110 protein-coding genes, 1 tRNA gene and 1 other RNA gene (2 of these 112 running past the window's edge) are annotated in these 109,486 nt (G+C 72.2%); 42 read left to right on the plus strand and 70 right to left on the minus strand.

The genetic code is table 11. The annotated features are described in order from the left end of the window. A protein-coding gene (locus tag ABD875_RS21945; protein ID WP_345182349.1) for a serine/threonine-protein kinase crosses the window boundary here: on the minus strand, positions 1-271 show its beginning. Its footprint begins 599 nt before the window's first position; only the first 271 of its 870 coding nucleotides appear in the window; it begins with the start codon at positions 269-271; its stop codon lies off the left edge, out of view. A gap of 183 nt (positions 272-454) precedes the next feature. Between ABD875_RS21945 and ABD875_RS21950 the strand changes: the two genes are divergently transcribed. Together ABD875_RS21950 and ABD875_RS21955 are read left to right on the plus strand one after the other, a co-directional pair. Then, the gene (locus ABD875_RS21950; RefSeq protein WP_345182351.1) at positions 455-2,497 is read left to right on the plus strand and encodes a helix-turn-helix transcriptional regulator; all 2,043 of its coding nucleotides are present in this window, start codon (positions 455-457) and stop codon (positions 2,495-2,497) included. Between the two features lie 82 nt (positions 2,498-2,579). Further along, positions 2,580-3,392 (plus strand): alpha/beta fold hydrolase, encoded by an 813-nt coding sequence (locus ABD875_RS21955; RefSeq protein ID WP_345182353.1) that lies wholly within the window; start codon positions 2,580-2,582, stop codon positions 3,390-3,392. A 43-nt stretch (positions 3,393-3,435) separates the two neighbouring features. On the opposite strand, the gene ABD875_RS21960 is transcribed toward ABD875_RS21955, so the two are convergent. Together ABD875_RS21960 and ABD875_RS21965 are read right to left on the minus strand one after the other, a co-directional pair. Beyond that, on the minus strand, positions 3,436-3,798 hold the full coding sequence (locus tag ABD875_RS21960) for a DUF3054 domain-containing protein (RefSeq protein ID WP_345182356.1): 363 nt from the start codon (positions 3,796-3,798) through the stop codon (positions 3,436-3,438). A 168-nt stretch (positions 3,799-3,966) separates the two neighbouring features. Then, complete coding sequence (locus ABD875_RS21965) at positions 3,967-5,259, minus strand: GAF domain-containing sensor histidine kinase (RefSeq protein ID WP_345182358.1); 1,293 nt, start codon at positions 5,257-5,259, stop codon at positions 3,967-3,969. Between the two features lie 226 nt (positions 5,260-5,485). Between ABD875_RS21965 and ABD875_RS21970 the strand changes: the two genes are divergently transcribed. From ABD875_RS21970 to ABD875_RS21990, 5 genes are all read left to right on the plus strand, one after another. Beyond that, positions 5,486-6,127 (plus strand): GAF and ANTAR domain-containing protein, encoded by a 642-nt coding sequence (locus ABD875_RS21970; protein ID WP_345182359.1) that lies wholly within the window; start codon positions 5,486-5,488, stop codon positions 6,125-6,127. Then, on the plus strand, positions 6,124-6,909 hold the full coding sequence (locus tag ABD875_RS21975) for a GAF and ANTAR domain-containing protein (RefSeq protein WP_345182361.1): 786 nt from the start codon (positions 6,124-6,126) through the stop codon (positions 6,907-6,909). The genes ABD875_RS21970 and ABD875_RS21975 overlap by 4 nt, the downstream gene beginning before the upstream one ends. 102 nt (positions 6,910-7,011) lie before the next feature. Next, entirely contained in the window at positions 7,012-9,684 is a 2,673-nt protein-coding gene (gene ppdK, locus ABD875_RS21980) for a pyruvate, phosphate dikinase (RefSeq protein WP_345182363.1), read from the plus strand. 98 nt (positions 9,685-9,782) lie between these two features. Then, positions 9,783-10,151: a carboxymuconolactone decarboxylase family protein gene (locus ABD875_RS21985; RefSeq protein WP_345182366.1), complete on the plus strand. Its 369-nt coding sequence runs from the start codon at positions 9,783-9,785 to the stop codon at positions 10,149-10,151. A 293-nt stretch (positions 10,152-10,444) separates the two neighbouring features. Next, positions 10,445-11,110: a DUF2238 domain-containing protein gene (locus tag ABD875_RS21990; RefSeq protein ID WP_345182368.1), complete on the plus strand. Its 666-nt coding sequence runs from the start codon at positions 10,445-10,447 to the stop codon at positions 11,108-11,110. On the opposite strand, the gene ABD875_RS21995 is transcribed toward ABD875_RS21990, so the two are convergent. Both ABD875_RS21995 and ABD875_RS22000 read right to left on the minus strand, forming a co-directional pair. Beyond that, positions 11,088-11,309, minus strand: coding sequence for a DUF1918 domain-containing protein (locus ABD875_RS21995; RefSeq protein ID WP_345182370.1), 222 nt, complete (start codon positions 11,307-11,309; stop codon positions 11,088-11,090). The genes ABD875_RS21990 and ABD875_RS21995 overlap by 23 nt on opposite strands. Positions 11,310-11,446: 137 nt before the next feature. After that, positions 11,447-11,821, minus strand: a complete 375-nt coding sequence (locus ABD875_RS22000; protein ID WP_345182372.1) for a DUF5655 domain-containing protein — start codon at positions 11,819-11,821, stop codon at positions 11,447-11,449. Positions 11,822-11,980: 159 nt separating this feature from the next. Between ABD875_RS22000 and ABD875_RS22005 the strand changes: the two genes are divergently transcribed. From ABD875_RS22005 to ABD875_RS22015, 3 genes are all read left to right on the plus strand, one after another. Further along, positions 11,981-12,436 (plus strand): CBS domain-containing protein, encoded by a 456-nt coding sequence (locus tag ABD875_RS22005; RefSeq protein WP_345182374.1) that lies wholly within the window; start codon positions 11,981-11,983, stop codon positions 12,434-12,436. A gap of 62 nt (positions 12,437-12,498) precedes the next feature. After that, a complete protein-coding gene (locus tag ABD875_RS22010) occupies positions 12,499-13,344 on the plus strand; it encodes a universal stress protein (protein WP_345182376.1) in 846 nt (281 codons plus the stop codon). A gap of 48 nt (positions 13,345-13,392) precedes the next feature. Beyond that, positions 13,393-14,271 carry an alpha/beta hydrolase family protein gene (locus tag ABD875_RS22015; protein WP_345182379.1) on the plus strand — a complete coding sequence of 293 codons (879 nt, stop codon included), beginning with the start codon at positions 13,393-13,395 and terminating at the stop codon, positions 14,269-14,271. A gap of 40 nt (positions 14,272-14,311) precedes the next feature. Here ABD875_RS22015 and ABD875_RS22020 read toward each other — a convergent pair whose 3' ends face one another. The 5 genes from ABD875_RS22020 to ABD875_RS22040 form a co-directional block, all read right to left on the minus strand. Further along, the gene (locus ABD875_RS22020; RefSeq protein WP_345182381.1) at positions 14,312-16,813 is read right to left on the minus strand and encodes a cation-translocating P-type ATPase; all 2,502 of its coding nucleotides are present in this window, start codon (positions 16,811-16,813) and stop codon (positions 14,312-14,314) included. 343 nt (positions 16,814-17,156) lie between these two features. Further along, positions 17,157-18,359: an NAD(P)/FAD-dependent oxidoreductase gene (locus ABD875_RS22025; protein WP_345182383.1), complete on the minus strand. Its 1,203-nt coding sequence runs from the start codon at positions 18,357-18,359 to the stop codon at positions 17,157-17,159. Between the two features lie 196 nt (positions 18,360-18,555). Further along, positions 18,556-18,765, minus strand: a complete 210-nt coding sequence (locus ABD875_RS22030; protein WP_345182385.1) for a DUF1918 domain-containing protein — start codon at positions 18,763-18,765, stop codon at positions 18,556-18,558. Further along, positions 18,746-19,555, minus strand: coding sequence for an ATP-binding cassette domain-containing protein (locus ABD875_RS22035; RefSeq protein WP_345182387.1), 810 nt, complete (start codon positions 19,553-19,555; stop codon positions 18,746-18,748). The genes ABD875_RS22030 and ABD875_RS22035 overlap by 20 nt, the downstream gene beginning before the upstream one ends. Positions 19,556-19,563: 8 nt before the next feature. Then, positions 19,564-20,124, minus strand: coding sequence for a hypothetical protein (locus ABD875_RS22040; protein ID WP_345182389.1), 561 nt, complete (start codon positions 20,122-20,124; stop codon positions 19,564-19,566). Positions 20,125-20,422: 298 nt separating this feature from the next. On the opposite strand from ABD875_RS22040, the gene ABD875_RS22045 reads away from it, so the two are divergent. From ABD875_RS22045 to ABD875_RS22055, 3 genes are all read left to right on the plus strand, one after another. Next, positions 20,423-21,793, plus strand: coding sequence for an MBL fold metallo-hydrolase RNA specificity domain-containing protein (locus ABD875_RS22045; RefSeq protein ID WP_345182391.1), 1,371 nt, complete (start codon positions 20,423-20,425; stop codon positions 21,791-21,793). Positions 21,794-21,905: 112 nt separating this feature from the next. Next, on the plus strand, positions 21,906-22,787 hold the full coding sequence (locus tag ABD875_RS22050; protein WP_345182393.1) for a universal stress protein: 882 nt from the start codon (positions 21,906-21,908) through the stop codon (positions 22,785-22,787). Beyond that, positions 22,784-23,176, plus strand: a complete 393-nt coding sequence (locus tag ABD875_RS22055) for a pyridoxamine 5'-phosphate oxidase family protein (RefSeq protein ID WP_345182395.1) — start codon at positions 22,784-22,786, stop codon at positions 23,174-23,176. The genes ABD875_RS22050 and ABD875_RS22055 overlap by 4 nt, the downstream gene beginning before the upstream one ends. A 46-nt stretch (positions 23,177-23,222) precedes the next feature. Here ABD875_RS22055 and ABD875_RS22060 read toward each other — a convergent pair whose 3' ends face one another. Beyond that, positions 23,223-24,161: a universal stress protein gene (locus ABD875_RS22060; RefSeq protein ID WP_345182397.1), complete on the minus strand. Its 939-nt coding sequence runs from the start codon at positions 24,159-24,161 to the stop codon at positions 23,223-23,225. 222 nt (positions 24,162-24,383) lie between these two features. Between ABD875_RS22060 and ABD875_RS22065 the strand changes: the two genes are divergently transcribed. The 3 genes from ABD875_RS22065 (at position 24,384) to ABD875_RS22075 (ending at position 27,184) form a co-directional block, all read left to right on the plus strand. Beyond that, a complete protein-coding gene (locus tag ABD875_RS22065) occupies positions 24,384-25,121 on the plus strand; it encodes a hypothetical protein (RefSeq protein WP_345182399.1) in 738 nt (245 codons plus the stop codon). A gap of 33 nt (positions 25,122-25,154) precedes the next feature. After that, the gene (adhP, locus tag ABD875_RS22070) at positions 25,155-26,171 is read left to right on the plus strand and encodes an alcohol dehydrogenase AdhP (RefSeq protein WP_345182401.1); all 1,017 of its coding nucleotides are present in this window, start codon (positions 25,155-25,157) and stop codon (positions 26,169-26,171) included. Between the two features lie 146 nt (positions 26,172-26,317). Next, positions 26,318-27,184 carry a universal stress protein gene (locus ABD875_RS22075; protein WP_345182402.1) on the plus strand — a complete coding sequence of 289 codons (867 nt, stop codon included), beginning with the start codon at positions 26,318-26,320 and terminating at the stop codon, positions 27,182-27,184. 2 nt (positions 27,185-27,186) lie between these two features. Here ABD875_RS22075 and ABD875_RS22080 read toward each other — a convergent pair whose 3' ends face one another. Genes ABD875_RS22080 through ABD875_RS22090 form a run of 3 tightly spaced genes read right to left on the minus strand, consistent with a single transcriptional unit; the run spans position 27,187 to position 32,803 of the window. After that, on the minus strand, positions 27,187-30,621 hold the full coding sequence (locus ABD875_RS22080) for an ATP-binding protein (RefSeq protein WP_345182403.1): 3,435 nt from the start codon (positions 30,619-30,621) through the stop codon (positions 27,187-27,189). A gap of 2 nt (positions 30,622-30,623) precedes the next feature. Next, positions 30,624-31,328: a DUF4194 domain-containing protein gene (locus ABD875_RS22085; RefSeq protein WP_345182404.1), complete on the minus strand. Its 705-nt coding sequence runs from the start codon at positions 31,326-31,328 to the stop codon at positions 30,624-30,626. After that, positions 31,325-32,803 carry a DUF3375 domain-containing protein gene (locus ABD875_RS22090; RefSeq protein ID WP_345182406.1) on the minus strand — a complete coding sequence of 493 codons (1,479 nt, stop codon included), beginning with the start codon at positions 32,801-32,803 and terminating at the stop codon, positions 31,325-31,327. Before ABD875_RS22090 ends, ABD875_RS22085 begins: the two co-directional genes overlap by 4 nt. A gap of 305 nt (positions 32,804-33,108) precedes the next feature. Here ABD875_RS22090 and ABD875_RS22095 point away from each other — a divergent pair, with 305 nt between their 5' ends. Next, a complete protein-coding gene (locus tag ABD875_RS22095) occupies positions 33,109-34,326 on the plus strand; it encodes an oxygenase MpaB family protein (RefSeq protein ID WP_345182408.1) in 1,218 nt (405 codons plus the stop codon). Here ABD875_RS22095 and ABD875_RS22100 read toward each other — a convergent pair. Then, entirely contained in the window at positions 34,292-35,422 is a 1,131-nt protein-coding gene (locus tag ABD875_RS22100) for a TetR/AcrR family transcriptional regulator (protein WP_345182409.1), read from the minus strand. The genes ABD875_RS22095 and ABD875_RS22100 overlap by 35 nt on opposite strands. 34 nt (positions 35,423-35,456) lie before the next feature. Between ABD875_RS22100 and ABD875_RS22105 the strand changes: the two genes are divergently transcribed. After that, the gene (locus tag ABD875_RS22105) at positions 35,457-36,773 is read left to right on the plus strand and encodes an oxygenase MpaB family protein (protein ID WP_345182411.1); all 1,317 of its coding nucleotides are present in this window, start codon (positions 35,457-35,459) and stop codon (positions 36,771-36,773) included. Positions 36,774-37,060: 287 nt separating this feature from the next. On the opposite strand, the gene ABD875_RS22110 is transcribed toward ABD875_RS22105, so the two are convergent. The 3 genes from ABD875_RS22110 to ABD875_RS22120 are packed head-to-tail and all read right to left on the minus strand — an operon-like array spanning position 37,061 to position 39,051. After that, complete coding sequence (locus tag ABD875_RS22110) at positions 37,061-37,930, minus strand: fumarylacetoacetate hydrolase family protein (protein ID WP_345182413.1); 870 nt, start codon at positions 37,928-37,930, stop codon at positions 37,061-37,063. Continuing rightward, positions 37,930-38,703: an SDR family NAD(P)-dependent oxidoreductase gene (locus ABD875_RS22115; RefSeq protein ID WP_345182415.1), complete on the minus strand. Its 774-nt coding sequence runs from the start codon at positions 38,701-38,703 to the stop codon at positions 37,930-37,932. Before ABD875_RS22115 ends, ABD875_RS22110 begins: the two co-directional genes overlap by 1 nt. A 60-nt stretch (positions 38,704-38,763) precedes the next feature. Next, positions 38,764-39,051 carry an STAS domain-containing protein gene (locus ABD875_RS22120; protein WP_345182417.1) on the minus strand — a complete coding sequence of 96 codons (288 nt, stop codon included), beginning with the start codon at positions 39,049-39,051 and terminating at the stop codon, positions 38,764-38,766. Between the two features lie 181 nt (positions 39,052-39,232). Here ABD875_RS22120 and ABD875_RS22125 point away from each other — a divergent pair, with 181 nt between their 5' ends. Then, a complete protein-coding gene (locus ABD875_RS22125) occupies positions 39,233-39,577 on the plus strand; it encodes an STAS domain-containing protein (RefSeq protein ID WP_345182419.1) in 345 nt (114 codons plus the stop codon). A gap of 16 nt (positions 39,578-39,593) precedes the next feature. Here the strand turns inward: ABD875_RS22125 and ABD875_RS22130 are convergent, their stop codons facing one another. After that, positions 39,594-40,577 carry a saccharopine dehydrogenase NADP-binding domain-containing protein gene (locus ABD875_RS22130; RefSeq protein ID WP_345182421.1) on the minus strand — a complete coding sequence of 328 codons (984 nt, stop codon included), beginning with the start codon at positions 40,575-40,577 and terminating at the stop codon, positions 39,594-39,596. 70 nt (positions 40,578-40,647) lie between these two features. Between ABD875_RS22130 and ABD875_RS22135 the strand changes: the two genes are divergently transcribed. Continuing rightward, entirely contained in the window at positions 40,648-41,565 is a 918-nt protein-coding gene (locus ABD875_RS22135; RefSeq protein WP_345182422.1) for a GlxA family transcriptional regulator, read from the plus strand. A gap of 91 nt (positions 41,566-41,656) precedes the next feature. Here ABD875_RS22135 and ABD875_RS22140 read toward each other — a convergent pair whose 3' ends face one another. The 4 genes from ABD875_RS22140 to ABD875_RS22155 all read right to left on the minus strand — a co-directional run bounded on the left by ABD875_RS22140 (position 41,657) and on the right by ABD875_RS22155 (position 44,407). Further along, entirely contained in the window at positions 41,657-42,658 is a 1,002-nt protein-coding gene (locus ABD875_RS22140) for a beta-ketoacyl-ACP synthase III (RefSeq protein ID WP_345182424.1), read from the minus strand. Positions 42,659-42,670: 12 nt separating this feature from the next. Beyond that, positions 42,671-43,375, minus strand: a complete 705-nt coding sequence (locus tag ABD875_RS22145; protein ID WP_345182426.1) for a VOC family protein — start codon at positions 43,373-43,375, stop codon at positions 42,671-42,673. A gap of 18 nt (positions 43,376-43,393) precedes the next feature. Further along, positions 43,394-43,858, minus strand: coding sequence for a hypothetical protein (locus ABD875_RS22150; RefSeq protein ID WP_345182428.1), 465 nt, complete (start codon positions 43,856-43,858; stop codon positions 43,394-43,396). Between the two features lie 78 nt (positions 43,859-43,936). Then, positions 43,937-44,407 (minus strand): hypothetical protein, encoded by a 471-nt coding sequence (locus ABD875_RS22155; protein ID WP_345182430.1) that lies wholly within the window; start codon positions 44,405-44,407, stop codon positions 43,937-43,939. Between the two features lie 82 nt (positions 44,408-44,489). On the opposite strand from ABD875_RS22155, the gene ABD875_RS22160 reads away from it, so the two are divergent. Further along, on the plus strand, positions 44,490-45,230 hold the full coding sequence (locus ABD875_RS22160) for a response regulator transcription factor (protein WP_345182432.1): 741 nt from the start codon (positions 44,490-44,492) through the stop codon (positions 45,228-45,230). A gap of 7 nt (positions 45,231-45,237) precedes the next feature. On the opposite strand, the gene ABD875_RS22165 is transcribed toward ABD875_RS22160, so the two are convergent. The 4 genes from ABD875_RS22165 to ABD875_RS22180 all read right to left on the minus strand — a co-directional run bounded on the left by ABD875_RS22165 (position 45,238) and on the right by ABD875_RS22180 (position 47,355). Next, positions 45,238-45,606 carry an Hpt domain-containing protein gene (locus ABD875_RS22165; RefSeq protein WP_345182434.1) on the minus strand — a complete coding sequence of 123 codons (369 nt, stop codon included), beginning with the start codon at positions 45,604-45,606 and terminating at the stop codon, positions 45,238-45,240. After that, positions 45,606-46,244, minus strand: a complete 639-nt coding sequence (locus ABD875_RS22170) for a signal peptidase I (protein WP_345182436.1) — start codon at positions 46,242-46,244, stop codon at positions 45,606-45,608. Before ABD875_RS22170 ends, ABD875_RS22165 begins: the two co-directional genes overlap by 1 nt. Before the next feature lie 96 nt (positions 46,245-46,340). Then, positions 46,341-46,931, minus strand: a complete 591-nt coding sequence (locus ABD875_RS22175) for a TasA family protein (protein ID WP_345182438.1) — start codon at positions 46,929-46,931, stop codon at positions 46,341-46,343. A 199-nt stretch (positions 46,932-47,130) separates the two neighbouring features. Further along, the gene (locus tag ABD875_RS22180; RefSeq protein WP_345182440.1) at positions 47,131-47,355 is read right to left on the minus strand and encodes a DUF7218 family protein; all 225 of its coding nucleotides are present in this window, start codon (positions 47,353-47,355) and stop codon (positions 47,131-47,133) included. Between the two features lie 63 nt (positions 47,356-47,418). On the opposite strand from ABD875_RS22180, the gene ABD875_RS22185 reads away from it, so the two are divergent. Then, positions 47,419-48,513 (plus strand): YihY/virulence factor BrkB family protein, encoded by a 1,095-nt coding sequence (locus tag ABD875_RS22185; protein WP_345182442.1) that lies wholly within the window; start codon positions 47,419-47,421, stop codon positions 48,511-48,513. Between the two features lie 24 nt (positions 48,514-48,537). Here ABD875_RS22185 and ABD875_RS22190 read toward each other — a convergent pair whose 3' ends face one another. The 3 genes from ABD875_RS22190 to ABD875_RS22200 are packed head-to-tail and all read right to left on the minus strand — an operon-like array spanning position 48,538 to position 50,638. Beyond that, positions 48,538-49,041, minus strand: a complete 504-nt coding sequence (locus ABD875_RS22190) for a PAS domain-containing protein (protein WP_345182444.1) — start codon at positions 49,039-49,041, stop codon at positions 48,538-48,540. Positions 49,042-49,051: 10 nt separating this feature from the next. Next, positions 49,052-49,429: a hypothetical protein gene (locus tag ABD875_RS22195; RefSeq protein WP_345182446.1), complete on the minus strand. Its 378-nt coding sequence runs from the start codon at positions 49,427-49,429 to the stop codon at positions 49,052-49,054. Between the two features lie 27 nt (positions 49,430-49,456). Then, the gene (locus ABD875_RS22200) at positions 49,457-50,638 is read right to left on the minus strand and encodes a zinc-dependent alcohol dehydrogenase (protein ID WP_345182448.1); all 1,182 of its coding nucleotides are present in this window, start codon (positions 50,636-50,638) and stop codon (positions 49,457-49,459) included. Between the two features lie 241 nt (positions 50,639-50,879). Between ABD875_RS22200 and ABD875_RS22205 the strand changes: the two genes are divergently transcribed. Both ABD875_RS22205 and ABD875_RS22210 read left to right on the plus strand, forming a co-directional pair. Then, positions 50,880-51,713 (plus strand): sigma-70 family RNA polymerase sigma factor, encoded by an 834-nt coding sequence (locus tag ABD875_RS22205; protein WP_345182451.1) that lies wholly within the window; start codon positions 50,880-50,882, stop codon positions 51,711-51,713. Next, entirely contained in the window at positions 51,710-53,419 is a 1,710-nt protein-coding gene (locus tag ABD875_RS22210) for a TIGR03557 family F420-dependent LLM class oxidoreductase (RefSeq protein ID WP_345182453.1), read from the plus strand. The genes ABD875_RS22205 and ABD875_RS22210 overlap by 4 nt, the downstream gene beginning before the upstream one ends. Positions 53,420-53,488: 69 nt before the next feature. Here ABD875_RS22210 and ABD875_RS22215 read toward each other — a convergent pair whose 3' ends face one another. Continuing rightward, positions 53,489-53,935, minus strand: coding sequence for a DUF4383 domain-containing protein (locus tag ABD875_RS22215; protein ID WP_345182601.1), 447 nt, complete (start codon positions 53,933-53,935; stop codon positions 53,489-53,491). A gap of 131 nt (positions 53,936-54,066) precedes the next feature. Between ABD875_RS22215 and ABD875_RS22220 the strand changes: the two genes are divergently transcribed. Then, positions 54,067-56,328, plus strand: coding sequence for a catalase (locus tag ABD875_RS22220; RefSeq protein ID WP_345182456.1), 2,262 nt, complete (start codon positions 54,067-54,069; stop codon positions 56,326-56,328). Between the two features lie 360 nt (positions 56,329-56,688). Further along, complete coding sequence (locus tag ABD875_RS22225) at positions 56,689-57,807, plus strand: HNH endonuclease (RefSeq protein WP_345182458.1); 1,119 nt, start codon at positions 56,689-56,691, stop codon at positions 57,805-57,807. Between the two features lie 9 nt (positions 57,808-57,816). Here the strand turns inward: ABD875_RS22225 and ABD875_RS22230 are convergent, their stop codons facing one another. From ABD875_RS22230 to ABD875_RS22240, 3 genes are read right to left on the minus strand one after another with little or no spacing between them, the layout of a single operon-like run. Continuing rightward, a complete protein-coding gene (locus ABD875_RS22230) occupies positions 57,817-58,968 on the minus strand; it encodes a hypothetical protein (protein WP_345182460.1) in 1,152 nt (383 codons plus the stop codon). A gap of 21 nt (positions 58,969-58,989) precedes the next feature. Then, positions 58,990-59,436, minus strand: coding sequence for an SRPBCC family protein (locus ABD875_RS22235; RefSeq protein WP_345182462.1), 447 nt, complete (start codon positions 59,434-59,436; stop codon positions 58,990-58,992). A 1-nt stretch (position 59,437) separates the two neighbouring features. Further along, on the minus strand, positions 59,438-60,385 hold the full coding sequence (locus ABD875_RS22240) for a TIGR03557 family F420-dependent LLM class oxidoreductase (protein ID WP_345182465.1): 948 nt from the start codon (positions 60,383-60,385) through the stop codon (positions 59,438-59,440). A 29-nt stretch (positions 60,386-60,414) separates the two neighbouring features. Between ABD875_RS22240 and ABD875_RS22245 the strand changes: the two genes are divergently transcribed. Together ABD875_RS22245 and ABD875_RS22250 are read left to right on the plus strand one after the other, a co-directional pair. Then, positions 60,415-61,371: an iron-containing redox enzyme family protein gene (locus ABD875_RS22245; RefSeq protein WP_345182467.1), complete on the plus strand. Its 957-nt coding sequence runs from the start codon at positions 60,415-60,417 to the stop codon at positions 61,369-61,371. After that, entirely contained in the window at positions 61,368-61,544 is a 177-nt protein-coding gene (locus ABD875_RS22250; protein ID WP_345182469.1) for a CDGSH iron-sulfur domain-containing protein, read from the plus strand. The genes ABD875_RS22245 and ABD875_RS22250 overlap by 4 nt, the downstream gene beginning before the upstream one ends. Here ABD875_RS22250 and ABD875_RS22255 read toward each other — a convergent pair. From ABD875_RS22255 to ABD875_RS22320, 14 genes are all read right to left on the minus strand, one after another. Continuing rightward, complete coding sequence (locus tag ABD875_RS22255) at positions 61,537-62,154, minus strand: methyltransferase (protein WP_345182471.1); 618 nt, start codon at positions 62,152-62,154, stop codon at positions 61,537-61,539. The genes ABD875_RS22250 and ABD875_RS22255 overlap by 8 nt on opposite strands. After that, entirely contained in the window at positions 62,151-62,768 is a 618-nt protein-coding gene (locus tag ABD875_RS22260) for a flavodoxin family protein (protein ID WP_345182473.1), read from the minus strand. Before ABD875_RS22260 ends, ABD875_RS22255 begins: the two co-directional genes overlap by 4 nt. Positions 62,769-62,804: 36 nt before the next feature. Next, the gene (locus ABD875_RS22265) at positions 62,805-64,205 is read right to left on the minus strand and encodes a PepSY-associated TM helix domain-containing protein (RefSeq protein WP_345182475.1); all 1,401 of its coding nucleotides are present in this window, start codon (positions 64,203-64,205) and stop codon (positions 62,805-62,807) included. Positions 64,206-64,292: 87 nt separating this feature from the next. Then, on the minus strand, positions 64,293-64,979 hold the full coding sequence (locus tag ABD875_RS22270) for a hypothetical protein (RefSeq protein ID WP_345182477.1): 687 nt from the start codon (positions 64,977-64,979) through the stop codon (positions 64,293-64,295). Between the two features lie 20 nt (positions 64,980-64,999). Then, entirely contained in the window at positions 65,000-67,981 is a 2,982-nt protein-coding gene (locus ABD875_RS22275) for a bifunctional [glutamine synthetase] adenylyltransferase/[glutamine synthetase]-adenylyl-L-tyrosine phosphorylase (protein WP_345182479.1), read from the minus strand. Beyond that, positions 67,978-68,706: a type 1 glutamine amidotransferase gene (locus ABD875_RS22280; RefSeq protein WP_345182481.1), complete on the minus strand. Its 729-nt coding sequence runs from the start codon at positions 68,704-68,706 to the stop codon at positions 67,978-67,980. The genes ABD875_RS22275 and ABD875_RS22280 overlap by 4 nt, the downstream gene beginning before the upstream one ends. Next, complete coding sequence (locus tag ABD875_RS22285) at positions 68,703-69,065, minus strand: hypothetical protein (RefSeq protein WP_345182484.1); 363 nt, start codon at positions 69,063-69,065, stop codon at positions 68,703-68,705. Before ABD875_RS22285 ends, ABD875_RS22280 begins: the two co-directional genes overlap by 4 nt. Beyond that, positions 69,065-70,402, minus strand: coding sequence for a glutamine synthetase family protein (locus ABD875_RS22290; protein ID WP_345182486.1), 1,338 nt, complete (start codon positions 70,400-70,402; stop codon positions 69,065-69,067). The genes ABD875_RS22285 and ABD875_RS22290 overlap by 1 nt, the downstream gene beginning before the upstream one ends. 51 nt (positions 70,403-70,453) lie before the next feature. Further along, positions 70,454-71,068, minus strand: coding sequence for a hypothetical protein (locus ABD875_RS22295; protein WP_345182488.1), 615 nt, complete (start codon positions 71,066-71,068; stop codon positions 70,454-70,456). Between the two features lie 52 nt (positions 71,069-71,120). Further along, positions 71,121-73,163 carry an NAD(+) synthase gene (locus ABD875_RS22300; RefSeq protein ID WP_345182490.1) on the minus strand — a complete coding sequence of 681 codons (2,043 nt, stop codon included), beginning with the start codon at positions 73,161-73,163 and terminating at the stop codon, positions 71,121-71,123. Positions 73,164-73,191: 28 nt separating this feature from the next. Beyond that, positions 73,192-73,941, minus strand: a complete 750-nt coding sequence (locus tag ABD875_RS22305) for a class I SAM-dependent methyltransferase (protein ID WP_345182492.1) — start codon at positions 73,939-73,941, stop codon at positions 73,192-73,194. 21 nt (positions 73,942-73,962) lie between these two features. Next, entirely contained in the window at positions 73,963-75,009 is a 1,047-nt protein-coding gene (locus tag ABD875_RS22310; protein ID WP_345182494.1) for a hypothetical protein, read from the minus strand. Beyond that, the gene (locus ABD875_RS22315; RefSeq protein WP_345182496.1) at positions 75,006-76,157 is read right to left on the minus strand and encodes a WD40 repeat domain-containing protein; all 1,152 of its coding nucleotides are present in this window, start codon (positions 76,155-76,157) and stop codon (positions 75,006-75,008) included. The genes ABD875_RS22310 and ABD875_RS22315 overlap by 4 nt, the downstream gene beginning before the upstream one ends. After that, entirely contained in the window at positions 76,154-76,645 is a 492-nt protein-coding gene (locus ABD875_RS22320) for a SigE family RNA polymerase sigma factor (protein ID WP_345182499.1), read from the minus strand. The genes ABD875_RS22315 and ABD875_RS22320 overlap by 4 nt, the downstream gene beginning before the upstream one ends. Positions 76,646-76,747: 102 nt before the next feature. On the opposite strand from ABD875_RS22320, the gene ABD875_RS22325 reads away from it, so the two are divergent. Further along, positions 76,748-77,209 (plus strand): VOC family protein, encoded by a 462-nt coding sequence (locus tag ABD875_RS22325; protein ID WP_345182501.1) that lies wholly within the window; start codon positions 76,748-76,750, stop codon positions 77,207-77,209. Positions 77,210-77,311: 102 nt separating this feature from the next. Next, a complete protein-coding gene (panB, locus tag ABD875_RS22330) occupies positions 77,312-78,163 on the plus strand; it encodes a 3-methyl-2-oxobutanoate hydroxymethyltransferase (RefSeq protein ID WP_345182503.1) in 852 nt (283 codons plus the stop codon). Between the two features lie 6 nt (positions 78,164-78,169). Here panB and ABD875_RS22335 read toward each other — a convergent pair whose 3' ends face one another. Further along, the gene (locus ABD875_RS22335; protein ID WP_345182505.1) at positions 78,170-79,576 is read right to left on the minus strand and encodes a hypothetical protein; all 1,407 of its coding nucleotides are present in this window, start codon (positions 79,574-79,576) and stop codon (positions 78,170-78,172) included. A 234-nt stretch (positions 79,577-79,810) separates the two neighbouring features. Here ABD875_RS22335 and ABD875_RS22340 point away from each other — a divergent pair, with 234 nt between their 5' ends. Further along, complete coding sequence (locus ABD875_RS22340; RefSeq protein WP_345182508.1) at positions 79,811-80,974, plus strand: PQQ-dependent sugar dehydrogenase; 1,164 nt, start codon at positions 79,811-79,813, stop codon at positions 80,972-80,974. A gap of 52 nt (positions 80,975-81,026) precedes the next feature. On the opposite strand, the gene ABD875_RS22345 is transcribed toward ABD875_RS22340, so the two are convergent. Continuing rightward, on the minus strand, positions 81,027-81,263 hold the full coding sequence (locus ABD875_RS22345) for a hypothetical protein (RefSeq protein ID WP_345182510.1): 237 nt from the start codon (positions 81,261-81,263) through the stop codon (positions 81,027-81,029). Next, positions 81,263-81,433 (minus strand): SPOR domain-containing protein, encoded by a 171-nt coding sequence (locus ABD875_RS22350; protein ID WP_345182512.1) that lies wholly within the window; start codon positions 81,431-81,433, stop codon positions 81,263-81,265. Before ABD875_RS22350 ends, ABD875_RS22345 begins: the two co-directional genes overlap by 1 nt. Between ABD875_RS22350 and map the strand changes: the two genes are divergently transcribed. Next, complete coding sequence (map, locus tag ABD875_RS22355; protein WP_379188450.1) at positions 81,432-82,292, plus strand: type I methionyl aminopeptidase; 861 nt, start codon at positions 81,432-81,434, stop codon at positions 82,290-82,292. The two genes, ABD875_RS22350 and map, sit on opposite strands and share 2 nt — an antisense overlap. Here the strand turns inward: map and ABD875_RS22360 are convergent. Next, on the minus strand, positions 82,276-82,686 hold the full coding sequence (locus ABD875_RS22360; protein ID WP_345182516.1) for a tetratricopeptide repeat protein: 411 nt from the start codon (positions 82,684-82,686) through the stop codon (positions 82,276-82,278). The two genes, map and ABD875_RS22360, sit on opposite strands and share 17 nt — an antisense overlap. 150 nt (positions 82,687-82,836) lie before the next feature. Here ABD875_RS22360 and rnpB point away from each other — a divergent pair. Then, positions 82,837-83,215, plus strand: an RNA gene (gene rnpB, locus ABD875_RS22365) — RNase P RNA component class A. Positions 83,216-83,301: 86 nt separating this feature from the next. Here the strand turns inward: rnpB and ABD875_RS22370 are convergent. Further along, complete coding sequence (locus tag ABD875_RS22370; protein ID WP_345182518.1) at positions 83,302-83,556, minus strand: hypothetical protein; 255 nt, start codon at positions 83,554-83,556, stop codon at positions 83,302-83,304. 147 nt (positions 83,557-83,703) lie between these two features. Between ABD875_RS22370 and ABD875_RS22375 the strand changes: the two genes are divergently transcribed. Continuing rightward, complete coding sequence (locus tag ABD875_RS22375; RefSeq protein ID WP_345182520.1) at positions 83,704-84,198, plus strand: TspO/MBR family protein; 495 nt, start codon at positions 83,704-83,706, stop codon at positions 84,196-84,198. Here the strand turns inward: ABD875_RS22375 and ABD875_RS22380 are convergent. Together ABD875_RS22380 and ABD875_RS22385 are read right to left on the minus strand one after the other, a co-directional pair. Beyond that, positions 84,188-85,642: an RNB domain-containing ribonuclease gene (locus tag ABD875_RS22380; protein WP_345182522.1), complete on the minus strand. Its 1,455-nt coding sequence runs from the start codon at positions 85,640-85,642 to the stop codon at positions 84,188-84,190. The two genes, ABD875_RS22375 and ABD875_RS22380, sit on opposite strands and share 11 nt — an antisense overlap. Positions 85,643-85,660: 18 nt before the next feature. Next, complete coding sequence (locus ABD875_RS22385) at positions 85,661-86,137, minus strand: carboxymuconolactone decarboxylase family protein (RefSeq protein ID WP_345182524.1); 477 nt, start codon at positions 86,135-86,137, stop codon at positions 85,661-85,663. A gap of 54 nt (positions 86,138-86,191) precedes the next feature. Between ABD875_RS22385 and yaaA the strand changes: the two genes are divergently transcribed. Continuing rightward, positions 86,192-86,947 (plus strand): peroxide stress protein YaaA, encoded by a 756-nt coding sequence (gene yaaA / locus ABD875_RS22390; protein ID WP_345182526.1) that lies wholly within the window; start codon positions 86,192-86,194, stop codon positions 86,945-86,947. A gap of 3 nt (positions 86,948-86,950) precedes the next feature. On the opposite strand, the gene ABD875_RS22395 is transcribed toward yaaA, so the two are convergent. The 3 genes from ABD875_RS22395 to ABD875_RS22405 are packed head-to-tail and all read right to left on the minus strand — an operon-like array spanning position 86,951 to position 90,001. After that, positions 86,951-88,120 carry a bifunctional RNase H/acid phosphatase gene (locus ABD875_RS22395; RefSeq protein ID WP_345182529.1) on the minus strand — a complete coding sequence of 390 codons (1,170 nt, stop codon included), beginning with the start codon at positions 88,118-88,120 and terminating at the stop codon, positions 86,951-86,953. Continuing rightward, entirely contained in the window at positions 88,117-88,905 is a 789-nt protein-coding gene (locus tag ABD875_RS22400) for a zinc ribbon domain-containing protein (protein WP_425576220.1), read from the minus strand. Before ABD875_RS22400 ends, ABD875_RS22395 begins: the two co-directional genes overlap by 4 nt. After that, the gene (locus ABD875_RS22405; protein ID WP_345182533.1) at positions 88,883-90,001 is read right to left on the minus strand and encodes a Nif3-like dinuclear metal center hexameric protein; all 1,119 of its coding nucleotides are present in this window, start codon (positions 89,999-90,001) and stop codon (positions 88,883-88,885) included. Before ABD875_RS22405 ends, ABD875_RS22400 begins: the two co-directional genes overlap by 23 nt. A 24-nt stretch (positions 90,002-90,025) precedes the next feature. Between ABD875_RS22405 and ABD875_RS22410 the strand changes: the two genes are divergently transcribed. Further along, entirely contained in the window at positions 90,026-90,331 is a 306-nt protein-coding gene (locus tag ABD875_RS22410) for an antibiotic biosynthesis monooxygenase family protein (RefSeq protein WP_345182535.1), read from the plus strand. Between the two features lie 90 nt (positions 90,332-90,421). Here ABD875_RS22410 and ABD875_RS22415 read toward each other — a convergent pair whose 3' ends face one another. Beyond that, a complete protein-coding gene (locus ABD875_RS22415; protein ID WP_345182538.1) occupies positions 90,422-91,966 on the minus strand; it encodes an AMP-binding protein in 1,545 nt (514 codons plus the stop codon). Between the two features lie 89 nt (positions 91,967-92,055). On the opposite strand from ABD875_RS22415, the gene ABD875_RS22420 reads away from it, so the two are divergent. Genes ABD875_RS22420 through ABD875_RS22430 form a run of 3 tightly spaced genes read left to right on the plus strand, consistent with a single transcriptional unit; the run spans position 92,056 to position 94,437 of the window. Then, the gene (locus ABD875_RS22420) at positions 92,056-92,415 is read left to right on the plus strand and encodes a hypothetical protein (protein ID WP_345182540.1); all 360 of its coding nucleotides are present in this window, start codon (positions 92,056-92,058) and stop codon (positions 92,413-92,415) included. After that, on the plus strand, positions 92,402-93,784 hold the full coding sequence (locus tag ABD875_RS22425; protein WP_345182542.1) for a sensor histidine kinase: 1,383 nt from the start codon (positions 92,402-92,404) through the stop codon (positions 93,782-93,784). The genes ABD875_RS22420 and ABD875_RS22425 overlap by 14 nt, the downstream gene beginning before the upstream one ends. Then, positions 93,769-94,437, plus strand: coding sequence for a response regulator transcription factor (locus tag ABD875_RS22430; RefSeq protein ID WP_345182544.1), 669 nt, complete (start codon positions 93,769-93,771; stop codon positions 94,435-94,437). Before ABD875_RS22425 ends, ABD875_RS22430 begins: the two co-directional genes overlap by 16 nt. On the opposite strand, the gene ABD875_RS22435 is transcribed toward ABD875_RS22430, so the two are convergent. The 8 genes from ABD875_RS22435 to ABD875_RS22470 form a co-directional block, all read right to left on the minus strand. After that, entirely contained in the window at positions 94,434-95,267 is an 834-nt protein-coding gene (locus ABD875_RS22435) for a serine/threonine-protein kinase (RefSeq protein WP_345182545.1), read from the minus strand. The genes ABD875_RS22430 and ABD875_RS22435 overlap by 4 nt on opposite strands. Positions 95,268-95,272: 5 nt before the next feature. Beyond that, entirely contained in the window at positions 95,273-95,671 is a 399-nt protein-coding gene (locus tag ABD875_RS22440; RefSeq protein ID WP_345182547.1) for a hypothetical protein, read from the minus strand. A gap of 184 nt (positions 95,672-95,855) precedes the next feature. Further along, positions 95,856-96,785 (minus strand): lysophospholipid acyltransferase family protein, encoded by a 930-nt coding sequence (locus ABD875_RS22445; RefSeq protein ID WP_345182549.1) that lies wholly within the window; start codon positions 96,783-96,785, stop codon positions 95,856-95,858. Then, positions 96,782-98,362, minus strand: coding sequence for an NPN-dependent hydroxyacid isomerase, LarAH14/15/16 family (larAH, locus tag ABD875_RS22450; RefSeq protein WP_345182551.1), 1,581 nt, complete (start codon positions 98,360-98,362; stop codon positions 96,782-96,784). Before larAH ends, ABD875_RS22445 begins: the two co-directional genes overlap by 4 nt. Beyond that, the gene (locus ABD875_RS22455; protein ID WP_379188473.1) at positions 98,359-99,546 is read right to left on the minus strand and encodes a zinc-dependent alcohol dehydrogenase; all 1,188 of its coding nucleotides are present in this window, start codon (positions 99,544-99,546) and stop codon (positions 98,359-98,361) included. The genes larAH and ABD875_RS22455 overlap by 4 nt, the downstream gene beginning before the upstream one ends. Then, a complete protein-coding gene (locus tag ABD875_RS22460; protein ID WP_345182555.1) occupies positions 99,546-101,819 on the minus strand; it encodes an HAD-IB family hydrolase in 2,274 nt (757 codons plus the stop codon). The genes ABD875_RS22455 and ABD875_RS22460 overlap by 1 nt, the downstream gene beginning before the upstream one ends. Positions 101,820-101,882: 63 nt before the next feature. Beyond that, on the minus strand, positions 101,883-102,272 hold the full coding sequence (locus tag ABD875_RS22465) for a hypothetical protein (RefSeq protein WP_345182557.1): 390 nt from the start codon (positions 102,270-102,272) through the stop codon (positions 101,883-101,885). A 9-nt stretch (positions 102,273-102,281) separates the two neighbouring features. Further along, on the minus strand, positions 102,282-102,968 hold the full coding sequence (locus ABD875_RS22470; RefSeq protein ID WP_345182559.1) for a DNA alkylation repair protein: 687 nt from the start codon (positions 102,966-102,968) through the stop codon (positions 102,282-102,284). A gap of 91 nt (positions 102,969-103,059) precedes the next feature. Between ABD875_RS22470 and ABD875_RS22475 the strand changes: the two genes are divergently transcribed. Both ABD875_RS22475 and ABD875_RS22480 read left to right on the plus strand, forming a co-directional pair. Next, positions 103,060-103,701 (plus strand): hypothetical protein, encoded by a 642-nt coding sequence (locus tag ABD875_RS22475; RefSeq protein WP_345182562.1) that lies wholly within the window; start codon positions 103,060-103,062, stop codon positions 103,699-103,701. A 37-nt stretch (positions 103,702-103,738) separates the two neighbouring features. Beyond that, positions 103,739-103,810, plus strand: a tRNA-Val gene (locus ABD875_RS22480). A gap of 209 nt (positions 103,811-104,019) precedes the next feature. Here ABD875_RS22480 and ABD875_RS22485 read toward each other — a convergent pair. Genes ABD875_RS22485 through ABD875_RS22495 form a run of 3 tightly spaced genes read right to left on the minus strand, consistent with a single transcriptional unit; the run spans position 104,020 to position 106,568 of the window. Further along, on the minus strand, positions 104,020-104,484 hold the full coding sequence (locus ABD875_RS22485; protein WP_345182564.1) for a peroxiredoxin: 465 nt from the start codon (positions 104,482-104,484) through the stop codon (positions 104,020-104,022). A gap of 34 nt (positions 104,485-104,518) precedes the next feature. Continuing rightward, on the minus strand, positions 104,519-106,132 hold the full coding sequence (locus ABD875_RS22490; protein WP_345182566.1) for an AMP-binding protein: 1,614 nt from the start codon (positions 106,130-106,132) through the stop codon (positions 104,519-104,521). Further along, entirely contained in the window at positions 106,125-106,568 is a 444-nt protein-coding gene (locus ABD875_RS22495; RefSeq protein WP_345182568.1) for a DUF3052 domain-containing protein, read from the minus strand. The genes ABD875_RS22490 and ABD875_RS22495 overlap by 8 nt, the downstream gene beginning before the upstream one ends. A 203-nt stretch (positions 106,569-106,771) precedes the next feature. Here ABD875_RS22495 and aceE point away from each other — a divergent pair, with 203 nt between their 5' ends. Next, positions 106,772-109,486, plus strand: partial view of a pyruvate dehydrogenase (acetyl-transferring), homodimeric type gene (aceE, locus tag ABD875_RS22500; protein WP_345182603.1) — the 5' portion only. It continues 18 nt past the right edge of the window; only the first 2,715 of its 2,733 coding nucleotides appear in the window; its start codon is at positions 106,772-106,774; its stop codon lies off the right edge, out of view.

Here is a 109,486-nt window from a genome sequence, read left to right on the forward strand (position 1 = left end):
GGACGTACTCCATGACCAGCCAGATGTGGTCGTCGGTCTCGATCGCGTCGTACACCGACACGACGTGGCGGTGGTTGAGAGCGGCCGAGGACCGAGCCTCGCGGAGGGCTCGGGCCAGGTCGGGGACCGACTCCCCGGGTAGTACGCCGACCTGCTTGACCGCCACCTGGCGGCCGAGCAGCTCGTCGTCGCAGAGCCACACCTCGCCCATTCCGCCGCGGCCGACGGACCGGAGCACGCGGTAGCGGTTGGCGATGATCTCCGGTGGCACGCCTGGTCGGGTACCCACCCGCAGCCGGGATACGCCCCCTGTCGGATGACCGCCGGCCCGCGCCGCGGGGCCAGGAGGCCGTGGTCGCCAGGCGCAGGGTGTTGGTGTGAGGACCGCCACCAACCGCGGGCACGACGACGAGCGGCCGGTCCCAGCGCCCAACGCGCGCGGGAGAATCGTCGGGTGCCGCCGCTCGATGACCTGCTCGCACGCGTCGGCGGCCTCCCGGCGGCGACCCGCCGGCTCCTGCTCGTGGCGGCGTGCGCGGCGCCGGAGGAGGACGACCTGCGGCTCTACCTCGCCGGCCTCGACGACGAGCAGCTCGGCGCCTGGGTGCCGGCCGAGGGCGCGGGCGTCGTCCGCATCGGAGCGCCGGGCGGTCCCCCGCTGACCTGGGCCGACCCCGCGCTGCCGCAGGCACTGCGCGACACCGCGCCGTTCGTCGAGAGGCGGGCGGCGCACCTGACGCTCACCGACGCCCTGGCGGTCCGGCCGGACCGGTCCGCGTGGCACCTCGCCGCGGCACAGCTGGGCCCGGACGAGGAGGTGGCCGCGCTCCTCGTGGACGCCGCCCCGGTCGCCGCGCAGCACGGCGGCCGGCCGGCGGAGGCGCGGCTGCTCGAGCGAGCCGCGGAGCTCTCGCTCGACCGGAGCCTGGCCGCGCGGCGCTACGTCCTGGCGTGCCGCGCGGCGAGGTACGCCGGCGACAGCGCCTGGGTGGCCCGGCTCGGTGACCGGGCGGTCGAGCTGGCCGACGACCCGTCGGTCTCGCTCGAGGCCTCGGTCGGTCTCGGCTGGGCGATGGCGTGCACGCTGCGCCAGGCCGACGCGGTGACGCTGCTGACCGCGAACGCGGTCCGCGCCGCCGGCACCGGCGCGCTCGACCTCGCGTGGTCCGCACTGCCCCCGGCCGCGGTGGCGGCGTACTACACCGGCCGACCCGACCTGCACGAGCAGGTGGCGGCGGCGTACGACGTGGTGCGGCTGGCCGATACGCCCGGGACCAGCGCCCGACCCCAGAGCCTGTGGCTGGCCGCAGCCCTCGACCCGGTCGGGGCCGCGGCGGAGGTGGGGGCGGCCATCGACGCCGTCGGCTCCGTCACCGACCTCGACCTGGAGGCGCTGAACCAGCTCGGCGGCGCCGCCTGGATCGTCGACCGTTCCGACTTCGCGCTCACGGCGTTGCGGGTCTTCCTGGACCGGCTGGGCCGGGTGCCGGAGCGGGGCTCCCATGCGCTGGTGACCGCCACCTTGGGCGTGGTGCTGCTCGACCTGGCGAGGTGGGACGAGGCGGAGGCCTTCTTCCAGGACTCCGAGCGCATCGCCGGCGACAACGGCATGGAGATGGTCCGCCGAGTCAGCGTGGCGCGGCTCGCGCACCTGGCCGCCGGCCGCGGCGACCGCGCCCGGGCCGAGGAGCTGGCGGCGCGAGCGGTCACGGGACTCGACCACGACCCGCGCACGTCCGCCGCGGTCATCACCCGGGCCGCGCGCGGGCTGGCCGCGCTCGGCGAGGGTGACGCCGACCGTGCCTACGACGTGCTCCGCCCGGTCGTCGACGACCAGGGCGCACCCGTCCACGAACGGCAGGCGCTCTACGTGATGACCGACCTGGTGGCCGCCGCGCTGCGCACCGGGCGGTACGCCGAGGCCGTCGCGGTCGCCGCCCAGCTCCGAGACCGCACCCGGGGCGGGTCCGCGCGGCTGCGGCAGCAGGCGCTCCACGCGGCCGCCCTGGTCGCGGCGGCGCGAGGAGCCGCCGCCGACCGGGCCGAGGCCGAGGAGGCGTTCCGGGCCGCGGTCGACGTGCCGGCCGGCGCGCTGTGGCCGTTCGAGCGTGCTCGCGTGCAGCTCGACCTCGGCATCTGGCTGCGCCGCGAGCGCCGCAAGACCGAGGCGCGCCAGCACCTCGTGGACGCGCACGACGCCTTCGAACGGATCGGCGCCGTGCCCTGGGCGCGGATCGCCGGCACGGAGCTGCGGGCCCTGGGGGTGCGCGGGGCGACGGACGCGGGCGGTCTGGCCGACCTCACGCCGCAGCAGCAGGAGATCGTCCGGCTCGCGGCTCGCGGCCTGTCCAACCCCGAGATCGCGGAACGGCTCGTGCTGTCGCCGCGCACGGTCGCGTCGCACCTGTACCGGGCGTTCCCGCGGCTGGGGATCACCGGCCGCGGCCAGCTGCGGGACGTGGTCGACGCGTGGGGTACCGACGACGAAGTGCAGTGAGGTGACTGATTCGCGGGGCACTCCGCTCGCGGAAGGCTGGGACGGCAAGCTCACCGTGAAGAAAGGGCATTCCGTGCCGTTCGTGACCACCTCTGACAACACCGAGATCTTCTACAAGGACTGGGGCTCGGGCAGCCCCGTCGTCTTCAGCCACGGCTGGCCCCTCAACGCCGACGCCTGGGACCGCCAGCTCAAGGCCGTCGCCGACGCCGGCTACCGCGGCGTCGCCCACGACCGTCGCGGCCACGGTCGGTCGACGCAGACCTACGCCGGCAACGACATGGACCACTACGCCGACGACCTCGCCGCGCTGCTGGAGGCGCTCGACCTGCGCGACGTCGTCCTCGTCGGCCACTCCACCGGCGGTGGCGAGGTGGCGCACTACCTGGGCCGGCACGGCTCGGCCCGGGTGCGCAAGGCCGTGCTGCTCGGTGCGGTGCCGCCGCTGATGCTGCAGACCGACGACAACCCCGAGGGCACCCCGCTGGCCGCGTTCGACGGCATCCGCGAGGGCGTGCTGCGCAACCGCTCGGCGTTCTACCAGGACCTGAGCATCCCCTTCTTCGGCGCCAACCGGGAGGGCTCGAAGGTGACCCAGGGCGACCGGGACCAGTTCTGGCGGCTGGGCATGCAGGCCGGCCTCGCCCCGGCGTACGACTGTGTCGAGCAGTTCTCGGCCGTCGACTACACCGCCGACCTCGAGAAGATCGACGTCCCGGTGCTCGTCGCGCATGGCGACGACGACCAGATCGTGCCGATCGCGGCCTCGGCGCTGAAGACCGCCGAGATCGTCAAGGACGCCACCCTCAAGATCTACGAGGGCGCGCCGCACGGCCTCCACGGCGACTTCGAGGAGCAGTTCACCCAGGACCTGCTGGCCTTCATCGCCGACTGAACGGCCACCCGGCAGCCCGGACGCCGGTCCCCCGCCTGAGGAATCAGGTCGGGGTGGCCGGCGTCCGACGTCGTACGACGAGCAGCGTGACGAGGCGCCAGCCGAGCATCGTGGCGGCGAGGAAGAGCGCGGCGACGACCAGGAACCCCGGCGCGAGTCCGCGCCCGGCGAGGGCCCGCAGGAGCATGCCGAGGGCGTAGGTCACCGTGAGGACGACGGCTCCCTCGGGCCAGACCCGGCGCACCGGCCGGCCCCGCCACGCCAGCAGCAGGTGGGCGAGGACGGCGGCGACGGCGAACGGCCAGGCGATCGCGAGCAGGACCCAGCCGGACTCGCCGGGCTCGTGCGAGCGCATGCCGCCCAGGGCGAGGGCGAGGACGCAGAGCAGGTCGGCGAGGAGGGGCACCCGCCCAGGATCTCAGGCACTGCTCGGGCGCGTGCTGCTGGACCCGGTTGGCAGGTGGGTGCAGGATGAGCGTGTTCCGTACGTCGCTCACCCAGGAGACCCCCGTGATCAAGAAGCTCGTCATCGTCCTCGCGCTCGTCGCCATCGGTGGTCTCGTCGCCAAGAAGGTCACGTCGAGCTGACGATCACCGGCTCGGGGGGCTCCCCCGGGTCACCCGGCCCGGTCGTGGACCCGACGGCCGGGAGCCGGATGCGGACCCGGGTCCCGGCGCCCAGCGCCGAGGACACCGCGATCGTCCCGTCGTGGCTCTGGACCACCGACTTCACGATGGCGAGCCCGAAGCCGGTGCCCGTGATCCCCAGCGCCTTGGCGTTGGAGGCCCGGAAGAACCTCGTGAACAGGTGGCCGACCTCGTCCGCGGGGATGCCGATCCCGGTGTCGCGCACCTCGAGGACCACCTGACCCTCCTGCTCGGTCACCAGACAGGTGATGGTTCCGCCGGGTGGCGTGTACTTCACCGCGTTGCTCACCAGGTTGGCCAGCATCCGTTCGAGGTGCGGCGCGGCGCCGCGCGTGACGACCGGCGTCTCGGGGACGTGGATGACGAGCTCGACGTCGGGCGGGGTGGCCGCCGACATCACCCGGTCGCACGCGGCTGCCAGGACCACCCGGACGTCCAGCTCCACGTGGACCTCTCGGGAAGCCCCGGGGTCCAGGCTGAACAGGGTGAGCAGGTCCGCCGCGAGCGTGCCCAGCTCGTCGCTGTTGCGATGGATGCCCGCCACGAGCCGCCGTTGCAGGTCCGACAGGTCGTCCGGAGCGTTCTCCAGCAGCCAGGTGAACCCGGCGAGACTGGCCAGCGGGCTCCCGAGCTCGTGGACGAGGGTGGCCACGAAGTCGTGCGCCTCGGTAGGAGCGACCAGGTCCTCAGCCGCTCGCCGCTCGCGGCTGATCGTCGACTCGCGAGCCAGCCGGCTCTGCGCGTTGCTGACGTAGGCGGCGAGCACGTCGGCCACGGTCGACGCGGCGTGCATCTCGTCGTCGGTCAGCGAGCCGGGCGACATGCGGTACAGGTCGAGCACCCCCACGCAGTCGGCTCCGGCGCGCATCGGGATGGCGAAGGCACCGGCGAGCCCGAGGGCTTGCGCGGCAGCGACGAAGTCGGGGAAGTCCACGCCCGACGCCAGGTCCGCGAGCGCGTACGACGTCATCGTGTCGCGGGCGATGACACAAGGTCCCTGGTCGAGAGAGCTCTGGAGGCGCTCGAAGCGCAGGGCGACGGCGTCGGACCCGGCAAGGTACTCGGGCGCGTCGGCCGTGGCGAGCAGGACGATGCCCACACCGTCGACCGGCAGCAGGTCCACAGCCTCACGCGAGGCCGCGTCGAGCATCGCCTGGACAGAGGTCTCCCCCAACATCGTCGAGGCGAACCTGCTGAGCACCGCGGAGAGACGGTCCATCGACATGACCCATCACGTGGACTGGACTCCGCGGGGTCTGGTCGGAGCGCCCGCCTGTCGGCGAGCGGCGGCTCGCGCCGCGCCGCTCACGCTACCGCACGAGCAGAACCGACCCGGTGGGCGTAGGCTGAGGTGACGTCGCGGACTTCCGTGGCGCGACGCAGATAGCGGTGGCGCTGGCGATGCACACGCACGATGACGGCCGAGCCCGGTCCGAGCGCAACGCGTGACAGGACGTGTCGAGTCGCTGTGCCGAGCGTGCCAGGTGGAGGCGAAGGTCGACGGGGTCGCCCTGTCGGTCCTGTCGAGCGCGGGAGTCCCGGAGACGGTGTTCGTCACCGATCCCCGGTCCCGCCTGGTCGAGGACCTGCAGTTCACCCTCGGGGAGGGCCCCTGCGTCACCGCGGCGAGGTCGCGGTCACCCGTGCTGATCGAGGACCTGCGGGCGATCACCGCCGCGACGCGACAGTGGCTGGCGTTCGTGCACGAGGCCGAGTCCTCGGGGATCTGCGCCGTCTTCGCGTTCCCGGTCCAGGTCGGGGCCATCGCACTGGGAACCCTCGGGCTGTACCGCGCGCGGCCGGGGCCGCTGGAGCCCGGAGAGCTCCGGGCAGCGTTGCGCACGGTCGACCACATGGCCTCTGCCCTGCTGGACCTCGGTCTTCCCGGTGGCGACGGGGTCCCGGAGGCGGCGTACCGCATGGAGGTGCACCAGGCCGCGGGGATGGTCATGGTGCAGACGGACAGCAGCATCGCCAGCGCGTTGGCGCGGCTTCGAGCGACCGCGTTCAGCGAGGGGGTCCCGATCAACGATCTCGCTGCCGACGTCGTGGCTGGGCGCCGTCGATTCTTCAAGGAGGAGCAATGACCGACCGTTCAGCCGAGGACAGCAGCGTGAGGCAAGGCCTCCGGGGCGCGCTGCTCTCCGAGCGCTTCGTGGCCCTCGCAGACACCCTGGTCGCCGACTACGACGTGGTCGAGCTCCTGGAAGGTCTCATCCAGAGCTGTGTCGACGTCCTGGACGTCGACGAGGGGGGTCTGCTGCTGGCCGACCAACGCGGCAACCTTCAGGTGGTCGCCGCGTCGAACGAGGCGACCCGGCTCGTCGAGCTGCTGCAGCTGCAGTCGGACGAAGGCCCGTGCCTGGAGTGCGTCGCGACCGGTGTGGCGGTCTCGGCACCGGACCTCTCGGCCGAGCGGGAGCGCTGGCCCACCTTCGCGTCGGCGGCGATCTCCGTGGGGTTCTCGGCGGTGCACGCGCTCCCGATGCGGCTACGTGACGAGACGATCGGCGCCCTGAACCTGTTCACCTCCCAGGTGCGACCCGGTCTGGAACCGGAGGACCTGCGCATCGCCCAGGCGCTCGCGGACGTCGCCACGATCGGGATCCTCCAGCAGCGCGTGCTCTCGCGGACCTCGCTGCTCGCCGAGCAGCTGCAGACCGCGCTCAACTCCCGGGTCGTCGTCGAGCAGGCCAAGGGAGTGCTCGCGGAGCGCGGACGCCTGGACATGCAGGCCGCCTTCGACCGACTGCGGCAGTACGCCCGCAGCCACAACGAGAGGCTGAGCGACGTCGCGGGCCGAGTCGTCCAGGGTGAGCTCGCCCCCGACACCGTCCTGGGCGCGCCACCGGCGGACTCACAGGGCTGAACGTCCACGGCGGACCCGCGCGTCTCACATGTCAGCGGGGCCGCCGGGCCACTGGGCATATCGTTCGGTCCGGCTGACCCCACACGACGACGGAGAGACCACATGGGTTTTGTGTACGCGTTCGCCAGCGGCAGCAAGGACCAGCGCGACCTGCTGGGCGGGAAGGGCGCGAACCTCGCGGAGATGACGAACCTGGGGCTGCCAGTGCCGCCCGGGTTCACGATCACCACCGAGGCCTGCCGCGCCTACCTCGCCGACGGCCACGACCCGGACGGCCTCGCCGAGGAGATCTCCGAGCACCTGGCCGCACTCGAGGAGACGATGGGACGCCGGCTCGGCCACCCCGACGACCCGCTGCTGGTGAGCGTGCGGTCCGGCGCGAAGTTCTCGATGCCCGGGATGATGGAGACCGTCCTCAACATCGGGCTCAACGACGAGTCCGTCGTGGGACTGGCGCGACAGAGCGAGGACGAGCGGTTCGCGCAGGACTCCTACCGCCGGCTGCTGCAGATGTTCGGCGCCACCGTCCTCGACATCGACGCCGAGCACTTCTCCAGCGCGCTGGACGCGGCCAAGGAGGCGCGCGGCACCGAGAGCGACCTCGACCTCGACGCCGACGACCTGCGCGCGCTGGTCGAGACGTTCAAGGCCATCGTGCGCGAGCAGGCCGGCCGGGAGTTCCCGCAGGACCCGCGCGAGCAGCTCGACCTCGCGGTCCGCGCGGTCTTCGACTCCTGGAACACCGACCGGGCCCGGCTCTACCGCCGCCAGGAGCGGATCCCGGACGACCTCGGCACCGCGGTGAACGTGCAGGCGATGGTCTTCGGCAACTTCGGCATGGACTCGGGCTCGGGGGTGGCGTTCACCCGTGACCCGGCCAGCGGGAACCAGGGCGAGTACGGCGACTACCTGCAGAACGCGCAGGGCGAGGACGTCGTCGCCGGCATCCGCAACACCATCAGCCTCGCCGACTTCGCCGAGGTCGACCGCCGCTCGCACGACGAGCTGCTGGGCATCATGGCCCGCCTCGAGCGGCACTACCGCGACATGTGCGACATCGAGTTCACCGTCGAGCGCGGCAAGCTCTGGATGCTGCAGACCCGGGTCGGCAAGCGGACTCCGGAGGCGGCGTTCCGCATCGCGATCCACATGGTCGACGAGGGCCTGATCCAGATGGACGAGGCGGTCACCCGGGTCTCCGGTGAGCAGCTGGCGCAGCTGATGTTCCCGCGGTTCGACGCCTCGGCCGAGCGGGTCCTGCTCGCGACCGGGATGAACGCCTCCCCCGGCGCCGCCGTCGGCAAGGCGGTCTTCGACTCCGACACCGCCGTGGAGTGGGCCGAGCGCGGCGAGGACGTGATCCTGGTCCGCAAGGAGACGAACCCCGACGACCTGCGCGGCATGGTCGCCGCCCGGGGCATCCTCACCAGCCGTGGCGGCAAGACGTCGCACGCGGCCGTCGTGGCGCGCGGCATGGGCCGCACCTGCGTGTGCGGCGCCGACGCGCTCGACGTCGACGCGAAGGCGCGCGAGTTCCGGACCCGCGACGGCGTGACCGTGCGCGAGGGCGACGTGGTCTCCATCGACGGCACCACCGGCGAGGTCTTCGCCGGCGAGGTCCCGGTCTCGGCCGCCCTGGTCGTGCGGCACTTCGAGGGCGAGCAGGTCGAGGACGACCTCGTGCACGCGGTGAGCCGGATCATGGCCCACGCCGACGGCGCCCGCCGGCTCCGTGTCCGCACCAACGCCGACACGCCCGAGGACGCCGCACGCGCCCGCAGGTTCGGCGCCCAGGGCATCGGCCTGTGCCGCACCGAGCACATGTTCCTCGGCGACCGGCGCGAGCTGGTCGAGAAGCTGATCGTCGCCGAGGACGAGGACACCCAGCACGCCGCCCTCGACGCCCTCCTCCCCCTGCAGCGCCAGGACTTCATCGAGATCTTCGAGGCGATGGACGGCCTGCCGGTCACGATCCGGCTGATCGACCCGCCCCTGCACGAGTTCCTCCCCGACCTCACCGAGCTGTCGGTGCGCGTCGCACTCGCCGAGGAGCGGGGCGACGTCGAGGAGCGGGACCGGGTGCTGCTGCGCCACGTACGCCGCCTCCACGAGCAGAACCCGATGCTCGGGCTCCGCGGCGTACGCCTCGGCATCCAGATCCCGGGGCTCTTCCGGATGCAGGCCCGCGCGATCCTGGAGGCGGCCGCGGACAGCGTCGCCGCCGGGATGCGGCCGCGGCCGGAGATCATGATCCCGCTGGTGGCCAGCGTCCGGGAGCTCGAGCTCGTCAAGGCCGACATCCTCGCCGTCGCCGGCGAGATCGAGGAGGCCCGCGGGGTCACCCTGGACTACTCGGTGGGCACGATGATCGAGCTCCCCCGCGCGGCGTTCCTGGCCGACCGGATCGCGAAGGAAGCGGACTTCTTCTCCTTCGGCACCAACGACCTGACCCAGATGGCCTGGGGCTTCTCCCGCGACGACGTCGAGGCGTCGTTCTTCGCCCGCTACTTCGAGCACGCGATCTTCGACGTCTCCCCCTTCGAGTCCCTCGACCAGCTCGGGGTCGGCGGGATGGTCGAGATGGGCACGAAGAAGGGGCGCAAGACCCGCCCCGACCTCAAGGTCGGGGTCTGCGGCGAGCACGGCGGCGACCCTCGCTCGATCCACTTCTTCGACCGGGTGGGTCTCGACTACGTCTCCTGCTCCCCGTTCCGCGTGCCCGTGGCGCGGCTCGAGGCGGGGCGCGCGGTGCTCCTCCGCCGCGCCGACGGCTGATCGGTCGGGGCTCGCCGGGCTCGATGACAGATACCCCAGGGGGTATCTGTACGATGGTGGCGTCCCTACGGGGATCCACCCCGACGAGAGGAGAACCCATGTCCGACCACGGCCAGGAGGTGCTGCGCGAGCTCACGCCGCTGCACCGCAACCTCCGACACGCGATCCCGGAGGTGTACCAGGGCTTCAGCGCGCTCTCCCAGGCGGCGTTCGCCGACGGCGCCCTCGACCGCCGCACCAAGGAGCTGATCGCGCTCGCGATCGGTGTCGTGGAGGGCTGCGACGGCTGCATCGCCTCGCACGGCCAGGCGGCCGCGCGCGCCGGCGCCACCCGCCAGGAGGCCGCCGAGTCGATCGGCGTCACGTTCCTCATGCACGGTGGCCCGGCGACGATCCACGGCGCTCGCGCGTACGACGCGTTCTGCGAGTTCGCGGACGCCGTCGAGGCCGGCGACGGGGCAGCCTGATGTGCCGCCCGGTCCGCTGCCGGACCTGCTCGAGGACGACCTGGGCGGGCTGCGGGCGGCACGTCGCGTCGGTCCGTGCCGGCGTACCGGCGGACCAGTGGTGCCCCGGGCACGATCGGGGTGAGCGCCAGGGCGGCCTGCTCTCGCGGATCTTCGGTCGCTGAGCCACCCGGCGCGCCGCCCGCGCCGGTTCCACGCCGGTCTCCAGTCGACCAGGCTCGGGCCACACAGCCGGGACCTACGCCTCTCGTGCGGCGGGCCGGCGGGCACGATGCTGGAGCCGAGGAGCGACGATGACGATCCAGGTCCCGCAGCCCGCCGGTCGGACCGACGCCGGCCGCCTCGTGGCGCACCACGAGCCCAGGCCGCTGCTCGCAGCGGTGACCATCTCGCTCAAGGTCCTCGTGGTCCTGGCGATGATCCGGGTGGCCACCGACCCGGACTGGGCCAACCTCGACGGGAAGGCGCCCGTGGCACGGGCGATCCTGTTCCCCGTCGTGGTGCTCGCCCTACCCACCCTCTGGGCGGTCACCCGGCGCAGCGACGCCTACCCGTGGGTGGCCGACCTGCTGGTCACGCTGACCGTGTTCGGCGACGTGGTGGGCAACCGGCTGGACCTGTACGACGCGGTGACGTGGTTCGACGACGCGATGCACCTCGCGAACGCGGCGATGGTGAGCGCGGCGTACGTCGTGCTGACGGTGGCACGGCCGGCCTCCCCCGCGGGTGTCGCGCACACCGCCGTCGCCGCCGGGCTCACCGCCTCGCTCGCGTGGGAGCTGTTCGAGTACGGGTCGTTCCTGACCAGGTCGACCGAGTGGTCCACGGCCTACTCGGACACCGTGGGCGACCTGACGCTCGGGTGGCTGGGTTCTGTCCTCGCTGCCGCCGTCCTGGTGATCGCGCGACGTGGGTCGTCGGGCACCGGCGGTCTCCTCAGTCGGACGCTCCGGAAGTAGCCGGCCCGCCGTGGTCGAAGTGGTGGACGACCGCGTCGTCACCCGGGTAGACCAGCGCCTCCCGGCCGGTGTCGGACCAGCGGACGACGTACGGCGGTGACCCGTCCTCGTGGCGGACCTCGACGATCTCGCCGTCGCGGACCGGACCTCCGACCTGCGCGCTCCGCACGATGAGCCGATCACCGACCGTGGCGAACATCGTCCTCACCTCTCCTCCGCGGGCGGGATCGCCCACCTCCAGGCTCGCGGACGGGGCGGACCGCGGCCACGGCCGAACGCCACGGACGGCCCGGGACCATCGCCGGCGCCGCCTCAGGACCATCCGCCCTGCCCGGCTCAGCGAGCTGCGGCGTCGTACGCCTCCGCGAGCCAGGCGCACAGCTCGTCATCGATCTCGTCGATGTCGCGGATCTCCACGTGATGCATCCAGGTGGTGGGCGCCGGGTGGGCCACGGACTTGAGCCGTGGGGAGACGACCTCCCGCGGGAGCGCGAACGACACGACGGCCGGCACGTCGCTGTCGACGTACTGGCCGGGACGCCAGACGTAGGCGAACCCGCGTCCGTGGTGGAACCCGACCTGGCTCTTCGTGGTCGTGACCGTCGCGTCACCCCACCCGTTCACCACCTCCTCGACCCGCCGGCAGATCGCGAGTCCGGCCGGGTGGCCGCGGAAGAGGTCCTCGGGGCCTCGTCGAGCGTCCTGTGCCATCCCGCGACGCTAGCGCCCGACCTGCGTCCAGGTGCGAGACCAGCCGCGCCGGAGGGGCCAACGTCCCGGACCGGTCGGGTCCGACGGCCGTTCCCTGCTCTAGCCCGCCGGAGGATGCTCGGTCGCAGGCGATTCGACCGCCGGCACCGGGAGGTGAGCATGAAGACTCGGACCTTCGACGAGCCGTCCGCGGGGGGCCGCGCGACCGCAGCCGCCCGGGTCTGGCTCGTCGCCGACGCCGCCGACCTGGGCGTGGCCACCCTCGGGGCCGAGACCAGCATCGGGACCGCGATGGACCTGACGCTGGCCTCCGGCCGCGGCCACGTGGTCGTCGTGGACGAGCGCGGGGCGCTCCTCGACGTGGTGCCGCTGGTCGTGCTCAGCACCGCCCTGCTCGCCGGCCTCCTCACCAGGTTCCAGCCGCTGGCCGCCGCGGTGGTCCCCGACGCGCCGGGGGTGGCCGCCGACGCGGAGCTCGCGGAGGCGGTGGAGGTCATGCTCGCGGCCGACCTCGACGCGGTCGGCGTGGTCGACCCACGGGGCCGGGCGGTCGGTCTGCTCACGTGGGCCGACGTCGGCCGGTTCGCGACCGCACCCGAGCACCTCGGGTCCTAGGTCCCGGGCCTGCGCGGCCTTCGACCATGGACGACGCGGCGCCCCGGCCTCACGATCGAGTCATGAACGAGGCCGCCGCGAGCATGGAGCACACGGACATCGTCGTGGGCGTGGACGGATCGGTCCACGCCGTACGCGCGGCGGACTGGGCAGCGGAGCAGGCACGTCTCGAGCGGCGTGCGCTGCTCGTGGTGAACGTCGGCGACGAGACGTCGCAGGTCGCGGTCGACCTGGCGGCCGCGCTGCGACGCAGGCACGCCGACCTCGACGTGCGGCCGCTGACCCTGCCCGGTGAGCCCCGGCAGGTGCTCCTCGACCTGTCCGAGCGGGCCGCGCTCCTCGTCGTCGGGTCCCGGGGCCGCGGCGCTCTCAAGAGCCTGCTCCTGGGCTCGGTCAGCGCCGCGCTCAGCGCGAGCGCCGCCTGCCCGCTGGTCGTGTGCCGCCCCGACGGGGAGCAGACGCCGGAGCGGGGTGTGCTCGTCGGCGCCGACGGTACGCCGGAGTCGGTGCCGGTGCTCGAGTTCGCCTACCGCCACGCCGCCCTGCACCACCTGCCCCTGACGGTCCTGCACTGCTTCTGGGACGCTGCCGCCGCGGTCGCCGAGTACCGCCGCGCGCGAGGCGAGGTCCACGAGCCGCCCGAGCTCGAGGACCTGCACCTCACCGTGGCGGAGTCGTTGGCCGGCCTGGCCGAGCAGTACCCCGACGTACCGGTGACGGTCACCCTCAAGCACGGGCTCGCGGACGAGGCCCTCGCCCCGCGCCACGACGGTTGGGACCTGGTCGTCGTGGGCCGGCACCCGATGGACTCGCTGTCCCGGCTGCTGGTCGGTTCGATCGCGACCACGGTGGTCGAGCGGTCCCGGTCGACGGTCGCCGTCGTCCCCCAGCAGAGCTCGGAGGCGTGACCGGAGGCCAGCCTCCGGCGCCCGACCCGGAGTGCGGTGAATGACGACATGGCGGCTCGGTCCCGGTCCTGGGGCGACCTGGTTCGGGTCGCCGCACTGGGTGTCGCCCTGGGTGTCGCCCTGGGATTCGTGGCCTGTACCGGTACGCCGTCGGACTCGCCGGACGGTGCGCCGGCCACGGCTTCGGCGACGCCCACGTCGACCCTCACGTACGCGCCCGGGCTGACGGCCGACCTCTACCTGCCGCGCGCCGGGAGGCGCGTCGCGCTGGTCGTGATGGTGCCGGGCGGCGGCTGGATGACGGCGGACCCCACCGGCTTCGCCGGGCTCGCCGCCGCGCTCGCCGCGGGAGGCGCCGCCGCGGCGCCCGTCCACATCCGGGCAGCCGAGGACGGCGTGACCTACCCCGCCCCGGTCGACGACGTCCTGTGCGCGGTGTCCGCGATCGTGCACGAGGTGCAGGCTCGCCGCCTCGTGCCGGACCCGGTCGTGGTGCTCGGCCACTCGTCCGGGGCACACCTCGCGGCGCTCGCCGTCCTGGCGGTCGACGACTTCGCGCCGACGTGCCGACACCCCGTCGTACGGCCCGACGCCTTGATCGGGCTGAGCGGGCCCTACGACATCTCCCGGGTCCCGGACCTGGCCTCCGCGCTCCTCGGCACCACCCCGGACGAGGATCCGGCCGGGTGGTCGAGCGCGAACCCGGTGGAACGGGCCGGTCTGCGGCCCGAGGTGCCCGTGCTCCTGCTCCACGGTGAGCGCGACGACCAGGTGCCCGTCGGCTTCACGATCCAGCTCGACGGAGCCCTGGAGTCAGCCGGACACCCGACGACGGTCGAGCTGGTGCCGGAGGCGACCCACGACACGATCTACACCGGCGACGTGTCGGCCGAGCTCGTCCTGGCGTGGCTGGACTCGGTCATCTGAGGACCATCGCCTCTCCTCCGCGCCGGAGCGCCCGCCGCTATCAGCCGCTGCGGTCCCCGGCCCGGCGCAGCGCCCCGGCCGCCGCCACCAGCAGCGCCGGCACTGCTGCCACCAGCCCGATCGACACCACCTGGACCGGGCTCACCGCCGTCGTGTCGAGCAGGTCGCGCAACGGCGCCCAGGCGACGCCGGCGACGAGCACCAGGGCGGCGAGCACGACCGAGCCCTCGACACCCCGGTCCCGCCAGCCCGCGCCCCGTCGCGGGGCGCGCAGGGCGAGCGCCAGCCAGAGTTGGGCGAGACCGAGCGACAGGAACACCGACGTCTGCTGGGCCGCGGTCCCGTCGACCGCGAGCGCCGTCGCGAGGGCGACCGCGGAGATGAGCACCGCCGAGGTCCCGATCTGGGGCAGCAGGCCGCCCAGGACCGACCGCTCGGGCGACGGAGAGGGTCGCGCCATGTCGCTCGGGTCGCACGGCTCGCCGCTGAACGCGACACCGGGCAGGCCGTGGGTGACCATGTTGATCCACAGGATCTGGCCCGGCTGCAGCGGCAACGGCATCCCGATCCACGGACCCACCAGCAGCACCAGCACCTCGGCGAGGCCGCCGGCCAGGCCGTAGCGCAGGAACCTGCGGATGTTCGCGTAGATCCTCCTGCCCTCCTGGACCGCGACGACCACGGTTCCCAGGTCGTCGTCCGCCAGCACGAGGTCGGCCGCCTGCCGGGCGACCTCGGTGCCGCGGTTGCCCATCGCGACCCCGATGTCCGCGATGCGCAGCGCAGGAGCGTCGTTGACGCCGTCGCCGGTCATCGCGACCACGGCACCCGTCCGCTGCCAGGCCGTCACGATGTCGACCTTGTCCTCAGGCCGGGTCCGGGCGTAGACCCCGATGTCCGCGATCCGCGCGACGTGGTCACCGCGCTCCACCTCCGCGCCGGTCGCCACTCCCGGCGCCCCGGCGGTGATCGACAGCTCGTCGGCGATGGCGCGCGCGGTCGCCGGATGGTCGCCGGTGATCATGATCGGGTGGATCCCGGCGGCCCGGCAGGAGGCGACGACCCCGCGTGCGGTCGACCGGGGAGGGTCGACCAGCGCGACGAGCCCGCGCAGCTGGAGCTCCGTCACGCGGGCGAGGTCGGGAGGGGGCGACGAGAGCGCGGCATCCGCCACGGCGAGGACGCGGAAGCCGCGCGCGGCCAGACCCTCGGCCTCGCGCAGCGCGACCTGCGCCTGTGCCGCATCGGCAAGGGCGGGGAGCACGGCCTCCGGCGCCCCCTTGCAGACCAGCAGGAGTCCGGTCGCCCCCTGGTGGAGCGTCGCCATCCGCTTCGACCCGCTGTCGAACGGCGCCTCGTCGACGCGCCGCCAGTCCGCGCCTGCTGCCGAGACACCGGGGTCGTGCTCCACGGCGGCGACCAGCAGCGCTGCCTCGGTCGGCTCGCCCCTGGCCTGCACCTGCCCGTCGACGGCGTCGGCGAGGTGCGCGTCGTTGCAGAGCACCAGGTCACGGACCAGCAGGGCCAGATCGGCGTCCGGCTCCCCGCAGGCCACGCCGACCGGCCGCTCCCGCCACTGCAACGGCGTCCACATCCCGGCGACACTCATCCGGCCCTCGGTGAGGGTCCCGGTCTTGTCCGAGGCCAGCACGGTGACGGAGCCGAGCGTCTCGACGGCAGGTAGCCGGCGCACGAGTGCGTGCCGGCGCGCCATCCGGAACGCCCCGAGTGCGAGCGCGATGGTCACGACGGCTGGCAACGACTCGGGGATCGCGGCGACGGCGAGGCTGACGGCCACCACCACCATGTCGGTGGCCGACTCTCCACGGGCTACCCCCGAGACCAGCACCAGTCCCGCCACGGCCAGGGTCAGCACCACCAGCTGGTGGGACAGCCGACGGAGCCGGGCCTGGAGCGGGGTCGGGCGAACTCCGGCCGCGACCACGGACGCGGCGATACGACCGAGCGCGCTGTCGGCCCCGGTCCGCAGCACCACCCCGTCGGCACGGCCGCGGACGACGACCGTGCCGGCCAGCACCTCGGCCCCACCGTCTCGGCCCACCGGCACCGACTCACCCGTCATCGCGGACTCGTCCACCTCGAGCCCGGACGCCCGGACCAGGCCGATGTCCGCGGGAACCACGTCGCCCGCGGCGAGGGAGACGTGGTCGCCCGCGACGATCTCGGGCGCCGGGACCCGCACGAACCTCCCGTCGCGCTCGACCGTGGCCATCGGGGCGCCGACGCGGTCGAGCGCGTCGAGGGCGTTGCCCGCGCGGACGTCCTGGACGACACCGATGCCCGTGTTCAAGACGATCACCGCCAGGATCAGGCAGGCGTCGGCGACGTCCCCGACCAGGGCGACGACGCAGAAGGCGCCGAGCAGCAGCAGGATCATCGGGTCCCGCAGCTGTCCCGCCGCGAGCCGTACCGGGCCGCGACGCGGTCCGCGCGGCACGAGGTTGGGGCCGTCTCGCGAGAGTCGGTCGGCCGCAGCCGCCGAGGTCAGCCCGATCCGGGTGCTCCCCTGCCCTGCGTCCATCGAACGTCCTCCCCGGTGCTTACCCCGGCACAACCCCCGCAGCTCCACGTGCGGGGGCCGTGCACTCCGGCCGACCGCCAGACGGTGATCCGACCGCGCCCGGTGCGTGACCGGGACCTTCATCGAGGCGACCGAGCTCGACGCTGCGCTGAAGGGCCACGTTCGTGATACCTCCCTCTACCGGCCGTCCTGCCTCCATGACACCGCGCGCCGGGTCCGATCGTCAGGGGACAAGGTCCCTCGAGACCGCGGTCCCCCGACCCTGCCGGGAGGCGCCCGGCTCGCGCACCGTGGAGTCGCGGGCACGCTCACGAGCGCTCATGCGGGACAGCAGGTCCGTCGGCTACGGCAGCTGGACGTAGCCGTTGCGCATCTTCCAGAGGAAGTACTTCTCGAACCCGAGCTTCATCCAGTGCGCCTGCGGACCCGGCACGAGGATGCCGTGCTTGCGCGGCGGCAGCATCTTGTCGGCGAGGATGATCACGCCGTTGTTGCCGGCGTCCATCACGCAGACCGCCGGGATGTCGCCGAACGGCTTCTCCTGTGTCGGCTGCTCGCCGCGCACCTGCAGGGCGATGTTGTCCGCCGCGACCGCCGCCTGGGCCTCGGTCGGGAACCCGGTCTTCGGGATGCCGACGGGCACCGCGGTCGTCCACGGTACGTCCACCGCCGCCGCGACCCCGACGGCGTACACGTCGTCGAACTTCTCGGTCTGATAGGTGTTGCGGACCCGGACGAAGCCCTTCGCGTCTGTGAGCCCGTCACTGCCGACCAGGAAGCCCTGGCCGAGGAACGGCGGCACGACCATGCCAAAGGCGAACTGCAGGGTCTCGCCACCATCGAGCACGAGCGCCCCGTCCTCGACGTGGTCGATCGCGGTGGCCAGCCGGGTCTCGATGCCCTGCTTCCTGAGGAACATCCCGAGCAGCTGCTCGCCGTGCGGCAGGCCGCCGATGCCGAAGTGCCCGAGGAACGGCTCGGCCGTCACGTAGGTCAGCCTGACCTCCTTGCGGAGACCGGCCTTCTTCAGCTGGTAGGCGGTGTTGAAGAGGAACTCGTACGCCGCGCCGAAGCAGCCGGCGCCCTGGGTCGCGGCGATCACCACGTCGCCGGGCTTCTCGAGGAACGCCTGCCAGGCGACCGCCGTCTCCTGCGCCTTCGGAAGCGTGGTGATCGTGCGGGCATGCTCGCGGAACCCGGGGACGACGTCCTCGTCGTTGCGGTAGCCGGTCGCGATCACGAGGTAGTCGTAGCGCCGGATCTGACCGTCCGACGTCGAGACGGTGTGGTCGACCGGGTCGACGCCGATCGCCGCGGCGTGCACGAACTCGATGCCGTGCTCGTCGAGCGTCGGCTCGACGGGGAAGGTGATGTCGGGTGCGTGCCGCTTGCCGAACGGCAGCCAGATCAGGCTCGGGGTGAAGAGGAACCGGTCGCTGTCGGACACGACGGTGACGTCGACGTCGCCGGCCAGCTCGTGCTTCACGCGGAGGGCCGCGGTCAACCCGCCGAAGTTCCCTCCCAGGACGATGACCTTCTGGCGCATGACGACTCCTCTCCTCGGTCCTGACTCCGGTGTACGCCGGCCCGCGCCGCACGGCGAGGGCCGAAGGACCCGCTCGGACCGGTCCGGAGTGCTCACCGGGCGACGCCGCCATCGCCCCGAGGCCCGGATGCCGGGCCTGTGCTGCGATCTCGATGAGTTCCGAAGAGATCTGCCCCGAGGAGATCAGGGCGAGGGGCTACGCGTCGTACTCGGGCGGGTAGCTCGGCCCGGCGTGCTCGATGTCGGCGTCGGCGGTCGGGAAGAGCAGCGTCTCGAGCCCGGAGTCGGACCAGCGGACCCAGAACGGGGGGTGACCGTCGGGGTGGTCGCCACCGACGACCTCGGCCACACGCACGGTGGCGGGAAGCGACCGCACGATGATCCGGTCACCCTTGAACGCGTACATCCACTGTCTCCTTCGTGTCGGGCACGGTCGGGCGGTCCGACCGGCCGAGCGCCATCAGCTGCACCACCCGCTGGCGGTCGAAGTCGCGGGCCGCGCCCGCTCCGACCACCCGGCCGAGGTAGAGAACCGCGATCCGGTCTGCGACCCGGAAGACGTCGTTGAGGTTGTGCGAGATCATCACGACCGCGATGCCCTGGTCCGCGAGGCGGCGCACCAGCGCGAGGACGACCTCCGTCTGGGAGACCCCGAGTGCCGCGGTCGGCTCGTCCATGATCAGCAGCCGGGTGTGGCGCAGGACCGCACGGGCGATCGCCACCGACTGACGTTGGCCACCGGAGAGCAGGCCGACCTTCTGCCGCAGAGAGCCCAGCGTCGTCACCGAGAGCGACCGCATCACCACGGCGGCCTGGATCTCCATCTCGTCGGTGTCCAGGCGGACGCCCCGGTGCAGCTCGCGGCCGAGGAACATGTTGTCGACGACATCGAGGTTGTCGCACAGCGCGAGGTCCTGGTAGACGGTCTCGATGCCGAGCTCGGCCGCGTCCCGCGGCCGGCGCAGCTCGACGGGCTCCCCGTCCCACAGGAGTCGGCCGCTGTCCGGGACATGGATGCCCGAGATGCACTTGATCAGGACCGACTTGCCGGCGCCGTTGTCGCCGGCGAGCGCGGTCACCTGTCCAGGGAAGACGGACAGGCTGACGTCGTCGAGGGCATGGACGTTGCCGAACCGCTTCTGGAGGTGCTCGACCTGGAGCAGAGGCGTCGGCGACGCGGCGACGAACCCGTCCATGGCCCGCCCTACCGGTCCTGTCGCTGCGGCCATCCGGCGCGCACCAGGAGCGCGTCGTACGCCGCCGGATCCCGGCGCTCGATCTCGTCGAGCAGGACCGCGCGCTCCTGGACCAGGGCCAGCACGGCCTCCGGCTCACTCGCGTGTGCCCGCAGCTGCCGGGTCGTTCGGAGCCAGCACGACTCGAGGTCCCCGCCCGACAGACGGGCGGCCTGCTCCCAGTCGCCGAGCCGGCGACCGGCCCGGTACTTGCCGAGCACCCAGGCGACCCCGGCCGGGCAGGTCACGCCGAGGAGGGCCGGGACGGCCAGCCACGACGGCCCCAGCAGCACCGGCAGTCCGAGCATCAGCGCGGCGCCGGCGCCGAACCAGGCCGTGAGCTCACGCACCATCCGCCGGCGTCGGGGCGGGTCCTCGATCCAGGCGTAGCCCGCCACGGCTCCCGCCGCGGCCACCACGCCGACCGAGACGATGGTCGCGAGCCAGCTGGCGCTGGCGCCGCTGGCGATGAACGCCACGAGCGCCAGGACCGAGAAGATCGTCCGCCACAGGGTCCGGTACGTCCTCACAGCTCCACGCTCCTCCCCATCAGCTGTGACCGGGAGGGCCGTTGGACTCACCCGGCCGGGACCTCCAGCCGGGATGTCGCGGCGGCACCGTGCCACGGTGTGGGTGAGGCCGGAGCGGTCGTCGCGGCCACTCGCGCGTGTGCTCGCCGTCCTCGCCGTGTTCCCGTTCGTGGGTGTGGACGAGCTCTACCGGCTCGTCCGGCGCACGAGGAGCTGACGACGCCCGGGCCGAAGGTCATCGGCCCCCGCGGACCAACCGCCCTGCCGGATCGCGGCCCGGGGCGGGACCGTCGCTGCCATGACCAGCCCCACGCTCTCGTTCCTCGGCGGCGCCGGCACGGTGACCGGCAGCAGGTTCGCGGTCTCCACCGGCGAGAGCGACGTCCTCGTCGACGCCGGGCTTTACCAGGGACTGGCCGAGCTGCGCCGGCGCAACTGGCACCCGTCCGACCTCGACCCGGCCGCCCTAGACGCGGTGGTCCTGACGCACGCCCACCTCGATCACTGCGGCTACCTGCCGCACCTGGTCCGCGAGGGCTTCACGGGGCCGATCCGGTGCACCCCGGAGACGGCGGAGCTCGTCGAGATCGTCCTGCGCGACAGCGCCCACCTCCAGGAGGAGGACGCCCGGCTGGCGAACGAGCGCGGCTACTCGAAGCACCGGCCGGCCCTCCCGCTGTACGACCTGGGGGACGTCGAGCGCACCCTGCCGCTGCTCGCGCCCGTCGCCTACGAGTCCAGGGTCGACCTGGCGCCGGACATCACCGGGCTGCTCACCCCCGCCGGGCACATCCTCGGCTCGTCGTGCGCGCTTCTGGACGTCGCCGGGCACCGGATCGTCTTCAGCGGCGACCTCGGCCGCGGCAACCACCCGCTGATCCGGCCCGCCGGGCCACGCCCCGCCGCGAGCACGGTGGTCGTCGAGTCGACGTACGGCGACCGGCACCACGAGCCCGCGGATCCGGAGCTGCTGGCCTCGGCCGTGCGCCGGACGGTCGCGCGCGGCGGCTCGGTGCTGATCCCGGCGTTCGCGGTCGACCGCACGGAGCTGGTCCTCATCGAGCTGCACCGTCTGATGAGCACCGGTCAGATCCCGCGGGTCCGCGTGCACCTCGACAGCCCGATGGCCCTCGCCGCACTCGCGGTCTACCGCCGGGCGTTCGCGGGAGCTCGGAGGTCGGGGCCCGACCTCCGGACCGCGATCGGCGAGCTGCATCTCGAGGCGGTCGCCGACGCGGCCGCGTCGATCCGCCTCAACCAGCCGACGGAGCCGTGCATCATCATCTCGGCCTCCGGCATGGCCACCGGAGGGCGCGTGGTCCACCACCTCGCCCACCAGCTCCCCGACCCGCGCAACTGCGTCGTGCTCACCGGCTACCAGGCCGTGGGCACCCGCGGCCGGCAGCTGCTGGACGGTGCCCGCGAGCTCAAGATCCACGGCCGGTACGTCCCCGTGCGAGCCGAGGTCGTGGACGTACCGACGTTCTCGGTGCACGCCGACGCCGACGAGCTGATGGCCTGGCTCTGCTCGGCCCCCAGCGCTCCCGACGTCGTGTACGTCGTGCACGGTGAGCCCCAGTCGTCGGCGGCGCTCGCGCGCCGGATCCGCACCGACCTGGGCTGGCTGGCGGTCGTCCCGAGACTCGACGAACGGGTCCGCCTCGACTGACGCCTCGGTCCGGGACGTTCGTCCCGGACTTGGTCGGCGTCGGACTCTCCCGCCGGCCTCCGGTGCGGAGGACGATGGGACCAAGGTCAGAACATCGTCGAGGAGGTGCACCATGAACGACGCCCTCAACCCTGGGACCATCGTGGTGGGCGTGGGCGCCCACGACACCTGGCAGGACGCCGCCGACTGGGCCGCCGACCAGGCCGCCCTGGAGAACCGGGCGATCACGCTCGTGCACGTGCTCGGTCCCGACGAGCAGCTCTGGCACGACCCGCAGGGTCGCGACCGGCGGATCGGTGTGCCAGCCGGCCCACCGAACTCCGACCTGGTGCTCGACCAGGCCCGGGCGCGCGTCGCGACCCGGCAGCCTGACGTCCCCGTCCGCACCACGCTGTGCGGCGGCGGGGTGCGCGGCTCCCTCCAGACGACGGCGCGCGAGGCGCGCCTGCTGGTCATCGGCTCGCGCCAGCACCGGACCCTGTGGTCGGTGCTGTTCGGGACGGTCGCGACCGGGGTCGTCCGGCGCCCGCCCTGCCCCACGGTCGTGGTGCACAGCACCCGCCGTGGCCGGACCGGCGACGGCGTCCTGGTCGGGATCGACGACACCGAGCACTCCCTCGCGCCCCTCCGGTTCGCGTTCCAGCAGGCGTCGTGGCGGCAGCTGCCGCTCAGCATCGTGCACGTCGCGACCGAGTCCCTCTACGGAGTCCCCACCGACGAGGTCGAGCAGCGCCTCGCCATGGCCGAGACCATCGCGGGCCTGAGCGAGGAGCACCCGGACGTGGAGCTCCGGACGGCGATCGCGCGCGGCGTGCCCTCCGACGCCCTGCTGCGTGCCGCCCGCGCCATGGACCTGGTGGTGCTCGGGTCCCACCACCGGCACCCGGTCACCGAGCTCCAGCTCGGCTCGGTCGTGGCCCCCGTGGTGGAGCAGGCGACCTGCCCCGTCGTGGTCGTGCCCGACGTGCCGGTCGCGGTCGGGGGGACGTCATGACCGGCATCCCGTCTCCTGCGATCCTGACGGCGTACGACTGCTGGCGCCTCCTCGAGCACGAGGAGATCGCCCGGGTCGCCTGGGCGACCGGCGACACGGCCGCCGTCGTCCCCGTGAACTTCACCGTCGTAGACGGCGCGCTGTGGTTCCGCGTGCACCCGTCCTCCGCCCTCGGCCAGCAGTGCCGGGGTGGGCGGGTCGCGGTCGAGGTCGACCACCTCGACGGCAGCGACCGCTCGGCCTGGAGCGTCGTCGTGCAGGGCACCGCCCAGCCCGTCGACATCCACGACGTCCCGGACCAGGCGATGGAGATCCGGCTCTGGCCGGCCGGCCCGTTCAGCATGTTCGTCCGGGTCGAGCCCGACGAGGTGACCGGACGCCGTCTCTGACCGCCTCTGACCGGCGGCTCCGATCGACAGCGAGCACGTCAGCGAGTCACTTCATGGCCTGGCCCTCGGCCTCGAGGGCCAGGGGCGGCGCGTCCGGGACCTGGCTCGGCGGCACGACCATCACGGGGCAGGCCGCGTGCCGCAGGGCAGCACGCGCCGTACCGCCCAGGTGCACGGCCGCCGGGACACCGTGCCCGCGGCGCACGATCACCAGCAGGTCCGCCTCCCGCGACGCGGCCACCAGGGCGTGGGCGGGCCGGTCGTGCACGATGCGCACGGTGGCCGCGACGTCCGGGTAGGCGACCAGCCACGGGTGCAGCAGCTCCTGGACCTCCGCCGTCCCCTCGCGCTCGACCTGCTCGCGGGCGACGCGGCCCTCGATGATGTCGTCGTAGGCGCTGGGCAGGTGCCACGCGTGCAGCACGACGAGCCGGGCGCCGCGGACGTCGGCCACCGCGAACGCCTGGCCGAGCACCGCGGCGGCGTGGGCCGGCGACTTCACGCCGACCACCACGACGCCGCCGTCCGGCTCGGTGACGCCGCGCTCACGCCACTCGGGAGGGACCTCGACCACCGGCACCGAGGCCCGCGCCGCCACCCGCGTGGCGGTGTCGCCGTCGACGAGGCGGTACCCCACCGGGCGGTCGTCGCGGCCGACGACCAGCGCCCGGGCGTCCTCGGCCGCGCGCAGCAGCTCGGCAGCGCGGGTGCCGTGGCGCAGCCGCGTCGTGGGCTCGACGGCGGTGCCGAGTGCCCGCACGTCCGCCACGGCCCGGGCGAGCACGGCCGCACCGGAGGGCGTGAGGTCCGCCGGGACCATCGGGACGAGCGGCGAGACCGCGACGAGGTCCGGCAGCACGTGGACCAGCTCGAGAGCGGCGCCGGTACGACGGCACTCCTGCACCGCGTAGCGCAGCGCGCCGCGGTTGGTCGCCGTGCCGTCGACGCCGACGACCACAGACCCTCGGGTGCTGATGGCGTTCATGGTCTCCTCCTCAGCCGAGATGGCTCCTCACCTCCATGCTCGACCGGCGCCGGCCGGCGCTCCAGGGACCAAGGGCCCCGAGGCGCGAGGCCGATCGGCGCGGCGCCGCACCTCGGCCGTGGGCCGGACGAAGGTCACGGTCGGGCCGTGACGTAGGGCCCTGCCCCCACCCCAGCCCGGGCAGCAGCCTGGACGTGAGCGAGCTTCCTACACCCAGAGGTCGTGGACGTCATGACGGTCACCACCGGCACCACCAGCTCCACCGGCGCCCCTCTCCCGCGCCCGGAGAAGGCCCGCTTCGGGACGGGCGCACGTGTGCTCCTCGGCGTGGTCTCCGCGCTGCTGCTGCTGACCGGCTGGGCGCTGCTGGCGGCCGGCGCGATCGCGGTCGGCGCCGACACCATGGCCCGGGACGGGAACGGCTACCTGATGAGCGACACCACCGAGTGGACCTCACCGGGGTACGCCGTGCAGTCCGACACCGTGCTGGTGCACCAGGGCCCGATGGGGTTCTCGCTGCCGCACCGCATGCTCGGACGCTTCCACGTCACCGCGGTCCCGACCGGGACCGAGGGCGTGTTCGTCGGCATCGCCTCGGCCGATGACGTCACCCACTACCTCCGCGACGTCGCGCGGACGACGATGACCGACCCGTACTCCGACGTGACGACGAGCCGGTTCGTCGACGGCGGATCCCCACGGGTCGCCCCCGCCGACGCCGACTTCTGGGTCGCCTCGACGGTCGGCGCCGGGCCCCAGGAGCTCACCTGGGACCCCCGGCCCGGCAGCTGGCGGCTGGTCGTCATGAACGCGTCCGGTACCACGCCGGTGGCGGCCGACGTCGCCGTCGGCGCCGAGGCCCCGGTCCTGAACACCGCCGGCCCGGTGCTCCTGACGACCGGCGTCGTCCTGCTCGTCGCGGCCGCGGCAGGCGGCGTGCTCTGCCTGCGCCGCTCCTGATCGTCCCACCAACCCCACCACCGAGGAGTAGTCATGAAGGCAGCAGTCGTCACCAGCTTCACCGAGCCGCTCGAGCTCCAGGACCGTCCGGTCCCCGAGCCCGGCCCGGGTGAGGTGCTGGTCCGGATCGAGGCCAGCGGCCTGTGCCACACCGACATCCACGCCGCGCACGGCGACTGGCCGGTCAAGCCTGCCCCGCCGTTCGTCCCCGGCCACGAGGGTGTCGGCATCGTGGAGCAGGTCGGGGCCGGCGTCGACGCCGCGCGGGTGGGCGAGCGCGTCGCGATCCCCTGGCTCGGCCACGCCTGCGGCCACTGCGACCACTGCGTGTCCGGCTGGGAGACCCTGTGCGAGGAGCAGCGCAACACCGGCTACTCCGTCGACGGTGGCTTCGCCGAGTACGCCGTCGCCGACGCCGACTACGTCGTCCGGGTACCGGCCGGCGTCAGTCCCCACGACGCCGCGCCTCTGACGTGCGCCGGGGTCACGACGTACAAGGCGATCAAGGTCGCGCACATCCGGCCGGCCGAGCGGGTGGCGGTCTTCGGGATCGGGGGGCTCGGGCACCTCGCGGTGCAGTACGCCCGCCTCGTCGGCGCCACCGTGATCGCCGTCGACATCGACGACCAGAAGCTCGAGCTCGCCGCCGAGCTCGGCGCGGACCACGTGATCAACGCCGGGAAGACCGACCCGGTCGCCGCGATCACCGAGCTCGGGGGCGCGGACGTCGCCGTGGTGCTCGCGGTCATCCCGCACGTGTTCGAGAGCGCGTTCGCCGCGCTGCGTCGCGGTGGCCGCCTCGTCTGCGTGGGGCTCCCGCCCGAGCAGGACGGCCCGATGAGCCTGCCGATCTTCCCGACCGTGCTCAAGGGCATCTCGGTCATCGGCTCGATCGTCGGCACCCGCCAGGACCTCGTCGAGGTCTTCGACCTGCACGCGCGGGGCCGCACCCGGGTGATCGCCGAGACGCGCAAGCTCGACGAGGTCAACGCCTCGATCGACGACGTCCTCGCCGGCCGGACGACCGCACGGATCGTGTTCGAGTTCTGACCTCCCCCGCCGCTCCCCGGTCTCCCTGTCCCGGACCGGGGAGCGGCCATGTCCGGTTCCCGGTCGGACCGGGTCCAACGCCCCTACCCGGGTCGCCGCGGCCGGCGGAGCCTGGAGGTATCGGATCTCGCAGTCAGGAGGGCGTCATGGACAACACCCAGCTCAGGATCGTCGTCGCGGTCGCCGACGCCGAGGACAGTGCGGCCGCGGTCCGCTTCGCGGTCACCGAGGCGAAGCGGCGCCACCTCCCGGTGACGCTGGTGCACGTGCTGCACCCGGTCCTCATCAGCGAGGGCAACCTGAACGCCGCCACCACCGAACCCATCGTGGTCCGGGCCCGTCAGATGCTCGCCGACCTCGAGACCCAGGTCCGTGGCGAGCTCGGAACCGAGGGATCGGTCACCAGCGAGCTCGTCGTCGGCCACCCGGGGGCGGCGCTGGCGGACGCGACCCGCGACGCCGCGCTGGCCGTGCTCCAGCCCGAGCGCATGGGCGAGCACCGGCACATCCCGACGTACTCGGTCGCCAGCGCCGTCACCGCGCGCTCCCACACGCCGGTGGTCGCCGTGCCCGCCGACTGGTCCGAGCCCGGAACCGGCCCGGTGACCGTGGGCGTCGACCTCGACGGCAGCTCGGCCACCGTGCTGCAGGCGGCGTTCGAGGAGGCGCAGGGGCGCGGCGTGGGGCTCCGCGTGGTCCACGCGTGGCGCTACAGCGAGGCGTTCGACGGTGTCGTCTTCGAGGGGGAGCGTCAGTCGCACCACTCCAGCGAGCTGGCCGACGAGATCCGCGCGCAGCTGGCGCCGCTGGAGAGGAAGTTCAGCGGCGTGCCCGTCGAGCTGTCGGTCCGGCACGGCCGGGCTGCCGACACCCTTGTGACGGAATCGGCGCTCTCGTCACTCATCGTCGTGGGCCGGCACCACACGCGCCTCAACCGACACCTCGGCTCGATCGTCCGTGCCGTGCTCCACGAGTCCCGGTGCCCCGTGCTGGTGGTCGACCCCGGCGCCTGAGCTCAGGCGTCGGCGATCGACGTGATCCAGGACTGGTGCGTCGCGCTGTTCTTGGTGATCGCGAGCAGCTCGTCCATGTGCGGCTCGAGTCCGGTGACCTTGTCGAGCGGGACGCCGACGACGAGCTGGAAGCCCAGCCCGCGCCAGGCCTGCACCGCGCGGCCGGCGAACTCCGAGTCGGCCTTCACGAAGCCCTCGTCGAGGAAGACCGGAGCGAAGCGCGGGCGGGACCGCATCTCGTCGCCGAGGCGGAAGCGCAGCGCCGAGCCGACGATGAACGCCACCAGCTCCTGGCTCTCGCCGCCGCTCTTCTCCCCCAGGGTCCGATAGGTCGCGCGCAGCTCGCCGGTGAGGTGGTCGTAGCGCTCGGCGCTGATCTCGACGTGCCGGCGTACGTCGAGCAGCCGGTCGCGGTCGGTGAGCGCTGCCGCGACTCCCCCGACCTGGCTGGGCTTGCGCAGCTGGTTCATGAACCGGCTGAGGTCGGCGAAGCGCTTCTCCATCGCGGCCTCGTCGAGGTCGGTGGTGGTGGCCGACGACAGCGCGCGCAGGTCCTTCATGAACGCCTGCACGTGGGCGGGGGCGAGCCGGCGCAGCCGGATCCGCAGCCGGTCGCCCGAGGCGCCGAACTCGAGGCGCCGCAGGATCGCGTTGATCGGGCCGAGCCGGTCCTCGATCTCCTCGATCGAGGCGGCCATCGCGCCGACGAGCGGGACGAGGTCCTGGCCGCTCCACTCGGTGAGCCGCCGGCGCCACTCGGAGCGCCGGGCGGCCAGGCCCTTGCCGCGGATCTCCTCGAGGATCCGGGCGTAGTCGGGGTAGGAGTCCGCGGTGGCGCCGAGGTTCGGTGAGTCCCACTGGAACTTGTAGACCCGGAAGACCTGGGCCAGGTCCTCGTCGACCCGGGCGATCTCGGTCTCGGCGTCGGCGACCGCGTCGCGCAGCCGCTCGGCGAGCCGCTGCGAGGTCTCGGCGAACCGGTCGAGGTCGTCGGGGTCCGCGGGCGCCGCCGCGGCCGCGAAGTCGGCGGCGAGCGCCGCCTCCTGCTCCTCGGTGAGCTCGACGTCCATCGCGTCGAGCCGGTCCTTCACGTGGTCCTCGGCGTCGACCAGCTCGGCGTGCGCGGCGTTCAGCTCGCGCTGCCGCTCCTCGACGCCGTAACGGGTGCGGCGGGTCTCCTCCAGCCGCGCGGAGAGGTCCGCGATCTGCGCCTCCAGCGCGTGCAGCTGGTCGTCGGAGCCGAGGATCTCGGAGCGGCGCCGCTCGAGGTCGGCGATCCGCCGGTCGCTGCCGTCGACGTCGAAGTCGTCGAAGCGCGCGGTCGCGACGGCGTCGTACGACGTCCGCTGCTGCTCCAGCACGCGGGCGCGGCGGTCGAGCTCGGCGGCCTCGGCCGCGATCGCGTCGAGCTGCTCGCCCGTGCTCGCGAGCTCGGCGTCGATCTCGGCGATCGCGTCGGCGTTCGAGAAGCCGATGATGCTGCGCAGGTCGTTGCGGCCGTGCGCGCCGCGGCGGCCGTTGCGGGTCTGGCCCGCCAGCGTCACCCGGAAGCCCGGGCCGGAGAGCCCGGCGGCGTCCTCGACGCAGAGCGCGTTGCGCGCCGGGTCGTCGACGTGCGCCTGCACCCAGCCGCTGAACGGCGAGTCCTGGAACAGCAGCTTGCCCGCGACCCGCTCGGGGTCGGCCGGTCCGAGGTCCGGGAGGTCGAGCTCGACGCCCTCGAACACCAGCCGGCCGCGCATCCGCAGCCCGTCGATCGCGGAGGAGAACTGCTCGAGCCGGTCCAGCGGCACCAGCATCATCCGGGCGCTGGCGCCGAGCACGGTCTCGATCGCCACCCGCCAGCGCGACTCGTCGGGCGCCACGTCGACGAGCTCGGCGACGTAGGGCAGCTCCGCGACGTCGATGCCACTCGCCTGGGCGACCTCGGCGCGCAGCTCGTGCATGCGGGCCGGCACCCGGCCGGAGCGGCTCTCCAGCGACGCGCGCTCGCGGCGCAGCTCGGACTGCCGCTCGCTGAGCGGGAACTGCCGGCGCAGCACGCCGTCGCGCTCCTGCCGGATCCGCTCCTGATCGCGCTGCCAGCCGGCCAGCCACTGCTGGGCGTGCAGCTGCAGCACGGTGAACGCCTCGACCGACATCAGGGCGGCGTCGATGTCCGGCGCCTGCGCGTCGCTCGCGTCGATCAGCGGCAGCAGCCGCTCCTGCAGCACGGTGCGGCGCGCGAGCCGGTCCTCGCGGACGACCTGCTCCTGCTCCAGCGACAGCGCCAGGGCCTGGAGGCTCGAGCCGCCGGCGGCGCGGTGCGACTCCTTGGCCGCCTCGAGGTCCATCAGCAGCGACCGCTCGGCGGACGTCGTCGCTGCGAGCTGATCGCCGTTGGTCGCACGGTCGGCCCGGTTGGTGACGACCGCGCTCTCGATCAGCCGGAGGTGGGTGCTGAGCAGCCACTTGCGCAGCGGGGTGTCACCGGCCAGCGTGACGCCGTACGAGTCCAGCTCGGCGAGCCGCCGCGTCGCGGCCACCTTGCGCTCGTGGAGGTCGGTGATCGGCGCCAGCAGCTCGAGCTTCTGCTCCTCGGTGCGCATTGCCGAGTGGGCGGTGTCGAGGTCGTCGAAGTGCTCGATCGCGCGGTCCGCTGCGGCGTACGTCGCCGGCCGCTCGAGCACCATGTCCTTGTAGAGCTCGTCGACGCTGCGGACCTGGTTGCCCGCCTGGATGCGCGCCAGCAGCCGCAGCGCCTTGGCGCCGTCGCCGTTGGCGCCGATGCCGAGCCGGGCGTGCAGCACCGCGGCGAACTCGGCGTACGTGCGGTGCACGCGGATGCCGGGGAACAGCTTCTTGAGCGTGTTCGCGTGGAACCGCTCCGGCACGGCGACCTCGAGCGCGTCCAGCGCGAGCGCGCCCTCGTGCGTGGCGAGCTGCATCTGCACGTCGCTCGAGCGGGTGGCGCGGCGGGGCACGTAGTAGGTGCGCAGCGCGGTGAAGCGCCCGCCCTGGTCGTTGACGAACGTCATCGCGATCGCGCCCCAGGTGTCGGCGCCCTTGCCGCGCAGCAGCTTCTCGACCGGCCGGCCGGTGCGCGGGTCGTCGACCACGTCGACCGCACCGCGCAGGTACGACAGCAGGTTGCGCTGCCCCTCTCCGCGGGCGCGCCCGGCGACGGCGTCGTTCGACGCGCCGTTGAACTTGGTGTCCGACGGCATCATCAGCGCGGTGTAGGCGTCGAGGATCGTGCTCTTCCCGACGCCCGAGGCACCGGAGATCATCGTCGCGTCGCCGCGCAGCGGCACCGAGGTGAGGCCGCCGAAGCCGCCCCAGTTCACCAGCTGCAGCAGGGCGGCGCGCCACTGCACGGTGTCGTCGGCCGGCGTCGCGACGTCGCTGCGCTCGAAGAGGCCGTCCGGGGAGACGTGCTCGATCTCGTCGATGGACATGCTCACTCCTCCTCGAAGAGGTCGGCGTCGTCGGACTCGACGGGTACGTCGCTCGCGTTCGCGCGGACCAACGCCTCGAGCAGCTCCTGCAGCAGCTCGAGCGGGATCAGCGACTCCACGGCCTCGCTGATCTCGAACCGCTCGTCGGTCGCGGTGCCGATCAGCAGGCCCGCCTTCACGATGCCCGCGACGGCGTTGCGTGCCCGCTTCTCGTCACCGGCGACGTCGGTCGCGTGCGGCGGGCGGAAGCTCGCGACGTAGCCGACGATGTCCTCGCGGTCGATGTACACCCGGGTGTCGCCCCCGGCGAGACCCGAGCGGAGCCGGTCGCGCAGGTGCACCAGCACCAGCGTCTCCTCGCGCGACCAGGCGGCGTCGTACAGCAGCGTCGGGAAGCGCCCGCCGGTCTCGGACGTCGCCTGCCGCTTCCACGCGACCTCGCGGACCCGGTCGACCTGGAGCTCGAGGAACAGCTCGTTGAGCCGCGAGCGCAGCAGCCGCTCGTGCTCGACCAGCACCTGCCAGTCCCGCGGGTGCGTGCGGGCGCTGACGAAGCGCTGCTTGAGCAGCGTGACCAGGGCGTGCCGCTGCGCGTACTCCAGGCCGCCCTCGTCGCCCTCGAACAGCGAGACGGAGTCGTCGGCGACGTCGGCCTCGATCTCCAGCTCGCTGTCGACGTCGAGGTCGATGTCGAGGTCCACGGTCATGCGTTCTCCAGGTCCGGGTCGGGCAGCGGGGTGCGGGGCACGGCGAAGGTGCGCCTGCTCCCGTCGGGGCGTACGGCGGCGTAGGGCTCGACGGTGTCGTCGGGGCGCCAGCCCCGGTCCGCCGCGAGGTGGAGCAGGCCGAAGATCTCGACCGGGCGGCGCAGCGACGGCTCGAAGTCGTCGAACAGCGCGCCCAGCGACGCGGCGGGGTCGAGCGAGGTGAGCGCCGCGTCCAGCCGCTCGCGCAGCGAGGCGAGCTTGGGGCCGCCCTGGGCGACCAGGTCGGCGAGCGAGACCGGCGGCGCGTCGTCCGCGTCGGGCGTGACGATCCGCTCGGGCAGCACGTCGTCGGCCGGGTCGTAGAAGCGCTCGCGCAGGTGGTCGACGGTGACCCGCGCGGGCAGCAGCGGCACGTCGTGGGAGGCGCGCGGGCCGGTGGTCGCGACCCAGGTCATCAGCTCGGACTCGACCTGGCGCAGCGTCTGCTCGAGCTCGCGGTCGCGGGCCGCGTCGTGGGAGACGATGTACTCCTTCAGCGTCGCGGTGACCCGCGACCGCTGGGCGAGCACGCGGTCGAGCCCGTCGCGCACCAGTCGCACGGTCCCGTGGAGCTCGGCGCGCTCGGCGTCGCTGAGGATCCGGTCCGACATCGGGTGCTCGAGCAGGGCGGTGAGATCCTCGCGCAGCTGGGTGACCAGCGCGTCGTCGCGCAGCAGCGCGAACGCGCCCTCGAACGCACGTCCCTCGTGGGTCGCGGTCATCAGCGCGTCGGCGCGGGCCAGGTAGTCGTCGATCACCTCGCCGGCCGGCCGGTCCTCGGCGCGGAACGCGGCCAGGATCTCGGTGCGGATCGTCGCGAAGCGCTCCTCGACCCGGGCGAAGTCGCTCGGCAGCGCCGAGATCAGCGACAGCAGCTCGGTGAACCCCTCGAGCATGTAGTCCTCGGTCGCCCCCACCAGGTCGGCGCCGTCGACCAGCCGGTCGCGCTCGGCCTGCAGCCGGGCGATCTCCTCGTTGAGGATCGTGACCCGGGCGGACCGGTCGGGGTTGGCCTCGGAGTTGAACCGCCGGACCGTCCCGAGGATCGTGGTGATCCGGTGCTCGCTGAGCGTGGCCCGGTCGCGCGCGAGGTTCTTCACCAGCTCGAGTGCCTGCTGGGCGTGCGAGGTCAGCACGTAGACCTCGTTGCCGCCCTCGTCCAGCGAGCGCACCAGCCACTGGCCGCGCATCCAGCGCTGGCAGATCTCGCGACCGGTGCCCGTGGGCACGTCCTGCTCGCCGGTACGCCGGATCTCGGCGAGGTGCTCCTCGACCTGGGTGTGCAGGCGGGCGGTGGGGATCGGCCTGTTGTTGCGCCCGAAGGCCGCGCGGAAGATCGTGATCACCACTGGCGCCTGGCGCTGGTGGAGCAGGGTCAGCGTGGGCTGCGCGAACGCGCCCTTGACGCGGGCGAGCTCGCCCCCGATCTCACTCACTGCCCGTTCCCCCCGATCGACCTGCGCTGCGACGACACCCTAGAGGGGGCCTCAGACAGGGCAGGGCGCGCCCTCGCAGCAGGGGCGGATCCACCCGCACCCGTCACAGCGCTCGTGCGAGGTCTCCCACCGCAGCATCGTTCCGCAGTTGGGGCACGGTTCGGTCAGGTCAGCCACGCTCCGACCCTAGGCCGACCGGGCGGCGTGATCGGTGCGACACGCCTTGTGCCGGAGGGGTTGCGTGACGCCCGCCACAGTCATATGTTAATCAGAATTCACATTCTCCCGGGAAAGCAGGTGGCCTCATGCCCCAGATCAACAGGCGCGGTGTCCTCACCCTCGGAGCCGCCCTCGGCCTCACCAGCGCCGCGAGCGCGGCGCTCCCGCCGGCGGCCTGGTCGTGGTCGCCGGCCGGCTCCGTGCTCGGCACCGGCAGCGGCGTCGACCCGCAGTGGGTCTGGGACGACACGATCGACCGGATCATGGCCTCGGTCATCCAGAACGGTCAGGTGCCGGCGGTCAACGAGGCGATCCTCCCCCGGGTCGACAACAACGACCCGCTGCCCACCGGCCTGCCGCCGGAGCTCTCGGCGTACCTCGGCGATGCGGTGAAGATGCCGGCCTGGGCGGACATGACCAAGCTGCGCCGCGCCGCCGACTTCAACCGGCGCAAGGACACCTACCTGTTCTTCATCTACGGACTGGGCGGCGGGATCATGAGCACCGTCATCCCGCGCGAGGCCAAGTCGGTCTACTGGTCCAAGGGTGGCGCCGACATGCAGGACCGCGCCGCGAAGACGTTCAGCTTCGGCTACGACCTCAGCGACCTCAACGCGTTCGAGCCCAGCGGGCAGTTCGTGGTGACCTCCAACAAGACGCGGATGGTGCACGCGGCCGTCCGCCACCTGCTCCCCCAGTCGCCGTACTGGAAGGCCGTGGCCGAGGAGCAGATCCCGATCAGCAACGCCGACATCCTCGTCACCTTCCACAGCACCGGCACCTTCGCGCACAAGAAGATGAAGGACTGGGGCGTGCGCATGTCCGCGGCCGACGAGGAGGCCTTCCTGCACTCGTGGCAGGTGGCGCTGCACTTCCTCGGCGTGCGCGACGAGTACATCCCGGCGACCTGGGCGGCGGCGCACGCCCAGTCGGCCCAGGTGCTGACCCCGATCCTCGCGGTGACGCCCGAGGGCCGCGAGCTCGCCGAGGTCCTGCTCGGCCTGACCGCGCAGGTCGACCTCGGCGTCACCCGCGGGTTCCTCAACGAGTTCGTGCGCTACACGCTCGGCAACGAGATCGCCGACTGGCTCGAGCTCAGGCGCGACTACGCCTCCGCCGCGACGATCCGCGTGGGCTGGCCGGCGTACATCGCTTTCCGCGAGGGCCTGATCCCCGTGGCGCCGGCGGGGTTCTACGTCTTCGACCAGCTCCTGCGCGCGCTCGCCATGGCCTTCCTCAACCGCGGGCAGGACGGGCAGACGACGCCGATCACGATCCCGGACATGAACCGGCCGGGGGTCTGAGGACGGCGAGGAGCAGCGACTGCACGGCACCCCGGTTCTCCGGGGTGTCCTGCCACCGCAGCCGGCGACCGGCCTCCACCACGGCCCCGAGACCCGCGTGCACGAGCACCCGCGCGCGGGCGTGGTCCAGCTCGGGGCGTACGGCGACCAGCCGCTGCTCCCACACCGCGAGGTGGTCGCGCTGCGCCGCGACCACCGGCCGCTGCTGGGCGGGCGGCAGGCCGACGATCTCCGCCTCGGCGACGCTCGTCAGGTCGCGGTGCTCGAAGCTGTAGTCGACGTACACCGCCGCGAGCGCCTCGATCGAGTCGCCGGCCTCGGCCACCGCCTGGTCGAGCAGTGCCGCGGCCTGCAGGCAGGCGGCGGCCAGGATGTCGACCTTCGCCGGGAAGTGCCGGTAGATCGCGGACGTCGCGATGCCGACCGCGTCCGCGACCTGCCCGAGCGTGACCTCGTGGAAGCCGTCGCGCGCGAACAGCGGGATCGCCGCCGCCAGGATCTGCTCGCGGCGCTTGCGCGGCTCCGGCGCGGTCGGAACGGTCGCGGGCGCGGCGGCGACCGACCGCGCGTGGGCGGCGCCGAGCGCCGCGGAGACCAGGACCTCCTCCGCCCGGCGCGGGGACACCCGGGTGCGGTGCATGGTGATCGAGCCGATCGCGCCCAGCGCGGCGACCGCGCGCAGGTGGGCGTCGAGCGGCGCCGGCTCCACCGCGCCCGCGACCCGGTCCACGACGTGCTCGAACTTGCCGCGCAGCACCTGCCGGTCGTCGGGCTGGAGGTAGCGCGCCTCCCAGCGGTACACCCCACCGGTGCTCCGGTGCGCGATCGTCACCCGCGCGGCCGCCCGGAGCAGGTCCTCGATGCCGGCGTCGTCCGGCTGCGCGTCGAGCGCCTCGACCAGCCCGTCGGCCATGAAGCCCGCACACTCGGCGAACAGCTCGTACTTGTTGGAGAAGTGCCGGTAGAGCGCTGGCGCCGTGATCCCGACCCGGGCGGCGATCTCCTCCAGCGACGCAGCGTGGTAGCCGCGCTCGTTGAAGACGTGTCCGGCGGCGTCGACGATGAGCTGGCGGCGGTTGCGGGGCCTCGTCGACATGGGCTCAGTCAACCAGCGTGTTAGATGGGAAGCGATGACACTCCACTACCCCGAGCTCGCCGAGCGGGTCGCCAGCCAGGGCGAGCTGCAGCCGGCGATGTACAGCGGCGTCGACCTCACCGCGACGCCGTACCGGTTCACGGTCGACCCGGAGGTGAGGTCGTCGCTGCCGCGCTGGGTCGCCGACCGCGACGACCTGCTCCAGGACGATGCGACCGTCGAGCTGATGCGCACCGCCACGATGCTGGGCGACGTCGTCGCCGACCCCTACGCCGCCCTGCTGGACACCTACGGCACCAAGCGGCTCATCGAGATGCTCACCCAGGCCTGCCGCGAAGGCGTCGACGCCGTGCCGGACGCTCCCGAGGAGCTGCGCGCGTTCATCGCCGCGATGGAGGTGAAGCCGGACTGGCTCGACATGGAGCTCGTCGAGGAGGGCGCGCGGAGCTCCCGCGTGAGCGCGGCCTTCCTCGCGCCGTTCCTGACGCGCGGCGCGTTCCTCGCGACGTTCATCAACACCTACGCCGCGCTCCCGATGGCGCTGACCGGCGCGCTCTCCGACCGGCGCGCGGCGCGCCGGGTCACCGAGACCACCAGCTTCTTCGCGGTCACCACGCTGCCGGGGGCGCTCGACCGGTACGGCATCGGCTTCGAGACCACCGCCCACGTGCGGCTGATGCACTCGGTGGTGCGCTTCAACGCCCTGCGCCGCTCGGCGAAGTGGGACCAGGACGTGTACGGCGTGCCGGTCCCCCAGGTCGACCAGATGCCGGCCGGAATGATCAACATCTACCTCCTCGCTGCGGGCGCGGTGCGCGAGGGCCGCACCGCGTGGACTCCGCGCGAGCGCGCGATCCACGAGTTCGTGCGGTACCGCTGCTTCCTCATGGGGCTTCCCGAGGATCTGCTGCCCAGCGACCCGGAGGGCATCGTCCGGGTCTTCCACGCCCGCGCGGCGACGCTGCGCTACGACTTCGACGACGCGATCTGCGGCGAGCTGGTGCGCTCCACCCTCGCCGCGTACCTGCGACCGGACCGCACCTGGCACGACCGGGTCGCCGACCGGGTCGAGAAGGCGTGGAGCAAGACGTTCTTCACCCGCAGCTTCGGTCGCGGCGACGGCGCGGCTGCGGAGATGGGCGTCCACCTCGACCGGCTCGACCAGGCGCTGGTCGTCGCGACCACGCCGTACGTGCTCGGCCGGTTCGCGCTGATGGCGCGGGCCACGGCACCCGGCAGCCCGGTGCAGCACGTCGCCGACGCCTACACCCTGCGCGTGCTCCGCAAGGCGCTCGCGACGTACGGCGTCACCGAGGCGATGACCGAGGCGCACGGCCAGATCTCCCACTGAGGGGCGGCGCGGGGGTGGCGCGTCGTCACAGGTTCACCATGGTCTCCAGGTGAACCGGCACCTCCCACGGCCTGCACACCATGGGAAGTGCAGTTCGACTGCATACCGTGGTGAACCTGAGGCGGCCGCGATTTCACACCGACCCTCAGGTCGGACCCCCTTCGTGCCGATGTGGAACGGCAACAAGGAGGTATCCCATGCTCACTCTCGCCATCATCGCGGTCGCGCTGGCCAGCTCGTACGTCGTCCTCGGCTGGGCTCCACGCCGCTTCAGCAGCTGACCCCGCTCACCCCACCGCCACGGAAGCCGTGAGGCTGCCGATCCCCTCGACCTCCATGGTCACCACGTCGCCCGGCTCGAGCGGCGGCGGTGTCTGCTGCCCGCTCCTCCCCCAGAGCTCGGCCAGGCAGCCACCCCCACCGGTCGTGCCGGACGCGAGCAGGTCGCCCGCGACCACGACGGAGTCGCGCGACGCGTAGGCGATCATCTGCGCGAACGTCCAGTTCATGTGGGACAGCCGGTCCTGGCCGACCAGGCTCCCGTTCACCGAGACGCGGCAGTCCAGGTCGAGCGACGGCAGCTCGTCGGCGGTCACGATCCACGGGCCGAGGGACGTCGCGAAGTCCTTGCCCTTCGCGGGCCCGAGGCCGACCTGCATCTCGCGGGACTGGAGGTCGCGCGCGGACCAGTCGTTGACGATCGTGTAGCCGAAGATCGCCGCCCCGGCCTCCCGCTCGGTCAGCGACGTGCCGCCCGCGCCGAGCACGACGCCGACCTCGAGCTCGAAGTCCAGTGCCCGGGAGCTGGCCGGCCGCGGGATCGGGGCGCCCGGACCGTACAGCGCGTGCGGGTTGGTGAAGTAGAACGTCGGCGCGTCGTACCACGCCGCGGGCACGCCGGAGGCGTTGTCGACGCTGCGCCGCACCCCCTCGACGTGGCTCTCGAACGTCACGAAGTCGCGCACGGAGGCCGGGCGATAGGGCAGCAGCAGGTCCTCCTCGGCGTACGGGACGGGCTCGCTGGCCAGCGCCGTCGCGCCGACCTCGAGCGCGCGGTCCAGGCCCAGCGTGACCAGGTCACCCACCGGCATCGGCAGCAGGTGGGCGCCGGCCTCCGAGATGACGGCAGCACCCTGCCGCAGGCTCGCGATGCGCATCAGCCGAGGACCGATCCGCCGCCGTCGACCACGAGGTTGGTGCCGCTGATCCACGCGGACTCGTCCGAGGCCAGGAACACCGCGGCGTTGACGACGTCCTCGGCCTGCCCGTGCCGTCCGAGCGGGATGCGGTCGAGCACGACCCGGCGCATGCGGTCGGGTGGGTCGGCCAGCAGCGGCGCGGTGTTGGGCGTCTCCACGAGCCCGGGGCTGATCACGTTCGCCCGGATGCCGTGCGGTCCGCCCTCCACGACCAGCTGGAGGGTCAGTGCGATCACGCCGCCTTTCGCGGTGCTGTGCGCGTTCTGCGGCATGAACTCCACGCCCCGGATCGCGGCGATCGAGCCGACGTTGATGATCGAGCCGCCGCCGTGCGCCTTGAGGTGCGGCCATGCGGCCCGGACCGTGTAGAAGACGAGGTCGAGCTCGTTGCGCATCGTGAAGTCCCAGTCCTCGACGGCGAGCTCTTCCAGCGGCGCGAACCGCTGGGTGGAGGCGTTGTTGTAGAGGACGTCGATGCCGCCGTACGTCGCGACCGCCGCGTCGACCCAGGCCCGGGCCGACTCCGCGTCCCCGAGGTCGACGCCGCCCGTCACGGTGATCTCGCCGCCCTCGGCGCGCACGAGCTCCTCGGTCGCGGCCGCGCCGGCCTCGTCGAGGTCGCAGCCCACGACCCGCGCCCCCTCGGCGGCGAACCGCCGCGCCGCGGCGACGCCCATCCCGCCACCGACGCCGGTGATCAGCGCGATCTTGCCTGCCAGCCGCTCACTCACGCGCCACAGTCTGGCGCGGCCCGCGGCCACGCAGAACCGGCGCCGAACGGATGCCAGGCATCAGCCGGACGCCGCGGCCGACCTCAGCGCCTCGTCGACCGGCGTGCCGTGCCGGCGCAGCAGCGTGAGCCGGCGGCCGCGGGCGCCGGCGGCCGTCCGCACCTCGACCAGGTGCCGCGCGGCCGACTCCGACAGCTCGGTCACGGCGGTGAGGTCCACCATCAGGTGGCCCTCCGACCGCTCCACGAAGCGGGCGACGGCCTCCCGGAGGTCGGCCAGGTCATCGTCGAGGACGTCACCGGCGAGCCGCAGGCGCCGGGACTCGGTCTCGTAGTGGACATGAGGCATCGCTTCCTCCTCCCAGACTGACGATGACCGGTACCCCGGGCCCGGATCTTCACCCCCAGGGGCGGGGTCATTCCCGCCGGGCGGGCGTACCGTCGAAGATGACCGCGAGCTTCTCGTGACCCGTCGACCAAGACGTCTCCGTTCCGGTTTCACCACCGATGCTCCACCCGGGGGGTGTCCGATGGACCATGTCACCGGCAATGCGGTCGTCTGCACCGCGCCGCCGTTCGCGCTCGTGCTCGTGTCCGGCGAGCTGGACCTGTCGACCGCGCCGATGCTGGCCACGCGGTTCCACGAGGCGGCCGCGGCCGGGTGCCGCTCGTTCCGGGTCGACCTCGGCGCCGTCCGCTTCTGCGACGTGTCGACGGCTCGGGTCCTGGCCCAGGTCGACCGCAGCATGCGGCTCACCGGCGGCTCGCTGCGGATCGTGGCGGCCTCCGCATGCGTGCGCCGGGTGCTCCGGCTCGTGGGCCAGACCCACCTGATCGAGGGCGAGGAGCGGGTCCTGACCCCGCAGCCCGCCTGAGGTCGGTCAGCTGTTCCTAGCCGCGCGCGGGCGCCCGCAGCACGCCCAACGCGCGGAGCAGGTCGGCCGCGTCGAAGGCCTCGCCGGGGGCCACGGCGCCGGTCGCGCGGGAGCGGCCGTCGAGCAGCCGGAGTGCCCCCTCGACGACGATCGGCGCGCTGATCGCGTAGATGTCCTGACCGGCGGCGGAGAGCCGGCGGACCTCGGAGCCGCGGCGGACGGCCACGTCGACGACGAACTGCTGCGCCGACCGGCCCGCCTCGTCGACGGCCGCCGGTTCCGGGGTGTCCGTGGCGCGCAGCTCGGCGAGCGGCGCCGCGTTGAGGTACGACGTCAGCGTGCCCACCCGCAGGTGCCGGTCGATCGTGAGCACCTCCGAGAACGGCAGCTCCACGACCTCCTGGTCGCCGAGCGGGGCGCCGTACGACCAGGTGCCGGTGGGCGCGGGAGCGGTCAGCGGGACCAGGGCGCCGTCGCGAATGACCAGCCGGGGCGCGGTGTTGCGCGCTCCGGTGACGCGGGTGCCGGCGGTCGGCCACCAACGGTCGAGGCCGATGGCGACCGTGACCTCGTCGGCACCGGTCTCCCCGTCGAGCGCGGCGGTCACCAGCAGGTCCGCGAGCCCGCCGTAGAACGCCATCGCGGGTACGACGGCGACGCCGGCCGCGCGGGCCTCGTCGTGGGTCGCGCGGTAGACCTCCTGGACGGCCGGCTGCTCGGCGGTGACGTCGAGGTAGTGCGCGCCCGCGGCGACCGCCGCGCGGGCCAGCGGGGCCGCCGTGTCGAGGAACGGACCGGCGGCGTTGACGACGGCACCGACGCCGGACAGATCGGGGTGGTCGACGGCGAAGGCCCGCCGCTCGAGGTCGGGGAAGAGGCCGGCGAGGCGCTCGGCGCTGCGGCCGGCGACCACGGGCGTCAGCCCGCGCCGCAGCAGCTCGTCGACGACGAAGCGCCCCGTGTGACCGGTGGCGCCATAGACCAGGGCTCGTGTGTTCATGGGCCAAGCCTGGAGTCTCGCGCCGCGGAGAACGAGCGTCCGAAACGACGCTGTGCGTACACTTTCGGACATGCCCCGGGTCGCGCTCGTCCTGCACGCCACCGCGATGCTCTACGAGACCGCCATCGCCGCGGAGATCTTCGACCTCGACGACTACGACCTCGTGGTGGCCACCGCGGACGGCAGCCCCCACCACTGGCTGCCCGACCTGCCGACCGCACCGTTCCGCACGATCGCCGACGCCGACACCGTGGTCGTGCCGTCCGCCGACGAGCTGGACGCCGACCTGGATCCCGACCTCCTCGCCGCGCTCCGGGAGGCGCACCGGCGGGGCGTACGGATCGCGTCGCTGTGCACGGGCGCCTACGTGCTCGCGGCGGCCGGGCTGCTCGACGGCCGGAGGGCGACCACCCACTGGCTGCACGCCGAGGACCTGGCCCGCAAGTACCCGCGGGTCGACGTCCGCTCCGACGTGCTCTACATCGACGAGGGCGACGTGCTGACGTCGGCGGGCAAGACCGCGGCACTGGACCTGTGCATCCACCTCGTCCGCCGTGACCTCGGCGCCGCGGCGGCCAACGCGGTCGCCCGGCACCTGGTGATGCCCGCGCACCGCACCGGCGGACAGGCGCAGTTCATCGCCGCACCGGCCGAGCCGCGGACGCCCGGCGGCCTCGCCCCGACGCTCGAGTGGGCGCGCGCCCGGCTCGACCAGCCGCTGACCGTGGGCGACCTCGCTCAGCACGCCGGGCTCAGCACCCGCCAGCTCGCCCGCCGGATGCACGCCGAGCTGCAGTCCGGGCCGCTCGACTGGCTGCACCAGCAGCGGATCGTGCGCGCCCAGGAGCTCCTCGAGCGCACCGACGCGTCGGTCGAGCAGGTCGCCGCCAGCTGCGGAATGGGTACGGCGACCACCCTGCGCCGGCACTTCCACCGCGCGGTCGGTGTCACGCCGACGGCGTACCGCTCGACGTTCCGCGTCGCCTAGGGGCCGGCCTTCCGGGATAGTCCCTAACGTTTTGGCTGTTCGGACCGGCGTGTCGGCAGCCACATCGTGAGGGACTGTCCCTGGACCGCGCCTAGGCCTCCATCGCCGGGAGCGTCACGACCTGCCCGGCATAGCTGAGTCCCGCTCCGAACGCGATCAGCAGAGCGGTGTCGCCGGGCTTCGCCTCGCCGCCGCGCAGCAGCGCCTCGATGGCGAGCGGGACCGAGGCGGCCGAGGTGTTGCCGGCGTCCTGGACGTCGCGCGCGATCACGATGCCCTCGGGCAGCTTGAGGTTGCGGGCCAGGGTCTCGGTGATCCGCAGGTTCGCCTGGTGCGGGACGAACACGTCGAGGTCGGTCAGCTCGAGGCCGGCCTCGCTGACCGCCTCGCGGGCGACGTCGGCCATCGCGAACGGCGCCCAGCGGAACACCTGGGTGCCCTCCATCTGCACGACCAGCGAGTGCTCGGAGTCCAGCTCGTTGCACCGCATCGACTGGGTGATCACGTGCGACTGCGATCCGTCCGAGCCCCACGCGACCGGGCCGATGCCAGGCTCGTCGGCAGCGCCGACGACGACCGCGCCGGCGCCGTCGGCGAAGATGAACGCGGTCCCCCGGTCGGTGGGGTCCAAGAACATGCTGAGCTTCTCGACGCCGATCACGAGGACGTGCCGGGCCGTCCCGCCGCGGACCAGGTCCGAGGCCACCGACAACGCATGACAGAAACCGGCGCAACCCGCGGAGACGTCGAACGCCGCCGCCTTGGAGCCGAGCCGGTCGGCGACCAGCGGGGCCGCGGCCGGGGTGTGCTGCGCGTGCGTCGAGGTTGCGACGATCACGGTGCCGATGTCGGCGATGGCCACACCGGACGCCGCGAGCGCCCGCTCGCCCGCGATCGTGGCCATGTCGACGAGCGACTCGTGCTCGCCGGCGTACCGACGCGTGCGGATGCCCGAGCGGGTCTGGATCCACTCGTCGTTCGAGTCGAGCACCTCGCAGACCTCGTCGTTCGTGACGAGTCGCTCCGGCCGGTACACCCCGAGCCCGAGCATCGCCGTCGCCGCGGGACCCTGCCGCTGTCCGATCGTCGCCATCGTCTTCTCCCTCTACTCGTACGCCAGCCGGCACCGGGACAGGAACGCCTCCGGGCTCCGGCTCTCCAACAGCTCCACCAGCACCCCGTCCGCCGTGGTGCCGTAGCAGACCGCGGCGATCCCTCCACTGGACTCGGTGACGTCGTGGTGCCACCTCACATCCTGCATCCCCCGCCGGACGTCGGCGATGCCGGCGACGTCGAGGCAGAGGTGGTTCACGCCGAGGTCGACCGGCCGGGCCGGATCGGCGTCCGCGCCGCCGACGACGGTCACCGCGACCGGGCCGGGCACCGCCGGCCAGGTGCGTACGCCGGGGTCCGGCACGCGGACCGTGACGCCGACCAGGCCGGCCGGCCCCTCACCCGCCGCGACCAGCTCCACCGGGGTGCCGTCGGGGCAGTGGACCCGGCCCCGGCGTCCGTCGCGGACCGCCCACACCAGTGCCGCGACGCCCGGTGCACCGCTCGGCCGCACCGCCGGCGCCGGTGACGCGAACGCGAACAGCTCGAGGAACGCGGCGTCGGTGCGCAGGAGCGCGACCTCGGCCGAGGTGCCCTCGGTCGCCAGCGACTCGTCCGCCGGGGCGGTACCGACCGGCCAGCCGAAGCCGCCGTGGTCGAGCGCCCCGAGCTCGTCGATCCAGAACGCGCGCGCACGCGCGAGGTCCGCGACACTCACCCCGACGTGGTTGAGGGCGACGACTCCTGTGTCCGGCACGCGCCGCAACCTACTCCCCTACGCGGCCGCGACCTCGTCCGGCACGACGGCGACGGCGACCGTCATCAGCAGCGCCAGCGCCAGCAGCTCGCGGAACGTGCCCTCGGCGTCGTAGGCGAGGAACACCTCAGAGCCGACGATGAACGCGACCCAGACCCCGATGTTCCACGCAAGCGCCTGGTACGCCTCCACCGCGCCGGTGCCGGCGCCGCGGTAGCGCAGCAGCGCGCGGACGAAGAGGACCGCGCCGGTCGCCTCGATCGCCAGCGCCCCGAGCACGACCACCTCGTCGAGCCAGCCGGGCGCGTCGTAGACCGCGACCACGGACTCGACGTAGCCGGTGTTGTGGGAGTTGAGGAAGGTCCAGTCGGTGGTGGCCGCGGACACGAGGTTCACGAGGTTGGTGAGGGCGACGACCCCGAGGAACACCGCGCCGAACAGGAGGACCAGCTGCTTGAGGCGCAGCCCGACAGAGGAGGACATGGGCGCATCCTCGCGAAATCGCCGAGGCGGGGCGACCCCCCGGTCCGCCCCGCCTCGACTCAACCCCCCACGGGTAGATCAGAAGGTGCCGTACTTCGTCGACGTCGCCGGACACGTGATGGAGACCGTGGCCACGCCTCCGGTCCAGCGGTGGATGCTGGGCTGGATCCGCACGGTCCACGTCGTGCTGACGCTGTCGGTGCCCTTCCAGCCGTTCAGCGTCACGTTCGTGGACGGCGTCGACGCGCTGTCGCGGACCGTGCTGCCCTGGACCAGCGTGTAGGCGTACGTCGCGCCGGCGGGGCCGCGGTCCTCGAAGCCGTCGATGGTCACCCAGATGGTCTCGAGCGAGCTCGTGCGGGTGCACAGGTAGCTCCCGCTGAGGCCGGTCGGCGTCTCCATCCGGTCGGTGCCCACGGTCTGGCCGGCCGTCTGCGCCGAGGTGAACTTGGCGCTGGCCACCGCCGGGACCGCGATGAGGCAGAGCGCGACGAGGATGACCGTGACCGCGCGGCGGCTCAGGTCGGTCCAGGTCTGCGTCGTGCTCACGGAAGCAACTCTGTCGTGCGGGTTTCAAGCACCCCTGGAGGAAATCTCAAGAAATCCGCAAGACGTGGGGCATCATGGGGCCATGAGTACCGACTCGGGTCACGACCGGAAGGCACTGGTCGTCGAGGACGACGAGGACATCCGCGCCCTCATCGAGTTCACCCTGAGCACCCAGGGCTTCGACGTGACCACGGTCGAGTCCGGCCTGGCAGGCGTGGAGGCCGTCGCCGAGGTGCAGCCGGACCTGATCACGCTCGACATCGGCCTGCCCGGCATCGACGGCATCGAGGCGTGCCGCCGGATCCGGATGATCAGCGACGCGTACGTCGTGATGATCACCTCGCGTGACGACGAGATCGACCGGCTGCTCGGCCTCGAGACGGGAGCGGACGACTTCATCGCCAAGCCGTTCAGCGCCCGCGAGCTCAAGGCCCGCGTGAACGCGATGTTCCGCCGGCCACGCACCGGCGGCCCGAGCACCCCGGCCGCGGCCGACGCGCCGGTCACCGACGGGCACGAGGTCCTCGAGCACGGCGTCCTGCGCGTCGACGTGGACGGGCGCCGGGCGTTCCGTGACGGCGAGGAGCTGGTGCTCACCCGCACCGAGTTCGACCTGCTCACCGAGCTGATGCGCGCGCCGGCGCGGGTGTGGTCGCGCGAGTCGCTGCTGCGGTCGGTCTGGGGCACGGAGTGGGCCTCGGACACACACCTGGTCGAGGTCCACATCGGCAACCTGCGCCGCAAGCTGGGTGAGACGAAGGGCTCGGTGCGCTACATCCGCACCGTGCGCGGGGTCGGCTACCGGATGGAGCTGCCCGCCTGACGGTGGGTCAGCCGCCGAGATAGGCCGAGAACGCGCGGTCGGCACGCTCGGCGGCCGCCGGGAGGTCGGCCGCGGCCCGGCTCGCGGCCTCGAAGTCACGGCGCCGGAGGTTGACCTCGACGACGCCCGCGATCACGAACAGCTCCCCTGCGCCGACGGTGCCGGCGGAGCTCTTGAGGCTGAGCACGGCGTCCATCGCGTCGGTCAGCTCCTGCTCGGCGAGGGCAGTGTCGATGCGGCGCAGCCGCTCGGGCAGCATCCGCTGGAACCGGCCCACGAAGACCCGGGCGAACTCCGCGTCGTCGGCATGACCGGTCAGGTTCGACACCACGGCGGCGTCGAACACGATGGGGTCCTCGTTGCGAAGCTCGCTCATCACGACTGCTCCCTCGGTCCCTCGTCAGTGTCGGACATGTCGGGCTTCTTGCCCCAGATCATGCTGAGGCCGAGCACCATCACGCCCCCGAGGGCAACCCAGAGAATACCGTCCTGGACGATCGGCGCCCGCAGGACACGGATCGCGGTGCCCACCTTCGGGACAACGGTCTGGACCTCGTAGACGGTGTCGGAGCTGATGATCGCGACCCACGGGTCGACGTTCTCGTTCGCGTCGCCCTTGGTGGTGATCGCGGTGGTGCCGTCGGCGAGGCGCTTCACCGTCGCGACGCGGTGGGTCTCGACCCGGTGGTCCTCGACCGGGATCTGGTAGCTGATCACGTCGCCGACGGCGAGGTCGGCGGTCGGCCGCGGCGCGGTGACGACCATGTCGCCGACCTCGATGCCCGGAGCCATGCTCCCGGTGAGCATCGTCGAGGTGCGGTAGTCGAACAGGTGCGGTCCGACGGCGATCGCGAGGAAGGCCGCGGCGCACGCGAGCATCATGAGGTTGCCGAACAGGCTGACCACGCGTCGGGCGACCCGGACGGCACGGCGACCTGCGGTGGGCGCGCCCGCCGTCTTCCGGGGCGCTGCCGGCGCGGTGGCGCGGTGCCGGGCGACGACGGTGCTGCTCATGTCGGGCTCCTCGAGAAGGTGACGGGCGTGGGAACCAGCCCCGGGTGCCGCTCACGGGGGAAGCGGCACCCGGCGCCAGGGTGGATCAGGGAACGATCAGAGGGCCTTCGCGGCGCGCTGGGTGGCGTCGAAGGTGAAGTTGATCGTGTTCTGCAGGCCCTGGAAGGTGTTGTCGGCGGTGGCCGGCAGGGTCAGGGTGACCTTGAGGTTGGCGGTCTTGCCGGCGGCGTTCAGGTTCGCCAGGGTCGAGGCCGGGATGTCGGTCGCGCCGACGACACCGCGCTGGGCGACCACGGTGGTGGTCGTGCCCGAGCAGGCGCCGTTGTTCCAGGCGACCGAGCACTCCTCGACCTTCAGCTGCAGGCCGTTGGTGGTGTCGGAGGTCAGCAGGTTGCTGCTGGTGCCCGCGGTCGTGAGCTTGACGCCGCCGAAGGCCTCGGTGTCGGCCGACCGGGTCAGCGTCACCGTGCGGGCGATGGTGTCGCCCGGGACCATGTTGGTCACCGGCGTGCCGAAGGTCGAGGTGCTCGAGAGGACGACCTTGCCCGTCGCGACGTCCTGGCTGGCGCTGGTGGTCGAGGTGAACGCACCGAACGTGCCGAGTCCGGCGACCGAGGCGGCGCCACCGACGAGAGCGGCGGAGGCGAGGACCTTGACGGCGGCGGACTTGGTGGCGATGAGCTTCATGGCTAGTTCCTTTGGGGTGAGGGACCAGCTGTGCGGCTTGTGGCTGCTGGTCGGTTCCTTGATGACCAGAACTCTGCCGAGCCGATTTCAAGCACTCCGGGGGCAAATCCCTGAGGTTTCCTCAAGGGATTCTCAAGGCCTCGGAAACACCGCCTGACCTGCGAAGACGCGGGCACGCACCCGCCGACCGGGGACGTGCTCAGCCCTTCTTCGCGGCCGCCTTGCCGCCCTTGCGCCCGGCTTCCTTCTTCTGCGCGGTCGTGCCGCCCTGCTTGCTGCTGCCGCCCTTGCCGGACTGCTCGCCGCCGTGCTTGGACGAGTCCTCGGCGTTCGCGATCTTCGCGGCCCGCTCCTTCGACATGCCCTTGTCCTTGAGGGCCTCGTACTGCTTCTCGTTCTTCACGTTCGACGACTTGCTGGGCATCACTACCTCCTACCGGGATGGGTACGTCGCATCACCGGTACCCGAGTCGGGCACTGACACCACATGACCACCGGCAAGCATCTCGACACCGACCCGGCCAGTCCTCCCGAGCCGGCCAGTCCTCCCCAGCCGGCCAGTCCTCCCGAGCCGGACGCTCCGGAGAAGCCGGACTCCCCCACCGACCTGACGAAGCCGTCCTGGCGCTACGTCCTGCGACGGACGGTCCGGGAGTTCAGCGACGACCAGTGCACGGACATCGCCGCCGCCCTGACGTACTACTCGGTGCTGGCGCTCTTCCCCGCGGCCATCGCGATGCTGTCCCTGGTCGGCCTGGCCGACCAAGGCGACGAGACCGTGGACACCCTGCTCACGATCCTGCGCGACGTCGGAGCGGGGAGCGCTGCCGAGACCCTCGAGCCCACCCTGGTCCAGCTCAGCCAGAGCCAGAGCGCGGGGCTCGGCCTGATCATCGGTCTCGCGCTCGCTCTGTGGTCGGCATCCGGGTACGTCGGGGCCTTCGCACGCGGGATGAACCGCATCTACGAGGTCGATGAGGGCCGCCCCTTCTGGGTGCTGCGTCCGGTCATGCTGGTGATCACCGTCGTCACCGTCCTGCTCTCGGCGATCGTCGGCGTCGGGCTGGCGTTGACCGGCCCCGCGGCCCGTGCCGTCGGCGACGCGATCGGGCTGGGCGACACCACGGTCACGGTCTGGAACATCGCGAAGTGGCCGGTGCTGCTGGCGGTCGTCGTCCTGATCGTGGCTCTGCTGTACTACGCGACCCCGAACGTGCGACAGCCCCGGTTCCGCTGGATCAGCGTCGGCGCGGTGATCGCGATCGTCGCCTGGATCGCCGCCTCGGTGGGCTTCGGGTTCTACGTCGCGAACTTCTCGAGCTATGACCGGACCTACGGTTCGCTGGCCGGCGTCGTGGTGTTCCTGCTGTGGCTCTGGATCACGAACCTCGCGCTGCTGTTCGGCGCCGAGCTCGACGCCGAGCTCGAGCGCGGCCGTCAGCTGCAGGCGGGCATCCCCGCAGAGGAGGTCCTGCAGCTGCCCCCACGCGGCACGCGCACCATCGAGAAGGCCCAGCGCAAGGAGCACCGCGACCTCGAGCGTGGCCGCCGACTGCGCCGGACCCGCGGTCGCGACTCCTAGCCGTGGACCGAGGTGGACCACCCCTCAGCCGGCCGCTCCCACGACGTCCATCACCAGCATCGCGACCGGGACGTCTCGCCCGTCGTCGCGGAGGTTGGTGAGCGTCACCTGCACCCGCAACGGATCGCCCCGCAGGTCGACGGCGTCCAGCACGTGCACGGAAGCGGCATCGTCGGCGTTCGTGAGGCGCGCCCGGATCGGCCGGCTCAGCTGCTCGACCGGCAGCCCGATCCCGAGGTCCGCCAGCTGCGCACCGACCGCGTCGGCGCTGCGGACCCCCCACAGCTCCTCGGCCCTGCTGTTCCAGGCCAGGACCCGCAGGTCGGCATCGACCACGGCGAGGCCGGAGCTCATGCCGGCGAGGACCGCGGTGAGGAAGCGGTTCATGGTTTCCAGCTCGCCGATCGCGCTCTGGAGCTCCTCTCCGGTGCTGCGGAGCTCCCCGTTGGTGTTGCGCAGCTCCTCGTAGACGTCCTCCAGCTGGTCCTCGAGCCGACGGATCCGGAGCTCGTCGTCGTCGTCGTTCACGCCGGGCACCTCAGCGCTCGGGGCGAAGCGCTACGTGCAGGATGTCGAAGGCGTCGGCTGCCGACACCCGGTCGTAGTCGGGCGGGTACCCGGCCACGGCGAGCCCCGTGGCGAGCGCGCGCACCGCGTCCAGCACCCCGAGGCCGTGGTCGTCGACGAGGATCACGAACAGGTCCGTCACCGCGATGTCGCCGAGCGCGGGGTCGGGCGCCGGGTCGGGCGCAGTCGCGACCGGTTCGCCGCTTCTGGCGTGGTGCGTGCCGGCCCGGGTGGCGCCGGCCGCCTGGCGGACCGTCCTGCTCCGCGCGCGCAGCCCGACCGCCCAGCCACGGAGGGCGCGGTTGGACCGGAGGATCTCCGCGCGCAGCGCGGCTCTCGCGTCGGTCATGGTGCTCCCTTCTCGGACCGTCGCTCGTCAGGGCCGGAACAGCACCTTCACCATCCCGTCCTCCTTCGCCTGGAAGGTGGCGTAGGCCTGCGGCGCCTCGCTGAGCGGCAGGTGGTGGGTCGCGAACGACTCGACGCCCAACCGGTCGTCGTCCTGGGTGAGCACTGCAAGGATGTCGTCGGTCCAGGCGCGCACGTTCGCCTGGCCCATGCGCAGCTGCAGCTGCTTGTCGAAGAGCTGGAACATCGGCAGCGGGTCCACGGCGCCGCCGTACACCCCGGAGATCGACACGGTGCCGCCTCGACGGACCGCGTCGAACGCGGTGTAGAGCGCGTCGAGACGCTCGACGCCCATGTTCTTCATCATCAGCTCCTGCACCTTCTTGGGCAGCAGGCGCAGGGACTTCTGGATCCCTTCCGCGACCGGCGAGCCGTGGGCCTCCATGCCGACGGCCTCCAGCACGGCGTCCGGACCACGTCCACCGGTCAGCTCGCGCGCGGCCTCGCCGATGTCGTCGACGTCGTCGAGGTTCAGCGTCTGCGCGCCCCGGGCGGCCACCCGCGACAGGCGTTCGACGACGCGGTCGACGACGATCACCTGGTGCCCGCGGTCCAGGGCGATCCGGGTGGCCATGTCACCGATCGGGCCGGCGCCGAGCACGAGGAGGGTCTCGCCGTCGGAGAGGCCGGCGTACTCCACGCCCTGCCAGGCGGTCGGCAGCACGTCGGAGAGGTAGACGAAGCGGTCGTCGGGGGCGCCCTCGGGCACCTTGACCGGCAGGAAGTCCGCGAACGGCACGCGGAGGAACTCCGCCTGTCCGCCCGGGACCTGGCCGTAGAGCTTGCTGTACCCGAACAGGCTCGCGCCCGTGCCCTGGTCACGGTTCTGGGTGGTCTCGCACTGGCTGTAGAGGCGTCGGTCGCACATCCAGCACGATCCGCAGCTCACGTTGAACGGCACCACCACCCGGTCGCCGGCCTTCAGGTTCTGCACACCGGCGCCGACCTCCTCGACGATGCCCATGGGCTCGTGCCCGACGACATCACCTGGCGTCATGAACGGCGTCAGCGGGTCGTAGAGGTGCAGGTCCGAGCCACACAGACCCGTGGTGGTGATCCGGACGATCGCGTCGGTCGGCTCCTCGATGGTCGGGTCCGGTACTTCCTCGACCCGGATGTCCTTCCGGCCCTGCCACGTCACTGCCTTCACGGCGTCCTCCTGGCTGTTGGTGCTCCTCGTTGCGTCTGGTCATTGCGGCGGTACCCAGGCGTCCGTGGCCGAACCACGGTTTCCCCTCGCAGCACAACGGGTACGGGGAGACAGCCCCTCGCAACGCTCGCACCTCGGTCCTCAGACCCCGGCGAGTACGGTCGGTGTCAGGGACGATCAGGTCCCGTTCTTGCTGAAGAAGCCGGCAAGCGCACCATCCTTCGCGCGATGGAGTCGCCTCATGGCACATCCCCCTTCCCCCACGTCTCTTCTCGAGCCGCTCAGCAACGCTGACCTCCGCGACCCCAACTGCGGGCTCACCCGGACCGAGCGCTCGAAGCAGACCGCACAGCTGCTGCAGGCAGCCGCCGCCACCGACGACGAGGACGCCGCCACCGAGCTGCGCGCCCGTGTCGTCCTGATGAACCGCGGGGTCGCCGAGGCGGTCGCGCGGCGCTACCAGGGCCGCGGCATCCCGGTCGAGGACCTCGTGCAGGTCGCCCAGGAGGGTCTGGTCAAGTCGGTGTCGCGCTTCGACCCTGTCCTGCGCAACGACCTCCTCACGTTCGCCGTCCCCACGATCCGCGGTGAGGTGCAGCGCTACTTCCGCGACCACGGCTGGATGGTGCGGCCGACCAGGCGCGTCCAGGAGCTGCAGGGCCTGATCCGCGACGCGTGCCGCGAGCTCGAGCAGCGCGTCGGCGGAGAGCCGAGCGAGCAGCAGGTCGCCGACCACGTCGGCGTACCGGTCGAGGAGTACCGCAAGGCGGTGGCGGCACACGGATGCTTCCAGCCCGTGTCCCTCGACCTCCCGGTCGGGTCGGACCGCGCCACGCTCGGCGACATCCTCGTCGGTGAGGAGGAGGACGGCGCGGCCAGCGAGGCCCGCTTGATGCTGGCACCCGCGGTGCGCCGGCTCTCGGAGCGGGACCGCAGGGTCCTCTTCCTGCGCTACTACGCCGACCTCACCCAGACCGAGATCGGTGCGGACCTCGGCGTGACCCAGATGCAGGTCTCCCGGTTGCTGACGCGCATCATCGGCGAGCTGCGCGACGACCTCGGGGCGGCTGGGTGACCGAAGACCGCACGCTGGCCGCGCGGTTCGCGGAGCTCAGCAGCGACATGCTCGGCGAGTCGACCGAGGCGCTCACGTTCGACGTCGTCGTACGTCGGGCTGTGCAGCTCATCCCCGGATGCGACGGCTGCAGCATCACCCTGCGCGGACGCCGTGGCCGTGTCGAGACGGTCGCGACCACGGACGCCACGACCGCGGAGCTCGACGCCCTGCAGTACTCCCTGCGCGAGGGACCCTGTGTCGACGCGGCGTTCGAGGAGGGCACCGTGGTCGTCCGGGACGTGCCGCACGACCAGCGCTGGCCGCACTGGTCGGCCCGTGCGGAGGAGCTCGGGCTGGGCTCGGCGATGGCGGTCCGCCTGCACGCCGGGACCGACACGCTGGGCGCGCTCAACCTCTACTCGCGCAGCCGGGGCAACTTCGACGGCGAGGCCGTCGACATCGCGCTGATCTACGCAGCGCACGCCACCGAGGCGATGAGCAAGGCCCGCCTGGTCACCGGGCTCCAGGCAGCGCTCGAGTCGCGGCACTCAGGGCGTCCTGGCGGTGCGTTACGACATCACCTTCGAGCGCGCGTTCGAGGTCCTCCACCGGATCTCCAACGACTCCAACACCCGGCTGCGCGACGTCGCCGCCCGGGTCGCGCAGGAGCACGACCTGCCGGCCGACCTGATCGGCGGGACAGAACTACATCCCAGCTGATCGGGTACCCCCGGCGCATGACGAGATTCGGCTACACCCTGATGACCGAGCAGAGCGGACCCAAGGAGCTGGTCCGGTACGCCCAGGCCGCCGAGTCGGTGGGCTTCGACTTCGAGGTGATGAGCGACCACTACTCGCCGTGGGTCACCGAGCAGGGCCACGCGCCGTACGCCTGGACGCTGCTGGGCGCGGTCGCCCAGGCCACGTCGAGCGTCGGGCTGATGACGTACGTGACCTGCCCGACGCTGCGCTACCACCCGGCGGTGGTGGCCCAGAAGGCTGCGACCGCGCAGATCCTCGCCGACGGGCGCTTCACGCTCGGGCTGGGCAGCGGCGAGAACCTCAACGAGCACGTCGTCGGTGAGGGCTGGCCGGCGGTGCAGGACCGGCAGGCGATGCTTCGCGAGGCCGTGGAGATCATCCGAGAGCTGCACACCGGCGAGCTCGTCGACTACCGAGGTGAGTACTTCCAGGTCGACTCGGCCCGGATCTGGGACCTGCCCGACGAGGGCGTGGAGATCGGCGTCGCGGTCGCCGGCGACCGGGCGATCGAGCAGTTCGCGCCGCTGGCCGACCACCTGGTCGGCGTCGAGCCCGACGCGTCGCTGGTCGACGACTGGAACGCCGTCGACGGTGCCGCCCAGATCGGCAGCCAGGCGCGCGCGATCGGACAGATCCCGATCTGCTGGGACCCGGACCAGGAGGCCGCGGTGCAGCGGGCGCACGAGCAGTTCCGCTGGTTCGGCGGCGGGTGGCAGGTCAACGCGGACCTGCCCACGCCGGCGGGTTTCGCCGGGGCCACGCAGTTCGTGCGGCCCGAGGACGTCGCCGAGTCGATCCCCTGCGGGCCCGACCTGGACGCGATCGTCGAGGCGGTCTCGGCGTACTGGAAGGCCGGCTTCACCGACGTCGCGGTCGTGCAGATCGGCGACGAGGGCCAGGACGAGTTCCTCGCGAAGGCCGCCGAGCCGCTGCTCGAGAAGCTGCGCTCTGCGGCACCCTGACGGTTGGTCGGTGGAGGCTGCCGTCGCGAACGCCGAATCGCGGCCAGGCGCCGGGAGCGTGCGCGTCCGTCAGCGGTCCCGGAGCCGCCGCAGCCCGATGGCGCCGAGCGTGATCATCACGACCGCGAGCACGAAGTGCAGCCAGTTGTCGGCCGAGTTCAGCGGCACGAAGTTCGCGCTGCTGTCCTTGTCGATGACCATGCCGTAGACCCAGAGCACGGCGTACACGAGGCCACCGATCAGCAGGTACTGCCCGGCCGTCCTGGCCGCCCGGGCGGCGATGAGCCCCACCACGCCGAAGAGCAGGTGGACGATGTTGTGCAGGACGGAGACCTCGAAGATGCCGAGGAGCTTCGCCTCGCTGTAGTGCCCGGCGAACGTCAGGTCGTCGTAGTTCGTGGTGATCCCGGGGATGAACCCGAGCACTCCGACGAGCAGGAACGTGGCTCCCACGACCAGGGCCGCTGTCGGCAGCCAGGTGGGCGGCGCGGTCCGGTCGGTGTCCGAGGGGTGCATGGTGGCCACGGCGGCCTCCTTCGCTAGGGGGTGGTGCGGCCCGGTATCCGAAGGACGCCGACCTATGCGCACGTGTAGGTGACACGAGTGCGGGTACCGCCCGGCATCGTCCGCCGTCTCGGGAGGAACCCATGGACCCCAAACAGCTCGCCAAGGACACGTTCGAGAAGGTCGTCGGGAGGCTCGCGGAGAAAGCAGCCGAGCTGGCCGAGCCGCCGGTACCGGGAGCGCCCGGTGTCGAGCCGCCGCAGCTCGAGGAGCCGACGGAGCCGCGCGCGCCGCTGCCCCCGAAGCCCGACCAGGGCGCTCCCGAGCTGCGCACCGCGACGGGCACCGAGGTCGACGCGAAGCCCGACGCACGCGCCCAGCACGAGACGTACCTGACCACGTCGACCGGGGCACGCCTGCGCGACACCGACCACTCGCTCAAGGCCGGAGAGCGCGGCCCGACGCTGCTGCAGGACCACCACCTGCGCGAGAAGATCACCCACTTCGACCACGAGCGGATCCCCGAGCGGGTGGTGCACGCGCGCGGCGCCGGCGCCCACGGCGTGTTCGTCGGGTACGGCAACGCCGACAGCGTCTGCAAGGCGACGTTCCTGCGCGAGGGCGTCGAGACCCCGACGTTCGTGCGCTTCTCCACCGTCCTCGGGTCGCGCGGGTCAGCGGACACGGTCCGCGACACCCGCGGTTTCGCGACGAAGTTCTACACGAGCGAGGGCAACTTCGACCTCGTCGGCAACAACATCCCGGTGTTCTTCATCCAGGACGGCATCAAGTTCCCCGACGTCATCCATGCCGGCAAGCCGCACCCGGATCGGGAGATCCCGCAGGCGCAGAGCGCCCACGACACGTTCTGGGACTTCGTCTCGCTGCACACCGAGGCCCAGCACCACACGATGTGGAACATGTCCGACCGCGGCATCCCGCGGTCCTACCGGACCATGGAGGGCTTCGGCGTCCACACCTTCCGGGTCGAGAACGACGCGGGCGACACCTCGCTGGTGAAGTTCCACTGGAAGCCGCGACTCGGCGTGCACTCCCTCACCTGGGAGGAGGCGCAGCTGCTGGGCGGCATCGACCCGGACTTCCACCGGCGCGACCTGTACGACGCGATCGAGTCCGGCGCGTACCCGGCGTACGAGCTCGGGTTGCAGGTGTTCCCCGACAACCCCGAGCAGGTCTTCGGCGACATCGACCTCCTCGACCCGACCAAGATCGTCCCGGAGGAGCTCGCACCGGTGCAGCCCGTCGGGCTGATGGTGCTCACCGCGAACCCGACGAACTTCTTCGCCGAGACCGAACAGGTCGCCTTCCACGTCGGCCACCTCGTGCCGGGCATCGACGCGACCGACGACCCGCTGGTGCAGGCGCGGCTGTTCTCGTACGTCGACACGCAGCTGTCGCGGCTCGGCGGGCCGAACTTCAACCAGCTCCCGGTGAACCGACCGCACACCGAGGTCAACGACATGTTCCGCGACGGCTTCCACCAGCACGCCGTGCACGCGGGCGTCGCGCCGTACAAGCCGAACTCGCTCGACGGCGGCTGCCCGTTCCACGCCGGCGCCGACCTGGAGGGCTCGTTCGAGCACCTTCCGGCGAAGGTGGCTGCGGGCACCAAGGTGCGCGCGCAACCGGCGTCGTTCGACGACCACTTCAGCCAGGTACGTCAGTTCTGGCTGAGCATGTCTCCCGTCGAGCAGGAGCACATCATCCGGGCGTACACGTTCGAGCTGGGGAAGTGCTACGAGCAGGTGATCAAGGAGCGTCAGCTCCAGTGCCTGGCGAACATCGACGCGCGGCTGTGCTCCGAGGTGGCGACCGGTCTCGGACTGCCGGCACCGCAGCCGAGCATCGAGCTGGTCGACCTCGACCCCTCCCCCGCGCTCTCGCAGGTGGGCGAGGCCTGGCCGCCCGACGGCCGGATGGTCGGCATCGTCGTCGACCCGGACGGTGACCTGTCGGCCCTCTCGGCGGTGCGTTCCGCGACCTTCGGCGCCGGCATGGTGCCCCTTCTGATCGGCCCGCACGGTGGCGAGGTCGGCGGGTTCCCGGTCCAGCGGACTTTCGCGACCGCCCGGTCTGTCGAGTTCGACGCCGTGCTGCTCGCCGGGGCCCCGGTGCCGGCGCCCGACGCGCTCCCGGCCCGCGACGCCAAAGCGGGGGCGGCGTCCAGCGCGGCCATCGACCCGCGCGTGGTCCTGCTGCTCGAGGAGGCGTTCCGGCACTGCAAGGTGATCGGCGCCTGGGGCGACGGCGTCGCCGCCCTCGAGGCCGCCGGCATCACCGAGGCGCCCGGGGTCGTCCGCGGCGGCAGCGGTCCCGATGTGCTCACCGGCGTGCAAGAGCAGATGGCGTTCCACCGGGTGTGGGAGAGGTTCCCTCAGTCCTGAACTCGCTGGCCCGGTCGGCTCCGGCGGCGGTTGAGGTGCGAGCGGCGCGCTTGTCCTGAGGTGCGAGCGCAGCGAGCCTCGAAGGGAGCCTTGAAGCCACCGCGGGTGATGAGTGGTGGTTTCGAGGCTCGTCGCTGGCGCTCCTCACACCTCAACCACCGTTAGGGCCGGTGGTTGAGGTGCGCGCGAAGCGAGCCTCGAAGGGAGCCTTGAAACCACCGCGGGTGGTGAGTGGTGTTCGGTGGTTGAGGTGCGAGCGGAGCGAGCCTCGAAACCACCCCGGAGATATATCGGATAGTTGCCCAGACCCTGTCAAAACAAGGGGATTTCGGGGTCTGACTGTCGGTGGTCCCTTGGTCGATGGACGCCGCCGAGACCGCCCAGACCCTGATCGAGCTGACCCGGCTGGAGGCCCAGGTCGCCGAGCTCAAGGGCCGGGTCGCCGCGCACGCCGACGACCTCCGCGTCGGGCAGGAGGTCGGTGCGTCAAGCGCGGCGAGCTGGCTGGCGCACACCACGAACACCACCCGACCGGCCGCGGCCGGCACGGTGAAGCTCGGCCACGCGTTGGAAGCGCACCCGCTGACGCGGGATGCCCTCGCCCACGGCGACGTGCTGCTCGACCAGGCGCGCGTCATCGTGCACGCGGTCGACCAGCTCCCCGGCGGCCTAGATGCCCAGCGGGCCGAAGCACATCTGCTCGCCGAAGCGCAGCACCACGACGCCAAAGCCCTACGCGTGCTGGGGAAGCGGCTGTTCGAGGTCATCGCACCCGACGAAGCGGACGCACGTGAGGCCGCGGTCCTCGAGGCCGAGGAGAACGCCGCCGCCAAGGCCTGTCACCTGTCCATGTACGACGACGGACACGGCAAGACCCGCGGCCGGTTCACCATCCCCACCATCGCCGGCGCCCACCTGCGCAAGATCCTCCTCGCTGCCATCACGAACACGAAGGACCCCGCACCCCGACCCACCCCCGAACGCCTCGGACAAGCGCTGTGCGACTTCATCGCCCGCTACCCCAAGAACAAGCTCCCCCACACCGGCGGACTCCCCGCCACCCTCCTCGTCCTCATCGACGAAGACTCACTTCAGGGGCGTGTCGAGAAGGCCGGCGTCCTCGACACCGGCGAGAAGATCAGCCCCGCACTCGCCCGACGCCTGGCCTGCGAGGCCGAGATCATCCCCCTCGTCCTCGGCGGCGACTCCATGCCCCTCGACATCGGCCGCGGACGGCGCCTCCACACCAAGGCACAGCGCTACGCCCTGCTCGCCCGCGACCACGGCTGCCGCGCCGACGGCTGCGACCGCACCCACAGCCTCCACGCCCACCACAAGACCCGCTGGGCCGACGGCGGCCACACCAACGTCAAGGACGCCGTCACGCTGTGCCACTGGCACCACCAACGGGCACACGACGCGTCCTACGAGACGACGTACCTACCCAACGGCGACGTCACCTTCCACCGACGCCAATAGCGCCTCGGCCTACTCCGGACGGAAGCCCGGCTGCGGTCCCAGCTTCATCTTGTCGCCCACGACGTCCATCAGCTCGTGCACGTCTGCGCGCGCCAGCTCGCCCGGGTCGGCCGCGCGCCGGATGGTGGCCGGGGCACGACGGATGCGCGCGACCAGCTTCTTCCCCACGCGTCGGGTGACCGGACCCTCGGGGCCGTCGCCGAAGTCGTACCAGAGCTCCAGCTGTTGGCGGTCGGCGCCGGCCCACCACTCGAGGTAGTCGCGCTCGACCGCGTCCAGGCAGCGATCCAACTCCTCCAGGTAGGCGTCGGGCACGCCGTTCGTCGGCCCGCCCCCGATGACGCGGATCGACGGCCCGTCGGGGACCTCCCACTTCCCGGAGACCACCACCGGGACACGGTGTTCCTCGGTGACGAGCTCGTCGGCGTCGAGGCCGCGGAGCGGTTGCACGCCTCGGGCGGGGTCCAGCCGGAGTACGCCGTCCGCGCGCCCCAGGAGGTCGCTGTAGGGAACGAGCTCGACCGTGCCACGGTCGATCCAGGTCAGCGTCCTGGCGGCCCGCTTGAAGCCCGCCAGGGTGCTGAAGGCGAGGGCATCGTCCGAGCGCGCCACGAGCTCCTCGGTCGTGCGGTCCCGCACCTCGATGACGGCGCGACCGTAGCCGTCGTCCTCGAGCCGGAAGAAGGCACGAGCCTGCAGGGACCGTTGCCGGTTCGCCTTCCACGGGGTGGCCCACTGGAAGCGGAGGTCTCGCGCGAGTGCGTAGTCCCGTACCGCCGCCAGGTCCTCGGGCTCCCAGCCCCGGTGCGGCGCCAGCTCGCAGACGGCACCGTGGAGAACGTCGAAGACCATCCGTGCCCGGGTGCCCGCTGACAGGTGAGCAACGCTCGGCGGCACCCGGACGACACCCGACTCCCAGCCGGCGGATCCGTCGAGGTGGACCTCAGCGCGGACCGCATCGTCCTCGCCGATCAGTGGGAACGTCATCAAGCGCATGAACCCGACCGGACCGGTCAGACCGACGGAGTCGAGGGCCTCGCTGTACAGCTCCGACACCCGCCTGGCCGACTTCACCCAGGCATCGGTCGCGGGTTCATCGGTCCAACGCTTGCCCTTGTGCCCGGTCGACGGCCAGAACTCGACCTCGCGGAATCTCGGCACGACCTCCTCCAGCAGCAGCCGTCAGTCGTCGCGCGCGGACCGGCGTTCCGCGAGGTAGGCCAGCCGGCGCAGGCTCTCGGTGTTGCGCCACTTCAACCCCGGCTCTCGGACCGGTCGCGGCACCAGCCGGGCCGGGCCGGAGATCGCGTCCTCCTCGATGACGACGCGGGTGTGCTCGCCGGTCGGCTCGAGCGTGATCTTCACCGCCGCGACGCCGCTCGGCCTGGCTCGCGCATGCAGGGTCATCGACCGGCCCGGGACGACCTCGACGACCTGGGTGTTGTCGTCGACGAGCAACGGCCAGGCGCCGACCGAGTGATGCAGCTGGGAGCCCAGCTCCGGCCAGTCGGTGTCGACCTCGCGCATCCGCGAGGCGCCGACCACCCAGAGCGGGTACAGCCACCCGTCGGCCAGCACGTCCCAGACCTGCTCGGGCGTCGCCTTCATGACCCGCGTCGTGGTCGCCATGTCAGCTGGCCTTCGGCAGGACGTGCGTGCCGTAGAACTCGATCATCTCGAGATAGTGCGGGCCCATGTTCGCGATGTAGAGCTCGTCGTAGCCCGCGTCGGCGTACTGCCGGATCTGGTCGAGGTGGTCCTCGGGGTCGTCACCGGCCACGACCGAGTCGCGGGTCGAGTCCATCGTCACCAGCTCGGTGGCCTGCTCGAAGTGCTCGGGAGTCGGCAGGATCTGGGCGAGCTCGCCCGGGAGCCCGGCGTTCGGCCACAGCCGGTGCGCGTGCTCCCAGCCCTCCTCCTTGGTCGGCGCGAACGCCACCTTCGCGCCGGCCTGCGACGGGCGGCCATCGGCGATCGAGCGGAAGCGGTCCAGCAGCTCCGGGTCGGGCGACGTGCTGATGTAGCCGTCCCCGATGCGGCCGGCGAGGTCGACGGCCTTGGGCCCGAAGCCCGAGACGAAGATCTCGGGTGGCACGTCCGGGACGTTGTAGATCCGGGCATGCTCGACCGTGTAGTAGCGCCCGCGGTGGTTGACGACCTCACCCTTCCAGAGCTCGCGGATGAGCCCGACGGCCTCCTCGAGCATCTCGAGGCGTACGTCGGCGGTGGGCCACGGCCCGCCGAGGATGCTCTCGTTGAGCGCCTCGCCGGTGCCGACACCGAGGGTGAAGCGGTCCTCGAGGAGCTCGGCGCAGGTGCCGGCGGCCTGGGCGACGACGGCCGGGTGGACCCGGGTCGTCGGGCAGGTCACCGCAGTGGTCACGTGCAGCTTGCAGACCTGGCTGATCGCGCCGATCACGCTCCACACGAGTGGGCTGTTGCCCTGTTCGTTGTTCCACGGGTGGAAGTGGTCGCTGATCCAGAGGGCCTCGAAGCCCGCCTCCTCCGCGGCTCTGGCCTGAGCGATGAGCTCGGCCGGTTCGTACTCCTCCGCCGACAGGAAATATCCGATGCGCATACCGGCAGGTACCCGGGGTACGGACCGGCATGCGATCGACCACGCTCCCCCGTCCTCGGGGCGAACTCACCGAGCACCTCTTCACCGCGTTGCGCTCCGCCAGCGACTTCCGCGGCCTGGCGGCGAAGGCCACCGGCGAGGACGCCGCTCTCGCGCTGTGGATCCTGCACGAGCTGCACTACCGCGGCCTGACGGATGTCGACGACGCCCTGGAGTGGGACCCGCAGCTGCTGCGGCTGCGCCGACAGCTGGAGGCCGACCTCGAGGACCGGCTGCGCTCCCGCTTCCACGCCCCCCAGGGTGTCTCGTTCGTCGATGACGCCCTCGACTGGATCGACGAGCAGGACGGCCCCTCGCTGGCCCGGCACGTGCACCGGCACGCGAGCCGCGACCAGGTCCTCGACCTGCTCGCCGTGCGCTCGATCTACCACCTCAAGGAGTCCGACCCCGTCGCTTGGCTGGTACCGCGGCTCGGGGTGCGCGCGAAGGCTGCGTTGATGGAGCTGCAGTACGACGAGTACGGCGGCGGCGACCCGAACCGTCTCCACCACCACCTCTTCGAGGCAGGCATGGAGGCCAGCGGCCTGGAGCCGTCGTACGACGCCCACCTCGACGCGGTGCCGCTCGAGGCGCTCGAGCAGAACAACACGCTGTCACTGTTCGGCCTGCACCGCCGGCTGCGCGGGGCGGCGCTCGGGCACCTGGCGGCGTTCGAGGCGACCAGCTCGCTCCCGTCGCGCCGGATGGCCGAGGGCCTGAGGCGGCTCGACTTCCCGGACGAGATGGTCGAGTACTACTCCGAGCACGTGGAGGCCGACGCCGTGCACGAGCAGCTCGCCGTCCGCACGATCTGCGCGGGACTGCTGGCCGAGGAGCCGGAGCTCGAGACCGAGGTGTGGTTCGGCGCGTTCACCTGCCTGGATCTCGAGTCCAGGTTCGCCCACGCGATGTTCGCCCGGTGGGGCGTCGAGGAGAAGGCCGCATGAGCACCTACGAGCACCCCGACGTGATCGTCTGCCCCGGCGGGCCGATGCTCGTGCGCGACCACCCCGACAGCACGCGGCCCGTTGCCGCGGTCTGCCGGTGCGAGAAGTCCGCGAGCCTCCCGTGGTGCGACGGCACCCACAAGGTGCTGCCGGCCGACCAGCGGCCTAGCTGAGGTCCATCCGCACGAGCACGCCGTCGTCGTACCACCGGACCTCGGTGATGGTGAGGCCGTCCTCCAGCTCGCGCAGGGCGTCGACCTGCTCGACGGTCCCGAGCTGGATCAGCAGCACGCCGCCGGGCAGGAGGTGGCGGCGCGCCACGTCGACGCAGATGCGGGCGACGTCCATGCCGTCGTCTCCCCCGTCGATCGCGAGCAGCGGGTCCTCGGGGAACCGCTCGACGTCGTCGCGACGCACCCAGGGCGGGTCCGCGATGACCACGGCGAACCGCTCGCCCTCGCGCAGCACGGCGTCCATCGCACCCTGGCGGACCTCCACGCGGCTGGTGAGCCCGGCCGCCTCGGCGTTCTGCCGAGCGAACTCGCACGCCACGGGGTCGATGTCCACGCAGACCAGGCAGCGGGTCGAACCCAGGACCGCGAGCAGCCCGATGTGACCGGCGCCGGCGCACAGCTCGAGCACCTGCCCCGCGGGTGCCGACCCGATGATCTCCGCGGCCCAGGTCGACTGCGCCTGCGTCCAGGAGCGCGGGCGCAGGACCCGACCGTCGAACGCGATGTGCAGTGGCCCGAAGGCGACCGTCTCCGCGCGCTCGGCGGTCATGCCGACGCCGGGTAGGGCGAGTCGCGCAGCAGCCTCGCGAGGTGGACGGCGTTGCGCACGGCCGCCTCGGTGGCGGACGCGGTCTTCTCCGGGGTCTTCTCGAGCTCGAGGTAGTCGGTGCCCTGCATCGCCTCGCCGACCCAGTACGTCCCGGCCGTCGAGGCGGCAGTGAACCCGGTGTCGTTGAGGCCCTGCAGCACCTCGGCGACCGTGTGGTGGGCGCCGTCCTCGTTGCCGACGACCGCCACCATCGCGACCTTGCCCTCGGTGAGCATCCGACCCTCGTCGTCGGTCTCCCCGAGCTCGGCGTCGAGCCGCTCGAGGGTCATCTTGCAGACCGACGACGGCTGGCCCATCCAGATGGGCGTCGCGATGACCAGGATGTCGCTGGCCAGCAGCTTCGCCCGGATCGCGGGCCAGCCGTCGCCGTCACCTTCGTCGGTGCTGACCCCGAACCGGACGTCGTGGTCGACCACGCGGATGATCTCGCCGCTGGCGCCGTGCTTCTCGAGCTCCGCCACCACCTGCTCGGCCAGGAGCTGCGAGCTCGATTCGGCAGGTGACGGTTTGAGGGTGCACACCAGCACCAGGGCATGCAGGGAGGCGTCGGTCATGCCTCCATGTGCCCCGCCCTGGCGGCCGACATGCGGTCACGCGGTGTCGAACCAGGCGGACAGGGCGGGCACCCGCCGCAGCACCAGCTGGTCGAGCAGCAGCACCGCGACCAGCGAGATACCGAACACCGGCAGGAGCACCCCGAGCGCGACCAGCGCGACGACCAGCAGCGGCGTCGCCCGCAGCGGCATCCGCCCGCGCGGCGCGCCGATCGAGGAGGAACCCTTCGGCCGGCGGCGCCACCACATCAACGGCCCGGTGACGCACATGAAGATCACCGCCAGGCACATCAGCGCCGAGCCCCAGAAGGACCACAGCCCCAGGCTCCGGCCCTCGTGCAGCCCGATGCCGAGCGACACGACCTTGGCCAGGTCCGGGTAGTCGTCGAACCCGTACGTCGACACCACGCCGCCGCCGTACCGGTCCACGTGGACGGTCCGCTCGTCGCTCGGCGCGTCGAAGGCGTACCCGATCACGGAGAACACCCCGTCGTCCTCGGCCGGCAGCGCGACGGTCATCGGGTGCCGGAGGCCCTCGGCGGCGGCGACCGCGACCGCGGTGTCGACGTTCGCGACGTTGCGGCCGTCGCCCTTCTCCGACGTCGGGACCTCGGACTTGCCCATCCCCCACGGCACGTCGGTGGCGTGGCTGTGCGGGAGCGACTCGTCGAGCGTCGAGGTCGGGTCGCTGATCGCGCCGTGGTCGAGGCTCCACATCGAGGTGCCGCGGTCGGTCGCGAGCTCCTGCACCTTCGCGCCCCACACGCCGGTCCAGGGCAGGCCCGTGACGACCAGCGTCAGCAGGCCGACCCCGACGAACAGCCCGACCGCGCCGTGCCGTGAGCGCAGCTTCTGCTTGGCGCGCCGGCGCGCTCGCCAGCCCTTGACGTACAGGTAGTAGCCGCTGAGCGCCATCACGATCGCCCAGCAGGCCGCGAGCTCGATGACGAGGTCGCCGTACCTCCCGGCCATCAGCTCGCCGTGCAGGCGGACGGCGTAGCCGGACAGCGTGGTGTCCGGGTTCAGCGAGCCGAGGTAGGTCGGGCCGTACGGGTCGACGTAGGCGTCGCGGGCCGAGCCGTCGGGCATCGCCAGCGAGAACCGGGTGCTCTCGTCGGCGGCGCCGGGCTCGGTCATCGACACCACGGTCGCGTCGGGGAACGCGTTCTCGACGGCGGCGAGCTGCGCGGAGTACGGCTGCGCGATCGTGTTCTGCTGCTGCTCGACCCGCATCAGGTCGTGGTGGAGCAGCGGCTCGATCTGGAAGCGGAACAGGTAGATCAGCCCGGTGCTGGCGAGCACCAGCAGCACCGGGGCCACCAGGAAGGCGGCGAAGAAGTGCCAGCGCCAGGCGGCCCGGAACAGGCCGGAGCCCTTCTTCCTGGGGCGTGGCGCCTCGGGTCTGGGCGCCCGTCCGGGCGCGAGAACGTCGGTCATGGGTCTCCTCGAGACAACGCAGGACGGCGCGGCCGGCCCTCCCGGGTGCCGGGGTGCCGATCGCGTGGTGGTGGGTGCGTGCTGCCGTCAGGCGGCAGCGAGGAGAGCCGGTGGTCCGCGTCGTACGACGGACCGGGTCAGCCGGTGAGGAGCGGCCAGCCCGACGGGCTCGGCCGGCAGGGTGACCAGCCCGCGCTCGGGGAGCACGGGGAGCAGCGGGGTGACCAGCCGCAGCAGGACCGCGGTCGCGAGCGCGACCAGCGTCCACAGCGACCGCTCCCCGACCGCGAGCCACAACCCGACCAGGGCCGCGGCGAGCAGGTGGACGGCCATCATCGGCGCGTGCGCCGACAGGTCGCTGACGAGGTGCCCGACCGGGAGCGCCGGCTGGGCGGTCGCGGAGCCGATCATGGCGTCGTACTGGTCCTGCAGGGTCCCGATCCGGTGCCCGTCGACCGTCGGCAGGATCCGCCCGGAGTGGTGCGCGACCGGGGCTTCCACGCGGTCACCGGTGTGGCCCGCGGTCACGGTGAGGAACAGGTGCACCAGGGTCTGGCCGCCGACCAGCAGGACCACGAGCCGCAGCCCGGAGGCCGGGCGCGCCAGCAGCGGCAGGCTGAGCAGGGTGCCGACGACGAGGAGCACGACCAGCCAGCCCGGGCCGGGCAGCAGGCCGTCGGCGGTGACGTGGCCGGTGACGCCGAGGAAGCACGCCACGAACGCGAGCAGGAACGCGCGCGCCCAGAGCAGCGCGGGATCCATTCTCGAGTCCATGGGTCGAGATTCTCGCACGCTCAGCCCCAGAAGATCCGCTCGACCACCGCACGGGCCAGCCGGGTGTAGCGCAGCTGGTCGTTGACCATCGCGTCCGACGACCCGGCCGGGTAGCCGAGGATGCTGGCGACCGCGGCGCGCTCCCGGACGTCGCGCGGCAGCTCGTCGCTCGGCTTGCCGCGGACCAGCGTCACCGCGTTGCGGACCCGGCTGACCCGGCGCCAGCTCTGCGCCAGCACCGAGGCGTCGTCCTCGTCGATCAGGCCGGCCTCGCGCGCGGCCGCCAGCGCCTCGAGGGTGCGCGAGGTGCGCAGCGCGGGCACCGAGCCGGCGTACCGCATCTGCAGCAGCTGCACGGTCCACTCGATGTCGGCGAGCCCGCCGCGGCCGAGCTTGAGATGGGTGTGCGGGTCGGCGCCGCGCGGCAGCCGCTCCTCGTCGACGCGTGCCTTGATCCGGCGGACCTCGAAGATGTCGTCCGCGCTGATGCCCTCCGGCGGGTAGCGCAACGGGTCGATCATCTCGGTGAACCGCCGGCGCACCTCCGGATCGCCGACGATCGCGTCCGCGCGCAGCAGGGCCTGCGCCTCCCAGACCTTCGACCACTTCGCGTAGTAGGCGGCGTAGGAGTCCAGGGTGCGCACCAGCGAGCCTTGCTTGCCCTCCGGGCGCAGGTCGGCGTCGACCTCGAGCGCGGGGTCGGGCCCCGCGATCGCCAGCAGCCGGCGCAGCTCGTTGGCCACGGCCTGGGCGTACGACGCGGCGACCTGGGGGTCGGCGCCCGGCTCGGGCTCGTGCACGAACAGCACGTCGGCGTCGCTGCCGTAGGACAGCTCGAACCCGCCGTATCGGCCCATCGCGATGATCGCCATCCGGGTGGGCGCGGCGTCGAGGTCGCGCTGGCGGCGCACCGACCGCCCGGCGACGTCCAGGGTGGCCTCGAGCGTGGCGTCGGTCAGGCGGGACAGTCCCGCGCCCACGTCGGCGACGTCAATGAGGCCGAGCAGGTCACCGGAGGCGATCCGCAGCAGCTCGCGACGGCGGACCCCACGGACGGCGAGCACCGCCGCCTCGGCCTCGTCGTGGCGCCCGGAGGACGCGAGCATCTCCTCGGTGAGCGCCTCCGCGGACATCGGCGCCAGCTCGCCGCCGAGCATGCGCACCCCCTGGGGCTCACGCTCCAGCAGGTCGGTGGCGTAGCGCGAGGTCGCGAGGATCCTCGCGAGCCGCTCGGCGACCTGCCCCTCGTCGCGCAGGGTGGCGAGGTACCAGGGCGTCGACCCCAGCGACTCGCTGATCCGCCGGAACCCGAACAGCCCGGCGTCCGGGTCGGGAGCGTCGGCGAACCACCCGAGCAGCACCGGCAGCAGCGTCCGCTGGATCTGCGCGGCCCGGGTCACGCCGGCGGTGAGCGCCTCCAGGTGCCGCAGCGCGCCCTGCGGGTCGAGGAAGCCGAGGGCGGCCAGCCGCTTCTCGGCCGCCTCGGGCGAGAGCCGGGCCTCGTCGCCGGGGATCTTCGCGACCGCGGACAGCAGCGGGCGGTAGAAGAGCTTCTCGTGCAGCCGGCGTACCTCGCGGCGGTGGTGCTGCCAGGTCTTGTTGAGCACACCGACCGGGTCCTTGATGAAGCCCATGCTGCGACCCAGGCGGCGCAGGGCGATCTCGTCCTCGGGCACGACGTGGAGGCGCCGCAGCCCGTACAACTGGATCCGGTGCTCGAGCGTGCGGAGGAAGGCGTACGCCTCGTGCAGCGCCTCGCCGTCCTCGCGGCCGACGTACCCGCCGTTGGTCAGCTCGGCGAGCGCGCTCAGGGTCGTGGGCGGGCGGACCCGCTCGTCGGCGCGCCCGTGCACGAGCTGCAGGAGCTGGACGGCGAACTCGACGTCGCGCAGGCCGCCGGAGCCGAGCTTGAGCTGGCGCTCGGCGTCCTTGGCCGGGATGTGCTCCACCACCCGCCGGCGCATCGCCTGGGTGTCCTCGACGAAGCCGTCGCGCTCGGCCGCCGACCAGACCATCGGGGTCGTCTCGTCGACGAACTCCTGCCCGAGCTCGAGGTCCCCAGCGACCGGGCGCGCCTTGAGCAGCGCCTGGAACTCCCACGTCTTCGCCCAGCGCTCGTAGTAGCCGCGGTGGCTGGCGATCGTGCGCGTCAGCGGGCCGGCCTTGCCCTCCGGGCGCAGCGCGGCGTCGACCTGCCAGATCGTGCCCTCGGCGGTGTGGTCGGAGCAGATCCGGATCAGGTGGCTGGCCAGCTGGGTGGCCGCGCGGAGCGTCCCGGCGTCGTCGTCCTCCCCCGCCTCGGTGGGGGCGTGGGCGAAGATCACGTCGACGTCGGAGACGTAGTTGAGCTCGTGCCCGCCGCACTTGCCCATCGCGATCACCGCGAGCCGGGCGAGCCCGGCGTCGGCGCCGACGCGCTGCCGGGCGATCGCCAGCGCGGCCTCGAGCGTCCCGGCGGCCAGGTCGGACAGCTCGGCCGCGGCGTCGTCGACGGCGAGGTGGTGCGTGAGGTCGCGCGCGGCCAGCCGGAGCAGCCAGCGCCGGTACTCCACGCGCAGCACGTCGACGGCCTCCGCGTCGGGCAGCGTCGCGGTCGGCGCGGGTGAGGCCGGGTCGGCGCCCACGGCCTGCAGCAGCGCGGCCCGCACGGCCCACGCCGCGGGCCGTGTCGACCCGAGCGTCGGGTCGCTCAGCTGGGTCCACTGCTCGGGGTGCCGGACCAGGTGGTCGGTGAGCGCCTCGCTGGCGCCCAGCACCGACAGCAGCCGCATCGCGGTGCCCTCGTCGTCGACCAGCGCGTCGAGCAGGTCGCGCGGCTCACCGACGACCTCGGTGAGCCGGACCAGGCCGGCGAGCGCCTCGTCGGGGTCGGCCGTGCGCGCGATCAGGGCCGCCAGCGGCTCGGCCGCGTCACCCAGCCGGCGCAGCGCCGCGACCGCGGCGTCCGGGTCGAGGAACCCGAGCCGCGTCAGGCTGCCCGCACTGGTGACCGGCCGGTTCATCCCCCGAAGCGCTCCTTCGCCAGCTCGGCGAGGCCCTCCGCGAGCGGCCGCCAGGCGTCGTCGAGCTCGGCCCTCGCGGCGTCGATGTCGCGCAGCACCCCGTCGGTGTCGATGCCGCGGGTCTCGTGCGAGCCGCGGTCGTCCTCCGCCCACGGGCGCAGGACCGGTACGTCGACCTCGGGGTGCAGCTGCACCCCCCACATGAGCGGCCCGAAGCGCGCGGCCTGCACCTCGCCGTGCTCGGTCTCGGCCAGCAGCGTCGCGCCGTCGGGGAGGCGGGTCACGACGTCGTCGTTCCACTGCACACCCCGGCGCGGGCTGGCCAGTGGCCCGAACAGCCGGTCCTCGCGGGCCGCGGCCGTCCACCCGACGCCGAGCAGGCCGACCTGCTGGCCGCGGGGGTTCCGCTCGACGGTCCCGCCGAGCGCTGCCGCGATCAGCTGGTGGCCGAGGCAGATGCCGAGGGTCGGGACCTGTGCGTCGCGGGCGGCGCGGACCAGCTCCTTCACCGGCCCGAGCCAGGCGTGCTTCGCGTCGTCGTTCGCGCCCATCGGGCCCCCGAGGACCAGCAGGGCGTCGTACGTCGCGGTCGCCGGGAGCACGTCCTGGGCGTACGGCCGGCACACCACGACGTCGCACCCCGCGCCGTCGAGCCAGTCACCGACCAGCGCCACCGGGCACTCGGCGTCGTGCTCGATGACCAGCACCGTCGGCCGGGTCGTCACGGCGCCTGCCGCTCCTGCGACAGGGTGACGAACAGCAGGCCGATGCCGGTGATGGCCGTGAGCAGGCCGACGTAGAACAGCCCGATCAGCGGGACGGAGAACAGCAACGTCAGCACGGCGGTGACGAGCACGAGCCGGCGCGCGTTCGGCGCACCCGCGGCGACGGCCGCGCGGGACCACCATCCGAGGCCGCCGAGGCAGACGCCCAGACCCAGGACCAGCACGCCGTACCGCACGTAGTCGCCGCCCAGGATCAGCGGCACCGCGGCGAGCACGAGCACCACCGCGAAGACCAGGACGACGAACAGCAGCCGGCGCAGTGACCTCGCCCGAGACTCCGTGAGGAAGTCGTCGGTCATCAGACGACGGGGAGCATGCGGTCACGCTCGTGGGCCGACACCTGACCGCGGTAGTCCTCCCACTCGGAGCGCTTGTTGCGCAGGAAGAAGTCGAAGACCTGCTCCCCCAGCGTCTCGGCGAGGAGCTCGGAGCGCTCGGCGACCACGATCGCCTCGGACAGGCTCTTCGGCAGCGGCTCGATGCCGAGGCTGGTCCGCTCGCGCTCGGTGAGCGACCAGACGTCGTCCTCCGCCTCGCGCGGCAGCGGGTAGTCCTCCTCGATGCCCTTCATCCCGGCGGCCAGCACCACGGCGAACGCCATGTACGGGTTGCAGGCGGCGTCGATCGTGCGCAGCTCGATGCGGGTCGACTGGCCCTTGTTGGGCTTGTACATCGGGACCCGGATCATCGCGGAGCGGTTGTTGTGCCCCCAGCAGACGTACGACGGCGCCTCGCCACCGAACATCAGCCGCTTGTAGCTGTTCACCCACTGGTTGGTGACCACGCTGATCTCGGGCGCGTGCTTGAGCACGCCCGCGATGAACTGCCGGCCGGTCTTCGAGAGCTGGTACTCCGCACCGGCCTCGAAGAAGGCGTTGCGGTCGCCCTCGAACAGCGACACGTGGGTGTGCATGCCCGAGCCGGGGTGCGTGGTGAACGGCTTGGGCATGAACGTCGCCCAGATGCCCTGGCTCAGGGCGACCTCACGGATGACCGTGCGGAACGTCATGATGTTGTCGGCGGTGCTGAGCGCGTCGGCGTAGCGCAGGTCGATCTCCTGCTGGCCCGGGCCGCCCTCGTGGTGGCTGAACTCCACCGAGATGCCCATCGCCTCGAGCATGGTGATCGCCTCGCGGCGGAAGTCCGCGCCCATCGACTGCGCGGTGTGGTCGAAGTAGCCGCTGCGGTCCACCGGGACCGGCTCCACGCCGGGCTCCGGCGGGTTCTTGAACAGGTAGAACTCGATCTCGGGGTGGGTGTAGAACGTGAAGCCCTTGTCGGCGGCCTTCGAGAGGGTCCGCTTGAGCACGTGCCGCGGGTCGGCGTACGACGCGGACCCGTCCGGCATCTCGATGTCGCAGAACATCCGCGCCGTGGACGGCCCCTCGCCGCGCCACGGCAGGATCTGGAACGTCGAGGGGTCCGGCTTGGCGAGCATGTCGGCCTCGTACACCCGGGCGAAGCCCTCGATGGCCGAGCCGTCGAAGCCGATGCCCTCGGCGAACGCGCCCTCCAGCTCGGCCGGTGCCACCGCGACGGACTTGAGGAAGCCCAGGACGTCGGTGAACCAGAGTCGGACGAACCGGACGTCGCGCTCTTCGAGTGCGCGGAGAACGAAGTCTTCCTGCTTGCCCATGACGGCAGCCTAGTGGTGGCTGCCGCCAGGGGCTGCGGGTGTCCGGGTGTGTCAGGACGGGCGGTCGCCGCAGATGTTCGCGTCCTGCGAGCCGAGGACGCCGTCCCAGGCCGCGCGCATCGGGTCGATCCACTCCTGGGTGGTGGTCGCGTAGGCGATGGAGCCGTCCACCCGCTCGTGCACGCCGTCGACGCGCACCTTGCGGACCGTGACCGGGATCGTGACCTTCCCCGCGCCGGTGCCGGCCCAGCAGGCCGACGCGTTGCGCGTGTGCCGGGCCTCGCGGAAGCCGACCACGTCGCCGGCCTGCTGCCGCGCGTAGCGCATCGCGACGGTCGTGACGTAGCCCGTGTGGCCCTCCCACGGAGCGCGGACGAGCACGGAGAGGCCGTGGGTCCTGCGGGTCGGGACCGTGAAGCGGACCGTGCCGTCCTGCACCTCCTTCTCCTTGCCCGTCCAGACGCGGACGCCCCACCGGGCGTCCTCGTCCCAACGGCCGTTCTGGAGCTGCAGCGTGCAGCCGTCGCAGTCGGGGACCTCGAAGGTGATCGTGGTGGTACGCCGCTCCCGCGGCTGGTCGGCTGTCGCCGAGCCGGTGGGGGCTGCAGCCAACGCGGTGGCGGCGACGGCGGTGGCCGCGCCGAGACGGAGGAGGTTCGTGTTCATGCCGGGGATACGCCCGGACCCGCCACGCGGTTGCATGCCGGTGCGGGGCGCCTCAGGACGTCGGGACGTTGGCCTCGATCTCGGCCAGCCAGGCCGCCGGGCTGGCGTCCGACGGCATCCGCCAGTCACCGCGCGGCGACATGGTCCCGCCCGCGCTGACCTTCGGGCCGTTGGGCAGGGCCGACCGCTTGAACTGGCTGGCGAAGAACCGGCGTACGAACACCTCGAGCCACTGCCGGATCGTCGCGAGGTCGAACTCGACGCGGCGGTCGTCGGGGTAGTTCGGCGGCCACTCGCCGGCTTCGGCGTCGTGCCAGGCGTGCCAGGCGAGGAACGCGATCTTGCTGGGCGCGTAGCCGTAGCGCAGCACGTGGAAGAGCGTGAAGTCCTGCAGGGAGTACGGGCCCACGGACTGCTCGGTCGACTGCGGGAGGTGGTCCTCACGGGTCGGGATCAGCTCGGGCGTGATCTCCTGGCCGACGACGTCGAGCAGGACGGCGTTCGTGTCCTCGTCGAACTGCCCGGTGCTGATCACCCAGCGGATGAGGTGCTGGATCAGCGTCTTCGGCACGCCGGCGTTCACGTTGTAGTGCGACATCTGGTCGCCGACGCCGTACGTGCACCAGCCCAGCGCGAGCTCGGAGAGGTCGCCGGTGCCGAGCACGATCCCGCCGCGGTGGTTGGCGAGGCGGAACAGGTAGTCGGTGCGCAGACCGGCCTGGACGTTCTCGAACGTGATGTCGTAGACCTCCTCCCCCTTCGCGTAGGGGTGGTCGAGGTCGGTGAGCATCGCCCGCGCGGCGTCGGTGATGTCGATCTCCTGCATGGTGATGCCCAGCGACTTCGCGAGGCCCCATGCGTAGCTCTTGGTGGTGTCACCGGTCGCGAAGCCCGGCAGCGTGAAGCCGAGGATCTCGCTGCGGTCGCGGCCCAGGCGGTCCATCGCCTTCGCGGCGACGATCAGGGCGTGGGTCGAGTCGAGCCCGCCGCTGATGCCGATGACGACCTTCGGCTGGAAGTCCGCCCCGCCGATCGCCTGCAGGCGCTGCTCGAGGCCGGAGACCTGGATGTTGTAGGCCTCGTAGCAGTCCTGGGCCAGCCGGTCGGCGTCGTCGGGCACGAACGGGAACCGGTCGACCTTGCGGCGCAGCCCGATGTCGGCCGTGGTCGGCGCGAGCTCGAACTCGACCGTGCGGAACTCGGGGGCGAGCGAACGCCGGTTGTCGTCGAACGTGCCGGTCCGCAACCGCTCCAGGCGGATCCGGTCGAGGTCGATGTCGACGATCGCGGCACGCGGGCCGTCGGGGAACCGCTCGGTCTCGCCGAGCAGCTGGCCGTGCTCGTAGATCATCGTCTGCCCGTCCCACGACAGGTCGGTCGTGGACTCGCCCTGCCCGGCGGCGGCGTACACGTACGCCGCGAGGCAGCGGCTGGACGCCGAACGGGCCAGCAGGTGCCGGTCCTCGGCGCGGCCGACGGTGATCGGACTGCCGGAGAGGTTCGCGAGGATGCTCGCGCCGGCGAGCGCGGCCTCGGCGCTCGGCGGGACCGGCACCCACATGTCCTCGCAGACCTCGACGTGCAGCACCAGGCCGCGCACGTCGACGGCCTCGAAGAGCAGGTCCGGCCCGATCGGGACCTCCTGGCCGGCGAGCACCGTCGTACCCCGGACGTCGTCGCCGGGCGCGAACCAGCGGCGCTCGTAGAACTCGCGGTACGTCGGCAGGTACGACTTCGGCGCGACGCCGAGGATCCGGCCCCGGTGGATGACGACCGCGCAGTTGAGCACCCGGCTGCCGTGGGCGACCGGCGCGCCGACGACCAGCACCGGCGCCAGGCCCTCGGACGCGGCGACGATCTCGGCGATCGCGTCGGTCACCGCGTCGAGCAGCGTGTCCTGGAGGAACAGGTCGTCGATGGCGTACCCGCTCAGGCACAGCTCGGGGAAGACCGCGACCGCGACGCCGTCCTCGGAGCAGGCGCGGGCCTGCTCCAGGACCATGCGGGCGTTGATCGCCGGGTCCGCGACCCGGATCGGCACCGTGCAGGCCGCGACGCGGGCGAACCCGTGCGCGTAGGCGGAGTAGAAGTCCACGTCCCGGAGTTTCCCACGCGGGCTGCACCTATGCGTGCGCCACCACGCTCCACGCGGTCGCGGAGATCTCGAAGGGGCCGTCCGGGAGCAGCTCGGCGCAGCGGGTGCGGAGCCGCTCCCGGCCGGCCTCGTCGAGGCGTTGGACGTGATCGCCGGCGGGCCCGACGCCGAGCGTGTAGGGCTCCCACCACTCGTCGAACCCGGAGTACGGCACCACGACGGTGAGGGTGCCCTCGCGGACGTCGCGCAGCCCGGCCTCCCGTGCGAGCGCCCCCAGGTCGCCCTCGCCGGTGCCCGGCAACGCGGCCTCGTCCGCGACGTCCGGGTCGAGGTCCTTGGCGGCCTGCCAGAACGTCGAGAGCGGTCCGGTGCCGGTCGCGTGGTTCCAGACCGTCGCGCCGACGGCGCCGGCCACCCGGCCCATCTCGGCGAGCCCGGCGACCGGGTCGGACATGAAGTGCACGACGAGGTTGGTGAGCGCGACGTCGAAGGCGCCGTCGTCGTACGGCAGCCGCTCGGCCGTCCCCTCGCGCACGTCCACACCCGGGCAGCGCTCGCGCGCCGCGGCCACGAACGGCGGCGACGGGTCGAGCGCCGCGACGTGGTCGGCGCCGAGCCGCTCCACGAGGCGCGCGGTCAGGACACCCGGCCCGCAGCCGACGTCGACGGCGCGCATGCCGCCGCGTACCCCCACCAGCTCGACGAACTGGTCCGCGAGCGGCTCGGAGTAGCGCCCCATGAACCGGTGGTAGCGGTCCGCGGCGACGTCGAAGGCCACGTCCCGACTGTAGACCTGGTCTCAGTCCAGCAGGTCGGAGGCGAACGTCATCGGCTCGCTCGGGTCGCCCTGGCTCGTCGTCACGACCTCGAGCCGGTCGGTGCTCGGCACCCAGCGGACGATCCGCCAGCCGTCGACGTCGGAGCGGCGGCTCGGCACGGCCACCCACAGCAGCACGCTGCCGTCGTCGAGGATCCGCACCGTGCGCAGCCCCCAGTTGCTGTAGTTCCCCTGGTGGTCACGAACCCGCAGCCGGTGGCGCGGCGAGAGGTCGGACCGGTCGGCGTCGTACACCGCGAACTCGCCGTCGTCGTACGACGTTCCCACGACCGTGTCTCCCCTGGCCTGGATCGACGACAGCCGGCCGGTCGTGGACATGTCGACATAGCGTCGTACGCCGCCACCCCAGTCGGTGAGGACGTCGCCCTCGGCCGGGTCGTCGACCTCGACGACCGCGCCGCGGTCATCGAGGGTCCAACCGAAGCTCATCCCGGCCGGGTACGGCACCGCGTCCGCGACCCCGGTGATCGTGTCGATCCGCCAGCCGGCCTTCAGGTCGTCGAGCAGGAGCGCGTCGTCGTCGACCCACCCGATCCAGGAGTAGTCCCACGGCTCGAACCGGGCCGGCAGTGACAGCCTGCTCCGCTCGCCGGTCGGCAGGTCCCAGACCTCGATGCCGTCGTCCAGCAGCGCCGCGAGGTGGGTGCCGTCGGGCGAGAGCAGCGCGCGCGACAGCGCGAGGCGTCCGTGCGGGTTCGGCAGCCGCACCTCCCGCCAGGAGCCGTCCACCCCCAGCAGCTGGATCCGGCCGTCGCGACGGTCGACCGACAGCACCGCCGCGGACAGCGGCTTCGTCGCGAGGGTCGGCGCCGCGTCGGGCGGCTCGACGCGAGCGGGCAGTCCGGGCGCCACGTCGTCGGCGGCCGCCGGCAGCTCGTCCACGTCGCGCGGGTCCCACGGCTTCTGCACGGCTGGCGCGCTGTTGCTCTGTGCCGGCGCCGGCTCGGGCGGCTCGTTCGAGGTGCAGGCGGTGAGCAGGAGGGCGAGGACGAGCACCCGGACCCTCACGACGGACCCAGCAGGTCAGTCGCGAACACGGCGGTCTCGGAGGACAGCCAGCACGAGACCCGGGAGAGCTCGCCGGTCTCGACGTTCCAGGTGAGCAGGTACTCCTTGGGTGCGTCCAGGGGCAGGACCGTGAAGGCGAGGACGTCGTCGCTCAGCCAGGTGAGCGGGCGCAGCTCCTCGGCGTGGGCGTAGTAGTCGTGGTCGTCCGGGACCGGCAGGTAGGCACGGGTATCGAGCGTCTCGCGGTCCACGACGACCATGCCGTCGCGGTCAGCCGGCTGGTTCCCGAGAACGAGATTCGCACGCGTGAACGCGATGGCGTCGTCGCCGACCGCTGGGAGGATCAGGCCCTCCAGCGACCCCTTGCGGTAGCGACCGAGCTCCTGGTCGTCGAGCCACTCGACCACCATCTCGGGGTCGGTGCCGATGATCCGCCCGTCCGGGCCGAAGGCGATGTGGGAGGCGCCCTTGAGGTACGACAACTCCTCGACCGTGCCGCCCTCCAGGTCGACGCGCACCGCGCGAGGCCAGCCGCGCGCGACCACGCCGGAGCTGTCGGGCACCCACGTCAGCTGCGCCTCGCCGGGAACGCCGTCGACCTCACGCCACTCGCCGTCGAGCTCTCGCCAGAAGAACCCCGACTCTCCGGCCGCGACCAGCCGCCGGCCGTCCGGCGAGATCGTCACGGTCCGCGCCTTCCCCAGCCCGTCGGGCAACGCCAGCTCCTCCGAGTACCCGTCGGCCGACACCAGCACCGCGCGTGCCCCGTCGTCGAGCACCGCGACCGGGCGCGTGACCGTGCCCGGGGTCAGCGACTCCATCACCCGCGGAACCCCGAGCTCGACGACCGGCAGGCCCTCGGCGCCGCGCGGGTCCCACACGGGCTGGATCGCCGACCGCGCGATCGCGGGCGCGACGGGGACGGTCGTCGGGGTGCTCGTCGGGGCCGGAGCCGGTTCCACGGTCTGGTCGCCACCGATCCGCCCGACGAGCGCGACACCGGCGACCAGCACCACGACGGTCGCCGTCGCGGCCAGCGAGCGGCGGGCGGTACGTCGGCGGCGGGCCGAGCTCAGGGCCGCGGCGGCGCCGCCGGTGGCCTCGACCCGGTCGGTCGCCAGGTCGAGCAGGTCGCGGAGGTCGGTCATGGCGCCCTCCCGATCAACGAGAGCAGCTCGGGCGCGCCGTCGCGCAGCCGGGCGAGCGCGGCGGCGTTCTGGCTCTTCACGGTGCCGGGCGCGACCCGGAGGATCGCCGCGGTCTCCTCGACCGACAGGTCGTCGAAGTGTCGCAGCACCACGACGGCACGCTGCCCGGGCGTCAGCCGCTGCAGCGCCCGGCGTACGACCATCGCGGTGTCGGGGTCCGACGACACCGCCGCGCCGCCGAACGGCTCCTCGACCGGGAACTCCCGCCGGCGTCGGCGCCACCACGAGATGTGGTCGCGCACGACGATCGTGCGGGCGTACGCCGTGGGGTTGCCGTCACGCAGACGGTCCCACCGCAACGCGACCTTCACGAGCGCCTCCTGCACCAGGTCCTCTGCACGGTGGAGATCTCCGGTGAGCAGGTACGTCGAACGCAGCAGCGAGCGCTCGACGCCGGCTGCCCACGCGGTGAACTCCTGCTCGTCCATCGGCCTCCTCACCGGGAGAACGCACGGCACGCGCATCCGGTTGGCACGAGTTTCCCCGATGGCCTCCCGATGAGTCCGCCACCGCGCGCCGGTCAGAGCGGTATGCCCGAGATCAGCACCTGCCTGTGGTTCGACGACAACCTCATGGACGCCGTGGAGTTCTACACCGCGGTGTTCCCCAACTCGGAGATCTGCGGGGTCTCCCACTACCCCGACGGCCGCGTGCTCGCCGCCGAGTGGACCCTGGACGGCAGACCGTTCCGCGGGATCAACGGTGGCCCGGTGCACGCCGGCTTCACCGAGACGGTCTCGCTGAGCGTGAACTGCGCCGACCAGTCCGAGGTCGACTACTACTGGGACACGCTGGTCGCCGGAGGCACACCGGACCAGTGCGCCTGGCTGAAGGACAAGTTCGGGCTGTCCTGGCAGATCGTGCCGGTGCGGCTCTACGAGCTGGTCTCCGACCCCGACCCGGCCCGGGCGCAGGCCGCAGCCGCGGCGATGATGAAGCAGCAGAAGATCGTGATCGCCGAGCTCGAGGCCGCCGCGGACGCCGTGTCGTAGTGAGCAGGGACACAGGGCACGTCCGCTCGCTCCGGGGCTAGCCTGACGGTGGTCCGTGGACTCCATCAGGGAGCTGCGAGATGACATCTCAGGGAGACATCCATGAGCGAGGAGACCGCGCCGTACGGCACCGGTCCGGCCAAGGCCGAAGCACCGCAGATCAAGCGGATCCGCACCCACCACCTGCGCGAGATGAAGCAGCGCGGCGAGAAGTTCGCAATGCTCACCGCCTATGAGCAGTACGCCGCGCAGACGTTCGACGAGGCCGGCATCGAGGTCCTCCTCGTCGGCGACAGCGCCTCGAACAACGTGTTCGGCAACGAGACGTCGCTCCCGGTGACCGTCGACGAGCTGATCCCGCTGGTGCGCGCGGTCACCCGCTCCGCGCGCCGCGCCCTGGTCGTGGCCGACCTGCCGTTCGGGTCGTACCAGGCCTCACCCGAGCAGGCCTACCTCACTGCCGTCCGCTTCATGAAGGAGGCGAACGCGCACGCGGTGAAGCTCGAGGGCGGTGTGGAGATGGCGCCCCAGGTCCGCAAGCTCACCGAGGGCGGCATCCCGGTGATGGCGCACATCGGCTTCACCCCGCAGTCCGAGCACAACCTCGGCGGCTACCGGGTCCAGGGCCGCGGCGATGCGGCCAAGCTGGTCGTCGAGGAGGCGATCGCGATGGAGGAGTCTGGCGCGTTCGCCGTCGTGATGGAGATGGTCCCGGGCGACGTCGCCGCCGAGGTGACGGCGGCGGTGTCGATCCCCACGATCGGCATCGGCGCCGGCGTCCAGTGCGACGGCCAGGTGCTCGTGTGGCAGGACGCGTTCGGGTTGCGGACCGGCCGGATGCCGCGCTTCGTCAAGCAGTACGCCGACCTGCACGGCGTGCTCCTGCAGGCCGCTCGCGACTACGCCGCCGACGTCAAGGCCGGCACGTTCCCGGAGGCCGAGCACACCTTCTAGTGCCTGCTAGTGGACGGTGACCCAGGGCCGGGGATCCTGCTCGATGAGCGCCCCGACGCTGACGCCGGGCGGGCAGTAGCCGTCCGGCAGGTACAGGCACGACGGAGGGATGTTCGGGTTCGTGAACGGCGGGCCGGTGTAGCCGGCGCGGCCCTGGTTGCCCCACAGGAACGTGTTGCGTGACGCCGACCAGCGCTCGTCGGCCCACGGCTTCTCGCCCGAGCCGTCGGCGTACCGGGCGAAGTAGTCGTCGCGGTTGCAGTCCAGCCGGACCGCGGCCTTGCTCTCGCTGCCCCACACGGCCCAGAACGACCGGTAGCTGTCCTGGCGCGCCTTCGAGCACGCGGTGTAGTGCTGCCCGGCCTGCTCGTAGTTGTTGTAGCAGAGCAGGTCGGCGCAGTCGGACGGGTGCCCGTAGGACTGCTCGTTGTAGTGCGGCGAGCCCTCGAGCGCGGCGCCCAGCGTGTGCGTGAGCTCGTGCGCCAGCGCCGGGCCGAACTCGCCCCCGCCGGCCCGGAAGTCGGCGCGGCTGCCGCTGGTGAAGAGCGTCAGCCACGTGCCGCCCGCGTTGTTGCGGTTCTGCGGGCCCGGGTCCAGGTCGGTCGGCGCGTAGCCGCCGGTGTTCGCCGGGATCACCGCGTGGCCCTTCATCCCGTTGCTGCGGTGGTCGGCCGCGCGGACGTCGTCGACGATCACGACGTAGCGGCGGTCGTTGCGGGCCGGGTAGCCGTGCGCCTCCAGGTAGGGCCAGAGTCCCATCTCGCGCCTGCCGGTCGCGGGGTTCACCCAGTTCTGGATGTCCTCGCGGGCGAGCACGTCCGCCGGCACCTCGACCCGGTCGATGTCCGGGCGGCAGCCGTCGGCGGTCCTCGTGGTCACGAACCGCGGCGCCAGCGAGTGCTCGAGGTCGCGCTGGGTCCGGATCGCGGCGTTGTTGCTGGCGGCGAAGACCGAGGCGGCCCGGCGGAACGTCTCCCAGACGAGCTCGGGAGCGGTGTCCAGGACGGTGTCGGTCCGCGGCCGCGAGGCGTTGGTCGCCCAGATGACCTGGTACGCCGGCAGCGGTGAGCTCGCCGGCGAGCAGGCGATCGGGAAGCTCGGGTAGGTCCACCTCTCCCACCCGATCATCGAGCCGCTGGACGGCCGGTCGCCCCAGCCCTTCGACGACATCGCCCGGGGGATGCCGTGCGCGTTGCGCGCCTCCCAGGGGTCGAGCTTCTGCACGCGGGTGGCACGCAGGACGGGTGCCGGCGCGACGGGGCCGATGACGGATGCCAGGTCGGGGCTCGCGGCTGGGCCCGCGGCGGAGTGGGCGGGTTCGGCCGTCCGGGCCTGGCTCGCGGTGTCCACGCCCGCGATCAGCGCGACGACCACAACAGTCGTCGCAAGCAGTGGCAGCGTGTGCTTGCGCATCCCATCCTCCCATCACGCAAAGCGCGACGGAGCAGGGCTGATCAAGCATCCGTGCACGCTGCCTGCGGTTGCCCGCAGTTGGACGTCCGTGTCCAAGCCCCCTGTTGGCCGGGTGTTCCGGCCGACGGGGGTTGCCCTCATCCCATCGGCAACCCGTGCTCGAAGATGAGCCAAGAAGGAGGTCAGATCGCGACGATGGGCCTGCTTTTCACCTGTACTGGTTACCGTGCGGGCATGCGCACCCTCGTTCTCGGACTGGCCGCGACTCTCGGACTCACCCTGGCCGCGGCACCTGCCGCCGCCGCGACGTCGACCTCCGAACACCCCTCCCGGATCCAGCAGCGCGCCGCTGTCCCCGGGCTGGTCGTGAAGCGGCTGGTCACCGGGCTCGACCATCCCTGGGACGTGCGCCCGATCGGACAGGGCCGGCTGATCTACACCCAGCGCGACCGGGCGACCGTCTCGATCTGGGCCGACGGCCGCTCACGGGTCCTCCGCGGCTTCCCCAGCGGGTCGGTGTGGGTGTCGGGCGAGACGGGCCTGATGGGCCTCGACCTCGACCCCCGATTCAAGCGCAACCACCGCTTCTACACGTGCCAGGGCGGCACGACCGGTGGTGGCCACGACGTCCGGGTCATGCGCTGGACGCTGAACGCCGCCCTCACGCGGGTCACCGACAGCAAGCGGATGATCGGCGGCTTCCCGGCCACCAGCGGGCGGCACGGCGGCTGCCGGGTGCTCGCGGTCGGCACGAAGCTCTACGTCGGCACCGGCGACGCCGCCGTCGGTGCGAACCCCCGGAACAAGAAGTCGCTCGGCGGCAAGACGCTGTGCCTCCAGCTGTCCGGCCGGCCGTGTGCCAGCAACCCGTTCGCGCGGTCGAGCAACCGCAACAAGCGCTTCGTCCACACCTACGGCCACCGCAACGTGCAGGGCCTCGACCAGCGCCGTGACGGCACCCTGTGGTCGGTCGAGCAGGGCTCGTACCGCGACGACGAGGTGAACCTGCTCCGCAACGGTGGCGACTACGGCTGGCACCCCGTCCCCGGCTACGACGAGAGCGTCCCGATGACCGACCAGTCGCTGCCCGGCCGGCAGCGCAACGCGGCCTGGAGCTCCGGCGACCCGACCGTGGCCACCTCCGGCGGCGGCTTCGTCTACGGCAAGCGGCTCGGTGCGTACGACGGCACGTTCGCGGTCGCCGGGCTCAAGGCCGAGCGGGTGCTGTTCCTGAAGCTCTCCGCCTCGGGCAGGCTCCAGGGCGTCCGGGTGCCGCCGGCGCTGCGCGAGTTCGGCCGGATCCGCACCGTCGTCGACGGGCCGGGCTCGGTCTTCTACGTCACCACCGACAACGGCGGCGGCAACGACGCGATCCTGGCGGTCCGGCCGCGCCGCTGACCCGCGCCACGCTGCTCTGGTCCACAGGGCAGGACGGCGTCAGGAGTACGGCCTAGGCGACGAGCGCGACCGCGCCCACCCAGACCAGCACCGCGACGGCGGCGACGACCGGGACCAGGCGCGGGTGCGGCGTCCACCACGCGGTCGCCACCAGCAGCAGCGCCGCCCAGACCAGCATCAGCAGGGCCACGACCCACCACGCCGCGAACGTGAGGCTCGCGGCGTACAGGAAGAACGCGCAGGCCATGCCGGCCATGCCGACGAAGGCCCACGGGTCGGCCCGGTCCATCAGTCGTCGTCGTCCTGCGCGTCCCAGTCCTCGTTGCGCCGCTCGGCGATCGCGAGGGCGTCCTCGGCCTCCTCACGGGTGGCGTAGGGGCCGAGGCGGTCGATCGGCGGGCAGAGGTTCGTGTCGTCCTCGACCCGTCGGTGCTTCACGCAGTACCAGAACGCACTCATGTCAACAGAAACTACACTCGCGTCCGTGACCTCCCCGGTGCTCCGCGCTGTGCCCGCGTCGATCCCGCGACCGGAGTACGTCGGCAAGGCAGCCCCGGAGCGCTACACCGGACCCGAGGTCAAGGACGCCGACACCATCGAGCGGATGCGGGTCGCCGGCCGGCTCGCGGCGCAGGCGCGGGACCTGGTCGGCGCGCACGTCGTCCCGGGCGTGACCACCGACGAGCTGGACCGGATCGGCCACGAGTTCCTGTGCGACCACGGCGCGTACCCGTCCACGCTGGGCTACCGCGGCTTCCCGAAGTCGCTGTGCTCCAGCGTCAACGAGGTCATCTGCCACGGCATCCCCGGCGAGCAGGTCGTGCAGGACGGCGACATCGTCAACATCGACATCACGGCGTACCTCGACGGCGTGCACGGCGACACGAACGCCACGTTCCTCGCAGGCGAGGTCGACGAGGAGTCGCGGCTGCTCGTGGAGCGGACCCGCGAGGCCCTGGAGCGCGGCATCAGGGCCGTGAAGCCCGGCCGCCGGATCAACGTGATCGGCCGCGTGATCGAGTCGTACGCCGCGCGGTTCGGGTACGGCGTGGTCCGCGAGTTCACCGGCCACGGGATCGGCACGTCGTTCCACAGCGGGCTGGTCGTGCCGCACTACGACGACCCCGAGCACGACGAGCTGATCGAGGTCGGGATGACCTTCACCATCGAGCCGATGCTCAACCTCGGCACCCACGAGTGGGAGATGTGGGACGACGGCTGGACCGTGGTCACGAAGGACCGGCGGCGCAGCGCTCAGTTCGAGCACACGCTGGTGGTCACCCCGACCGGTGCCGAGATCCTCACTCAGGCGGGTTGAGCAGCTGCTCGACCCGGAACACCGACAGCCAGTGGTCGGGGTCCCCGGTCATCGCAGCCGCGAGGCGCAGGTGCGGCAGCGCCTCGGTGTACCGGCTCTGCCGCTCCAGCGAGCGGCCGAGCGCGTGCCGCGACCAGTCGTCCGACGGGTCGTGCTCGACCAGCCAGGTCAGCTCGGTCTCGGCCTTCTGGAGCTGGGCGCGCATCAGGTAGGCCCAGGCACGCAGCGACCGCAGGCCGGCGTTCTCGGGCTCCTGCTCCAGGGCAGGCTCCAGCAGCTCGAGCGCCTCCTTGGGGGCGCGCCGCTCGAGCAGGTCGAACGCGGTGCGGTACGCCGACTCCGGCCCGGTCTGGCCGGGGAAGACGATCGGCGGGGGCCGCAGCTCGTCAGTCATCACACCTCCAGGGGTCGTCGTACAGGATCCGCTGGAACAGCCGGGAGTCGCGCGGCATTCCGCGGTCGCCTCGGCGTCACACGAACAGTGTCTCCCCATCCCCCGCCCGCATGACGTCCGGGGGCCGGGTGGCTACCCTTGCCCTGCGGATGGGCTGGCCGGGCGACCGCGTGGAGGCAACTCCCCGAGGAAGGTCCGGGCTCCACAGGGCAAGGTGGTGGGTAACACCCACCCGGGGCAACCCGCGGGACAGTGCCACAGAAAACAAACCGCCACCGGGCTCGCCCGGCGGTAAGGGTGAAACGGTGGTGTAAGAGACCACCAGCGACCGGGGTGACTCGGCCGGATCGGTAAACCCCACCTGGAGCAAGATCAAGAAGTCCCGTGCTTGCACGGGATGCGCGCACGTTCGAGGGCGGCCCGCCCGAGTGCGCGGGTAGATCGCTGGAGGGTGTCGGCAACGGCACTCGTAGATGGATGGTCGCCACGCTTCGGCGTACAGAACCCGGCCTACAGGCCAGCCCGTCCGCCCCACCGGGCCCGAAATTGCACTCGACCTCCTGGCTTCAGGACCGAATTCCGAGAAGCCAGGAGGTCAAGCGGGCATGTGTCGCGTCAGGCGATCTTGTCGAGGCGCCGTTCATCGGAGGCCAACACCACCGTGAACCTGCTGCGGATCTGCCCGAGCAGGCGTTCCCGGAACTCGCCCACGAGGACGTCTCGCGCGGCGCCCTCCTGCCGCGCGATGCGCATCGTGTAGCGCTCGATCAGGTCGAGGATCCCGGGGATCTCCGCAGCGATCACCTTGAAGTGGTTGTCGAGGAGCTCCTCGATGTCCGCGCCGATGAGGACCGGTGGGGTCGGTGCCATGGTGGTCCTCCTCGTCTGCCCGAGATCGTCGTCTGGCGGTGTCGCCACCTGACTCATCGGCCCCACCTGCGCCGGGCTTGAGCATTCCGGGGCACCGGACCAGACAACCCCGGGCATCACCGGCACCGGATCGGGCACCGGGACACCATGAGCGACTCCGCGCTGACCAGGCCGCACCGAGGACTGCCCAGCTGGCTCGCCCTCCTCGGGTACGCCGCGGCGGTGGTGATCGTCGCCGCGCTCGGCGGGGTGGCCGCGAGCAACAGCGGCCAGACCTACGACCGCCTCGACCTGCCGCCGTTCGCGCCACCGAGCGCCGTCTTCGGGCCGGTCTGGACGACCCTCTACGCGATGATCGCCCTGTCCGGGTGGCTGGTGTGGCGCCGGGTGGGCATCGACGCCGCGATGGCGCCGTACGTCGTCCAGCTGGTGCTCAACGCCGCGTGGACGCCGCTGTTCTTCGCCGCGGGCTGGTACGGCGTCGCCCTGGTCGAGATCGTGCTGCTGCTGGCCGCGATCGGCGTGACGATCGCGCAGTTCTGGAGCCGGTCGCGCCCGGCGGCGCTGCTGCTGGTCCCCTACGCGGCCTGGGTCGCGTTCGCGACCTGCCTGAACGCGTCGATCTGGTGGCTCAACCGCTGACGAGCGCGAACTCGATCCGGCGGGTCTCGACGTCCGCCACGGTCAGCCGCAGCCGCACGTCGGTGCCGAGCGGCAGCGGCGCGGTGCCCACCACGCGCGCCTCCACGTCGGGGTCGTGGACCAGCGCGACCCCGCGCTGGGGGTCCTTCTCGTCGACGTCGACGATCACGCCGGGGAACTCCTGGCCGACCCGCTCGGAGAGGACGCCCGCCTCGACGAGGTCGAGCACCGCGCGCTCGTAGGCGCGCGACCGGCTGCCCGAGGACGCCAGCGTCTTCGGCAGCCCGGGGAGGGCGGCGAGCACCCAGTCCGGGACGTCGGTGCCGGCGCAGAGCGCCAGGCACACCTCGGTGGTGTACCGGTCGCCGAGCCGCCGCAGCGGCGCGGTCACGTGGGCGTACTCGGACGCCAGCGCCGCGTGCTGGGGCTGGGCGGGCACCTCGCCGTCGAACGCGACGTACCCGCTCCCCCGCAGCAGCCGGGCGCTGGCGTTGACCATCGCGGCGTGCGTGGGCAGCTCGGGGTCGAGCGATCGGATGAAGTCGGGGTAGAGCAGCTCGGCCGGCCACTCGATGCCGAGCGCGCGGGCGGTGCGGTGCAGCCGCTGCACGTCGTGCGGGTCCGGCGGCGGCAGCGTCCGCAGCAGCCCGACGCGGGCGTAGACCATGAGCGACGCGGCGGCGTACCCCGTGAGCAGCGAGATCTGCGCGTTCCACCGCTCGACGGGCAGCTGCTCGCGGAAGTCGAGGTGCCAGCGCTCGCCCTGGATGTCGACCTCCTGCTCGGGCAGCGGCAGCGCGACCCCGCCGCGCGCGGCCTCGCGGGCCAGCCGCAGCTCGCCGACGGTCCGGAGGTGGGCGAGCGTCCCCTCGACGCGGCCGGCGTCGAGATCGGCCTGCACGGCTTCGTACGACAGCTTCGCGGTCGAGCGGACCAGCGCGCGCTCGACCTGGACGTCGGTGCGCTCACCGTGCGCGTTGAGCCGGATCGTCCACAGGACGGCGGGCCGCACCTGGTCGGGCAGCAGCGACGCGGCGCCCTCGGAGAGCACCTTCGGGTGCAGCGGGACCTTCGAGTCCGCGCCGTACAGGGTCTCGCCGCGGAGGTTCGCCTCCACGTCGACGGGATCACCGGGCTGGACGAACGCCGCGACGTCGGCGATCGCGTAGTGCACCACGAACCCGTCGCCGTCGGTCTCGATGTGCAGCGCCTGGTCGAGGTCCATCGCGGACTCGGGGTCGATCGTGACGAACGGGAGGTCGGTGCGGTCCAGGTCCGGCAGCCGGGGGGCCGAGGCGGCCGCCTGGGCGGCCGCCTCGACCTCGGGCGGGAACTCGGGGGTCACCCCGAGCTCGTCCTGGATGCGCTGGATGCCGGCGCGCAGCCGGTGGGCGGCGACGCCGTCGTCGACGGATCGGACCCGGACGACGCGGGAGCTCGGCATACCCCGACCCTAGGGCACCTACCCGAACATTCCGGGCTGGTAGCCACCGGCGGGAGTGCCCGCGATGACGTTGAGCCGGTTCCAGGCGTTGATCACGGCGATGATCGCGATCAGCGCGGCCACCTGCTCGTCGTCGTAGTGCTTGCGCACCGCCTGCCAGGTGTCGTCGCTGACGCCGGTCGAGGCGTCGGCGACCCGGGTGCCCTCCTCGGCGAGCGCCAGCGCCGCCCGCTCGGCCTCGGAGAACACCGTGGCCTCGCGCCAGGCGGCGACCAGGAGGACCCGGGTCTGGTCCTCGCCGTCGGCCAGCGCCTCTTTGGTGTGCATGTCCAGGCACATGCCGCAGCCGTTGATCTGGCTGGCGCGGATCCGCACCAGCTCACGCACCTCCTTCGGCAGGGTGGATCCCTCGGCGACCATCGAGGCCCCCTGGAACCGTCGGACGAAGCCCGTCATGAGCTCGGAGCTGAACAGGTCGAATCGTGTCTCGGTCATGCCATCAAGACACCGGCCGGCGGTGGCCTGTGACACCTCTGGGAAACTTCCCCGGTGCTGATCCTGCTGCCCCCCAGCGAGGGCAAGGCCGCCGCCCGCCGCGGCAAGCCCCTCGACCTGTCGACGCTCGACTTCGCCGACCTGACCGCACCCCGCGAGCGCGTCCTCGAAGCACTCGTCGAGCTGTGCGAGGGCGACCCGGACGTCGCGGCCAAGACCCTCGGCATCGGTACGACGCAGCTCGACCTGGTCGAGCTGAACCGCCGGCTGCGCAGCGCGCCGACCGCGCGGGCCGACCAGGTCTACACCGGCGTCGTGTACGACGCTCTCGACTTCGCGACGCTGTCGACCGGCGCCAAGCGGCGCGCGAACACCCGGGTCGCGGTCACCTCCAGCCTGTTCGGCCTGGTCCGTCCGGCGGACCGGATCCCGTCGTACCGCCTCTCCGGCGACTGCACCCTCCCCGGCCTCGGCCCGGTCGCGGGCGTGTGGCGCGAGCACCTCGGCCCCGTCGTGACCGAGACGGTCGGCAGCGGGCTGCTCGTCGACCTGCGCTCCGGGACGTACGTGAGCTTCTGGCGGCCCGCGGGCGTCAGGACCGCCACGGTGCGCGTGCTCCACGAGCACAACGGCCAGCGCAAGGTGGTCAGCCACTTCAACAAGGCGACCAAGGGCCGGATCGTGCGGGCCCTGCTCGAGTCCGGCGCCGACCCGCGCACGCCGGCCAGGCTGGCCGCTGCGCTGCGTGACCTCGGCTGGGTGGTCGAGGAGGACGGCAGCCAGCTCGACGTCGTCGTCAGCGAGCTGTAGCCGCTACCACTTCGACCCGGCGAACACGTCGTTGCCGGGCGGGAGCGCGTTGTACATGCGCATCGACGCGGTGCCGTTGAACCACGACAGCACCGTGACCGACGCGGGCGTGAGCTCCATGCGGAACACCGCCTCCAGGGGCGCGTCGACGGCGTGCGCGACCAGGGTCTTGATCGGCGTCACGTGCGACACCACGACCACGGTCTTGCCGGCGTGCTGGTCCAGGACGCGCGCCAGCCCGTCGAGCACGCGGGTCTGCACGGTCCGGAACGACTCGCCGCCCTGGGGCGCGAAGTCCAGCGACCCGAGCCACGCGGTGAGGTCGTCGGGGTACTTCTCCCCCACCTCCGTGAACGTCAGCCCGTCCCAGACGCCGAACTCCATCTCGGCGAACCCGGGCTCCACCTCGATCTCGTGACCGAGCCGCTCCGCGAGGATCTCGGCCGACTCGAGGGTACGGCGCACCGGGGACGCGACGACCGCGTCGACCCGGTCGGCGAGCGGCGCCAGCCAGTCGGCCACCGCCCGGATCTGGGCCTTGCCCTCGTCGCTCAACCCCGGGTTGGCGCTGGCCAGGCCGCCGGAGAACCGCTTCTCCACCGTGTGCGGCGTGACACCGTGGCGCACCAGCACGATCGTGGTCGGCGTACCGGCGTTGCGACCCCAGCCCTGCGTCTGCGCCTGGATCGACGGCGCGGGCGACTCGACCTCCTCGATCAAGGACTCCGCCGGATCGACCTCGCCGGCCACGGTGACACCGCTGCGCTTGCCGTCCAGCGCCTCGTTGGCGAGCCGGTCGGCGTGCTTGTTCTGCTCGCGCGGCACCCAGGTGTAGGTCGTGCCGAACGGCGCCAGCCGGTTCGCCTCCTCGGCGAGCGGCCGCATGTCGGGGTGCTTGATCTTCCAGCGGCCCGACATCTGCTCGACGACGAGCTTGGAGTCCATCCGGACCTCGATGTCGGCCTCGGGGGCGTACTCCTCGGCCATCCGGAGCCCGGCGATCAGCCCGGAGTACTCCGCGACGTTGTTGGTCGCGACGCCGATCGTGCTGCCGTCCTCGGCGAGCACCTCGCCGGTCTCGGCGTCGCGGAGGACCGCGCCGTACCCGGCCGGGCCGGGATTGCCGCGCGAGCCGCCGTCCGCCTCGATGATGACGGAGCGGGGTCCGGTCACAGGCCCGACTCGGGGGTCCGCACCAGGATCCGCGAGCACTCCTCGCAGCGGATGACCTGGTCGTCGGGAGCCGCAGCGATCACGGCGAGCTCGGCGTTGTCGATGCCGAGCTGGCAGCCGGTGCAGCGGCGCTGACGGAGCTCGGCGGCGCCGACGCCGCCCTTCTGCGCGCGCAGCTTGTCGTAGAGCGCGAGGAGGTCGTCCGGCAGGCCCGCGGCCACCGGGTCGCGGTCGGCGACGACCGTGGTGAGCTCGGCGTCGATCTCGGCCAGCTTCGCGTCGCGAGCCGTCGCGAGGGTGGCGAGCTGCTCGTCGGCCTCGGCGACCTGGGCGGTGAGCGCGTCGAGGTCGCGCTGCGCGTCCTCGAGCCGGGCCATCACCTCCAGCTCCTCGTCCTCCAGCGTGGAGATCCGGCGCTCCAGCGACTCCAGCTCGTGCTGCATCCGCTCCAGGTCCTTGGGGTTGGTGATCAGCCCCTGGTCCATCCGGTCGCGGTCGCGGGTGCGCCGGGCCTTCACGGCCTCGACGTCGGCGTCGACCTTCGCCTGCTCGGCGGTCAGGTCGTCGACGGCGATCCGAGCGTCGCGGGCGCGGTTGTCGACGTCGGTACGGCGCTTCTCGATCTCGGCGATCTCCGCGAGCTCCGGCAGCGTGGCGCGCTGGTGGCGCAGCTGGTCGGCTCGGGCGTCGAGCCCCTGCAGGTTGAGGAGCTCGAGTTGGGCGGACGGTTCGGCTTTCAGCGGGTGCTCCTCAAGCGATGGGTCAGATCTGGAACTGCCAGGGATCGGTCCGGATGGTGCTCACCCGGGTCTCCACCGTATCGTCCAGCGCCGCGCGCAGCCGCGCCTCCACCACCGGGAGCCACGTCCACTCGGCCGCCCAGTGCGCGACGTCGACGAGCGCGGCCCCGTCCCGCTCGCCGAACTCGCTGGCCGGGTGGTGGCGCAGGTCGCTGGTGACGTACACGTCCGCGTCGGTGCGCGCGACGGTGTCGAGCAGGAAGTCGCCCGCTCCCCCGCACACCGCGACCCGTCGTACCGGCCGGTCCGGGTCGCCGGCCACGCGCACGCCCTGGGCGGTCTCGGGCAGTGCGGACGCGACCGACTGGGCGAACTCGCGCAGCGTGGTCTCCGGCACCGTGCCGATCCGCCCGGTGCCGGTGCCGGCGAGGCCGGGGTCGGCCAGCTCGACCACGTCGTACGCCGGCTCCTCGTACGGGTGCGCGGCCAGCAGCGCCCGCACCACGTGGCTGCGCAGCGGCCGGGGCAGCACGACCTCGATCCGCTCCTCGGCGACCGTCTCGGCGGTGCCGACCGAGCCGAGCACGGGGCTCGCGCCCGCCAGGGGGCGGAACCTGCCCTGGCCCGACGTCGAGAACGAGGCCTGGTCGTAGTCGCCGATCCGTCCCGCGCCGGCGGCGGCGAGCGCGGCGCGCAGCGCCTCGGCGGAGTCGAGGGGGACGTACGTCGTCAGCTTGTCCATCGCGTCGGCGGGCGCGGGCACGATCGGTGCGAGATCGGTCAGCCCGAGCGCGAGCGCCATCGCCTCGGAGACTCCCCCGACGGCCTGGTCGGCGTTCGTGTGCGCGGTGAGCAGCGCGCAGTCGGCGCCCATCAGGCGGCTGACCGTGCGCCCCTTCGGGGTCGTCGCCGCGAACCCGTGCACGGGCTTGAGGAACAGCGGGTGGTGCACCACCAGCAGGTCCGCACCCCAGTCGACGGCCTCGCGCGCGACCTCGAGCGTCGGGTCGACGGCGAACATGACCTTCTCGACGCCTTGGCCCGGATGCCCGCACACCAGGCCCACCGCGTCCCAGGAGTCGGCGGTGGCGGGCGGGTACCAGCCGTGCAGCAGGTCGACGACGTCCTTGAGCGCGGGCATGGGCGTCAGGCTACTGTCGCCGACATGCCCGTCGTGAAGATCAACGCCATCTCCGTCCCGCCGCAGGCGCACGAGGAGCTCGAGAAGCGGTTCTCGAACCGCGCCCACACCGTCGACGGCACCCCTGGGTTCCTCGGCTTCCAGCTGCTCCGCCCGGTCAAGGGCGAGGACCGCTACTTCGTCGTCACCCAGTGGGAGGACGAGGAGTCGTTCGCCGCCTGGCGCGACGGCGACGCGATCCGCGCCCACGCCGGCGAGCGCGCGAACCCGGTCTCGACCGGCGCCGAGCTGCTCGAGTTCGAGGTCGTGCTGGACGTCAAGAAGAGCTGACTTCTCGGGCAAACCTGTCACTTCTCAGGCGTTGCAACGGCCGAGAAGTGCCGGTTTCCCCGGTGCACCGGGGAAACCGACAGCGCCCGCCTAGTTCACCTGGCGCTCGTAGCCCTCCCAGTACGGCGCGCGCAGCTTGAACTTCTGCAGCTTGCCGGTCGCCGTGCGCGCCAGGACCTCGCGGAACTCGATCGACGTCGGCGCCTTGTAGCCGGCGGCCTTCTCCTTGCACCAGGCGATCAGCTCGGCCTCGGTCACCGTGGCGTCCTCGGCGAGCACGACGAGGGCCTTGATCGTCTCGCCCCACTTCTCGCTCGGCACCCCGATGACCGCGACCTCGGCGACCTGCGGGTGGGAGAACAGCACGTCCTCGACCTCGATGCTCGAGACGTTCTCGCCGCCGGTGATGATCACGTCCTTCTTGCGGTCGCTGATCGTGAGGTAGCCGTCGTCGCCGATCACGCCGCCGTCGCCGGTGTGGAACCACCCGTCGGCCAGCGCCTTCGCGCTCTCCTCGGGCTGCTCCCAGTAGCCCTCGAGCACGACGTTCGACCGGGCGAGCACCTCGCCCGCGTTCTCGTCGTCCTCCGAGATCTTCAGGCGTACGCCGATCGCGGGCGCGCCGGCCCGGGTCAGCCTGGTCGCCTTTTCCAGCGGGTCGAGGTCGTCCCACTCGGCGCGGGAGCGGTTGATCGTCAGCAGCGGTGAGGTCTCCGTGAGGCCGTAGATCTGGATGAACTCCCAGCCCAGCTCCTCCTCGACGCGCGCGACGGTCTTCGTCGGCGGCGGGGCGCCGGCCATGATGATGCGGACCTTGTCGCGGCCGGGGATCTCGCCCTCCCACGTCTGCGCGGCGTCGAGCACGGCCGCGGCGACCGCCGGCGCCGCGCACATCACGGTCACGCCGTGGTCGCGCACCCGGCGGAGGATCTCGGCGCCGTCGATCTTGCGCAGCACGACCTGCTTGACACCCAGGCCGGTCATCGCGAACGGCATTCCCCACCCGTTGGCGTGGAACATCGGCAGCGTGTGCAGGTAGACGTCGCGGTCGTTGACGCCGGCGTGCAGTGCGAACGTCACCGCGTTGACCCAGATGTTGCGGTGGGTGATCTGCACGCCCTTGGGTCGCGCGGTCGTGCCGGAGGTGTAGTTGATCGTCGCGGTGGCGTTCTCGTCCGGCTCCCAGGGACGGGGTACGGCGTCCTCGGGCACGTCGAGCGCGGCGGGATCGCCGAGCACGAACTTGAACTCCGCCTCGACGTCCTTCAGCGACTCCTCGAGCTCGGGGTCGACGAGCAGCACCCGGGCGCCGGAGTGGGCGACGATGTACGTCACCTCGTCGGGACGCAGCCGGAAGTTCACCGGCACCAGCACGCGGCCCGAGCCGCTGACTCCGAAGAACGCGCTCAGCAGCCGGGCGCTGTTGTGGCTGACGATCGCCACCCGGTCACCGACCTCCAGGCCCAGCTTGTCGAGCATCGCGGCCTGCATCCGCGCCCGCTGGCCGAGCTGGGCGTAGGTGAGCTCACCGAGGCTCGGCGCAGGCTGGTCCGGCTCGTCGACGACGCCGATGCGCTCGCCGTACACCTGCACCGCGCGGTCGATGAAGTCCGAGACGCTGAACGGGACGATCATGCTCGCCACTGTAGCCATCGGCAGGCGCCATGAGAGTCCTCTCATCGAGGTCTCATCGACACCCCACGATCAGGGAGGATGGTGGGGACATGAAGACGTTCTGGAAGGTGCTGCTCGGGCTCGCGCTCGTCGTCCCGATGGTGGCGTACGTCGCGGGCTCCCTCGTCGCGTCCGCGGCCGACGACCCTGCTCCGCGGGAGACCATCCAGATCCAGGAGCCGAGCCCCACGCCGACGCCCACGCCGAAGCCGACGCCGAAGCCCGGCAAGACGCCCGAGCCCGCCCAGCAGAGCGACGACGTCGAGGTGATCACACCCGAGTACGAGGACTTCGACGACCACGACGACCACGGGGACGACGACGGCGAGGACCACAGCGGCCGCGGTGGCGAGGACGACGACCGCGACGACGACCGCGACGACGACAGCGGGCACGGTGGCGAGGACTAGCCTCTCGGTCCGCGCCCGGATCACCGCCACGGTCGCGGCCCTGACCCTGGTCGGGCTGGTGGTGGCCGGCGTCGTCGTCTACACGATCGAGTCGCAGCGCCTGGACCAGGCGATCACGGCCGAGACCGAGCAGGAGTTCGCCGAGCTGGCGCAGCTCCAGGAGCGGCAGACGTTCGACGGTCCCGAGGCCATGATCCGGCAGTTCATGCTCCGCAACGTGCCGGACGAGAACGAGGTGCTGGTCGGCTGGTGGGACGACCAGGTCGCCGCCGTGTCGCCTCGGGACGACCCGGTCAGCGACAACGCCGCGCTCGTGGAGACCGTGCGCTCCCACCTTGCCGACAACGGCACCAGCCGTATCGACACCGACCTCGGCGAGCTCGAGGTCAGCGTGCAGAGCCTCGACGGAGCCGGCACGACCGGCGCGCTGGTGGTGGTGACCTACCTCGACCGCGCCCGAGCCGGGCTGCACGACACGATGCGCACCTACGCGATCGTCGCCGGCCTGGCGCTCCTGATGGTGACCGCGGTGGCGTGGTGGGTCTCGGGACGGCTGCTCTCCCCGCTGCGGACCCTGCGCGAGACCGCCGAGGACATCTCCGAGACCGACCTGTCGCGTCGGCTGCCGGTCACCGGCAACGACGACATCACCGCGCTGACGCTGACGTTCAACGGGATGCTCGACCGGCTGGAGGGGGCGTTCGTCGGGCAGCGCCAGTTCCTGGACGACGCCGGCCACGAGCTGAAGACGCCGCTCACCGTGCTGCGCGGCCACCTGGAGCTGCTCGACGCCGGCAGTCCTGAGGACGTCGCCGAGACGCGGCTGCTGCTGCTCGACGAGATCGACCGGATGTCGCGGCTGGTCGGGGACCTGATCCTGCTCGCGAAGAGCGACCGGCCCGACTTCCTGCAGCCGCGCGACGTCGACCTCGACGGTCTCACCCGCGATCTGGTCACCAAGGCCCGCGGGCTCGGCGACCGCGCGTGGACCCTCGACGGCACGGCGCCGGTCAAGGTTCGCGCCGACGAGCAGCGGCTCACCCAGGCGGTGCTCCAGCTCGCCGACAACGCCGTGAAGCACACCCACGCCGGCGACCTGGTCGCCATCGGCTCGTCGTACGACGGCAGCGTCGCCCGGCTGTGGGTCCGCGACACCGGGCCCGGCGTACCGCCGCAGGACCGCGACCGGATCTTCGAGCGGTTCGGCCGCAGCGCGGTGGCTCCGGGGGACGAGGGATTCGGCCTGGGTCTCTCAATCGTCGGCGCGATCGCCCATGCGCACGGCGGCCGTGTCACGGTGGAAGACGCCGAGCCCGGCGCCCGGTTCGTCATCACGCTGCCCCAGGAGGACCCGTGGCCCGCATCCTGATCGTGGAGGACGAGGAGCGGATCGCGTCCTTCGTCGCCAAGGGGCTGCGCGCCGAGGGCCACCAGACGACCACCGTCGGCGACGGGCGGGACGGGCTCGACCACGCGATGAGCGGCGACTACGACCTGGTGGTGCTCGACATCGGGCTGCCCGGCATGGACGGCTTCGAGGTCCTCGACCAGCTCCGCTCGCAGGGCTCGTCGGTGCCGGTGATCGTGCTGACCGCGCGCGACTCGGTCGGCGACACGGTGTCCGCGCTGGAGGGTGGCGCCGACGACTACATGCCGAAGCCGTTCCGGTTCGCCGAGCTGCTCGCCCGCGTGCGGCTGCGGCTGCGCCAGGGGCAGGACTCCGGTGCCCCGCGCCAGGAGTCGCTCACCGCCGGCGGCGTACGCCTCGACCTGCGCACCCGCCGCGCGCAGGTCGGCGAGCGCGAGCTCGACCTGTCCGCGCGCGAGTTCGCGCTGGCCGAGATCTTCATGCTGAACGCCGGGCAGGTCCTCTCCCGCGAGCAGCTCCTCGACCACGTCTGGGGCCTCGACTTCGACCCCGGATCCAACGTCGTCGACGTGTACGTCGGCTACCTGCGCCGCAAGTTCGGGTCCGAGGCCATCAGCACCGTGCGCGGGATGGGCTACCGCTTCAACCGCTAGCGCGTCCGCAGCCCTCCCCCGAGCCGCGCCGGCGGCTGCCGGTCGAGTACCGGCTCGAGCGCCTCGGCGACCTCGTGCGGCAGCGGCCGGTTGGCGGGGTCGAGCTCGAGGGCGGCGTACACGACCTTGCTGACCTCGGCGGGCGTGCGGTCGGGCAGGGAGCGCTGGTCGTCGAACGTCTCGTAGGCGCGCTCGCCCGCGACCGCCTCGAACAGGGTGGCGCCGAGCCCCCAGACGTCGCTGGCCGGGCCGGGGGCGCCGTAGCGCTCGGGGTCCCACTGCTCGGGCGCCAAGTAGGCGTCGGTGCCGATCCTCACGGTGCGCGCGGCATCCTCGACGGGGCGCGCGACGGACAGGTCGATCAGCCGCGCGGGTGCGCCCATGATCACGTTGCTGGGCTTGACGTCCAGGTGGGTCCAACCGATCCGGCGCAAGTACTGCAGGGCGCTGGCGAGCTCGATCGCGAGCGGGAGGTACTGGTGCTCGGGCAGCCGGCCGTAGCGGCGTACCAGCGTCGAGAGCCGCGGGCCGTCGACCTGCTCGAGGACGACGTGCGGGCGGGCGCCGCCCAGCTCGTGGCGCAGGCCGCGGACGACCACCGGATGGTTCACGGTGGCCAGCGCGTCGACCTCGCGGGCCAGGCCGCGCAGGCTGTGGTCGTCCTCGACCCGGTCCGGCCGGACGACCTTGACCACGACCGGCCCGTAGGTGTGCTCGTCGAACGCGAGGTAGGCCTCGTAGGCGGACCCGCCGCCGAGCCGACGGACGACCGTCAGTTCGGCGGTGATCGGGTCACCCTCGACGAAGCCCCAGGAGGCAGAGCTCGTCATCGTGGTCAGCCCCGCGTGTTGTGGCGGGTGCCGTCGTTGGTGTCGTTGCGGGTCTGGTCGACGTTGCCCTTGCCCGGACCGTCGCTGGTGAGGTCGCGGACGGACCTGTCGCGGCTGTTGTCCTGGCCGGTGCGCGTCCCGGTGCCGGTGTTGTCCCGGGTCCGGGTCTGGCCCTGGGTCTGGTCCTGGGTGGCGGTGTTGGTGGCCTTCAGCCCGGTGTCGTCCCCGTCGTCATCGTCGTCGACCGTGGTCACCAGGGCGGGCGTGTCGTCCTCGCGCTTCGCGGCGAGCTGGTCGTCCTGGGCGTTGGCGGACGCCGTCGGCCAGGCGATCACCCCCGCGACCACCAGGCCCGCGAGCCCGACCGTCCCCGTCGTGATCCCCGTCCTCAGCAGCGTGTTCATCATGTCGTCCTCTCGTCGTTTCCCTTGACGAGGAGGACTGTTCCGGTCGGCAGTGAGCCGACGATGAGTCGCAGATGAGAGTGCTCTCACGCCGAACTGTTGGGCCTAAGCCTGACGTTCTGGGCCGAAGTTTCGGGGCAACACGTCAGGTTTCCCCGGTGGGCCGGGGAAACCTGCAGCAGCCTCAACGCCGCCAGGCGCGCCGCGTCCGGGCCGGGGCGTCGGCCTGCGGCGACTCCGACTGCTCCCATACCCGGCGCCACTGGGCGACCTGCGGTCCGGCCGGGTCGGGCGTCACGCCCTCGGCAGCGCGTCGCTTCGCCTCCCACCACGTCGAGCGGTCCTCGTCGAGCAGCGTAGCGACGGCGTCCTTGATCCGCGGCGCGAAGTCGCGCACGGACTCGTCGGGTCCGCACACCAGCGGCTCGCCGAAGCGGATCGTCACCTGCCGGCGCCCGGGCGACGGCCAGCCCTGGCCGCGCGGCATCGCGGCGTACGTCCCGCGGTGCGCGACCGGTACGACGGGGACGCCGTGCTCCTTGGCGAGGAACGCGGCGCCCATCCGGAACTTGCCCATCCAGCCGTCCGTCGAGCGGGTGCCCTCCGGGAAGATCACCAGGCTCCAGCCGTCGGCGAGCACCTCACCGGGCGTCGCGGCCATCGTGCCGCCGCGGCGGTCGATGGGGAACGTGTTGAAGAGCAGCGACGAGCCGACCGCGCGCCACCAGGTGTCGAAGAAGTAGTCGGCGGCGGCCGCGACGCCGGTACGCCGGCGCCACTCGTCGGGCAGCGAGAACAGGATCAGCGGCGTGTCCAGGTGCGAGGCGTGGTTGGCCACGAAGATGACCGGGCCGTCGGTCCGCTCCAGCACGTCGAGCCCCTCGACCCGGGTGCGCACCTGCGAGCGGAACAGCGGCTCGAGCCCGACCTTGTGCGCGACCTCCCGCACCGCCATCGCCGGCTTCTCGCGCGACCAGTCGGTGCGGAAGACCGTGGACCGGTTGGCCGGCACGAACTCCTCGGCCGAGCGCGGCACCAGCGAGCGCCGGCCCCACCGCCACCCGCGCGAGACCTGCCGGACGTCGCCGGCGGAGTCCTTGAGGAAGTTGCTCATCGCACGTCCGCGAGCAGGTGCGGCGGGTTGTGGAGATAGGTGATCGACGGCGAGGAGCCCACGGACGAGGACGCCATCTCCAGCGCGTCCTGCAGCGTCGACGCCGCCCGGAAGCCCAGCCGCGAGGCGACCCGGCGGTCGCCGCCCACCCAGATCACGTCGCCGACGTGGTCCATCGCGTGCGCCGACCAGTACCACATGTAGAACGGGTGGACGCCGTGGTAGGCGTGCGAGGTCCGGTACAGGTGGATGTACCACGGGTCCTGAGCGAACTGCTGCTCGTACTTCTCCCCCACCACCGCCGGGTCGGTCGACTCTGCGAGGACCTCCTCGTAGAAGTCGACGTACGACGGGTGGTGCAGCTGGTTGAAGCCCTCGTTCAGCGGGTGGTAGACGATCACCGCGCCGCCCTTCCGGACGACCGGCTGGCCCCGGTAGGAGTTGAAGTAGTAGCCCAGCGCCATGCAGGTCGCGAGGATCGGGTTCAGCGACGAGTTCACGTTGTACGGGCCGACGTACGGGATGCCCATGACGAGCACGTCGGACTGCCCCTGCACCTCGACGCAGTGCTGCTGGTGCACCTTCTGCAGGGTCCGCTCGTGCACCGCCTCGACCTCGCCGGCGTTGACACCGGTGAGCCCGTAGACCGACCGCATGTCGTGGAACATCTTGTGCCGCAGCTTCTGCGGCGCGACCGACAGACCGCGCTTCACGCCGAGCATGGTCGCCTGGTCCTTGACCGACCACTCCCACTCGCGCTTCTGCAGGAAGTCGTACGGCTTCGGGAAGATGTCGTTGTTGAGGGTCGTCTCGATCTGGAAGACCTTGACGGTGTCCTTGATGACCCGGCCCATCCGCCAGGCGGAGTGGTGCATCGCGGAGTGCTTGTGGTCCATGAACGACCGCGAGTGCACCATGGTCTTGGCGTTGTGGTGGTGGCGCAGCGACTTGTACGACGCCAGCCCGATGCCGACGGACTTGTGGCCGCCGTCCATCGCGACGAGGTTCACGTTCACGTAGACGAGCAGGTCGGACTCCGCGGCCCGCTTGCTGATCTCGATGTCCTCGCCCTTGTCGGTGGTGCCGAGGTGGCTGAGGTTGTCGCGGTCCTCCGCGTCGAAGTTGTAGAGCTTGCCCTGCGGGTAGAACGAGCGGAACACCCGCTCGCCGACGATGTGCTTGAGCTCCGCCGCGGTCATCCGCCGGTGCAGCGCGTTGGCCGCGATCAGCTCGACGTCGTCGACGCCGGCCTCGGCGGCCATCGTCAGCACGTGCTCGATGATCCGGCCGCGGATGTCCGGCGGGCGCATGGTGGGGAGCGGCAGCGACAGGTCGTCGAACGCGATCGTCAGCTTCATGCCCGCGAACAGCTGCGTCGGCAGCGGGTCGGAGTCGACCGGGTTGAGCAGCGCCTCGCGGATCGCCTCGTCGACGTCCGGGACGGCGGGCAGGGACTCCGGCGGGTACACGACGCGGGTGCCGAGTGGGAAGTTCTCCAGGCGGAAGCCCAGTCCTTCGTGGACGATCAGCGGCGGGGTGCGATCGTCCACCTCGAGAACGAATCCGGGGCGACTCATGAAGAACTCCTGGGGTCGAAGGCCACCTTGACCGTACCGAGACGGCCGGCCGAGTGGGCATGGTCGAGAGCTTCGCGCCAGCGGTGCAACGGATAGCTGGCGACGGTCTTGGCGAGCTGTTGCACGGCGTCGGTGGCGACCAGCTCGATCGCCCGGGTGAACGCCTCGTCGGACTGCGCCGACGCGTAGGTGCCGACGACCTCGAGCTCGCGGAACCACGCCGCGGACAGGTCGGCGGGGGCCGGCATCCCGGAGAGCACGACGCGGCCTCCGGCGCGGGTCGCCTGCAGGGAGGTCTCCAGCGACTGCTTGCTGCCGACGGCATCGACGGCGACGTCCACACCGCCCAGCAGGTACGGCGAGGAGAACTGCGGCTCGAGCTGGAACGCGCCGGTCGAGCGGCGTACCCGCCGCAGCACCTCGCTCGGCGCGACCACCTCGGTGGCGCCGAACTCGCGGGCCAGCTCCTTCTGCTGCTGGTGCTTGGCGACCACGATGATCTCGCCGGCCTCCGTCAGCTCCCGCAGCGCGAGCGTCGCGAACAGCCCGACGGACCCGGCGCCGCTGACCAGCACCCGGTCGCCGGGGCGGATGCCGGCGCGCAGCGCGGTGTGGACGGCGCACGCGACCGGCTCGATGAGGATCGCCTGCTCGTCGGAGAAGCCCTCGGGCACCGGGTGCAGCTGGCTGCGGTGCGCGGCCAGCTGCTGGCCCCAGCCGCCGCCGGTGTCCTTGCAGAAGCCGGTCTGCAGGCCCGGCGCCAGGTGCCCGACGGTGATCCGCGAGCACAGGTTGGTCGCGCCGGTCGCGCAGCTCTCGCACGGCTCGACCCCGCGGGCGGCGCAGGTCAGGATCGGGTCGACGACCACACGGGTGCCCTTCGGCAGGTCCGCACAGTCCTCGAGCAGCTCGGCGACCACCTCGTGCCCCGGCACGAACGGCAGCGACACGACCGCCGAGAAGTACAGGCTGGTCCTGCCCGACAGCGCGCCCAGGTCGGAGCCGCAGATGCCGGACAGCCGGGTGCGCAGCCGCGCCCAGCCGGGCCGGTCCACCTTCGGCTCCGGCAGCGTCACCAGGCGCAGCGGCGCGGCGAAGCCGGACAGCACGCCGGGCATCCGGCCGCCGATCGCCTTGCCGGTCAGCGTCCGCGACACCGACCGGTACATCTCGAGCGCGAGCATCATGAGCGACCACCTGCCGGGTTGAGCGTGCGCGTGGAGGTCGTGGAGCTCGACCAGTCGACGATCGTCCAGCGCGCCTTCCTGGCGTGCCGGAACAGCGGTACGTCGGGCCGCACCGCGACCGGGTTGCCGACCGCCGCGAGCAGCGGCAGGTCGGAGTGCGAGTCGGCGTAGCCGAACGATGCCTTGAGGTCGATGCCGTGCTCCGCCGCGTAGGACTCCATCCACGCGGCGCGGGACTCGCCCACCAGCGGCGACGAGGCGAGGTAGCCGGTGCAGATGCCGCGGTCGTCGGTCGCGAGCTCGGCGGCCTCGATGTGGTCGAACAACGGCAGCAGCGGGCGGGTCAGCGGCCGCACCGCACCGGTGATCAGCACGGTCTGGTGACCCGCGGCCCGGTGCTCGCGGATCCGGCGTACCGCTCCCGGCGACAGCCGGGCCAGCACGTGGTCGGTCAGGAACTCGTCGGCGATCGCGTCCAGGTCGGCGAGCCGCGCGCCGTCGTACTCCCGGTAGACCGAGCGCAGGAACGCGCTGCGCTCGCGCCGCTCGGCCGCCACCAGGCTCGGCACCTTGGCCGCCATCCGGCTCAGCTCCGAGAACCGCTCGGTGCCCGAGAGCTCGCGCAGCCGCAGCCAGAGGTAGGTCTCGATGACGTTGGACGACAGCAGCGTGCCGTCCATGTCGAAGAACGCCGCCACGCCCGGCTTCTCGACGAGCGCCTTCTGGGTCGTCGCGCTGGGACGCCGGCGCGCGGCCCGCACCTCGTCGAGGCGGCGGATCGGCGCGGTCACCGCAGGGCAGTGGATGTCCTGCAGGTAGACCTTCCAGTCCACGACGGCGGTGTCGAAGGCGAACGTCCGCTGGTCCTCCTCGGAGAGGGACCGGTACAGCGCCAGCGTGTTCTTGTCGGAGTAGCGCAGCTCGGCCTGGGCGTACTCCTGGTACAGGCCCATGTAGCGGCGCAGGAACTCCAGCCGCCGGCCCTGCTGGTCGAGCTTGCGGGCGAGGTCGCGCGCGCGGTCGCTGCGCGGCGCGTGCCCGATGACGTAGTCCGCGACCTTGAACGCGCGCTCGCTGGTGCTCAGCAGCCGCTCCACCTGCTGCGCGCCGGGGAAGCGCCACTCGGGCAGCCGGGTCGCGCCGCGATCCCCGGACTGGAACGGGTGCTCGTCGAAGTAGCCGCGCACGCACTCGTAGAGGTTGCTGAACGTCAGCGGGTTGCGGTCGCCCGACGACACGTGGAAGTACGCCGGGTCGCCCACCTCCGGCGGGCTGGCGAGCACCGCGACGATCGCGGCGACAACGTGGTCGACCGGGACCACGTCGACGGTCGTGTCCGGCGCGCCGGGCATCTCCGGGAGCTCGCCGCGGCCGTAGGCGAGGATCAGCGGCTCCATCATCTTGAAGCCCTCGATCCAGCCCGGGTAGGGCTTCTCGAGCGCCGACTCGATGATGCTCGGCCGCACGATCGAGACCCGGTTGGTCCGCGCGTGCTCCTCGACGACCCGCTCACCGAGAGCCTTGGTGAACGTGTAGCAGTCGGTCCAGCCGAGGCTGCGGGCGCGCTCGGTGCCGACGCGCACCAGCTCGTCCTTCACCCACTGCTTGCGCGCCTCCTCGGTCGCGTTCGCCGCGGTGAGCAGGCCGGCCCGGCTGTGCTCCTTCTCGGCCCTCTTGCGCTCGGCGGTCAGGATCTCGGTGCCCCGCGAGCGGTGCTCGATCTCCTGCCGCTGGCTGAGGCCCCACGCGAGCTCGGCCTCCAGGTCGACGACCTGCGGCACCGGGCCCTCGGGGATGCTGCCGCGGCGGCGTCCGGCGACGTACGCCGTCGAGATGTGCACGTAGTGGATGTCGCTGCCCGCCTCGCGCACCCGGGCGAGCAGCTCGCGGGTGCCCTGCACGTTGGTGCGGAACCCCTCGTCGACGGGCGGGTCGAACGACACGTCGCCCGCGCAGTGCACGATCGCGTCGAGGTCGGTCGGGAGCGCCGGCGGGTCGGACAGGTCGCCCTCGAGCACCGCGACCCGCGACGCCATCAGCGCCTCCACCCCACCGGCGGCCTCGACGACGTCGGCGAAGATCGGCTTGCCGAGCAGGGAGGCGGTGCGGGCCGTGCCGCTGGTCGAACCCTTGCCCCGCACCAGGACCGTGAGCCGGACCCCCGGCACCTCGGCGAGCATCAGCTGCAGCAGCGCCTCGCCGACGAAGCCCGTGACCCCCGTCAGAAGGATGTGCTGGTTGTCGAGCTGGTCGGCCACCGATCCCGTCACCCGCCGTAGCGTGCCATGCCCGGGAGGTGACCGGCGAGTAACCGCTCCACCCGTGGACGCGCGTCAGCGGCCGCGGCGCTCCTCCACCCGGTTGCGCAGGAAGATCAGCGGGAGGAGCAGCACGCCCAGCAGCGAGACCAGCCAGACGATGACCGTCGCCTCGATCCAGGTGGCTGTGCCGGTGATCTCGAGCCCGTCGGTGACCAGCTCGGTCACGATCAGCGCGACGAGCGTCGCCACGAGCGCCACCCCACCACGGAGCGCCGACGCCTTGCTGAGCGCGAGCTGGGTGAGGAAAGGCTGCATGAGCATGTAGACGAGCGAGAACAGCACGACGGCGATGATGAAGCCCGACGTGCTCAGCTCCATCTTGTCGAGGATCGCGGCCGCCGCGACGAGCCCGAGGGCGTTCGAGGCGAGCTGGACGATGGCACCGATGATCAGCCGGATCATCTTCGGAGGCTACAGGTGCTTGAGCGCTTCGCGCCGAGACAGCCCGGACAGGCGGCCGCCGTACCGCTCGACCTCGGCCCGCACCCAGTCCGGATCGGTCCGGGCGTAGTCGCGCAGCGCCCAGCCGATCGCCTTGCGCAGCCAGAACGAGCGGTCGTCGACGTTCTGCTCGATCGCGTGGCGCAGCAGGTCGGGGTCGGTCTCCCCCTTCGCGCCCACCTGGCAGATCACCGCGGTGCGCCGGACCCACTGGTCGTCGTCACTCGCCCAGTCGCGCAGCACCGCGGTGAGCTCGGGCCGGTGCGCGCGCAGGCTGTCCGCGACCAGGTGGGTCGCGACCTCGTCGACGAGGTCCCACCAGGCGCCGGTCACGACCAGGTGGCGCCAGAGAGGCACCGATCCCGGGTCGAGCCACGGCCGGGCCAACCGGTGCCGGGCGATCGCGATCGCGGCGTACCGCTCCTCGCGGTACTCCGCCTCGTCCCACAGCGTCCGGACCGTCGCCTCCCAGGACGCGCGGTCCTCGGGCGGGTACTCCGCGAGCAGCGGCTTCATCCGGGCGCGCAGCGCGGGCAGCGTGAACCCGCGGTACGGCATCTCGGACTTCATGTAGCGCTGCTGCCCGGCCGCGCGCTCCGGGTCGCCGCCGGTCGCGAGCGCCGCGCGCACGGCGCCCACGAGGTCGCTCGCCGTCACGCGATCACTCTAGGGACGGCGAGGTAGCCGGTTCCGGTGACGCTCCGAGGTGCGACGACCGCTCGCGGCCCGCGCGGCCGATCCTCGTGTCATGGCGACCGATGCGTTCGAGCGAGTGATCTTCCGCGGCCGGGTCATGGACAAGAAGACCCAGGCGTTCCTGCGAGCGATGGAGCAGCGGCTCGGCTACGAGCTGACCATCGTCCAGGGCAGCTACAACGCCGGCGGCGTGTCGGCCTCGGCCGGCACCCACGACGGCGGCGGGGTCGTCGACCTGGTCTCGTGGGACCACCGCCGCAAGGTCCGCATCGCGCGCGAGCTCGGCGCGTTCGCGTGGTTCCGCCCGGATCTGCCCGGCGTGTGGGGCGAGCACGTCCACCTCGGGATCCGCGACCACGGCCGGCTGTCGTCGGCGGCGAAGGCGCAGCAGGCCGGCTTCGACGCCGACCCGGCCCGCAACGGGCTCGCGAACAACGCCGTCGACCGCACCTGGCACCCGGACCCGTCGGTGACGTTCAGGTACCGCGCGAGGACCGAGCCTCCGCCACCGCCCCCGACCCGGGTCGCGCGCTCGCGCGACGCCCTCGCCGAGGCCATCCACGCGCTCGGCGAGGCCGCGGCGCTCCTCGACGCCACCGGCGAGGACCGCGAGTTCGCGAGGAAGCAGATCGACGACCTGCGCGAGCTCCGCGCGACCGCCCGAGACGTCCTGGAGCGGATGCCGGAGCGGTGAGCCGGTTCGCGTAGTGTGTGCCCCGCTTTCACACCCGGGGCGTATAGCTCAGCGGTAGAGCACCTCCCTTACAAGGAGGTGGTCGGGGGTTCGATCCCCTCTGCGCCCACAAACGAGTCAGGCCGGCGCTTGCGCCGGACGTTCCTGTTTCTGTGGCCTTTGGTTTGGCCGGAAATGAAGTCGGACCGCAGGCGTCTCGGGTCACCTGCGGTCCAACAAGGACAACTCTAGAACCGCCGTTCAAGCGGTGTCAGGGAAATTCTGGACATCTTTACCCTTGGTCTAGACCAGGGGTCCTGACGAGGTCCGCGACGGGCCTCAGAGGGCGGCGGCGAGCTGCTTCAGGTGCTCGTCGAGGTCGCGGCCGTCGGGCAGGGCGTTGTGCACCGACCAGCGCACCACGCCCTCCTTGTCGACGACGTACGACGAGCGCCGGGCGACGCCCTTGGTGTCGTCGAAGACGTCGTAGGACCGGGCCACCTCGCCGTGCGGCCAGAAGTCCGAGAGCAGCGGGAAGTTCAGGCCGTCCTGGTCGGCGAACGCGCGCAGGGAGTAGACCGGGTCGCAGGAGATCGCGAGCACCTCGGTGTCGAACGTCAGGAACTCCGCGAGCCGGTCGCGGATGCCGGCCATCTCGCCCGTGCACACCCCGGAGAACGCCCAGGGGTAGAAGAAGATCGCCACGGCCTTCTGCCCGCGGAACGAGGACAGCGTCACGTCCTGGCCGAACTGGTCGCGCAGCGTGAAGTCCGGCGCCAGGCCGCCGAGCTCGAGTCCGGTCATGCGACTCATCCTGTCACCGGCCGGCGACAGTCCCTCAATCGGCGTCCAGCTCCCGCTTGAGCAGCTTCCCGGTGGCGTTGCGCGGCAGCTCGTCCATGATCACGATCTCGCGCGGCACCTTGAAGCGCGCGAGGTTCTGCTTCACGTGCTCCTTGAGCTCGTCCTCGGTGACGTCGCCGCTCACCACGACGAACGCGCGCAGCCGCTTGCCGAAGTCGGGGTCGTCCACACCGATCGCGGCGGCCTCGAGCACCTTCTCGTGGCGCACCAGGCAGTCCTCGACCTCGCGCGGGAAGACGTTCTCGCCGCCGGACACGATCATCTCGTCGTCGCGGCCCTCGACGTGCAGCCGGCCGTCCTGGTCGAAGCGGCCGACGTCGCCGGTCGACATCAGCCCGTCGACGACCTCCTTGTGCCCGCCGCCGGTGTAGCCCTCGAAGAGCAGCCCGTTGCCGACGAAGATCCGCCCGGTCTCCCCCGGCGCGACCTCGACACCGTCGGGGTCGAGGATCTTCACGACGGTGGCGTACGGCGGCTTGCCGGCCGCGCCGGGCGCCTCGCGCAGGTCGACGGGGTCGGCGATCGAGGCGTAGGCGACCTCGGTCGAGCCGTAGATGTTGTAGAGGTGGTCGCCGAACCGGTCCATCCACTCCAGCGCGAGGTCGCCGGGCAGCGCCGAGCCGGAGGACGCGACGACCTGCACGCGGGAGAGGTCGTATCCCGCCAGGGTCGCGTCCGGGAGCGCCAGCATGCGCTGCAGCATCACCGGGATCACCACCAGCGAGTCGCAGCGCTCTGCCTGGGTCACCCGCAGGCAGTCCTCCGGGTCGAACCGGCGCCGCAGCACGATCGTCGAGCCGAGCAGCATCGAGAGCGCGAGGTGGGCGAAGCCCCAGGTGTGGAACAGGGGCGCCGCGACGTGCGTGCGCCAGCCGTACTTCAGCGGCATCCGGGACAGCAGCGAGACCGCCGCGTCGATCCCGGCCTCGCTGCGCGGCGCGCCCTTCGGGGTGCCGGTGGTCCCGGACGTCAGGATCACGATCCGGCCGTGCCGCCCGGCCGGGTCCACGTCGGCGTCCTCCTCGGCGCCGATCAGGCCCTCGAGCGTGGGGCGGTCCCCGGCGTCGCCGTCGGTCCAGCCGAGCACGGTCTTCTCGACGTGCGCGTGCTCGAGCAGGCCGGCGAACTCCTCGTCGTGCACCAGCAGCGTCGGCTTCTCCCGCTCCAGCACGTCGACCAGCTGCGGGCCGGCGAAAGCGGTGTTGAGGTAGAGGACGTCGGCGCCGAGCTTCGCCGTGGCGATGCTCGCGTCGATGAAGCCGCGGTGGTTGCGGCACATGATCGCGACGCTGTCGCCCTCGGCGACCCCGAGGCGCGCGAACGCGCGCGCCAGGGCGTTGGAGCGCCGGTGCACCTCGTCGAACGTGAGCGACCCGAGCTCGTCGACGACCGCCGTACGGCGCGGGTCGAGCGCCGCCGCGGCGGTGAAACCGCCGGCGGGCCCGGTGCCCCAGTCCTTGAGGGCCTTCCCGGCGCGCGCGAGCGCCATCGGCCCGTGCGGGCGGATGACGCCGGCCCGGGTGAGCACCTTCAGCGTGGTGCCGGCGGCGCCGGCACCCTGGGACGTCCTGCGGAGCAGGTCAGGCAATGGTCTTCGGTGCGATCAGCCGCGTGGCCGACCAGTCCTTGCTGACCGAGGCCGTCGTGGTCTGGGAGAGGCCGGCGATCGGCGCGGCCTCGGCAATGTCGGCCGGGTCGACCGCACTGGGCCGCCCCACCTTGGGCGTGAGCAGCCAGATGGCGCCGCCTCCGACCAGGTCGGTCAGCGCGTCCACGAGACCGTCGACCAGGTCGCCGTCCTCGTCGCGCCACCACAGCACGACGGCGTCCACGACGTTGCCGTAGTCCCCGTCGACCATGTCGGCGTCGATGCGATCCTCGATCGCGACCCGCAGCTCGTCGTCGGCGTCGTTGTCCCAGCCCAGCTCTTGGACCACCATGCCGGACGTGAAGCCCAGCCGAGCGGCCGGACCCGCGTCGGGCCCGTCAGTCTGGGTGGACCCGCCACCCGCGGTCGCGCTCAAGTTCTCGCCTCCAGGTCATCCGTAACGAAGTTGGGGGGTAGTCCACCGGAGTTGCCCCGGCGACGCAACCTCTGTCCACCAACCAGACCCCGATTCCGCCTACCGATGGGTAGATTTTCTGCCCATCGGGAGCGTGCGACGATGGTCGGGTGACTGTTGACGAGACCCCCACGTCGAGCACGGAGACCCAGCGGAGCGGCGCCATCCCGACCGTCATCCACGAGGGCCTCCCCACCCAGCTGCCCGACATCGATCCCGACGAAACCCACGACTGGATCGACTCCTTCGACTCCCTCATCGACGAGCGTGGCCGCGAGCGTGCCCGCTACGTGATGCTCCGCCTGCTCGAGCGGGCTCGCGAGATGAACGTCGGCGTTCCCGCCCTGCGGAGCACCGACTACATCAACACGATCCCGCCGGAGCGCGAGCCGTGGTTCCCCGGTGACGAGGAGGCCGAGCGCCGGATCCGCGCGTTCATCCGCTGGAACGCCGCCGTCATGGTGTCCAGCGCCAACCGCAAGGGCCTCGAGGTCGGTGGCCACATCGCCACCTACCAGTCCTCCGCCAGCCTCTACGAGGTCGGCTTCAACCACTTCTTCCGCGGCAAGGAGCACCCCGGCGGCGGCGACCAGATCTACATCCAGGGTCACGCCTCCCCCGGCATCTACGCCCGCGCGTTCCTCGAGGGCCGTCTGACCGAGGAGCAGCTGTACCGCTTCCGCCAGGAGGTCCAGCACGGCCCGCACGCCGGCCTGTCGTCGTACCCCCACCCCCGGCTGATGCCGGAGTTCTGGGAGTTCCCGACCGTCTCGATGGGCCTGACCGCCCTCAACTCGATCTACCAGGCGCGGTTCAACCGCTACCTGCAGAACCGCGGCATCAAGGACACCAGCGAGCAGACCGTCTGGGCGTTCCTCGGCGACGGCGAGATGGGCGAGCCCGAGTCGCTGGGCGCGATCCGCACCGCCGCGCGCGAGGAGCTCGACAACCTGGTGTGGGTCGTCAACTGCAACCTGCAGCAGCTCGACGGCCCGGTGACCGGCAACGGCAAGATCATCCAGGAGCTCGAGGCCAACTTCCGCGGCGCCGGCTGGAACGTCATCAAGGTGGTCTGGGGCCGCGAGTGGGACCCGCTGCTCGCGCGTGACGTCGACGGCGTGCTCGTCAACCGGATGAACACCACCCCCGACGGGGCCTTCCAGACGTACTCCGTCGAGACCGGCGAGTACATCCGCGACAGCTTCTTCGGCGCCGACCCCCGGCTGCGCAAGATGGTCGAGCACATGAGCGACGACCAGATCCGCAAGCTTCCCCGCGGCGGCCACGACTACCGCAAGGTGTACGCCGCGTTCGACTCGGCCACCAAGCACGTCGGGCAGCCGACGGTGATCCTGGCCAAGACGGTCAAGGGCTGGACGATCGACGCCCTCGAGGGCAAGAACGCCACCCACCAGATGAAGAAGCTCACCCAGGACGACCTGAAGCGCTTCCGGGACCGGCTCTACCTCCCGATCTCCGACCGTGACCTCGAGCGCGCCTACGAGGAGACCGGCGCCGCGCCGTTCTTCCACCCCGGCGCCAACTCGCCCGAGATCGAGTACATGATGGAGCGCCGCAAGCAGCTCGGCGGCTCCCTGCCGAAGCGGGTCCTGCGCGCCAAGCCGCTGCAGCTGCCCGGTGACGCGATGTACGCCGAGCTCAAGCAGGGCTCGGGCAAGAACAAGATCGCCACGACCATGGCCGTCGTCCGCCTGCTCAAGGACTGGATGAAGGACCCGGAGATCGGCAAGCGGATCGTCCCGATCGCTCCGGACGAGTACCGCACGTTCGGCATGGACTCGATGTTCCCGAGCGCGAAGGTCTACAACCCGGGCGGTCAGCAGTACGAGTCGGTCGACCGCAAACTGTTGCTCTCCTACAAGGAGTCGGCCCAGGGCCAGATGCTCCACGAGGGCATCTCCGAGGCCGGTGCGCTCGCCTCGGCGACCGCTGCGGGCTCGGCGTACGCCACCCACGGCGAGCACATGATCCCGTTCTACATCTTCTACTCGATGTTCGGGTTCCAGCGGACCGGCGACTCGATCTGGGCGATGGCCGACCAGCTCTCGCGCGGCTTCCTGATCGGCGCCACCGCCGGTCGTACGACGCTCACCGGCGAGGGCCTGCAGCACGCCGACGGTCACTCGCCGCTGCTCGCGGCGACCAACCCGGCGGTCGTGCACTACGACCCGGCGCTGGCGTACGAGGTCAGCCACATCATGCGCTCCGGTCTCGAGCGGATGTACGGCGAGGACGCCGAGAACGTCATCTTCTACATCACGGTCTACAACGAGCCGACCGCTCACCCGGCCGAGCCGGAGAACGTCGACGTCGACGGCATCCTCAAGGGCATCCACCACGTGAAGTCGGGCGAGGGCGACGGCCCGCGGGTGCAGCTGCTCGGCTCCGGCGTCGGCTTCCCGTGGATCGAGGAGGCCCAGCGCCTGCTCCGCGAAGAGTGGGGCGTCGTCGCCGACACCTGGTCGGTCACGTCGTGGAACGAGCTGGCTCGCGACGGTGCCGCTGCCGAGGAGTGGAACCTGCTGCACCCGAGCGAGGCGCCGCGTACGCCGTACATCGCCGACAAGCTCCAGGCCATCGAGGGCCCGGTCGTGGCGGTGTCGGACTACATGCGCGCGGTGCCGCTGCAGATCGCCCGCTGGGTGCCCGGCGACTACCGGGTGCTCGGCGCCGACGGCTTCGGCTTCGCCGACACCCGCCCGGCCGCCCGGCGGTTCTTCCACATCGACGCCCAGTCCGTCGTCGTCCAGGCGCTCCAGGCGCTCGCCGACGCCGGCCAGATCGACCGCTCGAAGGTCGAGGAGGCGTTCGCGAAGTACCGCATCGACGACCCGACCGCGGTCGCCGGCGTCAAGCAG

The sequence above is a fragment of the Nocardioides caricicola genome (genome assembly GCF_039541135.1).
GTDB lineage: Bacteria > Actinomycetota > Actinomycetes > Propionibacteriales > Nocardioidaceae > Nocardioides > Nocardioides caricicola.

Excerpts from the sequence above, each read along its gene's own strand:
- ppdK (WP_345182363.1), top strand. The coding sequence starts at position 7,012 with ATGGGTTTTGTGTACGCGTTCGCCAGCGGCAGCAAGGACCAGCGCGAC.
- ABD875_RS22295 (WP_345182488.1), bottom strand. The coding sequence starts at position 71,068 with ATGAACACGAACCTCCTCCGTCTCGGCGCGGCCACCGCCGTCGCCGCC.
- ABD875_RS21990 (WP_345182368.1), top strand. The coding sequence starts at position 10,445 with ATGACGATCCAGGTCCCGCAGCCCGCCGGTCGGACCGACGCCGGCCGC.
- ABD875_RS22255 (WP_345182471.1), bottom strand. The coding sequence starts at position 62,154 with ATGACCGCCGAGCGCGCGGAGACGGTCGCCTTCGGGCCACTGCACATC.
- ABD875_RS22020 (WP_345182381.1), bottom strand. The coding sequence starts at position 16,813 with ATGGACGCAGGGCAGGGGAGCACCCGGATCGGGCTGACCTCGGCGGCT.
- ABD875_RS22385 (WP_345182524.1), bottom strand. The coding sequence starts at position 86,137 with ATGACCGAGACACGATTCGACCTGTTCAGCTCCGAGCTCATGACGGGC.
- ABD875_RS22485 (WP_345182564.1), bottom strand. The coding sequence starts at position 104,484 with ATGACCGGACTCGAGCTCGGCGGCCTGGCGCCGGACTTCACGCTGCGC.
- ABD875_RS22015 (WP_345182379.1), top strand. The coding sequence starts at position 13,393 with ATGGCGGCTCGGTCCCGGTCCTGGGGCGACCTGGTTCGGGTCGCCGCA.
- ABD875_RS21965 (WP_345182358.1), bottom strand. The coding sequence starts at position 5,259 with ATGGACCGTCTCTCCGCGGTGCTCAGCAGGTTCGCCTCGACGATGTTG.
- ABD875_RS22290 (WP_345182486.1), bottom strand. The coding sequence starts at position 70,402 with ATGGGCAAGCAGGAAGACTTCGTTCTCCGCGCACTCGAAGAGCGCGAC.
- ABD875_RS22465 (WP_345182557.1), bottom strand. The coding sequence starts at position 102,272 with ATGATCCGGCTGATCATCGGTGCCATCGTCCAGCTCGCCTCGAACGCC.
- ABD875_RS22185 (WP_345182442.1), top strand. The coding sequence starts at position 47,419 with ATGACCACCGGCAAGCATCTCGACACCGACCCGGCCAGTCCTCCCGAG.
- ABD875_RS22475 (WP_345182562.1), top strand. The coding sequence starts at position 103,060 with ATGGCGACCGATGCGTTCGAGCGAGTGATCTTCCGCGGCCGGGTCATG.
- ABD875_RS21995 (WP_345182370.1), bottom strand. The coding sequence starts at position 11,309 with ATGTTCGCCACGGTCGGTGATCGGCTCATCGTGCGGAGCGCGCAGGTC.
- ABD875_RS22415 (WP_345182538.1), bottom strand. The coding sequence starts at position 91,966 with ATGATCGTCCCGTTCAGCGTCTCGGACTTCATCGACCGCGCGGTGCAG.
- ABD875_RS22335 (WP_345182505.1), bottom strand. The coding sequence starts at position 79,576 with ATGCGCAAGCACACGCTGCCACTGCTTGCGACGACTGTTGTGGTCGTC.
- ABD875_RS22260 (WP_345182473.1), bottom strand. The coding sequence starts at position 62,768 with ATGACCGACGCCTCCCTGCATGCCCTGGTGCTGGTGTGCACCCTCAAA.
- ABD875_RS22035 (WP_345182387.1), bottom strand. The coding sequence starts at position 19,555 with ATGGACGGGTTCGTCGCCGCGTCGCCGACGCCTCTGCTCCAGGTCGAG.
- ABD875_RS22205 (WP_345182451.1), top strand. The coding sequence starts at position 50,880 with ATGGCACATCCCCCTTCCCCCACGTCTCTTCTCGAGCCGCTCAGCAAC.
- ABD875_RS22110 (WP_345182413.1), bottom strand. The coding sequence starts at position 37,930 with ATGCGCATCGCGAGCCTGCGGCAGGGTGCTGCCGTCATCTCGGAGGCC.
- ABD875_RS22270 (WP_345182477.1), bottom strand. The coding sequence starts at position 64,979 with ATGGACTCGAGAATGGATCCCGCGCTGCTCTGGGCGCGCGCGTTCCTG.
- ABD875_RS22405 (WP_345182533.1), bottom strand. The coding sequence starts at position 90,001 with ATGCCCGCGCTCAAGGACGTCGTCGACCTGCTGCACGGCTGGTACCCG.
- ABD875_RS22265 (WP_345182475.1), bottom strand. The coding sequence starts at position 64,205 with ATGACCGACGTTCTCGCGCCCGGACGGGCGCCCAGACCCGAGGCGCCA.
- ABD875_RS22455 (WP_379188473.1), bottom strand. The coding sequence starts at position 99,546 with ATGCTCGCGCTCGAGATGTACCGGTCGGTGTCGCGGACGCTGACCGGC.
- ABD875_RS22105 (WP_345182411.1), top strand. The coding sequence starts at position 35,457 with ATGACACTCCACTACCCCGAGCTCGCCGAGCGGGTCGCCAGCCAGGGC.
- ABD875_RS22095 (WP_345182408.1), top strand. The coding sequence starts at position 33,109 with ATGCCCCAGATCAACAGGCGCGGTGTCCTCACCCTCGGAGCCGCCCTC.
- ABD875_RS22125 (WP_345182419.1), top strand. The coding sequence starts at position 39,233 with ATGGACCATGTCACCGGCAATGCGGTCGTCTGCACCGCGCCGCCGTTC.
- ABD875_RS22250 (WP_345182469.1), top strand. The coding sequence starts at position 61,368 with ATGAGCACCTACGAGCACCCCGACGTGATCGTCTGCCCCGGCGGGCCG.
- ABD875_RS22085 (WP_345182404.1), bottom strand. The coding sequence starts at position 31,328 with ATGACCGTGGACCTCGACATCGACCTCGACGTCGACAGCGAGCTGGAG.
- ABD875_RS22220 (WP_345182456.1), top strand. The coding sequence starts at position 54,067 with ATGGACCCCAAACAGCTCGCCAAGGACACGTTCGAGAAGGTCGTCGGG.
- ABD875_RS22225 (WP_345182458.1), top strand. The coding sequence starts at position 56,689 with ATGGACGCCGCCGAGACCGCCCAGACCCTGATCGAGCTGACCCGGCTG.
- ABD875_RS22375 (WP_345182520.1), top strand. The coding sequence starts at position 83,704 with ATGAGCGACTCCGCGCTGACCAGGCCGCACCGAGGACTGCCCAGCTGG.
- ABD875_RS22275 (WP_345182479.1), bottom strand. The coding sequence starts at position 67,981 with ATGAACCGGCCGGTCACCAGTGCGGGCAGCCTGACGCGGCTCGGGTTC.
- ABD875_RS22000 (WP_345182372.1), bottom strand. The coding sequence starts at position 11,821 with ATGGCACAGGACGCTCGACGAGGCCCCGAGGACCTCTTCCGCGGCCAC.
- ABD875_RS22140 (WP_345182424.1), bottom strand. The coding sequence starts at position 42,658 with ATGGCGACGATCGGACAGCGGCAGGGTCCCGCGGCGACGGCGATGCTC.
- ABD875_RS22045 (WP_345182391.1), top strand. The coding sequence starts at position 20,423 with ATGACCAGCCCCACGCTCTCGTTCCTCGGCGGCGCCGGCACGGTGACC.
- ABD875_RS22285 (WP_345182484.1), bottom strand. The coding sequence starts at position 69,065 with ATGACCGACGACTTCCTCACGGAGTCTCGGGCGAGGTCACTGCGCCGG.
- larAH (WP_345182551.1), bottom strand. The coding sequence starts at position 98,362 with ATGAGTCGCCCCGGATTCGTTCTCGAGGTGGACGATCGCACCCCGCCG.
- ABD875_RS22420 (WP_345182540.1), top strand. The coding sequence starts at position 92,056 with ATGAAGACGTTCTGGAAGGTGCTGCTCGGGCTCGCGCTCGTCGTCCCG.
- ABD875_RS22160 (WP_345182432.1), top strand. The coding sequence starts at position 44,490 with ATGAGTACCGACTCGGGTCACGACCGGAAGGCACTGGTCGTCGAGGAC.
- ABD875_RS22050 (WP_345182393.1), top strand. The coding sequence starts at position 21,906 with ATGAACGACGCCCTCAACCCTGGGACCATCGTGGTGGGCGTGGGCGCC.
- ABD875_RS22195 (WP_345182446.1), bottom strand. The coding sequence starts at position 49,429 with ATGACCGACGCGAGAGCCGCGCTGCGCGCGGAGATCCTCCGGTCCAAC.
- ABD875_RS22025 (WP_345182383.1), bottom strand. The coding sequence starts at position 18,359 with ATGCGCCAGAAGGTCATCGTCCTGGGAGGGAACTTCGGCGGGTTGACC.
- ABD875_RS22175 (WP_345182438.1), bottom strand. The coding sequence starts at position 46,931 with ATGAAGCTCATCGCCACCAAGTCCGCCGCCGTCAAGGTCCTCGCCTCC.
- ABD875_RS22445 (WP_345182549.1), bottom strand. The coding sequence starts at position 96,785 with ATGAGCAACTTCCTCAAGGACTCCGCCGGCGACGTCCGGCAGGTCTCG.
- ABD875_RS22030 (WP_345182385.1), bottom strand. The coding sequence starts at position 18,765 with ATGTACGCGTTCAAGGGTGACCGGATCATCGTGCGGTCGCTTCCCGCC.
- ABD875_RS22315 (WP_345182496.1), bottom strand. The coding sequence starts at position 76,157 with ATGACCGACCTCCGCGACCTGCTCGACCTGGCGACCGACCGGGTCGAG.
- ABD875_RS22410 (WP_345182535.1), top strand. The coding sequence starts at position 90,026 with ATGCCCGTCGTGAAGATCAACGCCATCTCCGTCCCGCCGCAGGCGCAC.
- ABD875_RS22435 (WP_345182545.1), bottom strand. The coding sequence starts at position 95,267 with ATGACGAGCTCTGCCTCCTGGGGCTTCGTCGAGGGTGACCCGATCACC.
- ABD875_RS22360 (WP_345182516.1), bottom strand. The coding sequence starts at position 82,686 with ATGACTGACGAGCTGCGGCCCCCGCCGATCGTCTTCCCCGGCCAGACC.
- ABD875_RS21985 (WP_345182366.1), top strand. The coding sequence starts at position 9,783 with ATGTCCGACCACGGCCAGGAGGTGCTGCGCGAGCTCACGCCGCTGCAC.
- ABD875_RS22235 (WP_345182462.1), bottom strand. The coding sequence starts at position 59,436 with ATGGCGACCACGACGCGGGTCATGAAGGCGACGCCCGAGCAGGTCTGG.
- ABD875_RS22170 (WP_345182436.1), bottom strand. The coding sequence starts at position 46,244 with ATGAGCAGCACCGTCGTCGCCCGGCACCGCGCCACCGCGCCGGCAGCG.
- ABD875_RS22325 (WP_345182501.1), top strand. The coding sequence starts at position 76,748 with ATGCCCGAGATCAGCACCTGCCTGTGGTTCGACGACAACCTCATGGAC.
- ABD875_RS22135 (WP_345182422.1), top strand. The coding sequence starts at position 40,648 with ATGCCCCGGGTCGCGCTCGTCCTGCACGCCACCGCGATGCTCTACGAG.
- ABD875_RS22340 (WP_345182508.1), top strand. The coding sequence starts at position 79,811 with ATGCGCACCCTCGTTCTCGGACTGGCCGCGACTCTCGGACTCACCCTG.
- ABD875_RS22320 (WP_345182499.1), bottom strand. The coding sequence starts at position 76,645 with ATGGACGAGCAGGAGTTCACCGCGTGGGCAGCCGGCGTCGAGCGCTCG.
- ABD875_RS22345 (WP_345182510.1), bottom strand. The coding sequence starts at position 81,263 with ATGGACCGGGCCGACCCGTGGGCCTTCGTCGGCATGGCCGGCATGGCC.
- ABD875_RS22010 (WP_345182376.1), top strand. The coding sequence starts at position 12,499 with ATGAACGAGGCCGCCGCGAGCATGGAGCACACGGACATCGTCGTGGGC.
- map (WP_379188450.1), top strand. The coding sequence starts at position 81,432 with ATGTCAACAGAAACTACACTCGCGTCCGTGACCTCCCCGGTGCTCCGC.
- ABD875_RS22100 (WP_345182409.1), bottom strand. The coding sequence starts at position 35,422 with ATGTCGACGAGGCCCCGCAACCGCCGCCAGCTCATCGTCGACGCCGCC.
- ABD875_RS22245 (WP_345182467.1), top strand. The coding sequence starts at position 60,415 with ATGCGATCGACCACGCTCCCCCGTCCTCGGGGCGAACTCACCGAGCAC.
- ABD875_RS22055 (WP_345182395.1), top strand. The coding sequence starts at position 22,784 with ATGACCGGCATCCCGTCTCCTGCGATCCTGACGGCGTACGACTGCTGG.
- ABD875_RS21975 (WP_345182361.1), top strand. The coding sequence starts at position 6,124 with ATGACCGACCGTTCAGCCGAGGACAGCAGCGTGAGGCAAGGCCTCCGG.
- panB (WP_345182503.1), top strand. The coding sequence starts at position 77,312 with ATGAGCGAGGAGACCGCGCCGTACGGCACCGGTCCGGCCAAGGCCGAA.
- ABD875_RS22060 (WP_345182397.1), bottom strand. The coding sequence starts at position 24,161 with ATGAACGCCATCAGCACCCGAGGGTCTGTGGTCGTCGGCGTCGACGGC.
- ABD875_RS22350 (WP_345182512.1), bottom strand. The coding sequence starts at position 81,433 with ATGAGTGCGTTCTGGTACTGCGTGAAGCACCGACGGGTCGAGGACGAC.
- ABD875_RS22005 (WP_345182374.1), top strand. The coding sequence starts at position 11,981 with ATGAAGACTCGGACCTTCGACGAGCCGTCCGCGGGGGGCCGCGCGACC.
- ABD875_RS22130 (WP_345182421.1), bottom strand. The coding sequence starts at position 40,577 with ATGAACACACGAGCCCTGGTCTATGGCGCCACCGGTCACACGGGGCGC.
- ABD875_RS22080 (WP_345182403.1), bottom strand. The coding sequence starts at position 30,621 with ATGTCCATCGACGAGATCGAGCACGTCTCCCCGGACGGCCTCTTCGAG.
- ABD875_RS22180 (WP_345182440.1), bottom strand. The coding sequence starts at position 47,355 with ATGCCCAGCAAGTCGTCGAACGTGAAGAACGAGAAGCAGTACGAGGCC.
- ABD875_RS22440 (WP_345182547.1), bottom strand. The coding sequence starts at position 95,671 with ATGAACACGCTGCTGAGGACGGGGATCACGACGGGGACGGTCGGGCTC.
- ABD875_RS22165 (WP_345182434.1), bottom strand. The coding sequence starts at position 45,606 with ATGAGCGAGCTTCGCAACGAGGACCCCATCGTGTTCGACGCCGCCGTG.
- ABD875_RS22370 (WP_345182518.1), bottom strand. The coding sequence starts at position 83,556 with ATGGCACCGACCCCACCGGTCCTCATCGGCGCGGACATCGAGGAGCTC.
- ABD875_RS22215 (WP_345182601.1), bottom strand. The coding sequence starts at position 53,935 with ATGCACCCCTCGGACACCGACCGGACCGCGCCGCCCACCTGGCTGCCG.
- ABD875_RS22075 (WP_345182402.1), top strand. The coding sequence starts at position 26,318 with ATGGACAACACCCAGCTCAGGATCGTCGTCGCGGTCGCCGACGCCGAG.
- adhP (WP_345182401.1), top strand. The coding sequence starts at position 25,155 with ATGAAGGCAGCAGTCGTCACCAGCTTCACCGAGCCGCTCGAGCTCCAG.
- ABD875_RS22120 (WP_345182417.1), bottom strand. The coding sequence starts at position 39,051 with ATGCCTCATGTCCACTACGAGACCGAGTCCCGGCGCCTGCGGCTCGCC.
- ABD875_RS22240 (WP_345182465.1), bottom strand. The coding sequence starts at position 60,385 with ATGCGCATCGGATATTTCCTGTCGGCGGAGGAGTACGAACCGGCCGAG.
- ABD875_RS22150 (WP_345182428.1), bottom strand. The coding sequence starts at position 43,858 with ATGTCCTCCTCTGTCGGGCTGCGCCTCAAGCAGCTGGTCCTCCTGTTC.
- ABD875_RS22380 (WP_345182522.1), bottom strand. The coding sequence starts at position 85,642 with ATGCCGAGCTCCCGCGTCGTCCGGGTCCGATCCGTCGACGACGGCGTC.